Origin of the sequence: Nannocystis sp., from assembly GCF_016714285.1 — a bacterium.
Taxonomy (GTDB): domain Bacteria; phylum Myxococcota_A; class Polyangia; order Nannocystales; family Nannocystaceae; genus Nannocystis.
Genome location: NZ_JADJNN010000019.1, coordinates 1 through 115,343 on the forward strand (window position 1 = coordinate 1; position 115,343 = coordinate 115,343).

77 protein-coding genes and 4 pseudogenes (1 of these 81 running past the window's edge) are annotated in these 115,343 nt (G+C 71.5%); 38 read left to right on the plus strand and 43 right to left on the minus strand.

The genetic code is table 11. From position 1 onward, the window contains the following. Positions 1-612: hypothetical protein (locus IPJ59_RS26320; RefSeq protein WP_293273824.1), on the minus strand; the 612-nt coding region annotated here is incomplete at its 3' end. On the opposite strand from IPJ59_RS26320, the gene IPJ59_RS26325 reads away from it, so the two are divergent. From IPJ59_RS26325 to IPJ59_RS26335, 3 genes are all read left to right on the plus strand, one after another. Then, complete coding sequence (locus IPJ59_RS26325; protein ID WP_293273825.1) at positions 590-1,192, plus strand: hypothetical protein; 603 nt, start codon at positions 590-592, stop codon at positions 1,190-1,192. The genes IPJ59_RS26320 and IPJ59_RS26325 overlap by 23 nt on opposite strands. Positions 1,193-1,266: 74 nt before the next feature. After that, positions 1,267-1,578: a hypothetical protein gene (locus IPJ59_RS26330; RefSeq protein WP_293273826.1), complete on the plus strand. Its 312-nt coding sequence runs from the start codon at positions 1,267-1,269 to the stop codon at positions 1,576-1,578. 1,018 nt (positions 1,579-2,596) lie between these two features. Further along, a complete protein-coding gene (locus tag IPJ59_RS26335) occupies positions 2,597-4,042 on the plus strand; it encodes a hypothetical protein (protein ID WP_293273827.1) in 1,446 nt (481 codons plus the stop codon). Here IPJ59_RS26335 and IPJ59_RS26340 read toward each other — a convergent pair. The 5 genes from IPJ59_RS26340 to IPJ59_RS26360 all read right to left on the minus strand — a co-directional run bounded on the left by IPJ59_RS26340 (position 4,029) and on the right by IPJ59_RS26360 (position 8,723). After that, positions 4,029-4,517 carry a cupin domain-containing protein gene (locus tag IPJ59_RS26340; protein ID WP_293273828.1) on the minus strand — a complete coding sequence of 163 codons (489 nt, stop codon included), beginning with the start codon at positions 4,515-4,517 and terminating at the stop codon, positions 4,029-4,031. The genes IPJ59_RS26335 and IPJ59_RS26340 overlap by 14 nt on opposite strands. Positions 4,518-4,603: 86 nt before the next feature. After that, positions 4,604-5,224 carry a tellurite resistance TerB family protein gene (locus IPJ59_RS26345; protein ID WP_293273829.1) on the minus strand — a complete coding sequence of 207 codons (621 nt, stop codon included), beginning with the start codon at positions 5,222-5,224 and terminating at the stop codon, positions 4,604-4,606. 239 nt (positions 5,225-5,463) lie between these two features. After that, on the minus strand, positions 5,464-6,792 hold the full coding sequence (locus IPJ59_RS26350; protein ID WP_293273830.1) for a DUF4215 domain-containing protein: 1,329 nt from the start codon (positions 6,790-6,792) through the stop codon (positions 5,464-5,466). A gap of 270 nt (positions 6,793-7,062) precedes the next feature. Beyond that, positions 7,063-8,298, minus strand: coding sequence for an aspartate aminotransferase family protein (locus IPJ59_RS26355; RefSeq protein ID WP_293273831.1), 1,236 nt, complete (start codon positions 8,296-8,298; stop codon positions 7,063-7,065). A gap of 47 nt (positions 8,299-8,345) precedes the next feature. Then, a complete protein-coding gene (locus tag IPJ59_RS26360) occupies positions 8,346-8,723 on the minus strand; it encodes a YidH family protein (protein WP_293251735.1) in 378 nt (125 codons plus the stop codon). A gap of 135 nt (positions 8,724-8,858) precedes the next feature. On the opposite strand from IPJ59_RS26360, the gene IPJ59_RS26365 reads away from it, so the two are divergent. Continuing rightward, positions 8,859-11,777: a protein kinase domain-containing protein gene (locus IPJ59_RS26365; protein ID WP_293273832.1), complete on the plus strand. Its 2,919-nt coding sequence runs from the start codon at positions 8,859-8,861 to the stop codon at positions 11,775-11,777. Between the two features lie 75 nt (positions 11,778-11,852). Here the strand turns inward: IPJ59_RS26365 and IPJ59_RS26370 are convergent, their stop codons facing one another. Genes IPJ59_RS26370 through IPJ59_RS26390 form a run of 5 tightly spaced genes read right to left on the minus strand, consistent with a single transcriptional unit; the run spans position 11,853 to position 28,453 of the window. Continuing rightward, positions 11,853-15,749, minus strand: a complete 3,897-nt coding sequence (locus IPJ59_RS26370) for a hypothetical protein (RefSeq protein WP_293273833.1) — start codon at positions 15,747-15,749, stop codon at positions 11,853-11,855. After that, complete coding sequence (locus IPJ59_RS26375) at positions 15,746-19,381, minus strand: hypothetical protein (protein WP_293273834.1); 3,636 nt, start codon at positions 19,379-19,381, stop codon at positions 15,746-15,748. Before IPJ59_RS26375 ends, IPJ59_RS26370 begins: the two co-directional genes overlap by 4 nt. After that, a complete protein-coding gene (locus IPJ59_RS26380; protein WP_293273835.1) occupies positions 19,378-21,357 on the minus strand; it encodes a hypothetical protein in 1,980 nt (659 codons plus the stop codon). Before IPJ59_RS26380 ends, IPJ59_RS26375 begins: the two co-directional genes overlap by 4 nt. Before the next feature lie 13 nt (positions 21,358-21,370). Then, the gene (locus IPJ59_RS26385; RefSeq protein WP_293273836.1) at positions 21,371-26,065 is read right to left on the minus strand and encodes a DUF6603 domain-containing protein; all 4,695 of its coding nucleotides are present in this window, start codon (positions 26,063-26,065) and stop codon (positions 21,371-21,373) included. A gap of 30 nt (positions 26,066-26,095) precedes the next feature. Continuing rightward, the gene (locus IPJ59_RS26390) at positions 26,096-28,453 is read right to left on the minus strand and encodes a hypothetical protein (protein WP_293273837.1); all 2,358 of its coding nucleotides are present in this window, start codon (positions 28,451-28,453) and stop codon (positions 26,096-26,098) included. 365 nt (positions 28,454-28,818) lie between these two features. Between IPJ59_RS26390 and ppsA the strand changes: the two genes are divergently transcribed. Then, positions 28,819-31,128, plus strand: a complete 2,310-nt coding sequence (gene ppsA / locus IPJ59_RS26395) for a phosphoenolpyruvate synthase (RefSeq protein ID WP_293273838.1) — start codon at positions 28,819-28,821, stop codon at positions 31,126-31,128. A 36-nt stretch (positions 31,129-31,164) separates the two neighbouring features. After that, the gene (locus IPJ59_RS26400) at positions 31,165-31,725 is read left to right on the plus strand and encodes a glycosyl-4,4'-diaponeurosporenoate acyltransferase CrtO family protein (protein ID WP_293251720.1); all 561 of its coding nucleotides are present in this window, start codon (positions 31,165-31,167) and stop codon (positions 31,723-31,725) included. A gap of 2 nt (positions 31,726-31,727) precedes the next feature. On the opposite strand, the gene IPJ59_RS26405 is transcribed toward IPJ59_RS26400, so the two are convergent. From IPJ59_RS26405 to IPJ59_RS26415, 3 genes are read right to left on the minus strand one after another with little or no spacing between them, the layout of a single operon-like run. Continuing rightward, the gene (locus IPJ59_RS26405; protein ID WP_293251718.1) at positions 31,728-32,945 is read right to left on the minus strand and encodes an ABC transporter permease; all 1,218 of its coding nucleotides are present in this window, start codon (positions 32,943-32,945) and stop codon (positions 31,728-31,730) included. Continuing rightward, complete coding sequence (locus tag IPJ59_RS26410; RefSeq protein WP_293273839.1) at positions 32,942-33,670, minus strand: ABC transporter ATP-binding protein; 729 nt, start codon at positions 33,668-33,670, stop codon at positions 32,942-32,944. The genes IPJ59_RS26405 and IPJ59_RS26410 overlap by 4 nt, the downstream gene beginning before the upstream one ends. After that, a complete protein-coding gene (locus tag IPJ59_RS26415; RefSeq protein WP_293251714.1) occupies positions 33,667-34,875 on the minus strand; it encodes an efflux RND transporter periplasmic adaptor subunit in 1,209 nt (402 codons plus the stop codon). Before IPJ59_RS26415 ends, IPJ59_RS26410 begins: the two co-directional genes overlap by 4 nt. A 428-nt stretch (positions 34,876-35,303) precedes the next feature. Here IPJ59_RS26415 and IPJ59_RS26420 point away from each other — a divergent pair, with 428 nt between their 5' ends. From IPJ59_RS26420 to IPJ59_RS26430, 3 genes are all read left to right on the plus strand, one after another. Beyond that, on the plus strand, positions 35,304-36,755 hold the full coding sequence (locus IPJ59_RS26420) for a DUF4215 domain-containing protein (RefSeq protein ID WP_293273840.1): 1,452 nt from the start codon (positions 35,304-35,306) through the stop codon (positions 36,753-36,755). A 156-nt stretch (positions 36,756-36,911) separates the two neighbouring features. Beyond that, complete coding sequence (locus IPJ59_RS26425) at positions 36,912-37,442, plus strand: hypothetical protein (RefSeq protein WP_293273841.1); 531 nt, start codon at positions 36,912-36,914, stop codon at positions 37,440-37,442. A gap of 176 nt (positions 37,443-37,618) precedes the next feature. After that, positions 37,619-38,722, plus strand: coding sequence for an AI-2E family transporter (locus IPJ59_RS26430; protein WP_293273842.1), 1,104 nt, complete (start codon positions 37,619-37,621; stop codon positions 38,720-38,722). A gap of 47 nt (positions 38,723-38,769) precedes the next feature. Here IPJ59_RS26430 and IPJ59_RS26435 read toward each other — a convergent pair whose 3' ends face one another. After that, on the minus strand, positions 38,770-41,136 hold the full coding sequence (locus tag IPJ59_RS26435) for a PEP/pyruvate-binding domain-containing protein (RefSeq protein ID WP_293273843.1): 2,367 nt from the start codon (positions 41,134-41,136) through the stop codon (positions 38,770-38,772). After that, positions 41,133-42,614, minus strand: a complete 1,482-nt coding sequence (locus tag IPJ59_RS26440; protein ID WP_293251706.1) for an MFS transporter — start codon at positions 42,612-42,614, stop codon at positions 41,133-41,135. The genes IPJ59_RS26435 and IPJ59_RS26440 overlap by 4 nt, the downstream gene beginning before the upstream one ends. A 121-nt stretch (positions 42,615-42,735) precedes the next feature. Between IPJ59_RS26440 and IPJ59_RS26445 the strand changes: the two genes are divergently transcribed. Further along, positions 42,736-44,136, plus strand: coding sequence for a serine hydrolase domain-containing protein (locus IPJ59_RS26445; protein ID WP_293273844.1), 1,401 nt, complete (start codon positions 42,736-42,738; stop codon positions 44,134-44,136). Positions 44,137-44,256: 120 nt separating this feature from the next. Beyond that, on the plus strand, positions 44,257-46,029 hold the full coding sequence (locus IPJ59_RS26450; RefSeq protein ID WP_293251704.1) for a fibrinogen-like YCDxxxxGGGW domain-containing protein: 1,773 nt from the start codon (positions 44,257-44,259) through the stop codon (positions 46,027-46,029). 76 nt (positions 46,030-46,105) lie between these two features. Here the strand turns inward: IPJ59_RS26450 and IPJ59_RS26455 are convergent, their stop codons facing one another. After that, entirely contained in the window at positions 46,106-46,669 is a 564-nt protein-coding gene (locus tag IPJ59_RS26455) for a tellurite resistance TerB family protein (protein WP_293273845.1), read from the minus strand. Between the two features lie 42 nt (positions 46,670-46,711). Further along, entirely contained in the window at positions 46,712-48,985 is a 2,274-nt protein-coding gene (locus tag IPJ59_RS26460) for a hypothetical protein (RefSeq protein ID WP_293273846.1), read from the minus strand. A 62-nt stretch (positions 48,986-49,047) separates the two neighbouring features. Between IPJ59_RS26460 and IPJ59_RS26465 the strand changes: the two genes are divergently transcribed. After that, positions 49,048-49,851: a hypothetical protein gene (locus IPJ59_RS26465; protein ID WP_293273847.1), complete on the plus strand. Its 804-nt coding sequence runs from the start codon at positions 49,048-49,050 to the stop codon at positions 49,849-49,851. A 97-nt stretch (positions 49,852-49,948) separates the two neighbouring features. Here the strand turns inward: IPJ59_RS26465 and IPJ59_RS26470 are convergent, their stop codons facing one another. Next, a complete protein-coding gene (locus IPJ59_RS26470) occupies positions 49,949-53,140 on the minus strand; it encodes a serine/threonine-protein kinase (RefSeq protein WP_293273848.1) in 3,192 nt (1,063 codons plus the stop codon). Between the two features lie 283 nt (positions 53,141-53,423). Here IPJ59_RS26470 and IPJ59_RS26475 point away from each other — a divergent pair, with 283 nt between their 5' ends. From IPJ59_RS26475 to IPJ59_RS26485, 3 genes are all read left to right on the plus strand, one after another. Beyond that, the gene (locus IPJ59_RS26475; RefSeq protein ID WP_293273849.1) at positions 53,424-56,384 is read left to right on the plus strand and encodes a serine/threonine-protein kinase; all 2,961 of its coding nucleotides are present in this window, start codon (positions 53,424-53,426) and stop codon (positions 56,382-56,384) included. A gap of 110 nt (positions 56,385-56,494) precedes the next feature. Next, the gene (locus IPJ59_RS26480) at positions 56,495-57,139 is read left to right on the plus strand and encodes a toxin-antitoxin system YwqK family antitoxin (protein ID WP_293251694.1); all 645 of its coding nucleotides are present in this window, start codon (positions 56,495-56,497) and stop codon (positions 57,137-57,139) included. A 153-nt stretch (positions 57,140-57,292) separates the two neighbouring features. Next, entirely contained in the window at positions 57,293-58,585 is a 1,293-nt protein-coding gene (locus IPJ59_RS26485; protein ID WP_293273850.1) for an endonuclease/exonuclease/phosphatase family protein, read from the plus strand. Between the two features lie 2 nt (positions 58,586-58,587). Here the strand turns inward: IPJ59_RS26485 and IPJ59_RS26490 are convergent, their stop codons facing one another. The 9 genes from IPJ59_RS26490 to IPJ59_RS26530 form a co-directional block, all read right to left on the minus strand. Beyond that, a complete protein-coding gene (locus IPJ59_RS26490; RefSeq protein WP_293251690.1) occupies positions 58,588-59,220 on the minus strand; it encodes a hypothetical protein in 633 nt (210 codons plus the stop codon). A 76-nt stretch (positions 59,221-59,296) separates the two neighbouring features. Beyond that, positions 59,297-59,767, minus strand: a complete 471-nt coding sequence (locus IPJ59_RS26495; RefSeq protein WP_293273851.1) for a hypothetical protein — start codon at positions 59,765-59,767, stop codon at positions 59,297-59,299. Positions 59,768-60,006: 239 nt separating this feature from the next. Beyond that, complete coding sequence (locus IPJ59_RS26500) at positions 60,007-60,471, minus strand: hypothetical protein (protein ID WP_293273852.1); 465 nt, start codon at positions 60,469-60,471, stop codon at positions 60,007-60,009. 322 nt (positions 60,472-60,793) lie between these two features. Next, positions 60,794-62,056 carry a sensor histidine kinase gene (locus tag IPJ59_RS26505; protein WP_293273853.1) on the minus strand — a complete coding sequence of 421 codons (1,263 nt, stop codon included), beginning with the start codon at positions 62,054-62,056 and terminating at the stop codon, positions 60,794-60,796. A 240-nt stretch (positions 62,057-62,296) separates the two neighbouring features. After that, on the minus strand, positions 62,297-62,944 hold the full coding sequence (locus IPJ59_RS26510) for a response regulator transcription factor (protein WP_293273854.1): 648 nt from the start codon (positions 62,942-62,944) through the stop codon (positions 62,297-62,299). Then, the gene (locus IPJ59_RS26515; RefSeq protein ID WP_293273855.1) at positions 62,941-66,867 is read right to left on the minus strand and encodes a CheR family methyltransferase; all 3,927 of its coding nucleotides are present in this window, start codon (positions 66,865-66,867) and stop codon (positions 62,941-62,943) included. Before IPJ59_RS26515 ends, IPJ59_RS26510 begins: the two co-directional genes overlap by 4 nt. Before the next feature lie 273 nt (positions 66,868-67,140). Beyond that, entirely contained in the window at positions 67,141-68,952 is a 1,812-nt protein-coding gene (locus IPJ59_RS26520; RefSeq protein ID WP_293273856.1) for a hypothetical protein, read from the minus strand. A gap of 66 nt (positions 68,953-69,018) precedes the next feature. After that, on the minus strand, positions 69,019-69,498 hold the full coding sequence (locus tag IPJ59_RS26525) for a hypothetical protein (RefSeq protein WP_293251676.1): 480 nt from the start codon (positions 69,496-69,498) through the stop codon (positions 69,019-69,021). A 256-nt stretch (positions 69,499-69,754) separates the two neighbouring features. Further along, positions 69,755-70,174: a CBS domain-containing protein gene (locus tag IPJ59_RS26530; protein ID WP_293251674.1), complete on the minus strand. Its 420-nt coding sequence runs from the start codon at positions 70,172-70,174 to the stop codon at positions 69,755-69,757. A 238-nt stretch (positions 70,175-70,412) separates the two neighbouring features. On the opposite strand from IPJ59_RS26530, the gene hcp reads away from it, so the two are divergent. From hcp to IPJ59_RS26545, 3 genes are all read left to right on the plus strand, one after another. After that, positions 70,413-71,711: a hydroxylamine reductase gene (gene hcp / locus IPJ59_RS26535; protein ID WP_293251673.1), complete on the plus strand. Its 1,299-nt coding sequence runs from the start codon at positions 70,413-70,415 to the stop codon at positions 71,709-71,711. A gap of 386 nt (positions 71,712-72,097) precedes the next feature. Continuing rightward, positions 72,098-73,858, plus strand: coding sequence for a serine/threonine-protein kinase (locus tag IPJ59_RS26540; RefSeq protein WP_293273857.1), 1,761 nt, complete (start codon positions 72,098-72,100; stop codon positions 73,856-73,858). Beyond that, the gene (locus tag IPJ59_RS26545; protein WP_293273858.1) at positions 73,761-74,978 is read left to right on the plus strand and encodes a tetratricopeptide repeat protein; all 1,218 of its coding nucleotides are present in this window, start codon (positions 73,761-73,763) and stop codon (positions 74,976-74,978) included. The genes IPJ59_RS26540 and IPJ59_RS26545 overlap by 98 nt, the downstream gene beginning before the upstream one ends. On the opposite strand, the gene IPJ59_RS26550 is transcribed toward IPJ59_RS26545, so the two are convergent. Beyond that, entirely contained in the window at positions 74,979-75,371 is a 393-nt protein-coding gene (locus IPJ59_RS26550; RefSeq protein ID WP_293273859.1) for a hypothetical protein, read from the minus strand. A 231-nt stretch (positions 75,372-75,602) separates the two neighbouring features. Here IPJ59_RS26550 and IPJ59_RS26555 point away from each other — a divergent pair, with 231 nt between their 5' ends. Both IPJ59_RS26555 and IPJ59_RS26560 read left to right on the plus strand, forming a co-directional pair. Beyond that, positions 75,603-77,018: a sensor histidine kinase gene (locus tag IPJ59_RS26555; RefSeq protein WP_293273860.1), complete on the plus strand. Its 1,416-nt coding sequence runs from the start codon at positions 75,603-75,605 to the stop codon at positions 77,016-77,018. A gap of 209 nt (positions 77,019-77,227) precedes the next feature. Next, entirely contained in the window at positions 77,228-78,781 is a 1,554-nt protein-coding gene (locus IPJ59_RS26560; RefSeq protein ID WP_293273861.1) for a DUF4215 domain-containing protein, read from the plus strand. Positions 78,782-78,859: 78 nt separating this feature from the next. Here IPJ59_RS26560 and IPJ59_RS26565 read toward each other — a convergent pair whose 3' ends face one another. The 5 genes from IPJ59_RS26565 to IPJ59_RS26585 all read right to left on the minus strand — a co-directional run bounded on the left by IPJ59_RS26565 (position 78,860) and on the right by IPJ59_RS26585 (position 86,020). Beyond that, positions 78,860-79,873: a hypothetical protein gene (locus tag IPJ59_RS26565; RefSeq protein ID WP_293251668.1), complete on the minus strand. Its 1,014-nt coding sequence runs from the start codon at positions 79,871-79,873 to the stop codon at positions 78,860-78,862. Between the two features lie 68 nt (positions 79,874-79,941). Beyond that, positions 79,942-81,222, minus strand: coding sequence for an FG-GAP repeat domain-containing protein (locus IPJ59_RS26570; RefSeq protein WP_293273862.1), 1,281 nt, complete (start codon positions 81,220-81,222; stop codon positions 79,942-79,944). A 370-nt stretch (positions 81,223-81,592) separates the two neighbouring features. Beyond that, positions 81,593-82,435, minus strand: coding sequence for a hypothetical protein (locus IPJ59_RS26575; RefSeq protein ID WP_293273863.1), 843 nt, complete (start codon positions 82,433-82,435; stop codon positions 81,593-81,595). Positions 82,436-82,612: 177 nt separating this feature from the next. After that, positions 82,613-83,758, minus strand: coding sequence for a sensor histidine kinase (locus tag IPJ59_RS26580; protein ID WP_293251665.1), 1,146 nt, complete (start codon positions 83,756-83,758; stop codon positions 82,613-82,615). A 102-nt stretch (positions 83,759-83,860) separates the two neighbouring features. Continuing rightward, the gene (locus IPJ59_RS26585) at positions 83,861-86,020 is read right to left on the minus strand and encodes a serine/threonine-protein kinase (RefSeq protein WP_293273864.1); all 2,160 of its coding nucleotides are present in this window, start codon (positions 86,018-86,020) and stop codon (positions 83,861-83,863) included. A 73-nt stretch (positions 86,021-86,093) separates the two neighbouring features. On the opposite strand from IPJ59_RS26585, the gene IPJ59_RS26590 reads away from it, so the two are divergent. Beyond that, positions 86,094-86,858 carry a hypothetical protein gene (locus IPJ59_RS26590; protein ID WP_293273865.1) on the plus strand — a complete coding sequence of 255 codons (765 nt, stop codon included), beginning with the start codon at positions 86,094-86,096 and terminating at the stop codon, positions 86,856-86,858. A gap of 4 nt (positions 86,859-86,862) precedes the next feature. On the opposite strand, the gene IPJ59_RS26595 is transcribed toward IPJ59_RS26590, so the two are convergent. Genes IPJ59_RS26595 through IPJ59_RS26615 form a run of 5 tightly spaced genes read right to left on the minus strand, consistent with a single transcriptional unit; the run spans position 86,863 to position 92,486 of the window. Continuing rightward, on the minus strand, positions 86,863-87,483 hold the full coding sequence (locus IPJ59_RS26595) for an RNA polymerase sigma factor (protein ID WP_293273866.1): 621 nt from the start codon (positions 87,481-87,483) through the stop codon (positions 86,863-86,865). Positions 87,484-87,506: 23 nt separating this feature from the next. Next, on the minus strand, positions 87,507-88,736 hold the full coding sequence (locus IPJ59_RS26600; protein WP_293273867.1) for an ABC transporter permease: 1,230 nt from the start codon (positions 88,734-88,736) through the stop codon (positions 87,507-87,509). Then, positions 88,733-89,422, minus strand: coding sequence for an ABC transporter ATP-binding protein (locus IPJ59_RS26605; protein ID WP_366524695.1), 690 nt, complete (start codon positions 89,420-89,422; stop codon positions 88,733-88,735). Before IPJ59_RS26605 ends, IPJ59_RS26600 begins: the two co-directional genes overlap by 4 nt. A 55-nt stretch (positions 89,423-89,477) precedes the next feature. Further along, positions 89,478-91,034 carry an efflux RND transporter periplasmic adaptor subunit gene (locus tag IPJ59_RS26610; RefSeq protein WP_293273869.1) on the minus strand — a complete coding sequence of 519 codons (1,557 nt, stop codon included), beginning with the start codon at positions 91,032-91,034 and terminating at the stop codon, positions 89,478-89,480. A gap of 51 nt (positions 91,035-91,085) precedes the next feature. Beyond that, positions 91,086-92,486, minus strand: coding sequence for a M15 family metallopeptidase (locus IPJ59_RS26615; RefSeq protein ID WP_293273870.1), 1,401 nt, complete (start codon positions 92,484-92,486; stop codon positions 91,086-91,088). Positions 92,487-92,585: 99 nt separating this feature from the next. On the opposite strand from IPJ59_RS26615, the gene IPJ59_RS26620 reads away from it, so the two are divergent. From IPJ59_RS26620 to IPJ59_RS26630, 3 genes are all read left to right on the plus strand, one after another. Continuing rightward, complete coding sequence (locus tag IPJ59_RS26620) at positions 92,586-93,902, plus strand: FG-GAP repeat domain-containing protein (protein ID WP_293273871.1); 1,317 nt, start codon at positions 92,586-92,588, stop codon at positions 93,900-93,902. Between the two features lie 8 nt (positions 93,903-93,910). Continuing rightward, positions 93,911-94,552 (plus strand): hypothetical protein, encoded by a 642-nt coding sequence (locus IPJ59_RS26625; protein WP_293251643.1) that lies wholly within the window; start codon positions 93,911-93,913, stop codon positions 94,550-94,552. Positions 94,553-94,676: 124 nt separating this feature from the next. Beyond that, on the plus strand, positions 94,677-95,033 hold the full coding sequence (locus tag IPJ59_RS26630) for a rhodanese-like domain-containing protein (protein ID WP_293273872.1): 357 nt from the start codon (positions 94,677-94,679) through the stop codon (positions 95,031-95,033). Between the two features lie 18 nt (positions 95,034-95,051). Here IPJ59_RS26630 and IPJ59_RS26635 read toward each other — a convergent pair whose 3' ends face one another. Then, positions 95,052-97,160: a hypothetical protein gene (locus IPJ59_RS26635; protein ID WP_293273873.1), complete on the minus strand. Its 2,109-nt coding sequence runs from the start codon at positions 97,158-97,160 to the stop codon at positions 95,052-95,054. A gap of 127 nt (positions 97,161-97,287) precedes the next feature. Between IPJ59_RS26635 and IPJ59_RS26640 the strand changes: the two genes are divergently transcribed. The 4 genes from IPJ59_RS26640 (at position 97,288) to rlmN (ending at position 102,195) form a co-directional block, all read left to right on the plus strand. Beyond that, positions 97,288-99,303 carry an IgGFc-binding protein gene (locus IPJ59_RS26640; RefSeq protein WP_293273874.1) on the plus strand — a complete coding sequence of 672 codons (2,016 nt, stop codon included), beginning with the start codon at positions 97,288-97,290 and terminating at the stop codon, positions 99,301-99,303. 137 nt (positions 99,304-99,440) lie between these two features. Next, a complete protein-coding gene (locus IPJ59_RS26645; RefSeq protein ID WP_293273875.1) occupies positions 99,441-100,364 on the plus strand; it encodes a tetratricopeptide repeat protein in 924 nt (307 codons plus the stop codon). 131 nt (positions 100,365-100,495) lie between these two features. Then, entirely contained in the window at positions 100,496-101,053 is a 558-nt protein-coding gene (locus IPJ59_RS26650; RefSeq protein ID WP_293273876.1) for a hypothetical protein, read from the plus strand. Positions 101,054-101,103: 50 nt separating this feature from the next. Continuing rightward, positions 101,104-102,195: a 23S rRNA (adenine(2503)-C(2))-methyltransferase RlmN gene (gene rlmN, locus IPJ59_RS26655; RefSeq protein ID WP_293273877.1), complete on the plus strand. Its 1,092-nt coding sequence runs from the start codon at positions 101,104-101,106 to the stop codon at positions 102,193-102,195. On the opposite strand, the gene IPJ59_RS26660 is transcribed toward rlmN, so the two are convergent. Continuing rightward, positions 102,174-102,923, minus strand: a complete 750-nt coding sequence (locus IPJ59_RS26660) for a hypothetical protein (RefSeq protein ID WP_293251635.1) — start codon at positions 102,921-102,923, stop codon at positions 102,174-102,176. The two genes, rlmN and IPJ59_RS26660, sit on opposite strands and share 22 nt — an antisense overlap. A 293-nt stretch (positions 102,924-103,216) precedes the next feature. On the opposite strand from IPJ59_RS26660, the pseudogene IPJ59_RS38135 reads away from it, so the two are divergent. From IPJ59_RS38135 to IPJ59_RS26695, 10 genes and pseudogenes are all read left to right on the plus strand, one after another. After that, a pseudogene (locus IPJ59_RS38135) lies at positions 103,217-105,205 on the plus strand (protein kinase domain-containing protein); the annotation flags it as partial. 20 nt (positions 105,206-105,225) lie between these two features. Next, positions 105,226-105,384 (plus strand): annotated as a pseudogene (locus IPJ59_RS38140) (hypothetical protein); the annotation flags it as partial. 239 nt (positions 105,385-105,623) lie between these two features. Then, positions 105,624-106,028: a tetratricopeptide repeat protein gene (locus IPJ59_RS38145; RefSeq protein WP_366524696.1), complete on the plus strand. Its 405-nt coding sequence runs from the start codon at positions 105,624-105,626 to the stop codon at positions 106,026-106,028. Positions 106,029-106,157: 129 nt separating this feature from the next. Then, positions 106,158-107,906 (plus strand): globin family protein, encoded by a 1,749-nt coding sequence (locus IPJ59_RS26670; RefSeq protein ID WP_293273879.1) that lies wholly within the window; start codon positions 106,158-106,160, stop codon positions 107,904-107,906. 341 nt (positions 107,907-108,247) lie between these two features. Then, positions 108,248-109,153, plus strand: coding sequence for a DUF2330 domain-containing protein (locus IPJ59_RS26675; RefSeq protein ID WP_293273934.1), 906 nt, complete (start codon positions 108,248-108,250; stop codon positions 109,151-109,153). Continuing rightward, positions 109,084-109,893: a hypothetical protein gene (locus IPJ59_RS26680; RefSeq protein ID WP_293273880.1), complete on the plus strand. Its 810-nt coding sequence runs from the start codon at positions 109,084-109,086 to the stop codon at positions 109,891-109,893. The genes IPJ59_RS26675 and IPJ59_RS26680 overlap by 70 nt, the downstream gene beginning before the upstream one ends. Before the next feature lie 208 nt (positions 109,894-110,101). After that, the gene (locus IPJ59_RS26685; RefSeq protein WP_293273881.1) at positions 110,102-111,388 is read left to right on the plus strand and encodes a hypothetical protein; all 1,287 of its coding nucleotides are present in this window, start codon (positions 110,102-110,104) and stop codon (positions 111,386-111,388) included. 133 nt (positions 111,389-111,521) lie between these two features. After that, positions 111,522-112,775, plus strand: a pseudogene (locus IPJ59_RS26690) (DUF4215 domain-containing protein); the annotation flags it as partial. Between the two features lie 5 nt (positions 112,776-112,780). After that, positions 112,781-112,942: pseudogene (locus tag IPJ59_RS38150) on the plus strand (hypothetical protein); the annotation flags it as partial. A gap of 75 nt (positions 112,943-113,017) precedes the next feature. After that, on the plus strand, positions 113,018-113,707 hold the full coding sequence (locus IPJ59_RS26695) for a lamin tail domain-containing protein (RefSeq protein ID WP_293273882.1): 690 nt from the start codon (positions 113,018-113,020) through the stop codon (positions 113,705-113,707). Positions 113,708-113,774: 67 nt separating this feature from the next. Here the strand turns inward: IPJ59_RS26695 and IPJ59_RS26700 are convergent, their stop codons facing one another. Further along, positions 113,775-114,917: an aromatic ring-hydroxylating dioxygenase subunit alpha gene (locus tag IPJ59_RS26700; RefSeq protein WP_293273883.1), complete on the minus strand. Its 1,143-nt coding sequence runs from the start codon at positions 114,915-114,917 to the stop codon at positions 113,775-113,777. A gap of 5 nt (positions 114,918-114,922) precedes the next feature. Next, positions 114,923-115,343 carry the 3' portion of a cytochrome P450 gene (locus IPJ59_RS26705; RefSeq protein WP_293273884.1) on the minus strand. Its footprint extends 158 nt past the window's final position, so the window shows 421 of its 579 coding nt (coding positions 159-579); its start codon lies off the right edge, out of view — the gene reads right to left on this strand; it ends in the stop codon at positions 114,923-114,925.

Here is a 115,343-nt window from a genome sequence, read left to right on the forward strand (position 1 = left end):
TCGAGCGGCGACGACCCAACGTCGATCCCGACCACCTCCGGGAGCACCGGGGCCGGATCGACGACCGGCGGCCTGCCCGACTACGGCGATTCGCCGTGTTGGGGCAAGCCGCAGGAGACGCTGGTATACGATGGCAAGACCCACCAGATCGTGCCGGTCGCGGCGACCTGCCGCGCCGAGGGCGAGCGCACCTTCGTGATGGTCGCCGACAAGCTGTGGGATGACGGTACGGTCGACCAGGCGGCCGTCAACGGCTTCATGCACCGCTACGAGCTGTTCACCCCGGAGACCTCGATCGACCCCGGCAGCGGCGTGATCATCAACGACGAGGCGGTGTTCGGCTCGCTCGCGCCGGCCAACCTGCCCGGCGGCAAGGTGTCGGTGTTCGTGATCGACAGCAACGGCGGCGGCGACGGCTACCTTTGCGGCTGGTGCGACTATTCGCAGCTGCACCTCGACGGCACCATCCTCGCACCGCTCGACGGCGACGACGCGCTCTCGATCTCCGCCCACGAGAGCTACCACCTGATCCACCGCGCCCGCGACGCCGACGAGGAGGTGTGGATCGACGAGCCTCGCGCAGGCGGCGATGACCGCCAACGGCTTCTTCACCGACGACGAATGGCTCGACGACTTCCGCCTCGCGCCGGACCAGGACTGGGGCCCCGGAGGCGTCGACTTCGGTACCTTCAATTATGGCGCTGGCCTGCTATGGGGCACCTTCCTGTACGAGCGCGGCGGGATCCCGCTGATGACCGCGATCACCGCAGAGCCCGGCAACGGGTGGGCCGGCCTCGATACTGCGCTCCAGGCCACCGGCGACGACATCGACGCGTGGTCGCTGTTCCTAGACATGGGCGTCGCCATGGTCGCCGACCGCCCCGACCTCGGCCACGGCTTCGCCGCGTTCGACGTCGGCGAGGTCGCGCGCGAGGGTGACCTCGGCGCCGGCGAGGCGGCCGAGGGCACCGTCCAGCCGGGCGGCCTCGATATCTACCGCCTGGTCGGCCCGGGTCAGCTCAGCGTCGAGGTGACGGGCACGGGCATCGGCGGGCGGGCCTTCCGGGTCGGCGCCGACATCGAGGTCGTCGACCCGGTCGGCGGCGCGTCGCTCATGCTCGCGGCGGACGACGAGGGCTACGTCCTGGTCAGCGCCCAGGCCGGTGGCGCATACATGATCAGCGTAAAGTAGTATGACGACCCGTCGTACGACGCGCGAGCGCCCAGGCCGCTGACAGAGACAACAGCCCGCAGGAACGAATTGCCATGATCCGCCAGTTCACCGTGCTCCTCCTCGCCACAGCCATTTCCGCGTGCCGACCGGCAACCTCCGCGACGCCGCCGACCTCATCCACCGGAGGGGCCGGAGACGAGTCCCTCGACGGTCGCCCGGTCGTCCCGAACCACGAAGCGAAGCCTGGCGACGTGACGACCTGCCCGTACAGCGGCCGGAAGTTCGTCGTCAAGGCCGACTCCCCGCGGTTCGAGTACGAGGGCAAGAACTATGTGCTGTGCAGCGACCAGGCGCGCGACGCCGTCGCCGCCGATCCGGCGAAGTACATCACCCCGGACACGTGATACATCGACGCAGGCGAGGCGCGGCGCGCAACACCGGGCGCCGCCCGGCGGGGGCCCCCCGGCGGGGGGGGGGAGCCCCCGGCCCCCCCGGGGCCCGGGGGGCGCCCCCCCGCGGGGGGGCGGGGGGGGGGGGGGGGAAAGGGGGAGGGCGGGGGGGGAGAGGGGGGGGGGGGCCCCCCCGGGCCCCCGGGGGGCCCCCCGGGGGGGGCCCGGGGGGGCGGGGGGGGGGCCCGGGGCGCCGGGGCGCGGGCGCGGGGCGGCCCCGGCCCGGCCCGCGCCCCCGGCCCGGGGGGGCGCCCGCCGGGGGGGGGCCGGGGGCGGGGGGCGCCCGGGGGCCCCGGGCCCCCCGGGGCCCCCCCCGGGCGGGCAAACCGGGGGGCCCGGCGGCGCGCGGCGCCCCCCGCCCCCGCCCGGGCCCCCCGGGGGGGGGGGGGGCGGGGGGGCCCGGGGGGCGCCCGGGGGCGCGGGGGGGGGCGGGGCCCCCGCGCCGGGGCCCCCCCCGCCCCACCCCCCCCGCCCCCGGCCCGGGCCGGGGGGGCCGGCGGCCCTTCCCCCCCCCCCCCGGCCCCCCACCCCCCCCCCGGCCCCCCCGCCCCGGAAACGCGCGCGCGCAGCAGCGTCCGCGATGGATCTGCGGCGGGTACCGGCCCCAGGGTGTCGGGCATCTTGCGGCCGATCGCGGCCGCAAGCTGCCCGACGAAGGCCTCACATTTCACCACGAAGATGCAAGCGAGCCAGAGCCGCCGCCAGCGCGCTTCAGGGGTTTTCCGGGCCGGGGTGCGAGGGGGTGCATGAGGGTGAATCCGCAGCGATGGGGCCGACCGAAGGGAGGACACATGGCGAGGACTGAACCCTCATGCACCCCCTCGTACCCCAGCGAGGCAAATTCCCGCAAAACGCCAGTGTGGCGATCGGGCGTCCGCGCAGCTCGCAGCGCCGTCACCCGCGTCACGCCCTCGCATCCCCCGGGCTCCGCGCCCGCGCGATCGTGCTATGAGCGTCGTCCCCCGGAGCCAGCATGTCCCGCCGCCTCGCCCTCACCCTCCTCACCTGCACCGCCTGCGGCGACAGCTCGAATCACGACACCGGATCGTCGACCGCCTCGTCGAGCACCGCCGCCGCGACCACCGAGCCCACCACAAACGGCCCGACCAGCCCCACCGTCGATCCCTCCACACCGACGACTCCGACCACCGGCGCCACCGACCCCACCGCCGACCCGACCGCCACCACCACCGCCGTAACCACCGCCCTGACCGCCGTCACCACCGACCCGACCGGCGACCCCACAGGTTGCGTCCCGATCACCTGCGCCGCCGTCGGCGCCGTATGCGGCGCCCTCGCCGACAATTGCGGTAACAACCTCGATTGTGGCCCCTGTCCCGGCGACCAGATCTGCGGTAACGGCGTGGCCCCGAATCAGTGCGGCGCGCCGGCGTGCAAGCCCGCCGAGCAGGCCACCACCGACGGCGGGGGTCGCTGCGCCGACCTCAACCAGGCCTGGACCGCGCGTGGCATCAACGCCGGGTATTATCCCTACAAGGCCGTCGCCCAGGTCACCCAGTATTCAGGGGACTTCGGCGGCGACCCGGCCTCGATCTTCCAGGCGGGCGGGCCGACCAAGGGCGTCATCTTGCAGCAGATCCCGCCCGGCAGCTACATCGGCCTCTCGACCACCGGCCCCTGGTATAACCCCGCGGGCGACTGTCAGCAGGGCGATACCTGCGGCAACAAGGACATCGACGCCTGCACCGATAACGCCGCCCCGCTGCGGCCAAACGTCGGTGGATTCTACTGGGGCTACGCCTATCAGGGCGCCAGCCACATGCAGGGCTGGATCTACTACGATCCCGCCGCCCTGGTGTTCGCTGGATTCGACCCCGCCCACCCCTGCGCGCTCGGGCCGGCCGGCCTCGACTACGAGGTCGCCTCGGCCTGCGGTCAGGCCACTGCCTGCGCCGACAACAAGAACCGCAGCTGCGGCGACGCCAACCCGTGCAGCGAGGGCGCCGACGACTGCGGGCGCGTGCAGTGCGGGGCCATGAGCGGCGGCCCGCTGACGCCGACCGCCCACCGCAAGATCGTCAGCTATCCGGCGGGTACGCACAAGTGCGGCAAGGCCGTGCCCAACGATTCGATCACCTGCTTCGCCAACGGCAACGACGCCGACTTCTTCCTCGTCTACCCGTTCGGCGCCTATCTCTACTGGGGGCAGAACAGCACGACCAAGGTGTGGCTGCACCACGGCGATCGCACGCAGAGCTACTTCCACACCCGCGACGCCCAGGGCGTGATGTGGGACTTCGTCGAGGTCCTGAGCTCCGGCGCCGGCACCCTCACCCCGGCCAGCGACGGCGCCGGGGCCGGCGGGGGCTGCTCCGCCGACAAGCCGCAATTGTGCACACCTTGCAAGAATGGCGGCACCTGCGGCTGGATCCAGGAGGTCTTCCTCAAGCCCGAGTGACGTACGGCGTGCCGTCCTTGTGGGTGAAGACCCACTTCCCGTCGACCAGCGAGGCCTTGAGGTCGTCGTCGGGGTAGCTGCCTTCATCGCCCGGCGTGCGGTCGCCCACCTCGAGATAGACGACGTCCTGGGCCGTCTCGTTGTGCAGCATGTGGCCGTTGCCCGTGCCAGCCTTGAAACCGGCGCACATGCCAGGGGCGAGCGGCGTGCGACCTTCGTCGGTGCATAGCGTCGGGTGGCCCTCCAGGATGTAGATGAACTCGTCCTGCTTGGTGTGCGCGTGGCGCAACGCGGAGACCGCTCCCGGGGCGAGGCGCGTGTGGTTGACGCCGAAGTTGCCAAGGCCGAACAGGTCGCCCAGCGGCCGCTTGAAGCGGCCGCTCATGCGCGAGGCGAACGGCTCCGGGTAGTTGGACGGCTTGGCGCGCAGCGGCGCGTCGGCGGCGCACAGCGCCACAGGTGGCTTCTGGCTCATGTCTTCCTGCCTTGGGGTAGGGTTGCTCGGCCCGCAGGATAGCGCAGGCGCGGATAGCCGTCCTGATCAATGACCACCACCGACCCTCAGGTGCGGTTCATCGGCCCGAGGATCGTGTGCACCTGGGCCGTCGTCAGCCCGAGGGTCATGCCGATGTCCGCGAGGAGCTGGCGCTCCTTGTCCTGGAACTGCTCGTCGGCCGTGGCGACCAGGAACGCGGACTTGATCACCAGCTCCTTCCCGCGCGCGTTCAGCATGGGCGCCAGCCGCTCGAGGTAGGCCAGCACGTCGTCACCGTCGCGCTGGGCCGCCAGGACCTCCTCGCGCAGCAGCTCGGCCGGGAGGTCGACCGACGACAGGCGCTGGTAGATCCGCCGGATCACCTCGATCTCCGCGTCCGCCACCACCCCGTCAGCCAGCAGCATCAAGATCATCACCCGCTTGATCACCAGCTGAAACTCGGCCTCGACGGCCCGATGCTCTGCGCTGTCGGCCGCCAGCACCTCGACCTTGTAGGTGTTCTTGCACACCTGACACTCGATATACTCGCCCAGGACATTCAGCGGGATCAGCGGTAGATAGTAGAAGGTGACGAATCTTCGACTGCGCCTGTGCTCATATTGCACGCCGTCGCGGTCGCATCCCGGGCAGTAGAACGTCCCCTTCGCGTGCGTGGAAGTGACCGCTTTCGCGCCGAACAAGATCATGCGAACGCCGGACCGTATCATGGTTCGTCGCTCGCGGGTGACCCACCCGTGCACTTGCACGCAGACCTTCTCCGCCGGCCCATTTCGCCTCAGGAGCCCGCTGCGCGCATTCGGGCCCGCGGCGCGCCCCCACGGGGCCACGGCCCTCCGGCAGACCCCCGCATCCTGCCAGCCCACAGGCGCCGGGTTCAGGGCCGCGTCCGCCGCGCGCACGCGGGGCGGAGGCGGGCCCGCGAGCCTCAGTTGTTACACGAACAATTCACGTAGCACGCGGCGTGGCTGAAGTTCGCGTCGGGCGCCTGACCGTTGGCGCCCCAGTTGGTGTTGTTATCGGTGGACGAGCACTCGACGCTCATCCACGTGCCGCCGTTGGCCTTGTTGGGCCAGAAGTGCATGCCGACCTCGTTGCCGGTGTGCTGCGAGGTCGCCGGGTTGAACCCGCCGTGGGTGGCGCAGACCGTCGTGCAGTTCATGTTGAGGTTCGGCGCGGTGTACCAGCAGCCGCCCTTGTTCACCCAGCCGGCGCAGGCGACCTTGACCTTGCAGGTGTTGCTGCACTGGTCGTTGTCCACGTTGTTGCCGTCGTCGCAGTCCTCGACGCCGGCCTGGACGAAGCCGTCGCCGCACTTGGCGGCCACGCACACGCCGACGCAGGCGTCGGTGTTGACCATGTTGCCGTCGTCGCAGACCTCGCCGGCGAGCTTGTTGAGCACGCCGTCGCCGCACTTGGCGGCGGTGCAGTTGGCGTTGCACTGGGCCGACTCGGCGCCGTCGTCACAGGTCTCGCCCGCGGTCTTGTTGAGCGTCTTGTCGCCGCACTTGGCCTTGGTGCAGTCGAGGTCGCAGGTCAGCGACTCGATCTTGTCGTCGCACTCCTCGACGCCGGCGTGGATGAAGCCGTCGCCGCAGGTCGGCGCCTTGCACGTCTGGGTGCACTCGTCGGTGTCGACCAGGTTGCCGTCGTCGCAGTCCTCGCCGGGCTGCTTCACCTTGTCGCCGCACTTGGGCGACGCGCAGGTGTTGGTGCACGCGTCGTCGTCGATGTCGTTGCCGTCGTCGCAGGCCTCCACGCCCTCCTGGACCAGGCCGTCGCCGCACACCGCCATCTCGCACACCGCGGTGCAGGCGTCCGTGTCGACGTCGTTGCCGTCGTCGCAGGTCTCGCCCGCCTGCAGCACGCCGTCGCCGCAGGCCGCGGCCACGCAGAGGTTCGAGCAAGCGTCGAGGTCCTCGGCGTTGCCGTCGTCGCAATCCTCGACGTCGGTCTGGACGATGCCGTCCCCGCACGCCGCGTTCTTGCAGCCGTTGGTGCACACGTCGCCGTCTTCCTGGTTGCCGTCGTCGCAGTCCTCGCCGGCATCGACCACGCCGTCGCCGCAGACCGGCGCGGGGGCGGTGGTCGCAGGCTCGCCGCTGCTGCCGCTGGTGCTGTCGCTCGCGCTCGCATCGGTCGTGCCGCCCGACGTCGTCTCGCTCGCGGTGGTCGGCTCGGTGAGCCCCTCCGAGGTCGGCGCCGTCGTCGTCGTCATCGCCGTGGTCGCTGCCGTGTCGCTCGAGAACGTGGTCACCCGCCCGCCATCATCGCCACAGCCGACAACCAACAGAATCGCCGACAACCCCATCCATCCATGTATCGTTCGCATGGGCGGATGGTACACGCCGACCACGGCGCCGCGACGGATCATCGCGCGTGTGGGTCCGCAGTGCTTGCGCACGCACGGGACCCCGCGGACGCGCGCGGACACTTTTTGCACGCATCGACACCGGACCGCTAGATCAGTCTCGCGCCGCGCCTGCCCCGCTCGATCGCCGCGCGATCACGTCGATGGCGGATGTGCCTATCCCAGCACGCGCGCGAGGATCGCCACCGCTTCATCCACCTCCGCCGCCGACACGATCAACGGCGGCACCAACCGCAGCACCCGCGGCCCCGCCGGCACCGTCAGCAGCCCCTCGAGCTGGGCCGCGCGCGCCAGCTCGGCCGCGCTACGCGGCTGATCCGCCCCGAGCTCCACGCCGACGATCAGCCCCCACCCCCGCACCTCCGCGATCTTCCCGTGCAGCCCCGCCGCAAGGCCACGCAGCCCCGCCCGCAGCTGCTCCCCGCGATCCCTCGCGTTCGCGATCAACGCGTCCTGTTCAAGCGTCTGCAGCACCGCAAGCGCCGCCGCGCACACCAGCGGATTGCCGCCGAAGGTGCTCCCGTGGTCGCCCGGGCCGAACACGTCGCAGCTGCGCCGGCACAGCATCGCCCCGATCGGCAGCCCGCCCGCCAGCCCCTTCGCCAGCGTCAGCACGTCCGGCTTCACCCCCAGCTGTTCGTGGCCCCACAGCGTCCCGCTGCGCCCGACCCCGACCTGAACCTCATCGAACATCAGCAAGATCCCGCGCTCGTCACACAGCGCCCGGACCTGAGCGAAATACGTCGGGTCGCCCGGACGGATGCCGCCCTCGCCCTGCAGCGGCTCGAGCAGGATCGCCGCCACCGTCCGCTCGTCGCGGTCGAGCGTAGCGATCGCGGCCACCAGCGCCGGGAAGTCATTGAATGGCACGTGATGAAAGCCCGGCACCAGCGGATCGAAGTCCTGCTGATACCGCGGCTGCCCGGTCGCCGTGACCGCGGCCAGGGTGCGCCCGTGGAAGCTCGCCACCGCCGAGATCACCGCCGGCCGCGCGATGCCCAGGCGGGTGCGCCCATACTTGCGGGCCAGCTTGATCGCCGCCTCGTTGGCCTCCGCCCCCGAGTTGCAGAAGAACGCCCGCTCGCCCGCGCCGCGGGCCGTCAACCACGCCGCCAGCGCCCCCTGCTCCGGGATGTAATACAGGTTCGACACGTGATGCAGGCGACCGATCTGCCGCGTCACCGCCTCGATCAGCGCCGGGTGGGCATGTCCCAAAGTGCAGGTAGCGATCCCGGCCGCGAAATCGAGGTACCCGCGCCCGGCGCTGTCCCACACCCGGCAGCCAGCCCCGCGCACCAGCGCGATCGGCGAGCGAGCGTAGGTCGCCATCACGTCGCGGTCGAAGGCCGCGAAATCGAAGTCGAGGGATTCAGAGGACGGGCGCGGGGCCATGGCCGAGGGTGTCGCCGATCGCCGCCGGCCTGTCGAGCCCTCCGGCGCTACATCTGCAGCAAGTAGCTGACCATGCCCACGCCGAGCGCGGCCAGCAGCGCCGCGACGAGCAGACCCAGCGACCACCACGGCGCCTGGTAGGGCTCGTTGCGATCGATGCGACCGATCACCCGCCGGTGCTCGGCGGCGGCGAGGACGTTGACGAGCACGCCGAGCACGATCAGCGCCACGCCGAGCCCCTGGGACCAGCCGAGCGGTCGCGGAGACTCGCCGAGCGCCGACACTTCCCGGAGGAACAGGCCGAAGCGGGCGACCACGAAGCCGAAGCCCATCATCGCCAAACCCGTGCGGATCCAGGCGAGCAGGGTGCGTTCGGCGGCGAAGCGGACGCGGGGATCCTCGGGCGGTGGTGGCGCAGATGGCATGGCGATCGTGCCACCCACGTAGCACGTCCCGCGACCGACGTGCCCGTTGCCGCGCGCTCCCCCCCTCGCGATCGATCGCCGCCGACACGATCCTCACCGCGACCGCGCCCGCGTTGATCGATATGCTCCCCCCTCATGCCGCCCGCCCCGACCCCCGGCTCCGAGCTCACGCTGGCGGCCAGCAGCGCCTCCGCGGCGCAGCCCACCGGCGCCGAGGCGACCCTGGCGATGAGCGCCGGCGATGCCACCATCGCCAGCGTCCGCCAGAGCCCGAGGCCCGCGGACGAGGCCCTCGTGCCGGGCGCACGGCTCGGCCGCTACGTACTCGAGCGCCTGCTCGGTCAGGGCGGCATGGGCACCGTCTACATCGCCCACGACCCCGACCTCGATCGCAAGGTCGCGATCAAGGTGCTGCACACCGGCGTCGCCGCGACGGACGCCACCAGCGGGCCCCAGCGCCTGCTGCGTGAGGCCCAGGCGATGGCCAGGCTCAGCCACCCCAACGTCGTCGCCGTGCACGACGTCGGCGTCGTCGGCTCGCGCCTGTTCATCGCCATGGAGCTGATCGACGGCAGCGATCTGCGCCGCTGGCTCGCCGAGACCAAGCGGCCGTGGCAGGCGATCGTCGAGGTCTTCGTCGCCGCCGGTGCGGGCCTCGCCGCGGCCCACGACGCCGGCATCATCCACCGCGACTTCAAGCCCGACAACGTGCTCATCGCCCGCAACGGCCGGGTCACCGTCGGCGACTTCGGGCTCGCGGCCGCCACCGCCGACGCGCCCCCGCGGGAGGACGTGTCGCTCAAGTCCTGGCTCGGCGAGGCCGGCACGCTGACCGTCCCCGGCGCGGTGATGGGCACGCCCGCGTACATGGCCCCGGAGCAGATGGACGGCGGCGAGATCACGCCCGCAGTCGATATCTTCGCCTTCTGCGTCGCCCTCCACGAGGCCATCCACGGCCAGCGCCCGTTCCGCGGCGACAGCATCGCCAACCTCTTCCTCGCCATTCACAGCGAGGAGCCGGCCCAGTCTGCCACCCGGGTCCCGCGTCGCCTCACCCGCGCCCTCCGACGCGGCCTCGCGGCCAGCCCCGGCGCCCGCCAGCCCTCGATGCACGCGCTGCTCGCCGAGCTGCGCCCGCTCATCGCCTCGCGTCGCCGCCTGTGGTTCGGCGCCGCCGCGCTCGTGGCCGTCACCGCGGGCGCTGGCGCGGCCCTGTGGAGCGCCTCGACCGACGCGACCGTGTGCGGCGGCGGCGAAGCGGCGGTCGCCGAGCTGTGGTCGCCGGCCCGCCGCGAGGCGCTGCAGCTCGCGTTCACCGGCTCCAAGGTCGTGCACGCCGCGAACACCTGGAAGCTGGTCGCCACCCGCATCGACGCGTTCGCGGAGGCGTGGTCGACCGCCCGCCTCGACGCCTGCGAGGACACCCACCTGCGCGGCGAGCAGTCCACCGAGGCCCTCGATCGCCGCATGGTCTGCCTCGACCGCCAGCTCCGCGACCTCGATCGCGTGCTCGACTTCCTCGCCGCGCCCGACCCGAAGATCATCGACAACGCGATCGCCCTGGTCCGCGACCTGCCCGCGCCGGCGAAGTGCGACGCCGCCGCGGCGCTCACCGCCGCCGCCAGCTCGGCCACCCTCGCCGCGCCCGAGCTGGCCCGCCTCGACGAGGCCATCACCCACGCGCGCCTGCTCTACCGCGCCGGCAAGTACACCCAGGCGATCGACGAGCTGCAGCCGATCATCGCCCGCCTGCAGGAGCTCAATGACCCCAAGCTGCTGGTCCGGGCCCTCACCGCCCGCGCCCAGGCTGGCTACATCGACTCGCGCCCCGAGTCCCAGACGTGGAACACCGCCGCCCTCGAGGCCGCGCTGCGCACCGGCGACGACGCCCGCTTCGCCGACATCGCCGCCAACCAGCTCGGCCTCGTCGGCGCCGAGGCGCCCGCCCGCGAGCTGTGGCTGCGCCTCGGCGAGGCCGCGCTGCAGCGCCACGGCGGCGACGACTCGACCCAGGCCAAGCTGCTCACCAACTACGGCAACGCCCTGCGCAACGACGGCCGCGTCAAGGACGCGGAGGTCGCCCACCGCGCCGCGCTCGAGCTGCGCCGCCGCGACCCCGACTCCCCGACCCTGCTCGCCGACGCCCTGTTCAACGTCTCGGCCGTGCTGTCCACGCAGGAGCGCATCCCCGAGGCCCTCCCGCTCGCCCACGAGGCGATCGACATCTGGACCCGCGAGCTCGGGCCGCAGCACCCGCGCATGGTCACCGCCCTCAGCAACCTCGCCGTCATGGCCAAGCGCAACGCCGACTACGACGACGCCACAGACCTCGCGACCCGGGCCCTCGATCTGTCACGCACGCTGCGCGGCGAGCAGCACCCCGACGTCGGCCAGCAGTACGCGCTGGTCGCCTCGATCGAGAACTGGCGCGGCGACTTCGTCGCGGCGGGCGAGCACTTCGACCGCGCCCTCGCGATCCTCAAGGCTGCCGGCCCCGCCCGGGCCGAGCGCACCGCCGGCATCTTCCTCACCGCCGCCAGCTACCGCGTCGACGCCGGCGACCTCGCCGGCGCCGAGGCCCTGCTCGACGATGCCCTGAAGCTCGACACCAAGTATCCGCCGGGGCACCCGTTCTGGACCGGCGAGGCCAGCACGCGCGTCCAGATCGCCCTCGCCCGCGGCCAGCTCGACACCGCCGAGCGCGAGCTCCAGCGCGAGCGGGCCCTGCTCGCCAGGTCCGAGCAGCCCGACCTGCTCGCCCGCCTGTACCTCGCGCTCTACCAGGCCGAGCTCGACCTCCACCGCAACCGCATCAAGGAGGGCCTCGCGGTCCTCGAGCCCCTCGCCAGCGAGCACCCCCGCGAGCTCAAACACCCCTACAACCGGGCCCAGCTCGAGTTCCTGCGCGCGCGCCTGCTCTGGCAGGCCGACCGCCAGCGCGAGGCCCTCAGCGCCGCCGAGCAGGCCCGCGCCCTCTACGTCAGCCTCGCCGCCGGCTTCGCCCCCCGCGCGGCCGAGGTCAACGCGTGGATCGAGGCCCACGCGCCGCCCTGATCCCGATATCCTCGGACTCCGTCAGCGCGATCGACGATATCACCGCTCCTCGCGGCGATCGGCTCCCGCAGCGCGCTACACGTCCTTGAGCTGCCAGAAGCAATGGGCCCGACGTTCCGCGTAGCCCTCCGGCTTGGGGATCCACGACAGTACGCGGCAGCAATCGCCGACCATTTGGAAGTCCGCGGCATAGACGTATTCGTCGGGGCCCAGGGCCCGGATGGTCACGTCGGCGCCGGAAGGCTCGAGCTCGAAGAAGCCCAGCCCGGCCCCCCCCACCGCGTAGACCCAGGGGAAGGCGCCGCTCGTGGCGAAGATGTTCCTTCGGTCCTTGTACGGATCGTCGATGAAGGTATTTTCGACCGTGAGCACCCATGTGCTGGCGAACAGCCACTCCTTGTGCTGCTCGTTGTAAATGGCGAAGCGCCCGGCCTGGACCTCCGAGACGACCCAGATGTTGTCGGGGAGGGCCGCGCCGCCACCCTTGGCCACGAACACGCCGCTGAATTCCTTGACCTTGTGGAAGCGCCACCAGCCGGCGGCGAACATGTACCCTTGCTGGTCGACGTTGTAGATGCGGCACCGCCTGGAGTTGCGCCGACGCACCTTCCCCTGTTCGGGGAAGCCGCCGTCGTCGGTCACGTCGTACCAGACGACCGCCGGGCTCGTGGACACGACCTGAAACCCCCTGGCGGTCATCACGATGCCGCCGCAGCGACCGGCATAGGGCCCCTCCTTGACCCCGCCGTGATCCGCGGCCCACCATTCGCCGGGGCCGCCGACGTTCCCGTCCGGCGCCACAAACAGGGTGCGGCCGCCGCTGCTGTTGGTGGACCACACCTTCGCAATATGCTTATCGAACAGCACCAGATCACCGTCGTGCTGGAGGACGAGCCGATACTCGCCCCCGGGCGACTCGAACCACTGTCCGCGCTCCAGCTGCGAGCCCGACGATCCGCGGGCCCACGTGCTGCTCCACATGGTCAGGGCACCGTCACGCACGGCGATCTCCCCGCCGCTCTCGACGAAGATCTTGGGGTTCAGCGACACCGCGGATTTTCCGCCACATTGCTCGGTGCTCCAGATCGGCGTGGCGCTCCGCCGACCATAGACCCGGAGGTATCCGTCGGTCCCGAGCCGGGCCATCGCCCAGTCGCGCGGGTTCACGAAGGAGGCGGTGCCATCCTGACTCACGAGACTATCGGCACGAAACAGCCACTCCCCGGCCGCGAGCTCACGGACGATCTTCCGCGGGGCGCGCCACAGCAAGACGCCGCTGCGGGAGCGAATCTCCAGCCGCCCGTCGTCCTCCAGGACCAGGCGGCTGCCGCTGTACTCGACGGCGTGATCGTGCTGCCGCGTCACCCCCTGGAGGCTCGCGGCGACGTTGAAGGCGTCGTGCTCCGCGCCCCAGATGGCGCCGAAATCGTGGGCACCCCAGGCAGGATCCGTGCCGGTCGCGGTGCGGTAGACGACCAGATCGCCGTCCGCCGCCTGCAGCCGGACACAGCCCGCATTGCCCGCTGTGCTCGTCTGCCACAGCACCGTGCGCTCGGGCTCCCAGGTGCCGCGTTTGTCCAGATCCGAGCCAGGCTTCCTCGGCTTCCAGGTGCTCCCGGCGCCGAGGCGGTACAGCACCAGGTCGCCATCGGGCTGGTACACGAGCTGGTGCCGGCCGTCGCGCGACAGGAGGTAATCGTCGGGCTTCAGCTCGGCGCCGGCCTCGAGGGAGTGGCCGCGCCACCGCGTCGCCCCGGCGGCGGATGGTTCGGCGAGCGGGGCGACGTTCATGCCGGCGAAGCCGATGAGCTCGAGCAGCTCGCCCTGGATCCGCCACAAGGTGCCGTCCTCCTTCCGGCAATACACGGAGCCCTCGCTCGAGACCGGGCGCGTCGAACCCTGCGCGTCCTTCACGAACCGCGGTGCCGACCGCGTGCACGCGAAGTGGGCCCCCAGGGCCCCGGGGAAGAGGTGCCCGCAGCGCACCCACACGTCGAGCCGGGGGTCGTAGGCCCGGTCCTGGCGCACGTTCCTGCGGCCTGGATCGGGTCGGCTGCTGCGGGCCACGAGGGCGCCGCCGACGACGACGAGCGCGCTCCCGTGATCGACACAGCGCGGGTCCTCCTGCCATACATGGCGACCGTCGACCTTCACCGATTCGCTGCCACCCTCCTCGCAGCTCAGGTTGTAGCGCAGCTCCTTGCCCAGCAGGTATGCCGCGTCCCCGAGCTGGGCCCGCTGAAGCAGGTCGAGCTTGGCCAGGCGGTGGTTGACCGAGGCCGCCTCGCGCGGCGCCATCAGCGAGCCCGGCGTCGAGTCGACCGCCCGCGGGTCGATTCGCAGCAGGGCGCCGGTGCGTGCGTTGAGCGCGAACAGGCATCCACCGGCCGCGCCCGGCACGGCGACCACCTCCCACGCGGGCCACGCCAGCCTGGCGAGCCACGGCTCGTCGATGAAGTCGGGCGTCACGCCCAGCGCGTAGGACCTGGCGACGCCGTCGCCCCGCACGTAGACCCGCGTGCCGATCGCCACGAGGTGCAGGCGCTGGGCGCCGGCAAACGCCGCCGGCAGGGTCGCCTCGCGGGTCACGGTGAGCTCGGGCAACGCGAGCTCCTTCACCTTGAGCACGGCGCCCTCCTGCACCACCGCCACCAGCCCGCGCATGTCCTCGGGATCCCCGACGCCCGTGACGCCGAGGCAGCGGACCTTGCCCAGCGGCCACTTGCACTCGGCGACAATCTGCTGGTTCGTCTCCCAGACGAAGCGGAGCTCGAGGCCCTGGTCGGTCGCCACCGCGACCCACTCGACGGTCCGCGTCCCGCCCGCGACGGCCTTCGGCCGACCGTCCTGGACCACGCCCCAGAAGCGCCCGGCGACGAAGCCCAGGACCGTGCTCTGCGGGCTCGGCACCGTGGCGATCGCGCGCGCCTTCACGGCGGTGACCGTCAGGTCGACGATCTTGCCCACCTCCAGGCCCTTGGGGTCGCTCGTATCGTAGGAGGCCGCGATCGTCCATTTCTCGCCCTCCGCGGTCGGGCCGAACTGGACCTGAAACGACCTGTTGAGCCCGGGCTCGGGGTGATCGGGCTTCCTCGCGTGCTTGCCCAGGGTCGGCGTCACGTGCTCCTGCTCGGAGCTGCGGACATCGAAGCGCACCCGCGTGAGGTTGACGCCCATCCAGAAGCACGCCATCGGGCCGGACGGGAGGATCACCCCGGAGGGGCGCAGCAGCCCCCGGAACCCGTACTGCGGCCGATCGATGTCGATCGCCACCTCCCGGCTGACCCGGTGCTGGACGCCGTTGACCATGATCTCGGCCTCGAGCACATAGTCGGCCCGGTCGAGCGCCCAGACGGTCTGCGTCTGGCCGGGCACCGCGGCGATCTCCCGGGCGCCGAGCATCGAACCCTTGAGCTTCGCCGTCCCGGGGACGATGTTCTGCAGGGTCCAGCTCAGCGTGACCGGCTGCCCGAACGCGAGGGCCACGGTGTCAGCCGGATTCGACTCCAGGCGCACGACGGGGTCCGCCGCCTGGGCCTGGGCCTTCGCCGCGATGTCCGCCAGGGGCGCCGCGTCGAGCCCGAACAGCGCCACCTTCGCCCCGGTGATCACCGTGTCCTTCGCGGGCTTCTTGATCGGGACCGTGAGGCTCAGCTTCCAGGCGCCCGCGGCGGGCGTCCCACCGGGCTTTCGCCGCAGCGAGATGACCCACTCCTTCCCCGGCGTGTTGGTCACAGTCCAGGTCTGCGCCGCGTCCTTGACCTCGCGGGCCAGCAGCGGGCGGGCGGCCTCCTCCACCCATTCCTTCGGCACGATCACCATGATGCTCCCGTCGCCGGGGCCCGTCATGGATTCGAGGCACAGGTCCAGGACGGCGGTCTCCTTGTTGTCGCTGCCCACGGTCCGCCCGGGGCTGACAAACGCGGTGACCGTATATTTATCGCCGACTCGGGTAATGCTTGCAGCAGTCATGGTGAGATCGTCCTTGCAGTTGGCGTGCTTCCAAGAATCAACATTCCGGCGGCGGCCGCGATCTCGCCGCTCGGGACCGGGGGGATCGGGCCCGCCGGATCGACCTCCACCGGCACCCCGCCGAGGAAGAACAGCGCCGGCGGCCGCGCGGGCTTGCCGGTACCGTCGGCGGCCCGCTCCCTGGCGTCGGGCGTGCGGACCCCGACCGGGATCGGCAGGTCCATGTGGGGTCGCTTCGCGGCGTCGGCCCCCAGCATGGCCCGCAGGTCGGCGTTGGAGTCCACGAGCACGGGATCGACGCGAATCACCGCAGGCAGCCGCGCGAGCACCTCCTCGTACATATCCGGCGGCAACGAGAACGCCGTCACCGGCAGCACGCCCGGATCGAGGTACAGCTTGCCGTGGGGATCGATGAGGAAGCTGACCGCCTTCGCCGCGGGCTGCTCGGCGCCCGGCAGATCCATCGTCAGCGCCTTCGCGTCGCTCGCCAGCTTCAAGGTCCGCTCGATCGGGCCGGCCTGCTCCTGGTACGCGATCAAGCCGTCGTCCGGCAGGTGCTGGCTGCCGATCTTCACGGACACGCTGCGCAGCGGGCTCCGCTCGCCCGCGATGAAGGCCGCGCCGCCCGCCATGAACTGCTTGAAGTTGTAGGTATTGGCCAGCCACGAGGCGTCGTGCACGGGGCCGCCGCGCCGCTCGATCTGCACATCGGCGCGGACCAGCGCCAGGGGCCGGCCGGTGAGCGCGGCCGGGGCCGGGTTGGCCTCGGAGCGGGCCGGCTGCGTGCGGGCGAGCGCCTCGTCGGCGAGCGCCATGAACCGGTCGAAGGCCGCCGCGCCCGTCAGGGCCGTCACGAATGCACGCAGCCCCGGATCCTTGATCGGCTCGCCCGTGGCCGCCGGCAGCGGCTGAAGCTTCGCGGCGCCCGCCTCGCGCACGATCATGCCCAGCGGCCCGCCATCGCGATCGTAGACGACCACCGCGTGATCGAGGCGGCTGGCGACGATCCAGCCCAGGATCTCCGGCTGCGTCACCACCAGCCGCGTGGGCTCGAGCACGCGGTCGTCCAGCGGCACCACGTCGGCTTGCGACTTCTGGGCCGCGCTCACGGCGGTGGTCGTCAACACCAGCGCCTGGCCGAACAGGTCGACCACGCGGAGCTCGCGGATCCGCAGCGAGCCGCGGCGAAACCACTGGAAGGGCGTGTTGGGCGAGCACTGCGGGGGCCCGAGCGCGGCGCCCGACGACCCGTCGAAGCACTGGCCCGCGAGCGTGGCCCGCTCGGGCGCGATGCGAGGCAGCGAGTCGTGACGCGTGAGCAATTGCTGGTGGATGCCGCTCAGCGTCTGGCCGACCACGTCCCACTGCCCGATCGCGGCGAAGGCGTCGCTGCTGAGGATCGTGTGGACCGCGGCGTCGTGCTCCATCACCGCCTTGTCGAGGCGGTCGAGGCAGTCCTTGAAGACCCGCTGCGGGCGGTTGGCCAGCAGCGTGCGGCCCGCGAGCTGCGAGGCCGAGTCGTCGCCGACGATCCAGTCCACCTCCCAGTCGAGGAACAGCGGGAGCCACGGCTGCTGCACCCACAATGTGCACAGATCGGCCAGCGGCACCGTCGGCCCGTCGACGGTCGGCAGGTGGATCAGCGACGATCCGTCGAGCGTCGGCGGCCGCGAGCGCGGGTCGGCCCAGACCGCCGCGCCGCCGAGGTCGGCGAACAGACGGCGGCCGCGATCCACCCACTCGCTGAGGTTCGACTTGGCGTGGAACGCGGGCACGACGCTGCGCGCGCGCACCAGCGCCGCCACGGCCTCCTCGACGATCGAGGCCTCGTCGGCGAGCAGGCTCAGGACCGCGTCGAGGACGGGATCGCCGAGCCCCGACTTGAGCTTGGCAACGACCGAAGCACACGCGAGTCGGGCGTACTGGAAGCCCTGCCCATCCCGCGGCGCGTCGACGACGATCTGATCCGTGGAGCGACCCACCCGCGGCAGCGGCCGGAGCGGGAGCCGCGGGCTGACGTTGCGCACCGCCACCGCGGGCTCCTTGGGGACATAGAACGGCGCCGCTTCATGGGCGAAGGTGGTGAACTTCACCGGCAGCTCGCCGGCGACGAGCGCCGCGTCGAGGGCCGTGCTGAGTCCCTTCTCCTGCGCCGCAGCGGCCGCGACGAGCTTCTGATGCTCGGCCTGAAGCGCCCGCGTCTCGGCCGCCTGCGCTGCCACGTACGCCGGCAGACCGTCGACCTCGCTGCCGACCTTCTGGGCCATCCAGAAGCTCGTGTAGAGCGCCTCCACGGCGGAGGCGACCACCCACGACTTGCGGTCCGCCTGGGCCTGCGCGGCGTTGAGATCGGCGAGCAGCTTCGTCAAGGCGGCGCCGAGGGGCGGCATGTCCTTCGGAGCCGCCGCGGGATCGGCCGGCCCCACGCTCCACTCCTTGCCGCTGGAGACCGTCTGGAACGTGGCGAGACGCCGGGCGTGCGCCTTGACGTCCTCGGCCCCGACGGCGTCCCAGCGCGCCAGGGTGCCGTCCAGCAGCGCCTCGAGGACCGCGGCCATCTGGGCGCCCGAACCATCCTTCGTGCTGTCGTCCCGGTTGGCGCACAGCTCGGCCAGCGCCTGCTCGCCGGTCATGCCGACGCCGATCTGGGTCCGGTCGGGGTAGATCAGCGACTCGCAGGGGTGCTTGCGCGGGTGTTCGCTGGGATGCGGCGCGCCGAACGCGGGGCCGAGGTAGCTCCTCGGGTTGAAGTAATCGACGTACGCGACCATGCCGTGGAAGACGCAGCGCTCGCCGAGCGGCAGCGACAGCGTGTCGCTCGCCTTCTTCTTCTTCCCGTCGCCCGGCTCGTACAGGCCCAGCGCCCGGCGAATATCGGCGACGCCGCCGCCCTGCAGCGTGGTGATCGGGTCGTCCACGCCGGGCTCGCGATACCAGCCGACGACGAGGTACGACAGCGCCGTGTCCTCGAGGGCCAGCCCCGCCGGCAAGTCGTTGAGTCGGTCGACGCAGGCCAGGTTGTTCAGGTGCGCCGGCACGAAGGCGGTGAAGGTGAGGTCCCGGCTGGCCGCGGCGCCCTCGGCGGTGAGGCGCTCGCGGCTCTCGTCGGGCTTCGCCGCCACGGCCTGCTCGAGCGTGCGCACGCGACCCACGCGGCGCACCGCCAGCGCGCCGGCCTCGTGCACGAGCACGGGCGCACCGCTCGCGTCGGCCACGCCGCTGTCGACCACCCAGGCCCGCACGTCCGGCTCATCGTCCGCCGCGGCCCAGGCCTGACCCGTGTGGGTCCGCCGCGCCATGCGGACCACGAGCCAGCGATCGGGCAGCCGCGGATGAGAGTGAGGATCGTCGGCGCGCAGCGGCTGGCCCCACCCGGCGGGCAACGCCCAGCTCAAACAGATCGCGGGCCCCGTGGCGCCGGCGATCGCGGGTGGCAGCTGCCGCGTCTCGAACAGCCCGTCCCACACGGGCAGCAGCTCCTTGACGACACCGTCATAGTTGGGCTGGCGGAACGACCAGTCGTGGGGCTTCTTCTTGGTCACGCCGTCCACGACCACCTCGCCCGTCAGGGGCACGGTGCTCGGATCGTAGACGCAGGCGGACACGCGGACGGGCAGCAGGTGGGGTGTCATTGGATATGCTCCCAGGCGATCGTGGAGTCGGTCGGGCGGCGCATCCAGTGCCGCCCGAAGCGGGCGCCGCTGCTCACCGCGTCGCCGTTCAGCTTCTCGGCGAGCGCGGCCACGTCGAGGACCGAGGTCGCGTCCTTGTAGCTCGCCAGGTCCAGCGTCGGCGGCGGGTCGGCCTTGCCCTCGCGGACCGGCTCCAGCTTCCAGTCCTGCTCGCAGCCGAAGCGCAGCCCCTCTCGCGGCTCCCGCAGGTGGAGCGCGCCGGGCTCGCGATATGTCAGCACTACCAGCGTATCGTCGGAGATCCGCTCGAAGCGGAGCGGGCGTATCTTCTTGCTGCCACACCAGAGCGTGATCTCCACGCCGGGGTACTCATGCAACAATCGCGACCGCAGCAGGAAGCCGGTCATCGTCTGGTCGCGCGGCACCGCGGACGTGTCCTTCTTGCCATTCGTCAGGATCTCGCGCTGGTGGTCGAACAGCCGCCACAGCGCGGCCCGGACCTCGCCGCAGCTGCGCCGCACGGGCGCCCCCCGCAGCGAATCCTCGCAGTACGACAGCGCGCCCATGGCCAGCGCGTCGATCGTCCAGCTCGGGTCGACCCGAAACCCGCGCAAGCTCTCCGGCGGCAGCGCACGGCCGCTGGGCGCGAGGTACCGCAGCGGGACCGGCGCCAGCAGCAGCAGCCGCCCGAGCCAGTCGGCGATGGCCATCGCGTCGCGGAACAGCGGCTCGGTCTCCGTGTCGGGATCGCGGTCACGGCGGGCCTCCAGGTAGCCCGCGAGCGCGTCCACCAGCGTCAGCGCGCGGCGCTCCCTGGCCACGCCGGCCTGCATGCGCTCGAGCGCCTTGACGTGGTTCCACCGGCGAATCGCCGACGAGTAGCTCGCCGACGACAGCGCGAGCAGACGCCCGAGCTGCCACGCCGACAGCTGCGAGATGTCCAGCGGGGCCCCCTCCACGCCGGCGAGGGGCAGCGGCGTCGGCGGGCGGTCGTGGGCCTCCTCGGCGGCGAGCCGCGGCGCGACCGCGATCGGCGACAGCGGCCCGCGGTACCAGGCCACGGACTTCGGGCCGCCGCTCGGGTGATAGGCGATCGGCACGAAGCCGAGGTCCAGCGCCCGCGTCACCGATTCATCCCACGCGGCGTCGCTGGGGATCGCCAGCGGGCCGGGGTGGTTGCGCTTGATCCCCTGGACCCGGCCCCGGAACGTCCCGCTCCCGTCGCTCAGCGATCGGAACGGCCAGGCGTGCAGCACCACCACGCGCAGCCGACGATCGGCGGCGGCCGTGTCGGTCGCGAGCCAGGCGTCCCAACCCTCGAGCGACACCAGCACCGCGGTGTTGCCCCCGACCTGGGGGAAGCGCTTCGCCACCAGCACCGCGAACTCACCCTTGCTCGCGCCGCGGGCGTCGCCCTTGTCGGACAGGTCCACCTGGCGGACGTGGGCCAGCGTCGCCAACTCCGTGCGCCGCGGACAGAGCTTGCGAAGCAGCGCCTCGCTGAGCTCCAAATACGTGACCTTCTCCTCCTTCTCCGCGGCCGTGAGCGGCGGCTCGAACGCTGGCCGGCCCACGCCGTCGGGCGTCGCTGGCGGGGCGACCTGCGCGGCGCTCCCGGTGATCAGTCGGGCGTCGCCGGCGAGCTCCGCCTCGCTGAGCACCACGAGCGCGAGCCACGGCGTCCCCTCGTCCGGGCCCACGCGCCGCTCCCACGGCAGCGCACGCCGCTTGAGGACCAGGTGCGGCAGCGTGAGCGCGTAGTTGGCCGCTCCGCCGACCGGAGGAAACGAGGCGTGCACCTCGTCGTCCGCCAGGCGGAGCCGCGGGGCGACGACGGTGAACGCGAAGGTCTGCGTCTCGCCCTTGAGGAGCGTGGCGCCCTCGGCGAGCTCCTGCGTGATCTTCAGGGAGTACGCCCCGGGCCGCAGCCCTGGGAGCACGTGATCGAAGGTATCGAAGGTCTCTGCAATGCTCATGTCAGGCCTCGCATTACGCACAGTCGCCCAGTTCGAACCCCGCCGCGACCAGGGCGCCCCGGGTCACGGCCAAAGATGGCGCCGGCAGGCCCGCCCTGGCAGCGCGCAATGAGAAGTGCTCGACCTCCGGCTCGGTGGTCACCGTGATCGGCGTGTTCGCGCGGCCGTCGGGCGGCTGGATCTGCAGCCCGGTGACGGCCCTGCGGCCCGAGGGACCGAGCAGCTTGCGCTCGTCCGCGTCGCCCGAGTCGCCCGGGTAGTACCACAGCGCCTCGGTGGGCGTCGTCATCTCCGGCACCAGCCGCCACGCGGTGATGGGCGGGACCGTCGCGGCGTCGACCGGCGTGACCTCGACCCACAGGTCGGACCGGACCCCGCGCTTGCGCATGGGCCGGATGTCCAGCCGCTGGCATGTCGTCACCGGCTCCGTCGCGCCGGCGAACAGCCGCGTCGCCGGCACCGCCATGGCGACCAGGACCCTGGTCTCGTCGCCGCGGAACTGGGGGACTTCGGCCTTGTCTTGCCCGTCGCGAGGCGTCGCGCCGCCGATCTGCAGGAGGGTCGGGCGCCCGCCCCGGGCCAATATCAGCACATCGTCGATCGACGCGGCGGGCCGGGCTTCGGCGAGCGACGGGCCCACGTCCACCGTGTAGCTCAGCGAGGTGAACAGGAACGACACCTTCACCGTGATCAGGGCGCCGAAGGGCGGACCCCAGGCGTGCATATCCACGTCGAGCCCGAGGCGCAGCGTGATGAATGTCCGCACCTCGACGTGGATCCCGATGCGCAGCCTGACCTCGAAGAAGATCGGCGACCACTGGACCAGCGCGTCGAACGAGTAGAACGCCCGCACGCTCAGCGGGCCCTTGTCGAAGCTGAGCCGCGCCGCGCTGCCGAGCTGGATGCCATAGCGATCGAGGGCGAAGTACATCTCGCCGGCGATCGCCATCCCCGGCATCGGCGACCACTCGTAGCCCACCCGGTCGAGCGCCGGATAGTGCGGCTTCTTGGGGACCAGCGGCGAATACCCGCCCATCGAGACCAGGAAGTCGCCCTTGTGCGGCCCATCGAACCACACACAGATCGCAAACCCGCCGCGCAGACGGCACCCGCGGTCGAGCAGCCAGCTCTTGTCGGTGAGCCCGCCCAGGACCTTCAGGTAGCCCTCCGTCGAGCTGAAGCGCGCCGCCAGGGCCAGCTGAATGTGGCCCAGCGCCGGCGCCTTGGGGTCCTTCTTGTTGAGGCGCAGCGGGAGGTCCGCCACGCCGGCGATCGCCAGCTCGAAGCCCGGGTTGCGCACCTCGGCGACCACCAACAGCGCACAATCGACCAGCTCGGCGATGCGGAAGGTCAGCCCGAACGCGAGGCACCACGCGCCCTCGCGGCTCTTGAGGCAGCCCTTGAACGACACCAGGCTGCGCATGAGCGCCTCGGAGCCGTCGCCGGTGTCCTTGCTCGCGCCCGGCCCCCGCATCAGCGCCATGATCGGGAAGTCGGGGACATCCTCGGGTCGGTCGGGCAGCTCGAGCACGCAGTTGTACCCGAAGCCGCCGGCGATGCCGGTGACCTTGAAGGCCGGCGTGCCGAGGGCCAGCCCGGTGGCGAACACGAAGGCGAAGCCCTCGTTCAGCGTGCGCCCCTTCCAGACCAGATAGACCAGCGCGCCGATCCCGATCTTCTCGAGGATCTCGAGCTTGCCCACGCCGAGGATGACCAGGTCCGCCTTCGATCGGTCGCGCATCACCGCGGCATCGAGCTTGACCCACGGGCGCAGGTCGAGCGACAGCGCCGCCCCGTCGATATCGAACGCAACCTTCGCGTCGCGCAGGCCGGCGAGGGACAGCCCCTGCGGCGTGATCGTCGCGGCCAGGCGCTTCGCAGAGAGGCTCAGCCGCGATCCCAGGTTGAGCGTCACGTCGGTGAAGACCGTGATCCCGGGCGCCGGCTTGGACTCGAAGGCCATCCCGGCGTTCTCGAAGTGAAAGCCAGGGCCGGCAGGCTTGCGGTCCGGCGCCTTGCTCCCGCCTTCACCCGTCTCCGGCGACGCGCGATTCGTCGCGGTATCGCTGCCCAGACGCGCCCCCTGGCCCGTGGCCACTGCAGGCTTCGTGGACTGGATATCCACGCCCTTCGCGCCGATCGTTATCACCAGATCCTCCGTGACCCGGAGGGCCTTGCCAACGCTCGTTCCGCCGAGCGACAGGGTCGCGCTGGCGGCCAGCCCGCGCGGGAACTCCTGCTTGACCGTGTCTCGGAGGAGCGCCGTCCGCTCCACGTCGCCCCACTTCAGCTCGGAGCTCGGCAGCCAGGACGCGATCCGCCCCGGACGTAACAACCCCATCTTCTCCCTGGGCGCCGCGGCGCTCCCACTCGGCGGATAGCTCGCCAGGAAGGCATCGAGGGTCCCCCCATCGCTCCAATCGGCGTAGAATTCGAGGGCGTCCGTCGGCACGGCCCTGTCCGCAGTGGCCGCCTTCGTGCTGTAGCGAAACCCGACCCCGGTCAGGAGGACATCGTCCTTGCTCGCCGGCAGCGGCTCCCCGGGTCGGAACGCATTCACGAACTGGCCCAGCCGCACCTGGGTGACGGCGGTCGCGTTGACGCTCGTCTCCTGGTTCGCCAAATGGAGGTCGAAGCGAAAGCTGATGTCCCCGACCGTGGCCTTGCCATTGATATCGACGGAGGTCTTCGCGGCGGCGGCGGGCTCGGCGGTGGCGGGCTCGGACTTGACCGTGACCGTGAGCTCCGAGTCCGTGATGGCCGTCCCGCCAATTTGAAAGGACTTCGTGGCGAGCGTGCCGGTGACGAGGTAGCTGCCGTCGGCGGTGTTGAACGCGATCAGCAGCCCCGAGAGCGCAAGATCCTTGGGGAAGCTGGCCGGCAGATCGGAGCCGGCGAGCGCCTTGAAGAGCGGACCGAGCGGGAGCTTGGGGCACTTTCCGTTGAATTTAAACCCCTTGGTCTTCCCGCCGGTATAGGTGCCTGTGATGTTGACCCGGACCGGATCTGCCCCGTCGACCGGAAACGCGATGGCGCTGGTCAGCACCACCTTCGGGTCCTCACGGCCCGCGCTATCGTAGGTGACGCGCAGCACGAACTTCTCGACCGCTGGACCGCCCGTCAACTTGAGCCGCAAGCCGGCCGTGAGCTCGTAGCGCGTGCCAGCGCTGGTGCGGTTCAAGCTGATCTCGCCGGGCAAGAAGGCCAGGGACCCGACGCCGATCGACAGATCCTTGCCGTCGGCCACGGATACGCCGCACCGCAGCGAGAGGGTATCCGGGCCGATCAACACGCTCGGACGAACCAGTGACAGCGAGAAGTCCCCGAACAGGTCTGGCTGCTTCTCGCCGGCGATCTCCGCGATCCCGGCGGTCAGGGACAGCGCATCCTCGCAGCTCGCAGCAAGCTGCCAGCCGCGGCGCCAACTCGCCCCATCGACCCGGAAGGTCTTGTCCCCGATGCGCGCCGTCCCGCTGAAGCCCACACGGAGCTCCGGGGCACGGGAAAAGGGATCGGCGATCGCCAGACTGAGGCCGATCCTCTCGATCTTCGCCTTCGCGGAGGCGACGCCCGGGATCGCGATGTCCACGAGCTCGATGCCGCCCTCGAGCGAGGCGACCGTCTTCCGCCGCATGTCGTAGGCCATGGCGAGGCCCACGATGAAGGTGCGATCGCCGACCTCGCGGGCCCAGGGCGGGAGCTGCGACACGACGTCTTTACCGATGAGCGCGACGATGTCGGTGAACTTGATCTTGTCATTCGCCGGCGGCGGCGCGAGCCGCCAGAAGCCCCCGGGGTTCTTCGTCGAGCGCACATTGGAGAGCTCGAGCTTGATGGTGGCGGACCCGGCACGAACGCTCGCCTCGATCGTCGCCTCGAAGCGCCGCAGCCACTCGTCGGCGGGCTTTTGTACGGTCAGCTCGACCCTGGCCAGGCCGAGCTCGAACGCGGGCGCGACCTTCCATACCAGCGGCTGGTTGTTCGCACCGCCGACCTCGACGCGGACATGCTCGACCTCACCGCGCCCGATGTCGACCCCGACGTCGCACCGCTTCACCACGATCGGGGACTTCCCGGCGATCGTGTCCAGGCAGGCCAACATCTCCCGCCATTCCTCGGCTCCGCCGATCACGGCCAGAATACCCCGTAGATCGGCCGCGACCGCCAGCATGTCCACGATCCACACGCCGCCCGGCATGAGCTGCATCTTCAGGGGCGCGGACACCCCTCCAGGCCCCGTGATTGCCCCCTCGATGGTCGCCAGGGCGCCGTCTTTCCGGCTGCGGAGGGGGTCAAACTCTGCCCGCACCAGATTGACCTGCTTCACGCCGGGCAGCGCAAGCCCCGTGACGGCCAACGGTCGGAGCTCCAGCAGCGTCAACCGGGCGCGCGCGCCGTCCTTGCTGAAGCGCGCGGTGACCTCCATTTCCTGCGGGGAGAACGCCGTCACGGCTCGGCCCTTCACGTCAATGCCAGCGTCATGGCGCGGCTCCGTAACCGCCGCGGCTCGCAGATGCAGCTGCGCCTCCCCCGAGGGTCGGACGCGCGACATGATCTCGGCCATCGCGTCGCCGTCACCGGGGAGCGCCGAGAGCAACGCGGCGGGCCCGGGCTCGTGGCCCACCCGCGCCTTGAGGGTGTCCCAGTCGCGAGGCAATTCGGCGGTCGCCCCGCCGTTGGACTGCTGAAGAATCGGCCTGTCGCTCATAGTCCCATCCCTACTTTTCGGTGCCGGGCGTCATAGCGAGAACAGGACCACCGGGGGGACCGCCTGTTCCGGGACCTCCCGCAGCGTCGCCGGTTTCTTCGCCATGGCTGCCAATCTCGGATCGATCCACATTGTATACAGGTCCACCACCCCCGAGCTCCCCGCCCGGCGGATCGACGCCGCCTCGATCTCGAGGCTGGATCCGAGGAATCCGACGCCGAGCTTGAACAGCGTCTTGGAATCCTCGACGTCGTCCGCGATCCGGTAGCGGATGCGGATAGCCTCGAGCGTGCCGGGCTCGGGTCCAGTCTGGCTCCCTGACGGCTTCCCCCGGTTGTCCTCCGCCTTGAGGAAGCCATCGAGGAACTCGTTGATCTCGGCCTTCTTGGCGTCCTTCCAGCTCAGGGTCGGCTTCGCGGCGAACGAGGTCTCGATCAGCAAGGCCTGGGCCTGAATTTGCTTCTCCTTGTGATGCAGGTCCCAGCAAAGCGACCAGGCGCCGCCCATGAAGAACGCCTCGAGCTGCGCTCGGGAGATGTGGAGCTGCTTGGCGAGGTCCTTGGACCACCGTCCCTTGGACGGCCCATATGTGAGTAAGTTATCGAGCAGTACGGTGCGTCCGAACGAGTAGCCGTGCCCGCTGCCCACGAGCACGGGCGCCGCCGCCGTCGGCCTCCAGTATGCCACCGCGCTGGCATAGGAGAGCCCGTGATACCACTTCTTCTGTCTCACGGCCTCGGTCTCCCTGACCTGAGTCGTCACCTCCACCTCGTGGATCTCTCTTTCCACCCCGACCTCCAGCTTCAGCGCCTCGAACTGCGTCTCGCTGTACCGGAGGAGGGTGTCCTGGGTCATGTAGACCTGGACGGGATTGTCCACGCTCTTGGCCTTGCTCGTGCCGTAGCTCAGGCTCTGGAAGCGATAGCCACTCCGCTTCCCAGTGTATTTGGCGGCGGCCAAGGTGGCCTCCGCGTTCAGGCACGAGACCTTCAACGACGCCTTCACATCCGCCGAAGCTCCCCCGGTCGCGCCCCACATCGTGAGCGAACAGGGCCCCGTCCCGACCTCCGGCAGGTAGGGGCGAAGCGCCCACCCACAGTTGCGGACGAGCTTGCGGTACTCCATGATGCTCGTTTCTTGGGTACGCTGGACCGCCTGTTCCGCTCGGTTTACCAAGGCGTTGAGCGTAAGCGAGTAACCCGGGATTCCGTCGCCGAAGATACTCTCATCCACGATCCTTCGCCCCGCTGTGATGAGTTTCTCGATGACATCCGCGTCGTCCTTGACCGCTGTCTCCTTGCGATACTTCTCGATCGCCGCGACCTGGTCAGCGACGACGATCCTCGCGGCGTGATCACGTGCCTTTGGGTAGTACCGGTCCACCTGCTCCAGGTACCCCACCATCGTGGCCTGTGCGACGGGCAAGGGGATCGTGCCATCGACGGGCTTCGAATCGCCGGTGCCCCGACGGTAGAGATCGACGAGCGCCCTGCAGTAGGTCTCGATGGGATCTGTCCGAAAGCTGAGATGCAAGATATCTCCGTCCGGGCGCGTCAAGACCTCCTTGAGCTCTTTGGTGATTGGGTCATCGCGGCCACCGAAGGCGCCCGCCGCCGTGAGGGCCTTCACCTGCTCCGTGAGCACATCCTTGATGGAGCGAGTCCCCGCGATCACGCTCGCCTGCAGCGCCGCGCTGCTACCCCGCGGGTGACTCCGTGGCGAGGCATCCGCGAGGGCTATCCACTCGCCGTGCAGGCTGAGCTCGGCCGAGGCCATCGCCTGGGCCTCCCACTCCCAACTCAGGAGCTCGGTGGCCCCGGTCGCTGAAGCGTTGGCCTCGTCGGCGTCGGCCGCGTCGGCCGCTTCGTCCTCCTCGGAGCTCCCCAGCTCGAAGCCGACGTTCGCCTTCAGCGTGAGACCGGCCTTCGTGAGCGAGCCGATCATCCGCCCGAGGGACACCGACCTGGCGTTGATGTGCTCGTTGGAGTCAGCCGGATGGACCAGCACGCAGAGGATCGCCAGCTTGCCGGTCTCGGCCGTGACTGTGGCGCCGACCTCGGCCGTGAGCCCTGGCATGATCATACTGCCGAAGTCAAAGGTCGCGCTCGCGCTCAACGCGGTGGAATTACCGTCGTGGCAGCACTGAAACTGGCCCTTGTGGTCCGTCCCGACCTTCAGGAAGTACTGATACAGGGCGTTGGGCCCGCTTGGGATCGCCTCCGTTCGCAGTGTCCCGTCATAGCTGGAGGCGGCCGCCTCGGCCTCCGCCTCCTTGAGGTGGCCGAAGGACACCTCTTCGGGCTCGTCGGACTTCGCCTTGTCCCCCTTCACGAAGAACTTCAGGAAGTCCTTACGTTTCCGCGTATAGCACACCTTCAGCTTCGTCATCGTCGGCTCCGCGTTGTCCAAATTCCGGGACGACGCATTGTCGTCCACGGTCTCATCTACGATTGGCGCACCGATCACAGCGGCCCCACACGCGCCGAGGGGCAGCTGCCGCCGCACGGCGGCGTCGCGCGGTCATCGAGGAGAGCAAGGGGCGTGCCGGACCTGCGGCGCGGGAGCTCGCCGGGATTACGCGGCGCACGGTGCCTGGGCGCGCGGGTTGGCTCCGTGCGCACGCCCGGCGCGGATCCGATGTGCGCACGTTGCGGATGCGCGCCCGACCCACCGCCCTGCGCCCGGGGCTGCCCACCCGGCATCTGCGCAGACTTTGCGGCGAGCGCAACCCGCCCGCAGCGGTATCAAGGGCCATGCGCGACGCCCTGCCCTTCGATCCGAGCGACCTCGTCCGTCCCTTCGCCACCCTCGGCAAGCAGGACACCGCCCTGGTCGGGGGCAAGGGCGCCAACCTCGGCGAGCTGCTGCGCGCCGGCCTGCCGGTGCCGCAGGGCTTCGTCGTCACCGCCCAGGCCTACCTCGACGCGCTCGACACCGCCGGCGTGCGCCCGAAGGTCAACGCGATCGCCGAGAAGCTCGACGCCGACGACAGCGCCGCCCTGACGGCCGCCTCGGCCGAGCTGCGCAAGCTCGTGCAAACCGTCGGCGTGCCCGCGACCCTGCGCGCGCAGATCCTCCGCGCATACGCGGCCCTCGGCGACGACCGGGCCGTCGCCGTGCGCTCCTCGGCGACGATGGAGGACACCGCCGGATCCTCCTTCGCCGGCATGAACGAGACCTATACCAACATTCGCGGCCAGGACGCCCTGATCGACGCGATCGTCCGCTGCTGGGCCAGCGTGTGGGGCGAGCGCGTCATGGCCTACCGGGCCAGCAACAACATGCGCGACGAGCCGGCGATCGCCGTATGCGTGCAGGAGATGGTGGATTCTCAGCGCAGCGGCGTCATGTTCACCGCCGACCCCGCCACCGGCGATCGCCAGCGCATCGTCATCGAGGGCGCCTTCGGCCTCGGTGAGGTCGTCGTCGGCGGCCAGGTCGAGCCGGACACCTACGTGCTCGCCAAGGACGGCCCGCGCCTCCTGACCGTGCGCGTCGGCCACAAGACCCACAAGATCGTGCGCGGCCCCGACGGCAAGGACCTGCGCGTCGACCTGCCCGCCGCCGAGGGCACCCGCCGCGTCCTCGACGACGCCGAGATCCTCGCCCTCGCCGCCCTCGCCACCCGCATCGAGGCCCACTACGGATCGCCGCAGGACGTCGAGTGGGCCGCCGACGCCGAGGCGATGTACATCGTCCAGGCGCGCCCGATCACCACCCTCGGCGACGCCGCCACCGCCACGCCCGATGCCGGCACCACCGCCAACAGCGGCCGCGTGCTGCTCTCCGGCCTCGGCGCCGCCCCCGGGCGCGTCGCCGGCAAGGTCCGGATCCTGAAGTCCGCCGAGGACGGCGGCCAGCTGCTCGCCGGCGAGGTCCTGGTCGCCGCGATGACCAGCCCCGACTGGGTGCCCACATTGCGCCGCGCCGCCGCGCTCGTCACCGACGGCGGCGGCATGACCTGCCACGCCGCGATCGTCAGCCGCGAGCTGCGCATCCCGTGCATCGTCGGCACCCGCGAGGCAACCCGCGTCTTGCGGGACGGCGAGCTCGTCACTGTCGACCCCGCCAAGGGTCAGGTCCTCGAGGGCGACCTCACGGCCGCAGATGTGCACATTCAGGTCAACGCCCCGCCGCCCGCCGCCAGCGAGCCCGTGGAGGCGATCGGCACCCGCCTCTACGTCAACCTTGCGATCGCCGACCAGGCCGCGGCCGTCGCCGCCCTGCCGGTCGACGGCGTCGGCCTGCTGCGCGCCGAGTTCATGATCACCGACGCCCTCGGCGGCGCCCACCCCAAGCAATTGATCGCCGAGGGCCGGCGCCAGGAGTTCATCGACAAGATGAGCGCCTCCCTCCTCACGATCACCCGCGCCTTCGCCCCGCGGCCCGTCATCTATCGCAGCTACGACTTTCGCACCAACGAGTTTCGCAAGCTGCGCGGCGGCGAGGCCCACGAGCCCCACGAGGAGAACCCGATGATCGGCTACCGCGGCTGCTACCGCTACGTCCGCGATCCGGAGCTGTTCCTGCTCGAGCTCGACACCCTCGCCGCGGTCCGCGAGCAGACCCCGAACCTGCACCTCATGATCCCCTTCGTGCGCACCCAATGGGAGCTCGAGGCCTGCCTCGAGATCGTCGACAAGCACCCGCTGGCCCGCCAGCGCGGCCTCCTGCGCTGGGTCATGGCCGAGGTGCCCTCGGTCGTCTACCGCATCCCCGACTACGCCCGCCTCGGCATCCACGGCGTCTCGATCGGCAGCAACGACCTCACCCAGCTCATGCTCGGCGTCGACCGCGACTCCGAGATCTGCGCCGAGCTCTTCGACGAGTCCGACGCCGCCGTGCTCGACGCGATCCGCCAGATCATCGAGAAGGCCCGCGAGCACGGGCTCACCTCCTCGCTGTGCGGCCAGGCCCCGAGCAACAACCCCGCCTTCGCCGATCAGCTGGTCCGCTTCGGCATCACCTCGATCTCCGTCAACCCCGACGCCGCCCGCAGCACCCGCCGCGTGATCGCCGAGTCCGAGCGCCGCCTCCTGCTCGACGCGGCCCGCCGCCGCTGACCCTCACTCGCAGCGCAGCGAAGGCGAGCGCGCACGATGCCGTACCTGCGCCAGATCTTCAGGGTGGCGGCCGTGCTCGCGGCGACGGTCGTGGCCGTCGCTCTGCTGTCATGGTCGCTGCACGCCCTCGGCCCCCGCAGCCCGTGGTTCGCCCTGCTCGTCGTCTGGTTGCCGATGACCTGGCTCGGAACGATCAGCCACATCGCGCCGCCGCGCTTGCCCGCGTGGTACCACGCGCTGCGGGGCTTCGAGCGCGACGGCCGGGTCTACGAATGGCTCGGTGTGCGCCTGTGCAAGCGACTGCTTCGGCGCGGGCCGCTCGCCGTGTTCAACCCGGCGCTGCGCCTGCCCGCCGCGCCAGGCCCCGCCAACCTGGCCCGACTGGAGCAGTCGATGCGCGACGCCGAGGCGAGCCACGCCATCCTGCTCGTGCTAACGCTCGCGGTCGTCGTGCACGCGGCAGCCCGCGGGTGGTGGGCCGCCGCCGCCTGGACCCTCCTGTTCGACATCCTCGTCAACGGCTACCCGGTGATGCTGCAGCGCTACAACCGGGCGCTGCTGCGCCGGCGCTTCGCCGCAGCAGCGCCGCCTGGCTGACCTCACTCGAAGCGCAGCGCCTCGATCGGCTTGAGCCGCGCCGCCTTGCGCGCGGGGAACACCCCGAACACCACGCCGATCGTCACCGACACCGCGAACGCGATCGCCGACGCGAAGATCGGCACGCGGAACGGCAGGTGAAACGCCTCGGCCACCGCGAGGGCCCCGAGCACCCCGAGCAGCACCCCGAGCGCCCCGCCGGCCGCCGCGAGCACCACCGCCTCGACCAGGAACTGCTGCAAGATGTCGCGCGCCTGGGCCCCGATCGCCAGGCGGATCCCGATCTCGCGGGTCCGCTCGGTCACCGATACCAGCATGATGTTCATGATCCCGATCCCGCCGACCACCAGCGATATCGCGGCCACGCTGGCGAGCAATGTGGTCAGTACGCCGGTGACCGTCCCGAGCACCCGCTGGATCTCCCGCATGTCGCGGACGTTGAAGTCGTCCTCCTCGCCGCCGCGGATGCGCCGACGCTGGCGCAGCAGCGACTCGATCTGGGCCTTGGCCTCGTCCGTGCGCGCCTCGGACACCGCCGACACCATGATCGTGCCCACGTGCTCGTCGCCAGCGATGCGCCGCGCGAAGGTCGTGTGCGGCAGCAGCACGAAGTCGTCCTGATCCTGGCCAAACGTCGACACGCCCTTGGCGGCCATCAATCCCACCACCTTGCAGCTCAGGTCGTGCAGCCGCAGCTCGGCGCCGACGGGGTCCTGACCGCCGTACAGATCGGTCGCGACCGTCTGCCCGATCACGCAGGCCTTGCTCGCCTGGCGCAGATCCTCGCCGTCGAGGTCGCGCCCGGACGCGCTGTGCCATCCGCGTACGTCGAAGAACTCCGGCGTGATCCCCATCAGCGAGGTGCTGCGATTGCGCTCGCCGACCACCGCACGGATCACCGTCGAGCTGACCGCGGCGGCGCGGCGCACCGCGGTGCACTCGCGCCCGATCGCCTCGACATCCCCGCGGGTGAACGGCACGGCGCCGCGCAGGCCGCCGCCGAAGGGCCCCTTGGACTCGCCGCCCGGCAGCACGATCAACATGTTGCTGCCCAGGCTCGAGATCTCGTTGCTGACCAGCGCCGTCGCCCCCTCCCCCATCGCCTGCATCATGATCACCGAGCTCACGCCGATGACCACGCCGAGGGTCGTCAGCAGCGAGCGCATCTTGTTGCGCGAGAGCGCCTTGAGGGCCAGCGCCGCGGTCGCGTCGAGCCTCACGCCGCCGCCTCCGGGCGCTGGCCGTCGGAGCTGATCTCGCCGTCGAGGAACACGACATGGCGGGCCGCGTGCGCGGCGATGTCGCGGTCGTGGGTCACCATCACGATGGTGAGCCCGAGCTCGCGGTTGAGCTGGGTGATAAGCGCCATGATCTCCCGTCCGGTGCGCGAGTCGAGGTTGCCGGTCGGCTCATCCGCCAGCAGCACCGCGGGCCGATTGACCAGCGCCCGGGCGATCGCCACCCGCTGCTGCTGCCCGCCCGAAAGTTCGTTGGGCAGCGCCCGCTCGCGCCCCGCCAGGCCGACCGAGGCCAGCGCCTCGCGGGCCCGCAGGTCGCGGTCCCGCCGCGACACCCCGGCGTAGATCAGCGGCAGCTCGACGTTCTCCTGCGCCGAGGTCCGGCGCAGCAGGTTGAAGCCCTGGAACACGAAGCCGAAGCGCTCGTTTCGCAGGCGCGCCAGCACGTCCTCCGACAGCGACCCGACCTCCACGCCCTCGATCTGGTAGCGCCCCGAGGTCGGCGTATCGAGGCAGCCGAGGATGTTCATGCAGGTCGACTTGCCCGATCCGGAGGCGCCGAGGATCGCCACGAACTCGCCCGGGAAGATGTCGAGGTCGATCCCCTTCAGCGCCGCGAACGCGGCCTCGCCGGCGCCGAACACCTTGGTCACGCCGCGCAGCGACAGCAGCGGCGCGCGCGTTGGGGTCTGCCCTGCGTCGCTCATTTGGGCTTCTCACCCACCGGCGTGGCCAGGTCGACCAGCACCTCCACGCCGACCGCCAGCTCGCCGCGCACCGCGGTGTGGATGCCGTCCGAGACCCCCACCAGGACCTCCACCCGCCGCGGCGCCTGCCCGGGCTCCTGCACCCAAACCCCGTGGCTGCCGGGCTGCGCGGGCGCCTCCCCGCTCGGGACGAAGCGCAGCGCGGCGTTCGCCACCAGCAGCGCGTCGTGGTCGCTCGCGGTGACGACCTTCACCGACGCCGTCATGCCCGGGCGCAGCTTGTGCTCGGGGTTCTCGACCGCGAGGATCGCCTCGTAAGTGACCACATTCTGGGTGATCACCGGCGAGTTGCGCAGCTCGGTGACAGTGGCTTCAAAGCGCTGATCGGGGAATGCATCGACCGTGAAGTGTGCGGCCTGCCCGGGCTGCACCTGGCCGACGTCGGCCTCGTCGATCGCCGCGACCACCTGCATCTTGGCCAGGTCCTCGGCGAGCACGAACAGCACCGGCGCCTGAAACGAGGCCGCCACGGTCTGGCCCGGGTCGACCGCCCGCGACAGCACGACGCCGTCGATCGGCGCGAGGATCTCGGCCCGGTGGCGGTTGGTGCTCGCCAGCTCGAAGCTCGCGTGCTGCAGCGCCACCTGGGCCCGCATGCTGTGCACCTCCGCCGCCGCCCGCTCATCGGCCGTCACCGCGTTGTCGCGCTCCGCCGATCCGACCGCGCCCGCGGCGAACAGCTGGTCGCTGCGCACGCGCTCCTGATGCGCCTGCTTGGCCCCCAGCACGGCCTCCTCGACCGCGACGCGGGCCGCCGCCAGGCTCGCCCGGCTCTGGTCGAGCTGCGCGTGCAAGGAGGCGGTATCGAAGCGGGCCAGCACCTGCCCCTTCTTCACGATATCGTTGTAGTTGACCTCGACCGTGGCGATGCGGCCCGAGATCTCGGCCCCGACCGACACCGTGCTGCGCGCCTCGACGCGACCGGTCGCGCTGACCTCGTGCACCACCTCGCCGCGGACCACCGCGGCGCCGCGATACTTCGGCGCGTTCGCGTCGGCCCGCGGGCGCCAGATCACGACCGCGGCCGCGACGGCGCCCACCAGCCCGACCACCAGGCCCCAGCGCAGGACGATCCGGTGTCGCCGCCGTCGACCCTCCTGCGCGAGGATCTGCGACAGTTCCGGGCGGGCATCAGCGGCGGGCATGGGGGCCGGACTATCGCACGTCCCGCGGCCCGCAGGACTGGCGCCAGCGGAAATTTGTGCGCCAGAGCCGCCGCGACCGCCGACACCTGTCCCCCCGCCCGGGGCCGCGCAAATCACCACACTCGATATCCTCGGCGTGATTGATGTGAGCACGATAATCCGCCATCGATCGTCGATTCATCACAGTCTGGGGCTCGAAATCGCCAGAGGCCACGCGAGGTCTCGCAACCTCCGGAGCCGCGATCGCTGACGGGCGCGCGCGAATTGGGCCGATCCGTCGCAACGAGGTCATCACCATGTCTGCACCCGCCGCGCCCCGCGCCGTGATAGCGTGCGGCTGTAATGACTCGTCTTTCGTCGGGCTCCGCGTGGAAGTGCCCGGCGGGGGACGAGACGGGCCGGCCGAAGCCGGCAAGGAGATTAGCGTAATGCAGGGCTGGAAAAATGAACTTGTGAAGGGCGTCGCTATCCTCGGCTGTCTCGCGGCGCAGGCTTGCGGCGACGACGGGGGCGTCAGCAGCACCACGGCCACCGAGGGCGGCACGGGCACCAGCGGCGGCGGCACCGAGGGCAGCACCGGCGACGTGCCGACCACCGACGCCACCAACACCACGCCGACGAGCGGGACCGGCGGCAGCGGCTCCGACTCGGTCAGCGCCGGGCAAACGACCTCCGGCAGCACCGGCGACGTGACCGTCAGCAGCAGCGGCACCGTTGATATGTGCGGCAACGCGGTGGTCGACCCGCCCGAGGTCTGCGACGACGGCGTCAACGACGGCGGCTACGACGGCTGCGCGCCCGACTGCAGCGCGCTCGGCCCGTTCTGCGGCGACGCGATGATGAACGGCGCGGAGACCTGCGACGACGGCAACCAGATCGACGACGACGGCTGCAGCAACGCCTGCGTCGCGGCCGTCTGCGGCGACGGCGTGGTCCAGGCGCCCGAGGAGTGCGACGACATGAACGCCGACGACACGGACATGTGCGTCACCGGCTGCAAGAACGCCAGCTGCGGCGACAGCTTCATCCTCGCCGGCGTCGAGGTCTGCGACGACGGCGTCAACGACGGCATGTACGGCGGCTGCGCCCAGGACTGTTCGGCCCTCGCCGCCTTCTGCGGCGACGGCATGAAGAACGGGCCCGAGGCCTGCGACGACAAGAACATGGTCAGCAGCGACGGCTGCCTCGGCGACTGCACCCAGCCGCCGAACTGCCTCGCTATCAAGACCTTCGACCCCGCGGCGAAGGACGGCGTGTACACGCTCAAGGTCGGCGACATCACCTGGCAGGCCTACTGCGACATGACCTTCGACGGCGGCGGCTGGACCCTCGCGGCCAAGGCCATCCCGACCGACGGCTGGGCCTACAACAGCCCGCGCTGGACCGACAACATGGTGTTCAACGCGAACATGCCGGACTTCGACCACACCGCCGCCAAGCTGGCGACCTGGAACCTGGTGCCCTTCACCGACATCCTGCTCGGCATGGAGTCGCCGGTCGGGAACATGAACCCGCCCAAGCCCACCTACCTCAAGCTCGCCATGGCCAAGGCCTCGCTGTTCGCCCTGTTCTCGCCGGGCACCTACGTCGCAACCATGGGCACCAAGGCCGGCTGGGCCGGGCTGGTGCCGGCGAGCTCGCTGCAGGCCAACTGCAACCAGGAGGGCATCAACAACGCGCCCAACAACAACGGCCCGCGGGTGCGGCTCGGCATCCTCGGCAACAACCAGAACGACTGCCTCACGCCAGACTCGGCGCTCGGCGTCGGCTTCGGCAACTTCACCTGCCAGAACAATCCGTTCATCAGCGTCGGCAACATCAATTGCGAGCCCAATCCGCCGACCAAGAAGAACGGCATGGCCTGGATCTTCGTCCGCTGATCGACCGCGCCCGCCGGGCCACCGACGACCGTGCGCCGATCCGCGATCGACGCCCGGTCGCGTCGTGCTGACACGGCCAGCATCTCGCCACGCGGCGCCACGTGGGTCTTCGCCTGTGGCCTTGTGCGTGGCGGCCGATCCTGGCAAGCAGAAGTGATGATCCTTACACGCATCTGGGCCCCGGCCCTGGCCCTCATCGTGCTCGGCTGCGAGCCCTCCTCCGACGGCACGAGCGACGCCAGCAGCAGCACCGGCGACGCCAGCGGCAGCACCGGCGACGAGCCGACCGGCAGCACCGGCGACGAGCCGACCGGCAGCACCGGCGGTATGGTGGACCTGCCCGGCCTGCACTTCGGCTTCGATATCTGGCCCATCTTCAACGCGAGCTGCTCGTGCCATATCATCCCGCCCGACGGGATGACCCCGGGCCAGGCGGTCTATCCATTCATGGGCGGCGATCCGGCGGGCGCGTACGCCGTGCTGATCAACCAGCCCTCCACCGTCACCGGCCTCGATTACGTCGAGCCCGGCGACTCGGCCACCAGCTACCTGTTTCACAAGGTCTCCGGCACCGCGGCCGAGGTCGGTGGATATGGCGACGCGATGCCGCCGCCGCCGGACATGCCGCTCAGCGCCGCGAAGATCGCCACGATCAAGGAATGGATCGACACCGGCGCGCTCGAGTAGCAGGGCCCGACGCTCAGGGGAGCGCGCCCGGCCGCAGCCCGACCCGCCGCGGACCCCCGCAAGCGCCGCGCAGCAGCCGAAGATCGGGCCTCGGCTGCGGCGCCGGGGCCCGTTCGCGCCGCCGGCGAATTCGCGGGTTGCACAATCCGCAACCCCCCTTATAGAGCGGCGCCGCCATGTCTGAGAACGACCAAGACCGCCGTGGCCAGGCTCGCTGGCTGATCCTCCTGGCCACGATGATGACCGCGCTCTACCTGTGCTGGTTGATGCTGGCGCCGTTCGTCAACGTGCTCCTGTGGGCCGCCGTGTTGACCGTGACCTTCGACGGAGTCCACCGGCGGATCCTCGCCCGGACGCGGCGCGAGACCCTGAGCGCGGCGCTCTCGACCCTGGTCGTGGTCGGCGTGATCGGCGTACCCATGGGCCTCGTCACCTGGGCCATCGTCCGCGAGATCATGCCGACGGTCGGCGCCACCCAGGCGGCGATCAGCGACTTCCTCGATCCCGCGTCGCGCCACACCGGGCCGGTCATGCAGCGGCTCGCCCAGTACATCGACCTCGCCCACCTGCGCACCCAGATCACCGAGCAGCTGGGTGCCATCGGCGCCCAGGTGGCCGGCAGCGCGTTTGGCATCGTCAGTAACATCGTCCTCGTGGTCGTCCAGGCGCTGTTCGTCGTGTTCGTCATGTTCTACCTGTTTCGCGACGGCAAGCTGGTGCGCGAGGCGCTGGCCAGCGCGATCCCCCTGCGCAACCGCGAGACCTACGAGGTCCTGACCCGCGTCCGCGAGGTCGTCGGCGCCAGCGTCAACGGCGTCCTGGTGATCGCCGCGGTTCAGGGCAGCCTCGGCGGCCTGGCCTTCGCGGTGCTCGGCCTGCCCTCGGCGACCCTGTGGGGGGTCGTGATGATCTTCCTGTCCCTGATCCCGGTCCTCGGCGCCTTCGTCATCTGGGTCCCCGCGGTGATCTACCTCGCCGTCACCGGCGCGTGGATCAAGGCGATCATCCTCCTGATCGCGGGCCTCATCATCAGCCTGGTCGACAACTTCATGCGCCCGCGCCTGGTCGGCCGCCGGGCCAAGCTCCACGAGCTCTTCATCTTCTTCGCCGTGCTCGGCGGGCTGCAGGTGTTCGGCCTCATCGGCCTCGTGCTCGGCCCGGTCGTGCTGGCCTTCGCGCTGTCCCTGTTCGAGGCGTTTCGCCACCCCGACTCCGCCAGCGCCTCGATGACGAACATCACCATGCCGAGCCCCAGCCCCTACCTGGCCGGGAAACAGTAGCGCCTCACTTGCTGCACAGGGCCACGCAGCGCCGCTGCGAGGCGACATCACGCCGGGCGCAGGCGACGGACCCGGCCGCGATCGGCGTCGAGCAGCAGCCGATCGCCGGTGCGAAACACCCGCGTCGCGCCCGGCAGGTCGACGACCGCCGGCAATCCATACTCGCGGGCGACCACCGCCCCGTGCGAGAGCGTGCCGCCGATCTCGGTGACCAGGCCGGCGGCGACGCTGAAGCAGGGGGTCCAGCCGACATCGGTGTGCGGCACCACGAGGATCTCACCCGGCCGCAGCTCGCCCGCCTCCGCGACCGTCCGAACGACGCGGGCCGGGCCCTCGACAACGCCACGGCTGACCGGGGTGCCCTGCAAGTCGACCTCGTCGGCGTGGTCGAGCTCGGCGGGGCTGTGCGGCCGCGGCACACCGACGTTGAGCGCGGGGAACTCGAGCCGCGCCTGCTGCCAGTGCAGGCTCCGGCGTTGCCGCGCGCGCTGGACCAGCGCCGGGTCGGCGGCGTCGACCAGGCGACCGATCTCGGCGAGGACGAGGAAGTACAACAGGTCCTGCTCGGGCAGGCGGGCCGCGTCGACGAGGCAGGTGGCCAGCGCCGCGAGCTCGCGCTTGATCTGGCGGACCACGCCGGTGACGAGGCTCTTGGAGCGCTCGCGCAGGGCGATCGCCCGGCGGGCCTTGGGGGCGATCGCCCGCGCCAGGACGCCGCGGATCCCGGCGATCGCGGGGGCCGGTGTTCGCTCGCGCGGCGCGGCCGGACCGGCCATGTCGGCCCGCACGCGCGCCTGCATGGCCGCGACCAGCGGCCGCGGATCCTCCGACCAGTCGGGCGCGTGCAGCTCGAGCTCGCGGACACCGCGGTGGCCGTGCTCGGCGAGCAGCGCCGCGAAGGCAGCGGCGACCGGCCCGGCGCGCAGCCACGCGAGCGCGGCGTCGCGGTCGTCCTGCACGAAGCGCCCCGCGACCTCGAGGTCCTCGGCGATCGCGGCGCACATGCGATCGAGCGCACGGACCAGGTCGGCGCCGACGACCTCGCCCGCGTCGGCGAGCAGCCCCGCCATCTCGGCGTGCTGCTCCGGCCCGGCCCGCTTGCCGCCGCTGAGGATGCTCTGCAGCGTCTCGCCGAGGCTGCCTGAGCGCATCGAGGCCCGCAGGTGCACCCGCCAGGCCCGCTGCAGCCGCGGCCCCGCGTCGGCCAGCCGCTGCCACCAGCCAGCCGCGTCGCCGGCCGGCGGCGGCGTGGGACCGGCGAGCTGCGCCTCGAGGTGCAGCAACTCGGCCTCCGCCCGGCCCAGGAAGCGCACGTAGCGGGCGGTGTTCTGCAGGCGCCGCGGCAGCGACGGCGCGTGAAACGGCGTCGGCACGGCGAGCACCCGCCCGGCCAGGCTGACGTCGACGCCCTCCTTGCTGCTGCCGAGCACCCCGGCGGCGAAGCGGTAGGCGCTGGCGAGGTTCATGAAGGCGTGGCCAGAGAAGCTGGCGATGCAGTCACCCGCGCGTCCACGGAGGTCGACGCCGAGGTCGATGAAATTCGCGGCCATCGCCGCATCGAGGTTGCGGCCGATCAGATCCCAGGTGAGCGGCGTGAGGGCGCCCGGCAGGATCTCGCCGATGTTGTAGCGGACGAACACCGCGTCGGGGTCGGCGATCGGCGTGTCGAACTCGTCGCAGCCGACCCGCGCGCGCGCAGTGATCGGCCGGGCCTGCAGCCACCACACCACGCCGTCGGCGTCGATCGCCCACTCGAGGTCGAGCGGCCCGCCGAGCGAGGCCTCGGCGCGCAGGGCCTCCGTGATCAGGTCGTGCAGCGCCCCCGCGTCGAGCAGCGGCTCGCCGCCCTGAATCACGCTGGCCCGCAGCTGGCCGTCGCGCCCGAGCTGGTAGCGGTCGGGGGTCACGGTCCCGGCCACGAGCGCGTCCCCGAGACCGGCGACCGCCTCGACGATCACGAGCTCGGCCTCGGCGCTGCCCGGATCGCGATCGGGATCGACGGTGAACAGCACGCCCGCGACCCGCGGCGCGACCATCCGCTGCACGACCACCGCGAGCGCGCCCGTCTGGGCCGCGTAGTGCAGCGCGCGCGCGCCGGTGGCCGACGCGAGACAGTGGGCGATCGCCGACGCGATCGCCGACTCGCCCGCGACCCCGAGCACGCTCTCGTACTGCCCCGCGAACGAGCTGATGACGCCGTCCTCCTCGCGCCCCGAGGAGCGCACGGCGACCGTCGGCTCGCCCTCGGCGCGCAACCAGGATCGTAACGCCGGGTCGCCCGCGTCGGGCGCGAGCAGGACCACCCCCGCGGGCACGCGCAGGCCGGCCCGGAGCAGGCGCGCGAGGCCCCGCGCCTTGCCGCCGGCGGCGGCGACATCAGCGTCACGAAGATCGAGGAGTGTCGCGGTGCTCATGGCGGCGTGCTCGTGGTGATGGTTCGGCGCAGCGGCAGCTCGCGCAGTAGCACGGCGCAGACCAGCGCCGCGAGGGCCAGGCCGCAAGCGCTGGCGAGGATCATGGCGACCCCGGCGTCGATCGCCGCCGCCTGCGCGCCGATTCGCGGCGCCGCGGCACCGGCGTCGATGCCAGCCCCGGCGTGGGTGACCTGACGCTCGAGCAGCGCGCCGAACACCCCGATCCCGACGATGCCGCCGAGGCTGCGCGCGAACTTGCCGAGCGCCGTGGCGACCCCGATCTCCGCGTACTGGGCCGCGTTCTGGGCCGCGACCGTGAGCGCGGGCAGGGCCAGGCCGATGCCGAGGCCGACGACCGTCAGCGCCGCGGGCACCGCGAGACCAGGCCCGACGCCGACCACCGCCAGCGCCAGCAGGCCGCCGCACATCGCCAGCAGCCCCGCCTGCACGACCGGCCGACAGCGGCCGCTGCGACTGACCCGGACCCCGCCGATGATGCTCCCCGCGACCAGCGCGAGGACCATCGGCGTCATCGCCAGCCCCGCCGCCGTCGCCGCGAATCCGTGGACGACCTGCAGCGCGAGCGGCAGATAGATCGAGCAGGCGTAAAACGCCGCGCTGGCGAGGAACGCGATCAGGCTCGTGAGCCCGACGATCGGGTCGCGCAGCAGGTGCGGCGGGAGGATCGGCGCCGCCGCGCGCGACTCGACCACGACCAGACCGACGCCCGCGAGCAGCGACACCGCCGCCGCGGCGAAGGTCCAGCGATCGAAGCCGGCGCCGCCGACCCGCGCGAGCGCCAGCAGGGCCGGCACCAGCGTCGCCGTCAGCAGCACGATGCCGGCGTGGTCGGTGGCCGGCGAGGCGCCGCCCGGGCGCTTGCGCGGAGCGTGGATAGCGAGCGGCACCACAGCCGCGAGCCCGAGCGGCACATTGATGAGGAAGGCCCAGCGCCAGCCGACGCCGTCCGTGACGAGCCCGCCGACGATCGGCCCGATCACGCTGGCGAGCCCGTACACCCCGCTGAGCAGCCCCGTGTAGCGGCCGACCTGAGCGGGCGCATAGAGATCCGCGAGCACGGCGTACGCGTTCGCTACCAGGGCGCCGGCGCCGAGGCCCTGCAGCGCGCGACACCCGATCAGCGCCGGCATCGTCGGCGCCAGCCCGGCCGCCAGCGAGCCGACGATGAACACCCCCATCCCCGCCAGCAGCAGGCTGCGGCGCCCGTGCCGATCGCCGAGCTGGCCAGCGATCGGCACGACCACCGTGACCGCCACCAGGTACGCGGTGAACACCCACGGATAGAGATCGAGGCGGCCGAGCTCACCGGCGATCCGCGGCAACGCGGTGCCGACGATCGTCTGATCCATCGCCGACAACAGCACCGCGAGCGTGACCGCGGGCAGCACCGCCCGCGACGCGGCCGGCCCCGCTGGTCCGCCAGCCCCCGCGTCGGAGCGCTCCACCTGCTCGTGCATCGCCGGGCCCGAACAGACAGCATGACGGCCACACCTGTCAACCACCTGGCAGACCTCGAGCCTGCGGTCCGACCGCGCGACCCTCGACGGCGCACGCCGCCGCGCGATAGATTGCCGCGGCATGACCAGCAAAGGCCGCGGACGTCTCTGGCGGCGAGCGCTCGCCGTGCTCGCGCTGCTCCTGCTCGCCGCCGGCGTCTTCGTGACCGGGTGGATCTTGCCCACCGCGACCGGCTACGTCGCCCGCAACACCTGCTCCGCGGTGCTGCTCGCCGGCCGCGATCCGGCGCAGGTCGCCGCCGAGGACATGGCGCCCTACCCCTTCGTGTCGACCACCGTCGACCGCGAGCAGCAGCTGGTGCGCGCCACGGTGGTCGGCCTCGCGGCGCGCACCGCCGTGTACCGCCCCGGCCTCGGCTGCGCGCTCGCCATCGCCAGCGATAGCGACACCCTGCGCGCGCAGGGCTTCGAGCCGCCGCGGGCCCCCGCCAGCGCCGCCCCCTGGCCGCAGGGCGACGGCGACAGCACCGATCCGGACCCGCCCGGCCTCGATCGCGCCGGGCTCGACGCCGCCGTCGCGGCCGCGTTCAGCGAGCCGGACCCGGAGTCGCTGCGGCGCACGCGAGCGGTGATCGTCGTGTACGACGGGGCCATCGTCGCCGAGCGCCACGCCGACGGCTTCGATCGCAGCACCCTGCACCTCGGCTGGTCGATGTCGAAGAGCGTGACCAACGCCCTGGTCGGTATCCTCGTAGGTCGCGGCCAGCTCGACCTCCAGGCGCCCGCGCCGGTGCCCGCGTGGGCCGACGACCCGCGACGTGCCATCACCCTCGACCAGCTGCTGCGCATGAGCAGCGGCCTCGAATTCGACGAGCGCTACGGCGCCCTCGCCGACGCCACGCACATGCTCTTCGAGGTCGACGACGCCGCCGCCTACGCGATCAGCAAGCCGCTGGCCCACCCGCCCGACACGGTATTTTCCTACTCGAGCGCGACGACCAACATTCTCAGCTGGATCGTCCGCCAACAATTCACCAGCGACGCGGCCTACCACCGATACCCCCACGAGGCCCTGTTCGCGCCGATCGGCATGCGCAGCGCGGTGTTCGAGACCGACGCCACCGGCACTCTCCTCGGCTCGTCCTACGTCCACGCCAGCGCCCGCGACTGGGCCCGCTTCGGCCTGCTCTACCTGCAGGACGGCGTGTGGAACGGCGCGCGCGTCCTGCCGCCCGGGTGGGTCGATTACAGCCGCACCCCGACCCCGACCAGCGAGACCCGCGACTACGCGGCCCAGTTCTGGGCCAACGCCGGCAAGCCCGACGACCCCGGCGACCGCCGCTTCCCGCACCTCCCCGTCGACGCCTACCAGGCCTCCGGCTTCCAGGGCCAGGCCGTCCTCATCGTGCCATCACGCAGGGCGGTCATCGTCCGCCTCGGCATGACCCACCAGCGCCCGGCGTGGGACCTCGACGCATTCGCCGCGAGCGTGCTCGCGGCCCTGCCGGCGGACCGCTCGTAGCTCGGCACAGGGGTCATGAACGATCGGCGGCGCGGGACACCGACGCGCGCGCGCATCGGCTAGAATCGCCGCGGGGCCCGCGATACGCGGGTGAGGAGGATGGGAATGCTGGGTAGACACATGCATAAGAACCTCGTTGCGCTCGCCGGGGTCGCCTGCGCGGCGGCCATGCTCGCGGGCTGCTCGGACGACGGCGGCGGCGGCACGCTGACGACGGGCTCGACCACCGCCGCGGCCACCACGACCGCGACCACCACCGCCGCGACGACCGCGGATACGACGACCACGGAGCCGACGACGGACCCGACGGCGGACTCGACGACCAACCCCACAGCGACCAACCCGACCACCACCGACCCGACCACCACCGACGCGACGACCGCCAGCACCGCGACCGACGCGACCAGCACCGGCCCCGCGCCGGTCTGCGGCGACGGCAACGTCGACCCCGGCGAGGACTGCGACGCCGGCCCCGACAACGGCGACGACAAGGCCTGCACCTCCACCTGCGCCAACAACGTGTGCGGCGACGGCCTCGTCCTTTCCGGCAGCGAGGAGTGCGACGCCGGCCCAGACAACGGCGACGACAAGGCCTGCACCGCCGCCTGCGCCAACAACATCTGCGGCGACGGCAAAGTCCTCGCCGGCAGCGAGGGCTGCGACGACGGCAACGACGTCGACGGCGACGGCTGCAGCGCGACCTGCGTGCTCGAGAGCTGCGGCGACGGCAAGCTCCAGGGCATGGAGGAGTGCGACGACGGCAACGACGTCGACACCGACATGTGCCTGCCGACCTGCATCACCGCCAAGTGCGGCGACGGCTTCGTCCTGGCCGGCGTCGAGACCTGCGACGACGGCAACATGAGCGACGCCGACGCCTGCACCACGCTGTGCAAGGCCCCCGCCTGCGACGACAAGATCAAGAGCGGCGGCGAGACCGACGTCGACTGCGGCGGCATGACCTGCCCCAAGTGCGCCGTCGACAAGGCCTGCGCCGCCGCCAGCGACTGCGGCACCGGCTTCTGCAGCGCCAACAAGTGCCAGGTCGCCGCGACCTGCGCGGCGATCAAGATGGGGAACCCGCAGGCCCTGTCCGGGGTGTACACGATCGACCCCGACGGCAACGGCGGCAAGCCGGCCTTCGACACCCTCTGCAACATGACGATCGACGGCGGCGGCTGGGCCCTGGTGCTGAACCTCGACACCTCCGACGGGCACGTCATGTGGTGGGGCAACACCAAGTGGAACGACGGCACCACCAAGGGCACGGTGATGACCGCCCTCACCGAGGACCACGTCAACGCCGGCTGGAACGACTACAGCGGCGCCAAGGACATCCTGCTGGTCGTCCACACCGAGGGCACCGTGGTCGGCTGGAAGAGCTTCACCAAGCTGACCACCGAGACGATGCGCACCCACCTCCAGGGCGGCGACAATACGCTGATCGGCTCGCCGGTGAAGGCCTCCGACACCGCGATGGTGTGGGCCGGCGAGCGCCTGGTCCGCCTGTCCACCGCGCTCTACGCCAATCACTGCGTGCAGACCAACGGCCTGTGCACCACCGGCTCCGGCGGCTCGCCCGACGGCGATCGCATCGGCTCGAACGAGGCCACCCCGTCGGACAACCTCGGCGGCGGCCTCGGCAACTGGCACGACATGAACTACTGCTGCAACGGCAATTACGGCAGCGGCAAGGTGTGCAACGGCTCGGCGATCCGCACCGCCTCGGAGGCCCAGGCCGGCTGGGCCGCCTGCTACAACGCGGGCGTCGGCCACTTCGGCACCGACACCTTCGCCCCCGCGACCAACACCTGCAACAACAACAACTGCGGCCAGGCCAACTGGTCCCAGGCCAGCGGCCAATCGTACGACTACTCGATCTACCTCCGCTGAATCGGGCCAACCCGAACGGCCAGCGCCTGCCGCGTCAGCGCAGGCGCAGGCCGTCCACCGAGCATTCGTCGCCCGATCAGCCCTGGGCCGACGGGACGTCGATCGTCGCGCCGAGCAGCGCCTTGAAGCGCACCAGCAGATCGGCCTCGGCGCGCTCGACGTCGCCGTCCGCGGTCGCCACCGCGATCACGGCCGCCAGCGCGAAGTTCTTGTCGTCCTGGCTGCCGATCTTGCGCGCGAGCGCGTCGAGCTTGGTCAGGTAAGTCTGGACCATCGCCGCCGGGGCGACCTTGATCGCCTCGACCGTCTCGTTGAAGAGGGCCTCGCCGCGCGCGCTCCCGATCGAGTTCTTGACGACCGGATTGGTGGTGGCGACCACCTTGGCCTTCTCCATCTCGGCCGCCTCGGCGTCGCCGTCGGCGAACACCATCACCGCCATCGCGGTCACCGCCCACTCCCCTGCGGCGGTCCCAACGACGATTGAACTGAGCTTGTCTTTCAGCGAGCTGAAGAATCCCATTGCCACGACTCCTTGGGTTTCAAAAACCGAAACCGGCCGCGAAGCTACCAGGGCCCCCCCGCTGGGGTCAACCCGATCCGCGGCGCCACAACCGCGCCAGCGCGAAATGGCACGATCCACGAACTGCGCCCCGCCGCGCGACCGCAGGGGGCCTTGCGGGCCTCAGCCCGGAATGACGCACTGCGCGCTGGCATTGGCCGCGCTGTTGTTGTCCTCGTTGCATTCGGGGATGACCCCCGACTGGGCGTCGAAACCGTCGACGGTGACGTAGATCGCCACCGGATCGAGCCCGTCCAGATCGTAGGGCTGCTCGACCACCTCGAACGCGCCCGGGAGCAGCGCGAGCGTGGTGACCTGCTCGCCGAGCAGGGTCCCGGTGGCGTCCACCCCCGCGAAGAACAGCACCTTGACGCCCGCCGGGACGCCGAGCGAGCCGATGTTCTTGACCCGCGCCCGCAGCACCAGCTGCGCCGGGCAGCCGATCCCGCTGATCTCCAGGTCGACGATCAGGTCGGCGGCGTTGAACACACCCTTGCCCTGGAACGAGACGCGGTAGTTGTTGAAGCCGTCCGGGCCCCAGCTGTCGGGCTCGGGCTTCGGCAGCGAACCGTCGGCCTTGATGTTGGTGATATGATAACTCTGTTGATTCCAGACCCGGCGGGTCGGCATCCACTTGCCCTCGGGGTCCGAGTAGACGTGCACGCCGTTGTTGCCGGTGTTCCCGCAGTACCCGGGATTGACCATGTGATAGTCGTTGTTGGCGGAGAACGCGATATCTGCGCTCTTGTCACCGTCGACGTCGGCGATCGAGGTGAACTCGGACCAGGTGCCGTGCGACGCCAGCAGCTTGAGCAGCACGCCGCCGTCGACCCCGCTAAGGATGAAAACGTCGCAGTCGTCGTGGACGACCAGCTCGACCTGCTTGTCGCCGTCGAAGTCGAAGGCGGTCGCGGCGATCAAGCCCGAGCAGACCGACAGCGGGGTCGTCCACTTCGCGGTGAAGACCTTGGTGGCGGGGTCGTAGTCGAAGATGGTGTAGTCGCAGGGGACGTTGCGCTGGATCCCGATCTCGAGCGCCGGGTCGCCGTCCACCTCGGCGACCGTCGGCGGCCCGTTGAGGCCGTCGCCGCCGAAGCCAAGGAAGGCTATCTGCGCCCCGGTCGCGGCGTCCTGCAGGCGGATCCCGGCCGCGGTCGTGACCACGAGCTCGGGCGCGCCGTCCCCGTCAAAGTCCGCGATGCCGGGGAAGCCATCGGGGATCGGCTGGGTCCAGATCTCCGCGCCGTCGCGCCGGTAGGCCGCGTTGCCGCCGACCACGTCCTGCGTACCGTCGCCGTCGATGTCAGCGATCACGCTGCTCATCCCGTAGCCCGCCACCTGCGACAGCAGCTCGCGCCCGATGCCCGAGATGACCTTGCCCGTGTGGTCGAGGACGACGCCGCCGAGGACCACCTCGCCCTTGCCGTCCCCGTCCATGTCAGCCAGCGAGATCGCGGAGCTGTACTTGCCGGCGAACCCGGCATAAGCCGTGTCGTCCGGCTTGCGCGAGCGCCACTTGACGGCTCCGTCGGCGGTGAATGCGATGATCTCCCCGGTGGTCGCCAGCGCGACGATCTCGGCCGGACCGTCGCCTTCGAGGTCGGCGACCGCGGGCGAGAAGGTGGTATTGACCGGGTTCGCGCCGCTGAGCGCGTCGGTGCTGCCGTCCCACTTCTCGGCGCCGGTCTTGCCGTCGAGTACGCGCATATAGCCGGTGATGTTCTGGTGCGGCGCCGCCTTGGTGGTAAAGATCACCTCGGGTACGCCGTCGTCGTCGAGGTCGACGATCAGCGGCGCCGACACGGCCTGGTTGTACGCCGGCTGGACCGCCGTCTGCGTCCACGACCACTTCAGCGCCGGGTTGAACTCGCCGATCTCGGCGAACTCGCACAGGCCCTCGGCGGGGAATTGGGGCAGGCACTTCTCGAGCGTTGGCTCGCAGAATTCACCGCTCTCGCAATCCAGCGACTCCTCGCAATCACCGGCCGGCTGCTTGCATTCATCGGCCACACAGACGGCCCCCACCTCACAACATACGGCGGCGCACAGCACCCCGGAGGCGCAGTCCTCGACGCAGGTCTCGGCGATGCAGGCCTCGCCATCCTGACAGCAGGTGTTCGCCGGGCCGCACAAGATCGGGCAGAAGCCGGCCCCGGTGGTCGCGCCCGTCGAGCCCGTCGCGCTCACCGCGGTGGTCGCCTCGCTCGTCGGCGCCGTGCCGCTGCCCGTCATCCCGGTCGGATCGCCGCCCGAACTCGAGGTCGGGACCGGCTCGGTCGCGCCGCCCGTCGCGCTCACGCCGGTGCTCTGCCCGCCCGTGGCGTCGCTGTCCTGCCGGCCACTGTCGCCGCAGGCGGCGATCATGAGGGTCAGCGCGAGCGCGACGGGCACAGACATCGGAGCGGACATGCCGCGAGTGTCTCATACCCGCCGCGGGCCAGTTGGAGTACCCTCGGCCCATGCTGCACGTCCGTATCGTCCTCGTCATCGCCGCGCTCGCGGCTTGCGGACCCAAGGACAGCGATGAGCAGGGCAGCGAGAGCGGGACGGCGTCGACGACGACGACGACGGGCGAGCCGTCGCCGGTGACCGGCGACACCGGCAAGACCACCGGATCTGGCGAGCCGTCGTGCCCCGATGCGAACAGCTTCATGAGCAACGGCGAGTGCTTCTGCAACGTCGGCTACGAATGGTGCTCCCCGGAGGACCCGGGCGACCTCAGCTGCTGCGAGTCCAACGCGGGCATGACAGCCTCGGGGACGACGAGCGCCGGGTCCACCAGCGCCGGGTCCACGAGCGGCGATCCCACGACCGGCGGCGAGGCCTGCGGGACGCCGCCGCCAGCCCGCTGCGACCCGAACCTTGACGCCCGCCACTGCGACAGCGGCCCGGCCTGCGAGCTCGGCGCGAGCACCCTGTATGCCTGCAAGGATGGCCTGTGGCAGCCCGATCCCGCGGCCGCGGACGCCCAGTGCGTGGCCCAGGGCCACGACTTCGCGTTCGGCTGCGTCGACGGCGGCGGCGTGATCGAGGTGGCCTGCGGCGACGGCCCCGGCACCGTGTGCGCCGACGATCCCGGCTTCTGCACGAGCGCGACCGTGCTGCAGTCGTGCCTGCACGGCAAGCTCGCCGACACCGATTGCCTCACTGCGTGCATGGCGGGCGAGATCGACGGGATCAAGTACGAGACCGGCTTCTGCCTGCAGTCGCGCATCTCCCCGAAGTGCATGTGCTGCAACCCGGGCGACCCCGGCTGCCCCTGACCCGGACGACATGGACAACCCGACGAACGCATCGAACAGCTGCGGGCCCCTGGTCGCGGCGCCCTCGATCGTCACGAGCGCGAGGACACGGTCTCGGTCACGGGGCAGCTCTGTGCTTCGCCAGGAACGCCTCGACCTCCGCGAGCTCCTTCGCCTTGCTCTCGCCGACCGCACGGAAGCCGTCGGCGGCCCTGCGCGCCTCGGACAGCGCGCGGGTGCGGTCGCCCTTGGTGAGGAGTAGAGCCCTGGCGAGGGAGAAGTGGGCCTCGGGCTCAAACGTCTGCATGCCCTCGTCCGCGTCGTAGATGGTGACTGCGCGCTCGAGCAGCGCCAGCGCGGCGGTCGGCTGGTGCTGCACGAGCGCGAGGTTGCCGAGGCTGCTGAGGGAAATAGCCACGTCGGGGTGGTCGGGGCCCAGCTCCTTCTCCAGGATCGCCAGCGCTCGCTCGTGAAGCACCTTCGCCTCCGCGTACGCGCCCATGGCCTGGTGAACGTTGGCGAGGTTGTCGAGGGAGAAAGCCACCTTGGGGCTGTCGGGGCCCACCTTCTCCCGGATGGCCAGCGCACGCTCGTGCAGCGCCTTCGCCTCCGCATACGCGCCTGTGGCGTAGTGAACGTTGGCGAGGTTGTAGAGGGTGTGAGCCACGTCGGGGTGGTCGGGGCCAAGCGCCTTCTCGAAGATGGCAAGCGCTCGCTCGTGCAGCACCTTCGCCTCCGCGTACGCGCCCGTGGCGTTGTGAACGAAGGCGAGGTTATCGAGGGAGCGGGCCACGTCGGGGTGGTCGGGGCCCAGTGCCTTCTCCCGGATGGCCAGCGCTCGCTCGTGCAGCACCTTCGCCTCCGCGTACGCGCCCGCGGCGTTGCGAAGGATGGCGAGGTTGTTGAGGGAAGTCGCCACGTCGGGGTGGTCGGGGCCCAGCGCCTTCTCCCGGATGGCCAGCGCTCGCTCGTGCAGCCGCTTCGCCTCCGCGTACGCACCCGTGGCCTCGTGAACGTTGGCGAGGTTGTTGAGGGGTATGCCTATCTCGGGGTGGTCGGGGCCCAGCGCCTTCTCCGCGATGGCCAGCGCGCGCTCGTACAGCACCTTCGCCTCCGCGTACTCGCCCACGGCGTGGTGAACGTTGGCGAGGCCGCTGAGGGATATGGCCACTTGGGGGTGGTCGGGGCCCAGCGCCTTCTCCCAGATGGTCAGCGCTCGCGCGTACAGCACCTTCGCCTCCGCATACGCGCCCGTGGCGTAGTGAACGTTGGCGAGGTTGTTGAGGAAGATGGCCATGCTGGGGTGGTCGGGGCCCAGCGCCTTCTCCCCGATGACCAGCGCTCGCTCGTACAGCTCCTTCGCCTCCGCGTGGGTGCCCATGGCGTCGTGAACGAGGGCAAGGTGGTTGAGACGGCCAGCTTCGCCGAGTTTCAGGGGGTCGCCGGCAAGCAAGAGCGCGACCTCGGCGTGGCCCGCCCATACCTTGGCCTCGGCATGACGAGCCTGCCGTTTCCCGATGTTGAGCACGAGGTCGACAGCGGCGCGGACCGCCACGTCCCACGCCCGCACCCTGGACGCCGCCATGTACGCTGCAAGGCTCGCGGCCTCGGCCTCCGAATAGACACCTGTCCGCTCGAGCAAGTCCCCCTCGAGCTGCCGGGCCGCGGCGGTCAGAGGCGGCCAGCCGAGCGCCTCCGCGTCCGCCAGGGCCGAGCGCACCTGCTTCAGGCCGTCGGGGAACTTGCCAGCCAGACGCAGGGTCCGCGCCCGGGACAGCGCCGCTCGCACTTCATCGATCCGCGCACGCGCGTCCGCGGGTGGTGGCGGCGGCAGGGCCGCGAGGACTTGCACGTCGATGCAGGGCGACACCGGCGGCAGGCCGGCGGCCGCGGTGACCGCCTTCTGTACGACCGTCGCGTCGGCGCGCGCCAGCTCCGTGGCGAGTGCCGCGAGCTCCATCCGCCGCTCGTCGAGGCACCACACGGCCCGGTCGAGTTGCTCCGCGCTGAGCGTCTCCTCGACCTCGGCGGCGAGGCATGCCCGGGTCCGGTGCTCCCGCCAGGCCTCGGCCTGTGCGTCGAAGAACGGCATGACCTTCTCCGCGGTCACCGGCGCGTAGCTCACCCCGGTGGCGACGATGCCGTCACGCACGCCGGCCCGCGCCTCGTCGTTCCAGACCGCGAAGATGCCGGCACCGTCCGCCTCGCACGCCGCGACGCGCTCGGCCCGGTCGTGACGCTGGTACAGCGCCGCGGATGCGCCGAGAGCCGCCGCCGCCGCGACGCCCACGAGCCACCTCCGAGCCCGGGCCCGAGCCCGGCCCTGCGACAGCGCATCGAGCAGCGCCTGCATCGACGCGAAGCGGCGCCCGGGGTCCGCCGCGAGTCCTCGCAAGCACACCCGGCGCAGCCAGCCGGGCACCCGCCGCGAATGTGCGTCGCGCGGGACGGGCTGCACTCTCCCTGACAGCACATTCGCCGCCAGCTCGATCAGCGTGGCGCCAGCGAACGGCCGCTCGCCCATCAGCGCCTCCCACAGCGTGACGCACAGCGAGAACACGTCGGTCCGTGCATCGACCGTATCGCCGCGGAACTGCTCCGGGCTCATGTACGCGGGCGTGCCCATCACGCTCCCTGCCCGGGTCACCTGCGCGGCCAGGGCCGCGAGCTCAGGACCCGCGGCCGTCGGCGCCCCGGGCCGGACCGGTGCGGGCCCGTCGTCCCCGAGCGCACGCACGAGACCGAGATCCATCACCCGCACGCGGCCGTCCGCGCCGAGCATGAGGTTGTCCGGCTTGATGTCACGGTGCACGAGGCCGGCCTTGTGCGCCGCCGACAGTCCACGCACGGCCGGTATCAGGACGTCCAGAACCTCGCGCCACGTTCGCCGCTGCTTCAGCCACGCCGACAGCGTCTCGCCCTCGACGTACTCCATCGCCACCCACACCGCTCGTTCGTGCTCGCCGACGTCGTGCACCGCCACGATGTGCGGGTGGTTGAGCTTCGCCAGCGCCTGGGCTTCCCGCACCAGACGGGTCCGTGCCTCGCCCGCCGTGAACGGGTCGGCGTCACCCAACCGCGGATGCAGCAGTTTGAGCGCCACCTTGCGGTCGAGCTCGGGGTCATAGGCCGCGAACACCACCCCCATCCCGCCGGCGCCGAGCTTCGCCAGCACCACGTAGCGGCCGACGATGGTGCCGCGCGCGAGGTCAGCGGGCGCGTGCTCGCCAGACCGGGCCGCGTCGCCGCGACTGGTGGCGGCAGTGGCGGCCAGCGCCGCGTCGTGGGTGGGCGACGCGGTCTCGGTCACGGGGTCGACCTTCGCGCCGGCTTCATGAGGACCGGCGGAGTGGCCCGGGTCGCAAGCCCGGCCACGGCGGTGGAAGTGGGGCCGATCATGGAATCCCTACTGGCACCTCTAACTCGAGCGTGGCGCCTTGTCACCGCCGCGGACATCGAGGCCATCCCGAGCGGCGCGGACCTGTTCGGCGCGCGGCCCGTGCCCGCGTCGGGGCCCCGCCGAACGCCGCGGAGCACCTCACGGAATTGATCCGCGGTCCACGGTCACTATCCCCGGGGTCCCGCGCCCAGCCATGACCAGCGAGCACGACAGCCTGGACACGACCCTCAGCGCCTCACAGGCGAGGCCCCGCCCCTGGCTGGTCGCCACGCAGAGCGTCGACCGCCAGCACGTCGGGCCGCCGGCGGACCCCGCCGGGCCGCTCGACAAGCAGCTCGTCAAGCGCGCCCTGTTCCCGCAGCGCGCCATCCCGGTGCGGATCGGCCGCTTCACCGTGCTCGGCCTGGTCGGGCGCGGCGGCATGGGCGTGGTGTACGCCTGCCACGACGAGCTGCTGGGTCGCAAGGTCGCGGTCAAGGTTTTGCACAGCGAGGTCCGCAGCGACCACGCCAGCCGGCGCCTGCAACGCGAGGCCCAGGCGCTGGCCAAGCTGAGCCACCCCAACGTCGTCGCCGTCCACGACGTCGGCACCCTCGGCGAGCGCGTGTATCTGGCGATGGAGTTCGTCGACGGTCAGACCCTCGGCGCCTGGCTGGCCGCGACGCGACCGGGCTGGCGCGAGGTCCTCCGCGTCATCCTCGCGGTCGGCGACGGCCTGGCCGCGGCCCACGACAAGGGCCTGATCCACCGCGACATCAAGCCCGACAACATCATGGTCGGCGCCGACGGGCGCGTGCGGCTCATGGACTTCGGCCTCGCCCACGCCGACAACGAGACCACCGGTGATCGACCCGCGGTCTCACCCGGGGCCCTGCACAGCAACGACGCATGGACCGCCGAGCTCACCCGCACCGGATCGATGATGGGCACGCCCGCCTACATGGCCAGCGAGCAATTCCTCGGCGAGCCGGTCGACGCGCGCAGCGACCAGTTCTCGCTGTGCGCGACCGCCTGGCTGGCGCTCTACGGCCAGCCGCCCTTCGCCGGTGAGACCCTGCTGCCGCTCGCCAGCAACGTCACCAGCGGCGCCCTGACGCCGCCACCCGCGGGCACCCGCGTGCCGACCTGGCTGCGTCGCGTGCTCGAGCGCGGGCTCCGGCCGCGCGCCGAGGACCGCCACGTCGACACCCGCGCCCTGCTCGCGGCCCTGCGCGCCGACCCGACCCGGCGCCGCTGGTTCGCGGGCCTCGCGGCCGGCACGACCGCCGCCGTGCTGCTCGGCTTCGGCGTCGCCGCGGCGGTCGAGCAGCGGGCCATCGCCGCCTGCGCGGCCGAGGGCGCCGCGATCGACGACGACTGGAACGACGCCACCCGGGCCGCGCTCGAGCGGTCCTTCCTCGCCACCGGCAAGGCCTACGCCGCGACCACCTACGCGCGCACCCTGCCATGGTTCGACCGCTGGGCGGCCGCGTGGGCGACCGCCGCGACCCGCAGCTGCCACAACCACACGCTCGCCGGCACCTGGGACGCCGACCTCCGGCTGCGCGCGCACGACTGCCTCGCCGAGGCCCGCGGCAACTTCACCGCCCTCGTCCACGAGCTCGGCGACGCCGACGATGGCGCCCTCGTGCGCGCCACCGCGGCCGCCGCGGGCCTCGCGTCGGTCGACGCCTGCACCCGCCCCGAGGCGCTGCGCCAGCGACCGATGATGCAGCCCGGCCAGCGCGACGCGGTCGTGGCGGTCCGCGCCCGACTCGCACACGCGGCCTCGCTCGAGGCGGCCGGTCGCTACGACGACGGCCTCGCCGTCGCCAGCGCGGCGCTGGGCCCCGCGCGCGCGAGCGGCTGGGCCCCCGTGCTCGCCCAGGCCGAGCTGCGCGCCGCGTCACTCGCCGAGCGCACCGGCGACTACGCCGAAGCCGAGGCCAGCCTGCTGCGCGCGCTCGCGGCGGCCGGCGAGGCCCGCTCGCCCGCGCTGGCGCTCAGCGCCGCGACCGACCTGCTGTACCTCGTCGGCTATCGCAGCTCGCGGCCCGCCGAGGGTCGCGTGTGGGCCCGCTCGGTGCAGCTGCAACTCGCGCTGCTGCCCGGCGAGCACCCGCTCGAGCGCGCCGACCTGGCCAACCACCTGGCCGGCGTCGAGTACGTGAGCGGCGACTACCCCGCGGCCGTCCGCCTGTACACCGACGCGCTCGCGCTCCGCGAGGCCGCCCTCGGCCGCGACCACCCGCGCGTCGGCGACAGCCTCAATAACCTCGCCGGGGCGCTGTACGCCCAGGGCGACAACGCCGAGGCCACGCGCCTGTACCTCCGCGCGCTGGCGCTGACCGAGCAGGCGCTGGGACCCGATCACCCGCAGGTCGCGACCACGCTCAGCAACCTCTCGCTCGTGTACCAGTCGACCGGCGCCTACGCCGACGCGCTCCGCGTGCTCACCCGCACCGTCGCGATCCGCGAGGCCGCGCTCGGCCCGGACCACCCGCAGATGGCCAACGCCCTCAGCAACCTCGCGCTGGTCCACGAGGCCATGGGCGCCAACGACGAGGCCGCGCGCCTGTTCCTGCGGGCCCTCGAGATCCTCGAGCGGAGCCACGGACCCGAGCACCCGCAGGTCGCGGATTGCCTGCACAACCTCGCCACCGTGCGCTTCGCCACCGGCGACCACAACGACGCGATCCGCCTGCTGGGCCGGGCGCTCGCCATCTACGCCAAGCTCCAGGCCGACGACCACCCGATGATGGCCACCAGCCTCGCGGCCCTGGCCCAGATCCACCTCGCGCGCCACGAGCACGCCGAGGCGCTGCGCCTCTACACCCGCGCCCTCACCATCCTCGAGGCCTCGCTGGGCGCCGATCATCCGAGCGCCGCGCACGTGCTCACCGGCCTCGGTGAGACCCACGCGGCGATGGGCCACACGCACGAGGCCGTCGCGCTGCTCGAGCGCGCCCTGGCGATCCGCGTCGCCGGCAGCGTGCAGCGCGAGGAGCTGGCCGAGACCCGCTTCGCCCTCGCCCGCGCCCTCGGCCCCGAGCAGGCCCGGCGAGCCCGCGAGCTCGCCCTCGAGGCCCTGCACGACTACGCCGAAACCGTCGGCTCGGAGCGCGAGCGCCTCGCCGTCGAGGCGTGGCTGGCGGCCGCACGGGCGGCCCCCTGAGCGCGACTACTGCAGCGGCATCCGCGGCGGAGGCTGTGATAGCATGCGCCGCGATGAACGATGCATATGCGACCCGGTGGATATGGCGCGTATCGAGAGCCTCGCGGATCGTGGCGGTGCTCGTCGCCGTCGGTGGCTGCAACGCGAGCGGGCCGGCGGCTCCCGGAGCCCCCGCGGCCCCGGCCGTCGTCATCCCCGCGCACGTGAACGAGCAGGAGCCCGCCGCCGCCGCCATCGCCGCCCTGCGCTCCGCGCCGGCGCTGCTCGAGACCTCCGCGATCCACGTGGACAGCAGCAGCGGCCGCTTCCTGGTCCTCGACGAGGCGGGCAAGCAGGTCACCGGCGTGCTCGTGAATCGCGACAGCCGCGGGGTCATCGGCGAGATCGAGGTCCTCGCGGACGGCGAGCGCCACGGCCCCTTCGTGCACTGGACCAGCGAGGAGGGCACGCCGATGCAGGCCGGCTGGTGGCACAAGGGTGATCCGGTCGGCGTCCACCGCCGCTGGCACCGCCCGCAGGCCGGCGGAGGCCTCGAGTTCGTCGGCGTGATGGCCGGCGCAGCGCCGAGCCCGATCCGGGTCGAGTACGCCGCCGACGGCAAGGTCACCGCCTCGTCGCGCGCCGTCGACGGCAGGCTCGTCGACGACAAGCCACCGGTCGACCACTGGGCCAGCTGGCCCGACCGCCCCGCGTGGAGCCTCCAGCCGGCGCCGAACCGACCGCCCGACCTGCCGGTGCTCGCGCCGAAGGAGTGAGCTCGCCGCCCGGCCGCGGCGATCGATCTCCGCGCATCGCGAGCGCCGCTCGCTTCCGGACTATGTGCTGACTTCAGACGCGTGCCCCACGTCACGCGCAATTCGTACGACCCGCCAGACCCTGGGCCGTGGAGGCGATAGGTATGTGGCTGCATGTTTCGCCGCGCCTCGCTCGCCTGCGCCGTCGCCTCGCTGGTCGCGTGCACGCCCGACATCCCCGAGGATCTCGGGACCTGGCCCGAGGACCAGGTGCTCGTGGCCGGCCATCCGCTGCTCGGGCACCTCGCCGCGGCGCTCCCCGACGGCGGCGCCGGCCTGACCCTCGAGGAGTTCCTGCGCAGCGATCAGGACTACGACGAGGCGCCTGACCCGAGCTCGCTGTTCGCCGCGCGCCGCGACGCCCACGCGGCCCTCCCCCCGCAGGGCCCCGCCGAGGAGCTGCGCCTGCTCACCTACAACACGGCGCTGCTCGGGCGCTGGTTCGTGTTCTTCAGCGTCGTCATGCCCGAGCTGGCGACGCGTCGCCGCGTGCTGCACGACATCGTCCTGGACGACGGCTGGGACATCGTGCTGCTGCAAGAAGTGTGGGACCTGCAGGACGTCGATCGCCTGCGCGCCACCGCGGCGGAGCGCGGCTACCTGGTCTACGCCGGCAGCGAGGCCCACCACGAGGAGCACGGCCTGGCGATCGCCGTGCGGGCCGCGCTGGTCGACGCCGACGCGGCGCAGGAGCAGGCCGAGCACTCCTACGAGCAGCAGCGCGAGCCCGAGGACTTCCCGGGCCCCGGGGTCGTGCGCGGCTTCCTGCACTGGAGCTTCGTGCACAGCGCGACCGGCGTGCGCGTTCACCTGTTCAACACCCACGCGACCTCGTTCCCCGGCTTCGCCCGCACCCGCGACTTCCAGATGCGCCAGCTCGGCGGGACCATCCGATCGATCCCCGCCGACGACGTCGCGTTCATCGCCGGCGACTTCAACGGCGGCACCTACTACCCCGACGACGCCTTCGGCGTGACCAAGGGCGAGACCGTCACGGGCTGGTGGTCCAACCCGGCCGCCTACGCCCTGCTCCTGCACTACGGCGACGCCGAGGACCTGCGCAACGCCGCCACGCTGCCGACCGACGTCGCCGACATGGACGCCGTGCCCGCGTGGTCGCCGGACTACTTCGACCGGCCCTTCGGCGACGGGGCGTTCTGCGAGCGCAGCCCGCCGGCCTTCCTCACCGGCAACGACTGCAACAGCCTGTACTTCCGCTCGTACGCGGGCACCGAATATCCGGCCCGCATCGACCACCTGTTCATGCGCGACCCGCAGCGCCGCGTGCGAGTGCAGGCGACCGAGATGGTCTACACGCAGCCCCGCGAGTTCGCCGACGCCGGCCGCTTCGAGCTCTCCGATCACTACGGCGTCGCCGCGACCGTCACGCTGGCCCGCCGCGAGTGACCCTAGAACTGGCCGCCCACGACGATCCCCGCCAGGCCCCGGCCGGCCATCGGCGCGACCCGCAGCTGTCCCTTGGACCATGTCCGATCGTAGCTGCGGGCGTAGGTCGCCAGCGCCGCGCCGGCCACGGTCATCCCGGCGCCCGCCCAGTAGGTCGTCTCGAGCAGCGTGTAGGCGCAGACGTTGGTCGTGCAGGCGCGGGTCCACGGCAGGAACACCGCGCGTCCGAGGACGAGCACGGCGAGGCCGGCACCGACCAGGGCGAAGCCCCCGCGGCGCATGCGTGGGATGTCGAGCCGGCGGGCGCCCGCGACGCGGTGCTGGGCGGCCTCAAAGCGGCCATAGCGGTGCTCGCCGGCCAGCAGCAGGCCGAAGCCCGGGGCGACGAACAGGAGATTGCCGAGGTTGGTGTTGACCTCGATGTTGCGGACGCTCCAGCGGCCGAAGCGGTCGCCCGGGGGCAGCTCGACGCGGGTCCCCCAGAACGCCTCGTTGCCGATGCGGTACAGCGCGCCGACGGACAGCAGCACGCCGCCGGCGATCAACATCCCCTGCCCCGATCGCTCGGGAGCCCGGGGGGCGCGCGCCTCGGCGGGCGTCGTCATCAGCAGCGCGGCCAGCAGCCAGGGGATCATCGCCCGCGACCCTAGACGGCCCGTCGATCGCTTGCAACCGCCGCGGGCCCGGGTTGAAGATCGCGCGCCAGCCTGGTCAGACCCAGGTGCCCGTGAGCATCGCCGAGAAGGCGGGGTACGGGGCCGAGGCGCCGGTCGGCTTGTTGGCGGCGTAGCTGACCTTCACCCGCGCCAGCAGCTCGTCCTGGACCTCGGAGCCGCTCGCGGTGGTCTCGGGGTCCTCGTTGAGGCGCGACTTGGAGATGACGAACACCCGGCTGCGATCGACGTGGGGCATCGACTCGCCGACGGCGAACGAGCTGCCGCCCAGGGTGGCGATCGGGGTGTCGATGGTCGGGACTGCGAGGCTGCCCTCGCGGGCGGCGGGCACCTCCATCGAGAGGGTCAGCCAGTCGCGACCCAGGAGGCTGACCTCCTCGTTGAACACCGAACGCGCCATCTGCTCGACGCGGGACGGGGTGAGGCGATACTTGATCGTGACCCGGACGCTGGTCGGCGTGGACGGGATCTTCGCGATGCTGAGAGTGACATTGGAAAGGACGGCCATTTGTTCTCCTGCCCCCATGGGCAGGACCGTTATAGGCCGGGTCGCACCATACAACCAGCGAAGCGATTACGCGGATAATCTTCGCATCATGAAAATCGTTCGCCAAGCTGACGGGCCGCGCTGCGATGCACATATCACGAGCCTGGATATTGTCGCACCACGAATATTACCGCGAACCAATACAATGAGGCGGAGCGCCCCGGGTGGGGCGCTCCGCCGATTACCGCGTGAGCGGACGATCAGACCCAGGTGCCGGTGACGACCGACGAGAAGGCGGGGAACGGCGCCACCGCGCCGCTCGGCTGGTTGGCGGCGTAGCTGACCTTCGCGCGCGACAGCACCTCGTCCTGGACCTCGGAGCCACTCGACGTGGTCTCGGGATCCTCGTTGAGGCGCGACTTGGCGATGATGAACGCCTTGCTGCGATCGACGTGCGGCGTCGACTCGCTGACGGCGAAGGGGGTGCCGCGCAGCGTGACGATCGTGCTGTCGCGGGTCGGGAAGGTCAGCGTATTCTCGCTGCCGACCGCCGCATCCGCGGGGAGGAGCAGCCAGTCGCGCGAAAGCAGGCTGAACTCCTCGTTGAACACCGAGTGCGCCATCTGCTCGACCCGCGACGGGGTGAGGCGATACTTGATCGTCACCTTGACGGCGGTGGAGGACGACTTCTCGATAGTGAGCGTGACATTGGAAAGGACGGCCATTTGTTTCTCCTGCCCCACTGGGCAGGGTTGTTATATAAGCGACAGAACCAAGAAACCAGCGAAGCGATTGCGCAGTAAATATGCGCATGCCGAAAGTTCGGCGCCGTTCGATATCATCGCATGACCAGCCGGACGGCCGGGCGGGGGGGGGGGGGGGGGGGGGGGGGGGGGGGGGGGGGGGGGGGGGGGGGGGGGGGGGGGGGGGCGATATATACACACTTTGCGCAAATGCGCGTATCGACCATAGCAAATGGGGCGGCCGGCCGGGCTGGCCGATCGCCTCATCCAGAACAATCGACGGGCTCGCCAGCCCGTGATTTGATCAACCCGCGAGCGGGGGGAAGGACAGACGAAAACGTGTGCCCTTCCCGGGCGCCGTATCGACTGTTACCGAGCCCTGATGGCGCTGCATGCAGGACGCGACCATCGCCAATCCGAGGCCGGTGCCCTGTTCGCCCTTGGTCGTATAGAAGGGCTCAAACACGCGGGCGGCGACCTCGGGCGGCATCCCGGGGCCGTCGTCGATGACCTCGATCCAGCTGCTCTCGGGCGTCGCGCCGGTGCGCACCTTGATCGCGCCGCCGTCGGGCGTCGCCTCGATCGCGTTGACCAGCAGATTCACGACGGCGCTGATGATATCGCCGGCCCGACCGAGCACGGGCGCGGAGGCGCCGAACTCCTCGTCGATGTAGTCGGTACGGCCGGAGCGCGAGGCCATGTGCGGCAGGGCGATCTCACGGCCCTCGTGCGCCAGTCGGTTCAGGTCGACCGGCTCGAAGCGCGACTCGGGGGCGTGACGGGCGTACGCCCGCAGCCGGTCGAGCGTCTGCAGACCGCGGGCCAGCACGCCCTGGATCTCGACCACGCTCCGCTTCACGTTGTCCAGCTGTCCGCGATCCGCGGCGCGGCTGATGAGCTGCAGGTGCAATGATATCGGGTTGAGGATGTTGCGCAGGTCGTGCGAGATGCCGGCCGTCATTTCACCGAGGACGAGCAGCTTGTCCACCTTGGCGAACTTCGCCCGCGAGGCCTCGATCTGCGCCTGCGCCCGCGCGAGCTCTCGCTGGCACGCCGCTGCGGCCAGCGCCGCGGCGGCCCGCTCGAGCATGCCGTCGAAGAGCGGGCGGGGTCCGAGCGGGGCCTCGCCGCGAAACAGCGACACGACCCAGCCCAGCGGCTCGCCACCCGCAGTGAGGGGGCGGACCGCCGCGGCGGCGAAGCGACCCTCGCAGGCGGCCAGCAGCGCCGACGCGAGCCCGTCCGGCTGCGCCTGGACGACGGCGGGCAGGTCGCGCAGCTGCTGCGGCAGACCCGGCGTGAGGACCAGCGGAGCGCCGCCGCCGTCGCGGAGCAGCACGGCCACGGCGTCGGCCGCGACGTGGCTGACCAGCGCCCTGGCGAGCAGCCCCACGATCGCGGCGGCGTCGCTGACCCCGGTGAGGCCGTGCCCGAAGGCGATCAGACGATCGATCGCCTCAACCTGGACGAGCCGCGGGGCGGCGTCCGGGACCAGCCGCGGGTCGCCCGGGCCGACCTGCCGGCGTTCACCCCTGCGTCCCGGCGAGAGCGTGCGTTCAGCCTTCATGGGCCGAGGATCACCGCTCCCCGTCTGGCGACCCATCCTCGAAATCAATGAGCGCGGGCCACGAGAATTGATGCGCCCCGGGGCGCGTCGCCACGAAGGTGCGAAATGCCGCCCGGCGCGAGCTGCGGTCAATTCGGCGACCGGTGTTTTGGCGGTCCGATCGGGCGAATCGAGGACAATGAACGGGTTGGACGATATGTAGCCTCGAGCCTCGTGGCTCGCCGCCCCCGACGCTCGAGCTCAGCCCCCGACAGTCGTGAGTCCCTCGCGGATCGCGAACTTCGTCAGCTCGGCGATCGAGCGCAGGCCGGTCTTCGCCGTGATCTGGCGCCGGTGGGTCTCGACCGTCGGCAGGGCGATGTCGAGGCGGGTCGCGATCTCCTTCGAGCTGCAGCCCTCGGCGAGCAGCTGCAGCACCTCGCGCTCGCGCGAGCTCAGGGTCTGGTCGCGGGGCGCGTGCAGCTGCACGTTCGGCTGCCCGACCCAGCCCTCGATGATCACGTCGGCGATCGCCGGGCTGACGTACTTCTGGCCCTGGGCGACCGCCCGCACCGCCCGCACCAGCTCGCCGGAGGCCGCGCTCTTGAGCAGATAGCCGGCCGCCCCGGCCTCGAACATGGCCTTGACGTAGCGGCGATCCGAGTTCATCGACAGGGCGATGACGCGGATCTGCGGCAGCTCGACCGACAACGCCCGGGTCGCGTCGATCCCGTTGAGCTCGGGCATCGAGATGTCCATCACCACGACGTCGGGCCGCAGCGAGCGCGCCAGGGCGATCGCCTCGCGCCCGTTCACGGCCTCGCCGACCACAGTGAGCCCCTCCTTCTCCAGCAGGGCGCGCAGGCCCTCGCGCATCAGTCGGTGGTCGTCGGCGAGCACGATCTTCATGGCGCTTGCTTCCTGTCTGGCGCCGCGAGCGGGACCCGCAGGCGGACCCGCGTGCCGGTGCCGGGCGCCGAGTCGACCTCGACCGCGCCGCCCAGGCGACCGAGCTGCTCGCGCACGCTGAACAGGCCGAAGCCCCCGCTCGGCTCGCCGGGCCGGGAGCTCTCGAAGCCGACGCCGTCGTCCTCGACCGCGAGGTCCACGTGCTCGTCCTCCCAGCTCAGCGAGACCTTCGCCGCCGGGGTCCCGGCGTGCTTCACGACGTTCATGAGCAGCTCGCGCGCGGCGCGGAACAGCAGCGCGGCGGTGGTGTCGTCGAGCGGTCGATCTGCCTCGTCGGTCTCGAGCTCGACGTGGATCCCGTGGCGCTTCTCGAAGTCCTCGGCGAGCCAGGACAGCGCCTGCTTGAGCCCGAGGTCGTAGAGCACCGGCGGGCTCAGGTCGAACATCAGGGAGCGCGCGTCGGCGCCGCACTGCTCGAGCAGGGCGATGGCCGCGTCGACCTCGGGGCGCGAGGCCGCGGACAGCGTCTGGCACGCGCCGCTGAGCTTCATCTGCGCGAGCGCCAGCGACTGGGCGATGCGATCGTGGAGGTCGACGGCGATCCGCCGCCGCTCCCGCTCCTCGACCACCGCGGCGTCGAAGGCCATGGTCTGCAGCCGGGCCTGGTAGTCGCGGATCACCGCCTCGGCCCGGCGTCGCTGCGTCAGGTCCTCGACGAAGGCGACGACGAGCGGCCGCCCGGGGTCGCCGACGGCGCCGAGCGAGACCTCGATCGGGAACTCGGCGCCCGCCTTCGTCCGGCCCATGAGGCTGCGACCGGGGCCCATCGGCCGCGTCGACGGGCCCTTGAGGTAGCCGGCGCGCAGCCTGGCGTGACCCGCTCGCGCGCTCGCCGGCACCAGCGCGTCGACCCCCGTACCCACCAGCTCGCCCCTGGCGAAGCCGAAGGTGCGCTCGGCGGCGTCGTTGGCGAACACGACCTGGCCGTCGGCGTCGACCATGAGGATCGCCTGCGCGGCGGAGGTCAGCACCTCGCGAAACTGCCGCTCGCTGCGCAGGAGCGCCTCCTCGGCCTCGTGGTGGGCCGACACGTCGGCCAGCGCGAGCAGGACCAGCGGGCCCGGCTCGATGCGACGGGCGCTGACCATGAAGGCGCGCCGCCCGGACGCGAGGTCTTGCTCGACCAGGACATCCTCGACCTGACCGCCGGCGTCGAGGCGCGCGAGCAGGTCCTTCAGCTGCGGCAGGTCGAGCGCGCCGCGACCGAGCTCGGCGAGGCGGGCCCCGAGGGTCTCGTCCGCGCTCAGGGCGAAGGCGCGGAAGAAGGCGCGGTTGGCCGAGCGGACCCGCAGGTCGGGCCCGAGCACCAGCAGGCACTCGTGGACCGTGTCGACGATGCCCTGGGCGTAGCTCCTGGCCTCGCTCAGGCGCTCACCGGCCTTCTTGACCTCGTCGATGTCGACCGCGCAGAGGATCACGCCGTCGATGCGGTTGTCGGCGGTGACGTAGGGGCGGATCGTGGTCTGGTACCAGCGCCCCTGGTCGTCCTGCCCGGTCGTGGTCGAGGCCGTGAGGCGCTCGAGCACCTGGGCCGCCACGCTCGCCACGTCGGGCTCGCGCACCAGCGGCTTGATGTCGGTGAAGGGGCGGCCGACGTCGGTCGCGACCAGGTGGAACACCTGCGCGGCCGCCGGGGTGAAGCGGCGCACCCGCAGGTCGCGGCCGAGCAGGACGATCGGGATCTCGACGCTGGTGAGCACGTTGCTGAGGTCGTCGTTGAGCCGCGACTTCTCGACGTTGCGGTCGTTCATCTCGTCGTTGACGGTGCGCAGCTCCTCCTTGGTGGCCTGCAGCTCCTCCTTGGCGGTCTGGAGCTCTTCGTTGGTGCTGCGCAGCTCCTCGTTGCTCGAGACGATCTCCTCGTTGGCGGCCTTGAGCTCCTCGTTGCTGGCCTCGAGCTGCTCGATGACCGACTCGAGGTAGCGCCGGGTCGACGCCAGCTCCTCGGCCAGCGGCTCCACGGGCGCGACCGCGACGCCGGGCGGGGGCACGCTCGCCGCGAGCTCCGGCGCCTCCTTGAACAGGACGACGAAGAAGCGCTGGTGCGTGCCGGCCGAGGCGAAGGGGATGACCTCGATGTCGACGACCCGGTGCGAGCTGGTGAGCCGCGCCGTCGCGCTGGCAGGGCCGCTGCGGGCCCGCGCCGCGTCGATCGCCTGGCGCAGCCCCAGGCGCAGCTCCTCGCGGACCAGGCGCATCAGGTCGAGGCTCGCGGCGCCGGGCGTGGGCTCGATGAAGGCGCCGGTCTGCCCGCGAAAGTGCACGATCGCCAGGTCGTCGGTGACGACCACGCCGGGCGGGGCGAAGTGGGCGAGGACCAGGCGGTCGGCCTCGCGATGGAGGTCGTGGGCGCCCGAGGGCGTCACCGACGCGAAGCTGGGCGGCGGCGCCTCGTCGAGGGAGCGTCGGTCGGAGAAGTCGAAGGCGACGCGCGGCGCGGCCGAGCTGCGGGCGTAGATGCGGTGCTTCGCGTCGACCGCGACGAAGCCGACGAAGTTGCGCACCGTCTCCGAGCTGCCGAGGACGAGGAAACCGGGCTCGTTCAGCGCGTAGTGGAACACCGGCATCACCCGCTCCTGCAGCGTCGTACCGAGGTAGATCATCAGGTTGCGGCAACTGATCAGGTCGAGGCGGGAGAACGGCGGGTCGCGGGTGATGTCGTGGCGGGCGAACACACAGCAGTCGCGGATCGCCCGCGAGATCTGGTAGCCGCCGGGGACCGCGGTGAAGAACTGCTGCAGCCGCGCCGGGGACACGTCGCGCTCGATGCTCGCCGGGTAGCGGGCGACGCGGGCCCGGTCGACGACGTCCACGCTCACGTCAGTGCCGAAGATCTTGAGCGGGACCTCGACGCCGGCCGCCGCGAGGAACTCGTGGAGGGTGATCGCCAGCGAGTACACCTCCTCCCCGCTCGAGCAGCCGGGGACCCACACGCGGATCGGCGCGTCGCGGTCGCGGTGCTCGATCAGCCTGGGGAACACCGTCTTCGCCAGCGACTCGTAGACCTCCGGATCGCGGAAGAAGCCGGTCACGTGGATCAGCACGTCCTCGCACAGCGCCCGCAGCTCGTCGGGGCTTCGCTGCAGGAGCTCGGCGTACTCGCCGAGGCTCGCCAGGTGCGCCAGGAAGATCCGTCGCTCGATGCGTCGGCTCAGGGTCGCCTGCTTGTAGTTCGTGAAGTCGATGCCGCTGGCCTTGCGCATCAGGCTGGCGATCGCCCACAGCTGGCGCTCGCCCTGCGCCTTGGCGGACGCGGCGAGCAGCGCGGGCGGGTGCTCGCCCAGGCGGATCAGCTCGCGTGCGATCCCCTCGGGGTCCAGGACAGCGCTGACGCAGCCCGTTGCGACCGCGCTGCTCGGCATGCCAGCGTGCTGGGCGCTGGCGTCCTGGGCGAAGGTCACGCCCCCGGCGGCGTTGATCGCCCGGATCCTGCGGCTGCCGTCGAAGCCGGTGCCGCTCAGCACGACCCCGACCGCGAAGCCCTCCTGGTCCGCGGCCAGCGACTCGAGGAAGCGATCGATCGGGAGGTGCAGGCCGGCCCGGTCGTCGCGCGGCGTGAGGTGCAAGATCCCGCGGGCGATCGTCACGTCGACGCCGGGCGGGAGGACATGGATGTGGTCCTTCGCGACGCGCTCCCCGTCGACGACCGCGCTGACGGTCATGCCGGTGACCCGGGCGAGCAGCTCGACCAGGCCGCTGTCGTGGCTCGGGTCGAGGTGGTGCACGACCACGATCCCGACGCCCGGCGCGGCGCCGAGGTGGCGCAGGAGCTCGGTCGTCGCGGCCAGCCCGCCCGCCGAGGCGCCGACGCCGACGATCGGGAAGGCGGCCGGTGCAGCAGCCTTGGCTTCGTTCGCGCTCACGCGCTCACGAGTACCAGATTTGATCGCGGGCCGACATCGCCGCGGTCGCGGCGCGGACCGCCGCGGACGCGCCCTGCAGATCGACGGCGCGGGCCGCATCAACTCTCTCCTCGGCGTGGGGTCGACAGCATCAACATCCATCCAATGTCGCGCTCACTGTATCGACATTGAACCGACCACCGCGCGCAGTGCTTGCGGCTGGCTGCATATCGCGGTGCATTGTTTTCATCGGGCCCGCGATCTCGTCGACCGCGGACGCCCGCGCCGGCCGCCTCAGCGCCTGCGGGGCTTCGCGATCGGGGAAATGCGTCCAGGCGCCGCGACCGGGGACGCTGCCGCGGCCGCGGCCCGGTGCAGCACGGCGGTGGCGAACACGCTCGAGAAGTCGACGCCAGTGCCGTGCATGGCGACGCTGTTGCTGGCGGCGACCACGTAGATCGGGACCTGCTCCGCCGCTCCGATCACCTGCTCGTCGAGGCTGCAGACGAAGGTGCTCGCGCGCGGGTTGTAGACCTGGAAGCTCGCGCGCGACGAGGCATCACAGGCGCCCGTGCAGGGCTCCGGCCCGGCCTCCGCCAGCGCGGCCCACGAGGCCGCGCAGCCCAGCACCCCGGGCCCCTGCACGCTCAGCGTGAAGCCCTCCTCCGGCGCCGGCACCCGCAGCTCGAAGGGCACCGCGGCCAGCACGACGCCCGGCTTGCCAGAGCGCCAAAACATCCCGTCGTCGACCCGGAGCTGGGCCGCGCCGAACACCGCCGTCGGGGTCCAGCGCGGCAGATATCCCGCGACCACCGCGAGCTGTTCGCGGCACGCCGCGGGGGTCGACGCGCCGTTGCACAGCGTGCGCTGCGGGGCCCGGACGTGCGGGGCCCGCCGCGAGCCGGCCGTGAAGGTCGGCCCGGCCTCGAACCATGCGCCGTGGCTGATCTCGATCTGCCCGCTGGCGAGGCAGCGGTCCGCGCGGCTCGTCGCAGCCCGGATGCCGTGGGCGAACCACCCGGTGCTCGCCGAGCCGCCGCCCTGAGCCGGCGCCTTGCTGGCCGGACAGAGCGACGCAGCCGAGCCGCCCGGCGCGGCCGACTCGGGCCGCACCAGCACGACGGCGGTGACGATCCGCGACAATGGCTGCAGCTCGAGCTGGCCCTTGCCGGGCACCAGCGACGGACGAAAGCGCAGCCGCACCTTGTTGCCGGCGAGCGCGCTGGCCGTGAAGGTGGTGTTGGCGCGCAGGCCCTCGAGGCGCTCCGCCGCGGTCCGCAGCGCCCGCACGGCCGCCCGGGCCGCGACCCTGTTGCGGCCGCCCTCCGCCGAGACGCTGGTCGCGAGGGTCTTGAAGGTCGCGCTGAACTGCTCGAAGGCCTGGGTGTTCTGCGACGGGATCACGGTGAGCACCTGGACCTCGTCCGGGTTGCCGATGGCCACCTCGGCGATCGCGTCGTAGGCGTTCAGCTGGGTGAACCACCCGGGGTCGGTCGTCACCGTGAAGTGCACGCGATAGGGCACCCAATTGGGGTGGCTGCGCAGCGCGTCGTTGTAGATGGCCCCCGCGTTGTAATAATCCTCGAGACTCACCATATAGAGCTTCAAGGACGCGACGATGGTGGCCACCTCGTCGGGCATCAGCAAATGTCGCGCCCCCGAGGAACCGAGCAGCGCGGCGACCTGCTGCTGCGCCGCCGCATCGGGCGCGAGCGTCGGCTCCGGCGTCGGCACCGCGGGCGCGGTCACGGCGGGTGGATCGGTCGCCGCGGCCGCCGCATCGGCTGGATCGGTCGCCGCGGCGGCCGTGGCCGGGCGCTTCCCGGCGAACGCCACGGCCCCGGCCACCTCGACCTGCCGGGTCGTCACATTCGCCACGCTCATGTTGGCCTGATTAACCCGAGCGTCGAGGTATTGCTCGTCGCGCAGGCCCTTGAAGTCGAGCGCCCGATCCTGACGGAAGGGGTCGAGCGGCGTGAACAGCGGCGTCGAGACGTGGACCGTCCCGATCGCCTGGCTGCGCGGCTCGGGGTCCCGCGGCAGGACCCCCGTGACGCAGGCCAGCGGCGCGAGCAACAGGAGACAGCTCGAACGAACGACCGACATGGACGCACGATATATACGCACGCGGCGACCGTCGAGTGCAGTATTTTCGCCGCACATATCGCCCGGCTAGCGAAAGAACAACGAGAGGGTCGCCATCAGCGAGGTGCACTCCGCGTGCGCCTGGCGGGCGATCAGGAGCGTCTGGGCAGGATCTGCCGCGGCGTCGAGATCCAGCCGCTCGAGCGCGCCGCGGCACTGGCTGTATTCGGCCGCGCGCACCGGCGAATAGCGCGCTGCGACCACCGTGTTGAGCGGGCCCGAGATCAGCATCAGCGTCGAGGTGAGCAGCGCGAAATTCCGGTACAGTCGCAGCCCCTGCAGGTTGTCGGGGCGCGCGTCGCTGGCGCGCTTCTGCTCGGCGCTGAGCAGCCGGAACGCCAGGATCGCCAGCAACAGGGTCGCGCCGTTGAAGCCGAATTCGAGGAATCGCAGCGCGTCGGAATAAAATGATGGCATGATGACAGTACCCCTATATATCCATGATACTTGATCCGAATGCGCTGGCGACGATGCGCTGCGGCGGCGCGCGTGGCGGCGTGCGAGCAATCTAGCGGGCAGTTAGTACGTATAGACGCCCGCGCACAACACCGCCAGCGAAGCCATTGCGCGGCCGCGCGGCCGCGCGTGGTAATCGTCGTTGCCGCGAACATCAGCCCTGCCGGCCGGTCGCTCGTGCGACCACAATCGGCGGGGTGGTTTCAGCGCCCTTCGGGCGGCGACAGGGAGCTCCTGGCGGCTCGCCGCCCTTCGTGCCCGCGACGGCACGTCCAGTCGCCGCGTCTCCGGAATCGATCCGCGAGGCCTAGTACTGATCGAGCAGATAGCGGATCAGGTCGGTCGACGTCACGATGCCGACGAGATCGCCGTGTTCATCGACCACCGGCAAGCTATGAAAGCTGCCGTCCGCCAGCGCCTTCGCGGCCTCACGGATGCTGGCTCCCGGCAAGATTGTCTTGACGTCCTCCTGCATCACCTCCCGGATCTCCTGGGTATCGAGCAGCACGTCGATCTCCTTCGGGTCGTGCGTATAGGGGTCGCCCCAGCTCAGGCGCAGCAGATCGCTGGCGGTGAGCAGACCGATGAACCTGCGACCGTCGACGACCGGCACGTGGTGGATCTTCCGCTGCTGCACCAGCGCTCGAACGTCGCTCAGCCGATTGCCGACGGTCACCGTCGCCAGGTCCTTGCTCATGATCTGCCAGACCGAGTCATTGCGATGCATGGCCTCAGGGCTATCACATGGGCCGTTCTTCCTCCACATCGCAGCGCGCAAGTGTTGCGCCGCGGGCCCGCTCACGAGCGCTCGACGACGCACCGAGGGTGTGCTGCACGCCCGACTCGGCTGCCGGCACAATCTGCGCGCCCGTCTTGTCGCCCTCTTCTATAAGATGCACTTGCGATGCATGTTTGAGGAGCGACCGATGCTAGAGACCCAGTCAGCGACCCATCACCACCTCCCGATGTTTTGTGACCAATGCGAGCAGACCGCCCACGGGACCGGCTGCACCGAGCGCGGTGTATGCGGGAAAGACCCGGACATCGAGTCGCTGCAGAAGCTCCTGCTCTACGGGCTGAAGGGTATGGCCGCGTACAAGGCGCACGCGCGGCGGCTCGGCAAGACGGACCCGGAGGTCGAGGCGTTCATCGAGGAGGCGCTGTTCGCGACGATGACCAACGTGAACTTCGACCCCTCGGGGCTGCTCGATCTGGTGCTGCGCTGCGGGCAAATGAACTACCGGACGATGGAGCTGCTCAACGACGGTCATCTCGCGTGCTTCGGTCAACCGCAGATCCGCGAGGTGACGGAGGGGATCCAGGAGGGGCCGGGGATCCTGGTGACCGGTCACGATCTGATGGACCTCATGCACGTCCTCGAACAGACCGCCGGGCGCGGGGTCAAGGTGTATACGCACGGCGAAATGCTGCCGGGACACATGTACCCGGAGCTGTTCAAGCATCCGCATCTGGCGGGCCATTACGGCGGCGCGTGGCAGAAGCAGCACCGGGAGTTTGAGCGCTTCGGTGGGCCGGTGATCGCCACCACCAATTGTGTGCTGATCCCCGGTCGGCACAACACCTACCTCGACCGGCTGTACACGATCCGCGAGACCGGCGTCCCGGGGTCGCGGCGGGTCGTCGGCGACGACTTCGGGCCGGTGATCGCCCAGGCGCTCGAGATCGGCGGGCTGCAGCCGACGCCGACGCACCAGAGCAGCGTCGGGCACCACCACACGGTCGTGCTCGGGCTGGCGGACACGATCGTGGCGGCGGTCAAGCGCGGGGAGATCCGCCGATTCTTCGTGATCGGCGGTTGCGACGGCGCGGAGGCCGGGCGCAACTACTACTCGGACTTCGCCCACCACGCGCCGCAGGAGTCGGTGATCCTCACGCTCGGCTGCGGCAAGTTCCGGATCCGCGACCACGACTATGGCACCGTCGCTGGCCTGCCACGGCTGCTCGACCTCGGGCAATGCAATGACGCCTACGGGGCGATCCAGATCGCGTTGGCGCTGGCCAAGGCGTTCAATTGCGGGGTCAATGACCTACCTCTGACGCTGGTGATCTCGTGGTTTGAACAGAAGGCGGTCGCGGTGCTGCTGACGCTGCTGTACCTCGGAGTCACGAACATCCGGCTCGGGCCGAAGCTGCCTGCGTTTGTGACGCCCAATGTGCTCGCGCAGCTCCAGCAGAAATTCAAGCTCCAGGCGATCGGCAGCGACGGGGCGGCCGACGTCGGCGCCCTCATGGCGTTCGCATGAGGCTTGCGAGCGGGGTGGCTTTCAGCGCCCTGCGGGCGGCGGCAGGGGCTTTCCTGGCAGGCGCAGCGTCGTCTTCTCGAAGGCCTTGAGCTCGCCGCCCTTCATGCCCGCGACGTTGATGAGCGAGCGCGCGAGGTCGGGGCACCAGCTTGCGATCGAGCTCGGCTCGTACGCCGCGTCGTGCCGCCCCCGCCGAGCTTCGCTATCACGATGTGCACGGCAGACATGCGGGCGGACGGAGCCGCCTCGAACGCCGACCTGACCTTCGGGACATGGTCCTCGGCGGCGCTGTTTCGCGCGCGGGGCCGGCTCCCCGGAGGATCGGGCGCGAGGTATCCTGCGGCAGGAGCCGGGCCCCGCGGATGTCTGTCGAAGCCTCATCGTCCTTGACGCGCGTCGACACCGGGCTGGCGAACACGCAGCCCAAGCTCCCCGAGCCCGACGCCGAGATCCAGGCGATCGTCGGCGCCGGCAAGATCGGCCGCTACGTCGTCCTGCGCAAGCTCGGCGAGGGCGGCATGGGCGTGGTGTTCGCCGCCTACGACGACGAGCTCGAGCGCAAGGTAGCGATCAAGCTGCTGCACACCACCTTCTCGGGCCAGCAACAGACGCTCGGTCAGCAGCGGCTGCGACGCGAGGCCCAGGCGATGGCCCGGCTGTCGCACCCGAACGTCGCCCAGATCTACGAGGTCGGCGACATCGGCTCCGCGGTGTTCATCGCCATGGAGTTCATCAGCGGCTGCAACCTGCGCGAGTGGCTGCGCCAGACGGAGCGCCCGTGGCGGACGATCCTCGACGCGTACATGCAGGCCGGCCGCGGGCTGATGGCGGCCCACGCCGCGGGGATCATTCACCGCGACTTCAAGCCAGACAACGCGCTCATCGGCGACGACGGCCGCGTCCGCGTCCTCGACTTCGGGCTCGCCCGCCCCGACGCGACGGCGAGCGACTCGCTGAGCAGCACGAGCACCTCGGGGGTGTTCCACAGCGTCGAGCTAACGCAGATGGGCTCCTTCGTCGGCACGCCCGCGTACATGGCCCCCGAACAGCTGCAGCGCCACCCGGCCGACGCGCAGAGCGATCAGTTCGGCTTCTGCGTCGCCCTGTTCGAGGCGCTCTACAGCTACCGGCCCTTCCTCGGCGCCGACACGGCCGAGCTCACCGACAACGTGCTGCACGGGCGCCTGATCGATCCGCCGCGCGACAGCGACGTGCCCGGCTGGATCCACCAGGTGCTGCTGCGAGGGCTCGCGCTGGCGCCGGAGCAGCGCTACCCGGACATGGCCGCGCTGCTGCAGGCGCTGAGCGACGACCCGGCGATCGCACGCCGACGCCGGCTCGGCATCGCCGCGATCGTGCTCGCCGCGGGGCTCGCGGGCGGGGGCGGCTACGCGATCAACGAGCTGCGCGCCGAGCCGGCCCCGACCTGCACCGGCGGCGAGGAGCGCCTGGCCGGCGTGTGGGACCCTGCCACCAGCGAGCGCGTGCACGCGGCCCTGACCAGCGCCGCGACGACCTACGCCGAGTACGTCGCGACCCAGGTCGACGCGCGCCTCGGCAGCTACGCGGCGGCGTGGTCGGGGATGCATCGCGACGCCTGCGAGACCCACCAGCGCGGCGAGCAATCGGACGCGCTCTACGACCTGCGGATGGCCTGCCTCGACGATCGCCGCACGGCCCTCAGCGCGCTCGTCGAGGTGCTCGCGGCGGCCGACGCATCGGTGGTGGAGAAGGCGGTGCAGGCCGCCGATCGCCTGCCGCTGCTCGGGCGCTGCGCCGACGCCAGCGCATTGCTGGCCCAGGTCCCGCCGCCGGACGATCCGCAGGTCGCGCGCGCCGTCGAGGCGCTGGACGTGAAGCTGGCGCAGGCGCGGGCGCGGTCCGAGGTCGGGCAGTACCAGGCCGCCCTGCGCGAGACGCAGCCGCTGCTCAGCGAGGCCGAGAGCCTCGGCTACGGCCCGACGCTGGCCGCGGCGCTGCGCCTGGAGGGGCTGATCCAGGACGTGCTCGGCGAGTACGGGGCCTCCAGGGCGCGCGCTGCTGCGGGCCGTGACGACGGCCGACGGCGCCGGCGACGACGACGAGCGGGCCTCCGCGACGACCGACCTGGTCCGCGCCATCGGCATGCGCCAGGCCCGCTTCGATGAGGGCCTCCGCGTCGCCGAGCTGGCCCGCGGGAACGTGTCACGCCTGCCCGACCGCCGCGGCCACGAGGCGCGGCTCGAGACCCGCGTCGGCGAGATCCTGCTGCAACGCCGCGACTTCGACGCGGCCGAGCGCCACATCGATCGCGCCATGGAACTCAACGCCGAGCTGTACGGTGAGGCCTCGACGGTCTACGCCGCGGCCGTCAACATCCGGGCGACCCTCCACTTCCTCGGCGCCAAGTGGCCCGAGGCGCTGAAGGAGTACCAGCGGGTCGCCGCGATCTACGAGCAGGCCTACGGCCCGAGCCACCCGCTGCTGGGCAACGTGCTCAACAACATCGGCGCGGTCCAGCTCTCGCAATTCGACTACAGCGGGGCCGAGGCGACCTACACGCGGGCGCTCGAGATCCTCCGCGGCGCCCACGGCCCCAATCACCCGGCCCTCGCCACGGTCTACGCGAACCTCGGCATGATCGCCCTGGCGCAGGCCCAGTTCCCGCGGGCGATCGAGGAGCTGCGCCGGGCCCTCGCGGTCTACGAGGGCTCGCTCCCGGCCAACCATCCGGACATCGGCGACGCCCTGCTCGAGCTCGGCAACGGCTACCTGAGCGCGGGCCAGCATGCCGAGGCGGAGCAGACCTACGCGCGCGCGCTGGCCGTGTACCTGCAGTCGTTCGGCGTCGGCCACGAGCGAGCCACCCTCGTCCTCGCCAGGCTGGGGATGGCCCAGCTGCGCGGTGGACGGCGTGACGACGCGGCCCTCAGCTTCCAGCGGGCGCTCACGGAGTTTCGCGGCGACGCCAGCGACCCCGTCCTCGGCTTCCCGCACGCCGGCCTTGGCCAGCTCCGTCTGGACGAGGGCAACTACGCGGCCGCGGCGACCGAGCTCGAGACGGCCCTCGAGCGGCTGGGCCGGAGCCCGACGGCGGGCCCGCACGACCGCGCCGAGGTGCAGTTCGCGCTGGCCCGGGCGCTGCTTGGCCGGGACCCGACGAGCGCGACGCGGGCCCGACCGCTTGCGATCGAGGCCCGCGCCGGCTTCCTGCAGTTTGGCGCCGCGTATGCGGGCGCCGTGGCGGAGATCGACGCCTGGACGGCCCGCCTCCCGCCCACGCCGTGACTACGGCTTCGCCACGATGACCTTGGCGATGTCATTCGACAGCCCGCTGCAGCGGAGCGAGGCGAAGTTTGGCAAGTCGCCCGTGAGCAGCACCGGCGGATCCTGCTGGTCCACCAGCAGGTACTTCGACTCGTGCGTGAGGCACGGCGGAACCGGGGCGTCGTGGGCCTTGCACGCGTCCAGCAGCAGCATGCCGGTCTCGCACTCACACTCGATCGGCGGGAAGAAACAGCCCGGGCCCATCGCCGCGGCATTGAGCGTGCTGGGGCCCCAGCCGAAGCCGCCGCCCAGGGTGATGATCACCCGGCCGGGAAAGATGTAGTTGGCGAGCACCGAGCCGCTGGCGGCGACACCGGTCAGGACGAGCGCAGAGATGAAGATCAGTTTTCGCATTGGAACCCCCCCATGAGACAAACCCAGCATCACGGATAGAGAAATGCGGCCCCGCAGTCAATGCCTATTGCTGCGCGCAGCGGCCGTGAGGGCCATGTAGGCCCGTCCCTCCCGTCCGCAGCTGCGGCAGTCCACTGGCACATCGGCGACCCCCGGGACGTCTCCGGGCGCCGCAGTCAGCCACGCGACTCGGACCTTGTCCGCCCGCGGGAGCCGGTTACCATCGTCGCCGTGGCTACGCCGGCGCAGACAGGGGACGAGCGCCAGGCGCCCCCGTGGGCCTGCGCCGCTGCCATCGCAGTGGGCGCGCTGGTCGTGGTGCTGGACTCGCCGTCGCCGTGGCCGAGCGCGGGCCTCGGCCTCGCCAGCGTCGCCCTCCAGCTCGCCGCCGGGAAGCTGGTCACGCGCATGCGCGTGGCCCGGCAGACCGCGGGGGAGCTCACGGCCGCGACGGTCGCCGCGCTGCTGCTCGCGGGCTCGGTCGCCACCGCGGGCCTCGGTGTGCCGGTCGTGATCCTCGCGGGCGCGGTCCTCGTCGGCCAGGCGGCCCTCTGCTCGATCTGGCAGACCTCGGCGCTCGCGGTGGTGCTCGGGGCCGCGGCGGTCGCGGTGACCGGCGCCATGGTCGGGGCCCCCGGGATGGCCGCAGCCGGCGCGGCGCTGGGCCTGGCGGCGCTGGGCCTCGCCTGCACCACCCTGCTCATCCAGCACCAGCAGCAGCGCTCGAGCTTGCTGCGGCAGATGCGGCGCATGCAGGGCGACCTGCAGAGCCACCACAGCGTCGAGCAGGAGCTGCGGGCCACCCACGACACCCTCGAGCGCAAGGCGATCCTGCTGAGCGAGGGCAACCGGCGGATGGAGCGGGAGGTCGAGGCCCGGCGCTGGGCCGAGGAGAAGGCGCTCGAGGTGGCGCGGGTCAAGGACTCCTTCCTGCACATCGTCAGCCACGAGCTGCGCACCCCGCTCAACGCGGTGATCGGCTACACCGAGATCCTGCTCGAGGAGGACCCCGAGCTGCGCCTGCGCGAGGTCCGGGGCGAGCACGAGAAGATCCACGTCTCGGCGCATCGTCTGCTCGAGATGATCGACGACCTGCTCGACCTCGCCAAGATCGAGGCCGGCAAGTCGACCGTCGCCGACGAGAGCGTCGAGGTCGCGGCGCTCGCCGAGCACGTGCTCGCGGCGGTCGCCGTGGCGGCCGAGGGCAACCGCAACACCCTGCGGCTGCGCTGCGAGGACAACTTGCCGCCGCTGCACACCGACCGCGCCAAGCTGCGGCGGATCCTCGTGCACCTGCTCGGCAACGCCTGCAAGTTCACGCGCGACGGCGTCGTCCGCCTCAACGTCCGCGTCGACCGCGAGGTCCGGCCCTGCTTCATCTTCGAGGTCAGCGACACCGGCATCGGCATGGACGCCGAGACCCTGCAGCGGATCTTCGCCCCCTTCGTCCTCGCGGATGCCTCGACCACCCGCCGCTACGACGGCACCGGCCTCGGCCTGGCGATCTGCGGCCACTACTGCGCGATGCTGGGCGGCGAGATCGCGGCGACCAGCGTCGTCGGCCAGGGCTCGACCTTCACCGTGCGCCTGCCCGCGACCCGCGTCGATCCCCGCGCGGCCGGGGTCATCGTGCACTCGACCTTCTAGCGCGGACCCGGCGACGCGACCGTCGAGCGGTCCGATGTCCGGGTGGTCCAGAAGCTCCTGGGCCACGCGGGCATCGCGACCACCGCGCAGTACCTGCGCCACGCGAATGCCGGCCAGCGGCCTGCCAGCCCGTATATAGTCGACGCTTCGTGGGGCGGTTGGTCGCTCCCGCGGTGTGACAGTGGATGGGTAGCCCTGGAGTTCTGGATATGAAACGACCGCTCTTGTTCCTCCTCGCGTTCGCCTTGGGTCCTGCCATCGGCGGCTGCAGCGACGACTCGCCGGCCACGACCACCACCGAGGCGACGGGCTCGGCGAGCACCAGCGGCTCGACGACCGCCGTGATCGACACGACCGGAGGCGTGACCAGCGAGCCGACCACGACGATCGACTCCTCGGTGCCGATGACGACCACCGACTCGAGCACCGACGCGCCGACCAGCGGATCGTCGGGCGAGTCGACCGGCGCCGCGCCGGTGTGTGGCGACGGCGTGGTCGGCGGCGACGAGGCCTGCGACGACGCCGGCGAGTCGGCGGCCTGCAACGCCGACTGCACCGTGGCCGTGTGCGGCGACGCCCAGCTCAACGCCGCTGCGGGCGAGGAGTGCGACGACGGCAACGACGTCGACACCGACAATTGCGTGGCCGGCTGCAAGAACGCGACCTGCGGCGATGGCTTCGTCTTCCCCGACAACGAGGGCTGCGACGACGGCAACCAGGTCGACGACGACGCCTGCTCCAACACCTGCGCGCTGGCGTCGTGCGGCGACAAGATCGTGCAGATGGGCGAGGACTGCGACGACGGCAACATGGACGACACCGACGCCTGCCTCCAGACCTGCGTCAAGGCCTCGTGCGGCGACGGGGCGATCCAGGCCGGCGTCGAGACCTGCGACGACAGCGGCGAGTCCCTGACCTGCGACCTCGACTGTACGGCGGCGATGTGCGGCGACGGCGTGATCAACATGACCGCCAAGGAGACCTGCGACGACAAGGTCGAGTCGAAGCTCTGCGACACCGACTGCACCGCGGCGACGTGCGGCGACAGCAAGGTCAACATGACCGCCGGCGAGGCCTGCGACGACGGCAACATGGTCGACACCGACGCCTGCGTGATGGGCTGCAAGGCCGCGAAGTGCGGCGACGGCTTCGTCCAGGCCAACGTCGAGGCCTGCGACGACGGCAACATGGTCGACAACGACGCCTGCACGAACGCGTGCAAGCTCAACCAGAACCTCAGCTGCCAGGCCGGCGCGGTCGAGAAGAGCGTCTCGCCGGGCGGCACGATGAAGGTCTGCGACCACCCCAACAACACCGTGTGCGAGCAGGATCAGGAGACCCTGTGCCCGGTCAACTGGCACCTGTGCTCGCTCAAGGAGTTCAACAACCGCAACGCCAACTGGAACTACGCGGTCGGCAGCAACAACCCCAACCCGGTCGTCGTCGGCGAGATCTACTGCCGCAACGGTAACAGCGGCGCCGGGCACATCACCCTCGGGCCGTACGGGATCAACAACCTCGGCACGGACTCGACCTTCAACTGCGGCTACGGCAGCTCGCGCCCGAACTCGTGCCCGGCCAACTACGGCTGCAACGAGCTGTTCGTGGAGGCGCTGTGCTGCTCGCCGAACCCGAAGTGCGGCAACGGTGCGGTCGACGACGTCGAGGAGGAGTGCGACGACGGCAACAACGTCGAGACCGACGACTGCCTGAACTCGTGCACCTGGCGCCTGCCGAGCGCGCACGGGATCGGCGGCTGCTAGACCGCCGCCCGCTCGCTCGTCGTCACGTCCCCGCAGCCGCGGCGCAACGCCGCGGCTCCGGCCGCTGCTAGCTCGGTATCACTGCACCCGATCCGCAGCGCAGCGGCGCGGCTCTGGCGACCCTTGCGATCCGGGCGAGGGAGCCAGCGTGCTGCCCACGAGGATGCCGCGGACGAAGTAGGTCCCGGTGTCGGAGGCGGGCAGGATGTCGTGAGTGGCCGCGTGTTCGTACGGGACCAGCGCCGCCTCGGCGAGCGCGTGGCCGCCCAGGCGATCGCCGGCCCGCAGATCGGCGAAGCTCCGGCCGTCGCCGAGGGGGTGCGACCCGCTCATCTCGATCCGACTGCCGTCCGCCAGCACGACGCGCACCACCTGGTGATCGACCACCGGCGTGCGCCGGATCGCGGCGATCGGGACGGCGACTGTCTGCTCGCCGTCCACGCTGTACACCAGGTCGCCGACGCGCAGATCGGCGATCGCGCGCTCACCGTCGGGCGTGGCGATCGGCGTGTCGGGGGCCGCGCACTGGCACAGCGGGCTGCAGCCGGGCGGACACGAGTTCTGTTCGGTCGGCGCGACGCAGCCGGGCCCGCTCTGCACAGGCCCGTCGATCTGGCAGCAGATCGTGCCCTCCGTGCAGCACGCCGTGGCGCAGCAGGTCTCGCTCGCGCCGCAGGTCGTATCGCAGGGGGTCGCCGCGCAGCTGCCCGCCCCGCAGAAGGGCGTCGGGTCCGAGCAGGCCATGCCGCAGCCGCCGCAGTTGTTGCGATCGCTGCGCGGGTCGACGCAGGCCCCGGCGCAGCAAATATGCTCAGGATTCCCGCAGGCGCCGCAGTCCCCGGTGTCGCTGGTCGACGGCGTGGTGGTCAGCGACCCGGTGTCGCCGGTCGACGGCGCGGTGGTCGGCGACCCCGTGTCGCCGGTCGATGGCGCGGTGGTCGGCGACCCGGTCCCCGAGCTGGCCTGCGAGCTGGACTCCGACGACGCGATCGTCTCGGACGCGGCGTCGGTCGACGACTTCTTGTCGTCACTACACCCCGCGCCCGCGAGGGCGACGGCGACGGTCATGGTGCTGAGATACCTGCGGGTCATGGCGCGAGCCTCCAGGGCGCAGCGTACTCCGATTTCGCCACGCCCCGGAAGGGCCGCCCACGCGCCGCTCAGCCGGGCTTGGGGCAGTATCCGCTGCCCTCGACCTTGTTGTTGTCCGGCCGGCACTCTTTCCACGCGTGCACCGGCATGCCGTCGTCGACCACCACGAACACCGGCGTGCTGCCGTCGAGCAGGCCCGGATCGGGCATCGGAATCTCGAGGATCACATCCTCGGCCTCCGCCGGGTACAGCGATTTCTGCGTCATGCCGGAGCCGAGCAGCATCCCGCCCATGTCCGGATCGCCGGCGTAGAAGCCGACCACCACCCCGGCCGGCACCGCAGCCTGGCCGATGTTGCGGACGCGGGCGACCAGCGCGTAGGGCATCACGTCGCAGCGCGGGAAGATCGACGCGATCACGTCGGGCGCCGAGAACTCGCCCTCCGGCTGGACATTCTGGCGATAGTTGTTGAGCCCCGGCGCGGTCCAGTTCGCGACCTCCTGGGCGGGGACGCTGCCGTCCTCGCGCACGTTCGTCACGTGGTACGTGTGCTGATTCCAGATCCGCCGGGTCCGCACCCACGAGCCCTTTGCGCTGCCGAACACGCGCAGGCCCGACTGCTTGCTGTTGTTGTCCGGGCAGGTGATGCCATAGGCGTTGCTGGCCACGACGATGTCGGCTTGACCGTCGTTGTCCACGTCGGCGACCAGCGGGTACTCCCACAGCGTGCCCGTGGTGTTGCAGGTGCTCGGGATCAGGTTGGTCCCGGTCGAGCCGTCGTACATCCACAGGTGATACTCGTCGCTGTAGACCACCTCGGCCTTGCCGTCGCCGTTGAAATCGAACACCGAGCTGCCGGTCACCGCCGACGAGCAGTCCTTGGTGGTCTTGAACCACAGGTCGATATCGGTGTTCGCCACGTTGGGGTCCATCATCTTCTTGCCGCTGAAGACGACATATCCGACGGCACCCGCGGCGCCGACGTCCGGGGTGCCATCGCCGTCGAAGTCGGCGACGGTCGGCGGGCCGCCGCCATACTCGCTGCCGGCGTTGCAGAAGACCTTGGTCGAGATGCCGTTGTTGATGTCGACGCCCTTGCGCAGCAGCTCGGCGCCACCGGGCTGCTTGGGGTCGTAGCGCAGCAGCGACATGGTGTGCGGGCCGCCCGAGGAGATGACGACGACCTCGGGCTGGCCGTCGAGGTCGAAGTCGCCGACCGCGTGATAGCCGGCGACGATCTGGTTCGGTCCCTGGCGCAGATCCCACAGCAGGGTGCCGTCGGCCTTGTGCGCGCGCTGGCCCGAGATCACGTCGAGCAGGCCGTCGCCGTCGACGTCGCTGAGGCCCATGAGCTTCTGCCCCCAGGTGTGGCCGGGTCGATCTCCTTCTTGACCGCGCCGGTCTTGCCGTCCAGCAGGGTCCAGCCGACCAGCACCTCGGGCTGGCCGTCCTGGTCGACGTCGCCGATCACCGGCGCCTCGTAGCCGCAGTGGACCTTGGTGGTGTCGGGCTGCGTCCACAGCGTCGTGCCGTCGGCCTTGAAGGCGATCACGCCGGTATTCTGGGCCACCGCGTCACAGCAGCTGTTGCCGGCCGGACCGGGGTTCATGCAGCCGACGATCTCCGGGACGCCGTCGGCGTCGAGGTCGGCGGCCGCCAGCCCCGCGCCGGGCTGGGTGACGTTGGGGATGCTGAACTTGTCGACGAAGGCGCCGTCCTTCAGCGAGATGGCGTGCAGGGTGCCCTGCTTGTAGTATCCCCCGGCGGTGAATGTGCTGAAGACGATCTCCGGGATGTCCTTCTCGTTGACCTTGCCGTCGCAGTCGTCGTCGTCGAGCTGACGACGATCGGCGACATCATGATATCGCTGGCGTAGGGCGGCATGACCTTGCCGCCCCACGCGGCCTTGAGCACGATGCCGAAGTCGTCGGCCGGCGGCTTCACCTCGCACTTGGGCAGGCAGACGATCGGCTCGCCCTCGACCGGCTCGACGCCGTCCGGGCACTCGGGCGGGGTCGGCAGGCACTTGCCGGTGCCGAGCGAGACGCCGCCCATGCACATCGGCGGCTTCTCCATCTCGCCGAGGGTGTACTCGCAATAGGCGTCCGGCGGGCAGTCGGTGGCGTCGACGCAGTCCGCGCCCGGCACCACGCACTCCTGGAATGAGCACACCTCGCCCTCGCCGCAGCAGGTATCGGTGCAGGCCTGATTGATCGGACAGCAGACATCGGCGACGCACACGCCCTCGAGGCAGGTGTCGGCGCAAGGCGGGCCCATGTCCGCGATCGGGCCGGTGGACACGCCGTCGGTGGTGCCGCTGGTGGTGACGGTCACGGCCCCGGTCTCGCTGCCGACCGTCGCGCTGGTGGCGGCCTGCGTCTCGCCCTGCGAGCCGCTGCCGGTCGGCGTGTCGCTGGTCGGACCGCCGCCAGTCGGCAGGTCACCGCTGCTGTTCGCGTCGGTGACGCCGGCGCCCGTGCTCGCGCCGGTCGAGCCAGCGCTGCTCGTGCCGCTGTCGCCGCAGCCACAAAGACCTGTCCCAAGAGCCATCCACACGGGCAAGCCCGCGCCCCACCTGATACCTGACCGCATCGGATCACCAGACCACATCGGCCGCCGGAGGGAAAGCGCCGCGATCGTGGGCTCGCGGGCCGCGGGCGGGCCCGCACGGCCGACCCTGCCCTGCCCTGCCCTGCTCTGCCCTGCCCTGCCCTGCTCTGGCCGCTCGCGCTGCGCGGCTCAGGCGCGCACCGGGATGCGGACCCGAAAGGTCGCGCCGCGGCCGGGGCCCTCGCTGCTGGCGTGCGCGCTGCCGCCGTGCATCTGGACCAGGTAACACACGATCGCCAGGCCGAGCCCGAGGCCGCCGTGCACGCGGGTGGTCGAGCTGTCGGCCTGGCGGAAGCGCTCGAACACGTGCGGCAGGAACTCGGGCTCGATGCCGCAGCCGGTGTCACGCACGGACAGCTCGAGCTCGTCGCCGACGCGGTCGAGCCGCAGCACGACCTCGCCGTCCGCCGGCGTGAACTTGATCGCGTTGCCGAGGAGGTTCCACAGCACCTGGCGCAGGCGCGCGGGATCGCCGAGGAGGTGGAAGGGGCCAGGGCCGGCGCTGCAGCCCAGCGCGATCGACCTGGCCTCCGCCGACGGACGTACCGTCTCGATCACCTCGCCGGCCAGCGCGTGCAGGTCGACGGGCTCGGTGTCGATGCGCAGCTCGCCGCGGACGATGCGCGACATGTCGAGGATGTCCTCGATGATGCGACGCAGGGCCCGGGCGTTGCGCTCGATGACCTCGGCGCCGCGGGCCACGGCCTCGGCGTCGGACTGCTTGCCGCCGCGCAGCATCGTGGCCCAGCCGAGGATCGCCGACAGCGGGGTCCGCAGCTCGTGGCTGAGGGTGGCGAGGAACTCGTCCTTGAGCCGGTTGGCGGCCTCGGCCTCGGCGCGGGCCGCCTGCTCGCGCGCCAGCAAGGTCGCGCGCTCGCTGACCGCTCGCCGGGCGTCCTCGATGTCCGTGGCGGTGCCCGACCAGCTGGTGACGCGGCCATCGGCGGCGCGGGCCGGCACGCCGCGGGCGAGGTGCCAGCGGTAGCTGCCGTCGCGGCGACGCAGGCGAAACTCGAGCTCGAAGGCGCGGCCCGCCGCGAGCGCGTCGCTGTAGGCCTCCCGCGCCGGCGCGCGGTCGTCCGGGTGCAGCAGCACGGCCCAATCTTCACGCGCCGCCGCGTCGCCCAGCCCGCCGACGTACTCGGTCCAGCGCGCGTTGAAGAAAGTGACGCGACCGTCAGCCCCGGCCAGCCACGCGATCTGCGGGATGGTGTCGATCAGCGCGAGGAGAGGATCGCGGGGCTCGTCGCGTTCGAACTGCCCGGAATCTGACACCGTGAAGACATCATATCGGACCCGGCGGACCTCGCTACGCGGGGCGGCGTGAGGACGCGGCTTCGCAACCGATCGCACCATGACGGGGATTCCTGCCACTCCTCATGGGCTGTCTCTTGGGACAGCTTTGTCGAGCGCCGCGAGCTCCTCGGCGGCGCGGCGGGTGTCTGGGTGCTCGGGCCCGAGGGTTCGCTCGCGAATTGCCAGGGCTCGCCGCAGGCCCACGCTGGCTGCGCCGCGCTCGCCGGCCTCGGCCTGGACCCCCGCGAGGTTGATCAGCGCGGTGGCCACGCCGGGGTTGTCGGGGCCCAGCGTCGCCTCGGCCAGGAGCAGCGCCTCGCGCAGCTCGGCCCGCGCGGCCGGCAGATCGCCGCGGGCCCGCTGGACCAGGCCGCGAGCGCTGCGCAGGCGCACCTCGAGCGCGCCGCCGCGACCGACCTGGCGCATCGCGTTGCCGGCGAGGTCGCCCCAGCGCAGGCCCTCGTCGAAGCGGTGCAGGCCGTAGCCGACCACGAACAGCAGCTCGGTGCGAGCGCGGGCCAGGGCGGCCCGGTTGTCGCCGCTCTCGGCGAACAGGGCCGCGTCGAACAGGCTGCGCTCGGCCGCCGGGTAGTCGCCCGCGAGCGACTCGAGCGAGCCGAGCAGGACCAGCGCCTCGGCGGTGGTGTGGTCGTGGGCCAGCGCGCGGGCCTGGGCCGCCGCCTCGCGGGCGCGAGGGATGCCGCGGGCCACCTCACCGGCCTTGAGCAGCGCGCCGATCTCGTCGAGCTTGCCGGCCAGCGCCTGCACCTGCACCGCGGTCGCGGGGTCGGCCGGCGGCGTGATCAGCAGCGCCAGCACCGGGCGGGCGCGGCACTCCTCGAGCGGGCGCAGCTTGTACGCCGCCTTGACCGCGTTGCCGATCACGGCCTCGGCGTCGCCGATGAACGCGTCGCCCAGCGCCCGCAGCTCGCCGAGGCTGCGGTCGAGGCAGGCCATCGTCAAATATGGCCCTTCGGACAGGTCACCGCGGGCGCGGCCGTCGGTCACCGCCTCGCCGGCCAGCACCGCCTGGCACGCCGCCGCGTGGCTGCGCTCCCACGCCAGCGCGTAGGCGTCGAGCTGCACCGCCACCTGGGCCCACAGCTCGCCGGCGTCGGCGTGCTCGGTGGCCATAAAGGCGCGCCGCACCGCGGCCCGCCGCTCGCTGCCCCACACCGCCTCGACCCGCGCGGCCCCTCCCGCGCACATGTCCGGAGAGACAGGTTCATCCGCCACCGACCAGCGGCCCCCGAGCGCAGCGCCGACGCCGAGCGCGAGCACCCCGAGGCCGAGCCAGGTCAGCGGCCGCCCGCGACGGACCCGCTCGAGCTCGGCGAGCAGCGCCGGCATGTCGGCGAAGCGGCGCGCCGGCTCGAGACTCAGGCCGCGGAGCAGCGCGCGGCGCAGGCGACCGGGCAGGCGGCGCTGCTCCGGCGGGGCCGCGACGACCCCGGCGAGCACCTGCTCGCGCAGCGCCTGGGCCGTGTTGGCCGGGAAGGGCGGCGCCCCGTGGACCGCCGCATAGAGCGCGACGCAGAAGCTGAACTGGTCCGAGCGGGCGTCGGCGGCCTGCGCCCGCCACTGCTCCGGCGACATGTAGAGGGCCGTGCCGAGCATCGCCCCGGTGGTCGTGATCGGCTGCAGCAGCGCGTCGCTGGTCGGCAGCTGGGTCACGAGCGGCGCCTCGCTGGCCGCGCGCGCGAGCCCGAAGTCGAGGACCCGCACGCGCCCGTCGGCGCCGACCAGCACGTTCTCGGGCTTGAAGTCGCGGTGGACCAGCCCGACCCGATGCGCCGCCGCCAGGCCGCGCCCCGCCTGCAGGTACACCTCGAGCAGCTCCCGCCACGAGCGCGACTGCTGGCGCTGCCACTGCGCCAGCGTCAGGCCCTCGACGAACTCCATCGCCACGAACACCTGCCGACCGACCTCGCCGACCTCGTAGATCTGGACCACGTTGGGGTGCGAGAGCCGGGCCAGCGCCTGCGCCTCGCGCAAGATCCGTCCGCGCGCCTGGCCGTCGGCGTCGTTCCCGTGCAGCAGCTTGATCGCCACCCGTCGACCGAGCGCCGCGTCGTCGGCCGCGTACACCACCCCCATGCCGCCGGCGCCGAGCCGGCCGCGCAGCGCGTAGCGACCGACCCGCACCGGATCGCCGGCGCCGAAGATCCCCGCGCGCACCTCGGCGAACATCCGCTGGAATTCCAGCGGTCGCGCGGCGGGTGTCGGCTCGGCGGTCGGCATCGTCGGACAGGGCCACGAACGTCGTGATGGTTCGCCCCGGTCTGGACACTCCTATCAGCGAGGAACAAACGCAATGTCCACCGCCCCCCGCGAACACTCCGTACTCATCGCCCTGCGCGAACTCGACAGCCTGGAGCAGCAGCGCCGCGACGACGAGGCGGCCCGCGAGCGCGCCCGCCTCGCGGCCGACGCCGCCGCGAAGGCCGAGCTCGCCGCCCGCGCCCAGGCCGAACAGGAGGCCCGGCAGCGGGCCATCGCCGAGGCCGAGGCCCACGCAGCCGCCGAGCGCGAGCGCCGGGCCGAGGCCCTGCGCCGCCACAACGCGGAGGTCGAGGCCCAGCTGCGCGGCGAGCAGGCGGCCCGCCTGCACCGCGTCCAGGCCGAGATCGACGTCCAGCTGCGCCAGCACAGCCGGCGCGAGCTGGCCGGTCAGCGCATCGCCACCGCCGTCCTGCTCGGCGTGCTCGGCCTGGTCGGCGCGCTCGGGGCGATGGTCCTGACCCAGCCCCGCGCCGGCGTGGTCGCGCGGGCAGCCGCCGAGGCCGACGACCTGCAACACATGGCCGCGTTGAAGGAGTACGCCGCCGCGATCCAGGGGATGGAGCAGGACCTCGGCCGGCTCCGCGACGACAACCACCGCCAGGCCGCCGTCCTCGACGCCGCGGCCACGCTGCGCAGCATGATGCAGCAGCAGCAGTCGCACAGCGACACGCCCGAGCCCGCGATCAAGCCGACGCGCCCGCGCCCGAAGACACCGCCCGCCGACACGACCAAGAAGCCGCCCGGCGAGCGCATCAAGATCTGCAAGTCCGACGACCCTTTGGCCGAGGACTGCTGACCGCTCACCCTGGCGCGACGCCGAGGCGCCCGCGCAGCTCGCGGGTCCAGTCGTCGAGGTGATCGATCGTCGACTGGCGCAGCGCCGGCGTCTCCGCGAGGCGCTCGCACGCCGCGATCGTCAGCAGCCTGGCCTTGCGCAGCCGGCCGTACATGCCCGGCTCCGAGATGCCGTGCATCGCCGCCAGCTGGGCCGCCGTGAGCCCCTCGAGGTGGTACAGCTCGAACACGATCTGCAGCTCGAGCGGCAGGCTGCGCAGCGCCTGCAGCAGGATCTGCTCCTCGCGTCGGCGCGTCAGCTGGCTGGTGAACGACGCCTGCAGATCGGCGACGCTGTGCTCGAGCGGGTCGAAGCGCTCGGCCTGCTTGCGCTTGCGGCGAAAGAAGGCGAGCAGCAGGTTGCGGGCCACCCCGAGCACGTAGCCGCGAAAGCCCGCGTCACCGCGGTAGCGATCGCGGCCCTCGCACAGGGCCAGGAAGGTCTGCTGGATCAGGTCCGGCGCGTCGTCGCCGACCTTGTTGTGGAAGAAGCGGCAGACGGCGTCGAAGTGGCGCGCGAGCAGGGCCTCGCCGGGCGCGCGATCGCCGGCGCGCCAGGCCGTCAGCAGCTCGAGGTCGTCGTCCACGCTGACGGCCACGATATCACCGCTCACTCGAAGCGGAGCGCCGTGATCGGGTCGAGGCCCGAGGCCTTGTGCGCCGGATAGAGGCCGAAGCCGACGCCGACGACCGCGCTGAAGCCGAGCGAGATGGCGACGATCTCCGGCTGCACCACGGTGGCCCAGCCGAGCGAGCTGCGCAGGTACTCCGCCGCGCCGACCCCGAGCGCGACCCCGAAGGCGCCGCCGATCGTGGACAGGGTCACCGCCTCGATCACGAACTGGATGCGGATGTCCGAGGGCTTGGCCCCGATCGCCATGCGCAGCCCGATCTCCCGCGTCCGCTCGGTGACGCTGACCAGCATGATGTTCATGATCCCGATCCCGCCGACCAGCAGGCTCACCAGGGCGATCCCGGCCAGCAAGCGGGTCATCGTCTCGGTCCCCTCGGCGCGGGCGCTGGCGGCCTCGGCGAGGTTGTTGACGGTGACATCGCTGTCCTGACCCTCGCGGATCCCGTGGCGCCGGCGCAGCAGCTCGTCGATCGAGCTCTGGGCCAGCTTGGTGTCGGCCGGCGAGTTGGCGCCGACGTAGACCGTGCCCTGCATGTACTTCTTGAGCCCGCCCTGGATCTTGGCGGCGAAGGTGCTGATCGGCATCAGCGCGACGTCGTCGGCGTCCTGGCCCATCGCCGACTGGCCCTTGCGCGCGAGCAGGCCGACCACCTCGAAGGGCACGTTGTTGACGCGAACCACCGCGCCGACCGGGTCCGCGCCGGGCCCGAAGAGACTGTCGGCGACCGTGGCCCCGAGCACGATCACCTTGGTCTTGCCGCTCACGTCCGCCTCGCTGAAGAACGCCCCCGACTTCAGGGTCCAGGCCCGGATCGTGAAGTAGTCCGGCACCGTGCCCTCGGCGCTGGTGGTCCAGTTCTGGCCGTCGCCGAGCAGCTGCACGCTCTGGCGGATGCTCGGCGCGACCCGGGCCACCCCCGGCGCCTCGCTGGCGATCGCGTCGACGTCGTCCCAGGTGATCGTCGGCTGCGAGCCGGCCCCGCCGCGCACGCCGCCCTGCTGCGACGAGCCCGAGCGCACGACCAGCATGTTGGTGCCCATCTTGTCGAACGCGCTCTGCACCTCGGCCTTCGCGCCCTCGCCGATCGCCACCATCGCGATCACCGCGCCGACGCCGATGATGATCCCCAGCACCGTGAGGAACGATCGCATCTTGTTGCGCAGCAGCGCCAGCACGGCGATGCGGAAGGTCGCAAAGATGTTCACGCCGGCACCTCCGCGTAGGCGTCGGCGGCCGCGCGGGCGTCGACCGGGGTCTGCGGACGGTCGTACTGGACCTTGCCGTCGCGCATCAGGATCACCCGATCGGTGAAGCCGGCGATGTCGGGCTCGTGGGTGACCAGCACGATCGTGATGCCCGTGGCCCGCAGGTCCTGGAACAGGGCGATGATCTCGAGGCTCGTCTTGCTGTCGAGGTTGCCGGTCGGCTCGTCGGCGAGGATGAGCTTCGGCTCGGTGACGATCGCCCGGGCGATCGCCACCCGCTGCATCTGACCGCCCGAGAGCTGGTTCGGCGTGTGATCGAGGCGGTCGCCGAGCCCGACCTGCTCGAGCGCCCGGGTGGCCCGGCGCCGGCGCTCGCGGCCGCCGACGCCCGCGTAGATCATCGGCAGCTCGACGTTCTCCAGCGCGCTCGTGCGGGCCAGCAGGTTGAAGCTCTGGAACACGAAGCCGAGCACCTGGTTGCGGATGTCGGCCAGCTCGTCGCGGTCCAGGCGCGACACCTCGCGGCCGACCAGGTGGTAGCTGCCCTTCGTCGGTCGGTCGAGGCAGCCGAGGATGTTCATCAGCGTCGACTTGCCCGAGCCCGAGGTGCCCATCACCGCGACGAACTCGCCGCGCTGCACGGTGAGGGACACCCCGCGCAGCGCGTGCACAGCCTGCGTGCCCATCGTGTAGGTCTTCTCGAGATCGCGGGCGTCGAGGATCGGCGTCTCGTCGGCCACGCTAGAACCCGCCCCTGCGCCCGCCGCCGCCGCCCTTGGCCCCGCCACCCTTGGCCCCGCCGCCCTGGTTCAGGGGCGAGCTGCCGGTCGTCGTCGGGCTGGCCTCACCGCCGCTGGCGCCGGTGATGATCGCGTCGCCCTCCTTGAGCTCGCCGCCGGTGACCTCGGTGAAGCTGCCGTCCGAGATCCCGATCGTGATCGGCAGCGGCGCCGGCTGTCCGTCCTTCAAGATCCACACCGTGCGATCGCTGCTCGGCGCCCGCCCGCCGCTCCCGCGCCGGCCCCTGCCCTCGCCCGCGCCCGCGCTCGCCTCACCGGCCGCGCCCGCCTTCGCCTCGCCCTTCGCCTCGCCGTTCGCCTCGCCCGCCTTCGCCTCGCCCGCCTTCGCCTCGCCCGCCTTCGCCTCGCCCGCCTTCGCCTCGCCCTTCGCCTCCGCCTTCGCCTCGCCCTTCGCCTCCGCCGCCTTCGTCTCGCCCTTCGCCTCGCCCTTCGCCTCCGCGGGCGCCTCGTCGTCGCTCCAGCGCTTGCGACCGCCGCGGCCCTCGCCGCCGCGCCCAGCGGCGCTCGGGGGCGCGAGCGCGGCGATCTTCGGGTCCGGCGGCGTGAAGCGCAGCGCCGCGTTGGGCACCAGCAGCGCGTCGCGGCGGTCCTCGACGATGAAGGTCACGCTCGCCGTCATGCCCGGGCGCAGCTTGAGCTCGTCGTTGTCGACCCGGACCACCGCGTCGTAGGTGACCACGTTCTGCAGGGTCGTCGCCGCGTTGCGGATCTGGAACACGGTGCCGCGGAAGCGGTCGCTCGGGTAGGCGTCGACGGTGAAGGTCACCTTCATCTCCGGGCGCAGCTGGCCGATGTCGGACTCGGCCACGCTCGTGTGCACCTCCATATCCTTGAGGTCCTCGGCGATCGTGAACAGCGTCGGCGCCGACAGCGAGGCCGCGACCGTCTGGCCCACCGACACGTCGCGCGAGATCACGACCCCGTCGATCGGCGACACGATCGTCGTGTAGAGCAGGTTGGTGTCGGCCGTCTCGATCGCCGCCCGGGCCACCGCGACCGAGGCCGAGGCCGCCTCGGCGCTGGCCTTCGCCGAGGTCCACGCGGTGAACGCCGCCTCGAGCTCCTGCTGCGCCGCCACCCCGTCCTTCACCAGCTGCCTGGTGCGCTCGTAGATCAGCTTGGCGTTGTCGCGGTCGGCGTTGGCCTTGGTCAGGCTGGCCCGCGCCGACTGCAGGTTGGCCCGCGAGCGGGCCTTGTCCGACTCGAGCAGGCTCGGGTCGATGCGGGCGATCACGTCGCCCTTCTTCACCTGCGAGTTAAAGTCCGCCAGCAGCTCGACGATGCGACCCGAGACCTGGCTGCCGACCTGCACTGTCTTCAGCGGCGAGAGCGTGCCGCTCGCCGTCACCGTCGAGGTCACCCGGCCGCGGGCCACCGGCTCCGACCTGTACTCGATCTTCGGCACCTCGACCTTCACGTAGCGGTCGTAGATGAACCACCCACCTGCCCCCAGCGCGCCGAGAGTGAGAAGCGTGGAGAAGATGCTGCCCAGTTTCATGACCGGCCCCGGCTTTACCAGCGAAGCCGGGCCCTCACAAGCAGGCCGGGCTCAGGCGGCCCGGTGACGACGCCGCAGCAACCAGCACAGCACCAGCAGGCCAGGCGCTGCGCCGCCGCCGCGGCCCGGGCCCCCATCCGGGCTGCGACAACCGCAGCCCTCGTCCGAGCCGTAGCCGCTCGGCAGCGCGGCCCCGCCCTGCCACCCGCCGCCCGAAGATGTCCCTCCGGACATGTCCCCCGAGCCAGCCTCGCCGGTCGGCGTCGACTCACCCTCGCCGCCAGAGCCGGTGCCAGCACCACTCGCGCCGCCGGTCTCGGCCAGCCCGGTGTCGACCTCGCCCGCGCCCGTGCTGCCCGGCTCGACCCCGCCGCTGCTGCCGCTCTCCGCCCCGGTGGTCGCCGGCGGCGGCGGCGGGTCGGCCTCGACCACCATGATGCGCACCTCGAGCTGGTCATCGGGCGGACCGCCGCCCTTGGGCGCCTGCGAGAACCAGGTCACGCCCTCCTCGACCAGCCCGAAGGTCTGGAAGTACTCGCCCGGCGCCGCGTTGGCCGCGAGGCGAAAGCTGAAGCGACCGACCTCGCCCGCCGGCGTGTCGGCGTCAGGCCCGGTGATCCGGGTCGGCGACAGCCAGCCGACGTCGAACAGCGGCGAAGCCATGTCGCGCGGCGTCGGGGCCAGCTTGGTGTTGGCGGTCCACTTCGCCTTGCCCGTGTTCTTGAGGTCGATCCACGCGTCCAGGGTCTCGCCCATCTTCAGCTCGACCGCGGGGTCGGCCGAGACCGGGAACGACTGCGCCACGTAGGTCGCCTTGAACTGGGCCACCCCGCAGGGCCCGCTCGCCGGCGGGCCGTCGCCCCACCACTCCCAGTGCCAGGGCTCGCCGTTGACCGTGGCCGAGAACCCGTAGTCACCGCCGTGCGCCTTGATCCACGCGTTGACGCCGGTCGCCGAGGTGTTGAGGTCGAGCGCGTGCCCGCTCTGGTGATTGCTGTAGCCCGGCTTGGCCGCCAGGTTGCAATTGTTGCAGTTGCAGTTGATGTAGCAGTTGTAGAGGTAGGTCTGCTCGTCCATCGTGCGAAAGCCGCTGACCACCTTGATGTTCACGCCGTCGGCCGCGGCCGCCTGCGCCATCTGGTAGTACGCGTTGGCCGTCTGCACCTCGACGGGCTTGCCGTCGACCGTGACCACCGTGATCTCGAAGGGATCGCCCTTCACGTAGCCGGTGTCCTTGTGCTCCGCGCAGTCGATCGCCGTCAGCGGGTCGAAGGGCTCCGACGACCAGTACAGCGGGTCCTCCGGCTCGTCCTCGTGCTCCTCGTCGTGCGCCGGCACGATCGCCAGCTCGTGGTCCGCGGCCGCGTCCCTGGGCCCATCCCCAGGCCCATTCCCGGGCCCAGGGTCGCAGGCCAGCAGCAGCGCGGCGGTCACGAATAGACAGGTGCGCATGGGCATCTTCGCTCCTCGTTCGCTTCTACGCCCGGGCCCCGCAGGCCGCAAGAGGGCCAGAGCGTAAGCCGCCCCGCGCTGGTAGCGTTGGGGTCGCCGATGTCCCGCACCGACCGCACCACTCCCACCGCCGCCGTCACCGTGGGCCCCGAGCTTCGCCCCCACACCTCGCACGCTCGAACTCCGGCGTGGGCCGGGCTGCGCTTTGCGATCCTCGCCGGCCTCGTCGGCGTGGCCGCGATCGCCGGCGGCTGCGTGAAGACCGTGCGCACGCCGCTCAAGCAGGCGCTGCCCTCGGTGCTCGGCCCCGAGGCGAGCGCGCAGCTGTGTTACGGCAACCCGACCGTGGTCGACATCGGCGGAGCCGCGGTCGCCGGCACGGTCGCCGACGTCGACGGCGACGGCCGGGCCGACCTCGCCCTCATGGTCAGCGGCGCCGGCGGCCACGCCGTCACCTTCGCCATGAACGACGGCAACGGCGGCCTGCGCCTCACCACCGGCCTCAAGTTCCCGATGAACCCGACCGCGATCGAGGCCGCCGACCTCGACGGCAACGGCCTGCTCGACCTCGCCATCGCCGCCACCCCGGCCGTCGACAGCCGCGACGACGCCGCGATCCACGTCCTGCTCGGCCGCGGTCAGGGTCAGTTCATCGCCGGCGCCGTGGCCACCCACGTGCGCCCGGTCGGCCTGTGGATCGCCGACTTCACCAGCGACGGCGCCAGCGACCTGCTCGTGCTCGCCGACCACGGCGGCGAGGTCGAGCTCCTGGTCGGCGACGGCCGCGGCGAGTTCAAGCAGGGCCCGCGCTCCCGGCTCCGCGGCCCCGTGCGCCCCGAGGCCCTCACCGTCGGCGACTTCGACCTCGACACCCGCCTCGACATCGCCACCCTCATCGACCGCGGCGGCAAGGCCGAGGCCGTCGTCGAGGTCTCCAGCGGCGACGGCAAGGGCGGCTTCAAGCCGGCCGCGCGCCGCGTCGTCGGTCGCCACGGCCGGGCCCTGGTCGCCGCCGACTTCAACGCCGACGGCGCCGCCGACCTCGCCGCCCTCGCCGACAGCGCCAGCGACGGCGCCAGCAGCCCGATCGCCGCCATGCTGCTCGGCGACGCCAAGCTCGGCTTTCGTGCCATCAGCTACTTCGGCCCCGACCTGGTCGGCGACGCCGTCGTCACCGACCTCGACCGCAACGGCGCGCCCGACCTCCTGGTCTCCTCGCAGCGCGGCGACGCCGTGCGCGCGCTGCTCGGCGACGGCGCCGGCGGCTTCGGCCCCGTCATCAACGTCCCCGTCGGCGCCGTCGGTCACCTCGCCCGCGCCAGCGACCTCGACGGCGACGGCCGCCCGGAGCTGATCAGCTTCGGCCCACAGGCCCCCGGCGTCGCAATCTCCCGCCCCCAGCCCTGCCGCAAGTAAACATTCCCATGGCCCCGCTCGACCGACTTCGCTTCGCCGCGCCGCTGGCACTCCTGCTCCTCGCGGCGCTGCCCGCGTGCAGCTCGGTCAGCGAGGGTCCCGCGCCCGATCCCGTGCAGTGTGACGTCAACGACGAGCCGCTCGCGTCGGACGACGACGCCCTCGGCTTCTCACCCGCCGACGTGCTCGCCCGCTTCGGCGGCGTCCAGCAGGTGACCCTCGAGCACTACATGGCCGGGACGACCGACCTCTCGCTCGAGCTCGTCGCGGCCGGGCAGGCCAGGCACATCAGCACCAGCCTCCCCGCGGGAGCAGACCCCAACGACGCGCTCGAGCCCTGCGATCGCAACTACATGCAGCTCCCGGTCGAGCTGCACTTCGTCACCGCCGACGGCGTCTTCGCCGAGCGGATCCCGGCGACCTGGGAGCTCGACGCGCTGCCCGAGTTCGAGTCCGTGATCGCCGACCTCGAGCTCGCGCAGGTCAAGGGCAGCTACACGAGCGACGCCGATAGCCTGTCCTTCAACGTCACCCTCCGCGCCGGCGAGCCGAGCGGCGTCGTCGTCGGCGTCATCGACGTCCCCAATGATCTCGGCACGGAGTTCAACGTCGCCCGCTTCAACACCCCGACCTGGCCTCAGACCGAGTAGCGAGACCCTCCCGCGGCCGAGCCGCGTGTTGCACCTTCGTCGCAACATCGGCTGCAACATTTCGCCGGCGCCCCCCTGCAAGCGCCGGACGCGGCGTGGCACACTTCGTGCTCAAGGCGCAGACATGCAAGCACGCACTCTCCACGACCAGGCCACTCCGAACGGACAGGGCTTTCGCGACGTGACACCCGCCGCCGTCGCCGGCCTCCGTGACACCCTGCACATCGTCGATGTCCGCCAGCCGGCCGAGTTCACCGGCGAGCTCGGCCACATCCCCGGGGCCGTGCTCGTGCCCCTCGCCACGCTCGCCGCCGCAGCGCGAGCCTGGGATCCATCGGCCGAGATCGTGCTCGTCTGCCGCTCGGGCGGCCGCTCGAGCAGCGCGGCCGCCCACCTGGTCGCCGCCGGCTTCTCGCGCGTCATGAACATGACGGGCGGCATGCTGGCCTACCGCGCCCAGGGGCTCCCGAGCGAGCCGTGAGCCCCGCCGCCCGCGCGCTCACCCGCAGGTCTTGTCGCGCAGCCCCTCGCAGATCCCGTCGCAGTACTGGTTGACCACCCCATCCTCGAGGAAGTCGCGCAGCTGCTGCTGGGCCGCTGGTTCGCGGCGGGGGCACTCGTGCGGGTCCTTGTCCGAGCTCGGCGGCTCGTTGGTGAAGGGCGCGTCGGGCACGTCCGTGTAGTGCCACTCGACGTAGGCCGAGCCGGTGAAGCCCGGCGCCTTCTCCTCGACGCCCCACACCGGCTTGGTCTGCGGCGCCACCGTCGACGCACCGAACGCGCGGGCCTGGATCTGGGCCCCGACGTTGCTCACCTGCGCGTCGCCGATCGCCACCTGCATCAGCACCTGCTTGGCGCCGACGTCGGGGTTCGGCTCGCGGTTCATCGCCCAGGCCCAGCCCGCGCCCTCGCCCGGGTCCCACAGGTTCTGGAACACCGCGATCAGCAGCATGATGTCGCGGTGGTCGCTGTAGGCCCCGTTGAGCAGCGAGAAGAACTGCTCGAAGTCATGCGAGCGCGGCAGCAGCAGCACGTACGGCATCCCGCCGACCCCGAGCACCCCGCGGTCGATGTCCGGGCTGAGCGCCAGGTACGCCCCGCCGAGGATCCCGCCCTGCGAGTTGCCGTAGTAGCTGCGCTTCTCCGGGTCGATCACCGAGTACTCGCCGCTCTCGGTCTTGAAGGTGAGGTCGGGGTCATTGCGCAGCTTGCCGGTCGCCATCCGCATCGCCGCGATGAACTCGGTGAAGCCCTGCATCGAGCGCTCCGGGATCGCCGGGAAGTTGGTCGCGTCGGTGGTGAGGATCGAGATGATCGGCACCACGTCCTCGCTCTTCATCCCGGTCCAGTCGGAGGCCAGGATCACCCAGCCGTTGGCGTTCGCCATGGCGCTCAGGTAGCCGCCCTCGGCCTCGCCCTTGCCGCCGAGCAGGCCGTGGCCGTACTGGACCACCCGCCCCGAGCGCGGCTCGAGCTGATCGATCAGCGAGCAGGGGATCCGCAGCAGCACCTCGACCACCGTCGTCCCGTTGCGAAACGGCATCCCGGTCTCCGGGTCGCGGGTCAGCAGGGTGCCGGCCTTGTCCGCCGTGGTGTACAGCGGCGTCGTCATGTCGACCAGGATCGTGCGCCCGATCTGGGTGTCGGGGTTCTTGCAGTCCTCGTCCTTCACCGACACGATCTCGTAATCGGGACCGTCCGGCCCGACCGCGTCGAGCACGTCGTCGCGCAGCCACTCCATGCGCCCCAGGCTGCTCTCCCGCGACACCGTCACGAAGTCCCACGCGATCTGCAGCTCCTCGCGCGCGAAGCCGGCGTCCTGCAACACCGGGAAGATGTCGAGGTTGTAGTGCACCCGCTGGCCCTCGACGCTCATGTCGTCGGTGCCGACCTTGTCGCGCAGCGCCGCGAAGCCCGGCGAGGCCTCCACCAGCCCCCCGCCCTGCTTCCCGAGCCCCCGCGCCGCGAACACGTAGCGCCGCCCGTGGGCCAGCGGCGTCGCCGGCTGGACCACCACCAGCCGCTCGCTCGCCTTGGCCGTGCGCATGTCGAGCTCGACGAAGTGCGGCACCCGCTCGCCCGTCTCCGCGTCGAGCAGCACCGTCTTCACGTCGGCCTTCGTGTAGTCGCCGAGCGTCTCGTGGGTCAGCAGCCCCGCGAGGTCGAGCTCCTTGAACTGGAACAGCAGCGCCCCCAGCACCGAGAAGCCGTCCTTCTCGTTGAGGTACTTCGGGTCCATCCCCTTCTTCATGCCGTTCACCGGCAGCGCCTCGGCCGTGTAGGCCAGCCGGTAGCCGGTCGCCGTCTCGGCCTCACGCATGTGGAACATCGACGGGTACGGCAGCGCGCACATGCTCGGGTCGACCGGGTTGCACGCGCCGAGCTCCCATGGCCCGCCGGTCGTCGGGTCCTCGCCCGTGTCGTCGCCCGTGCTGCCGGTGGTCGTCGCCGTCGTGGTCGGCGTGCTCGCGCTGCCCGTCGACCCGCCGCCGCTGCTCTCGCCCTCGCCCTCGCCGCCCGCGCCCGGCTTGCACGCGAGCCCCCCAACCACCGCGAGGCCCGTGACGAGGCCGAGAGAACGGACGAGGACCAGAGATCGGGGGCGCATCATCCAGGACCCATATCGCGCCACGCCACGCCCTGGGAACCGCCGGCCCGCGACCACGCGCGTGAGTCGAGGCACCCGCCGTAAATTCCCCCTGCCACCCACCGGGCGACCCCGATAAGGTGGCGCGATGAGCCTGCCTCGCCCGCGTCGTCCGTCCCGCCTGCTCCCCCGCCACCTGCTCAACCTCATGGCCCTGCTCGCCGCCTCGGCGCTCGCGGCCTGCGGCGACGACAACGTCAGCACCGGCAGCGCGAGCACCGGCAGCGGCGCGAGCACCAGCGGCGACACCCCAAGCACCACCGCCACCGCCCCGACCGAGACCAGCGTCGACCCGCCGACCACCGGTCCCACCACCGACCCGACCACCGCCGGTCCGAGCAGCGATCCCGGCACCGACACCACCGCCACCACCGCGGGCCCGACCACCGACACCGCCACCGATACTGCCACCAGCACGACCACCGCCAGCACCGGCCAGGTCAGCGCCAGCGACACCGACACCGGCGGCAGCACCAGCGGCAGCGGCAGCACCGGCGACCCGCCCTGCGCCCAGGGCACGATCATCTGCGAGGGCAACACCGCCAAGGTCTGCGACGGCCTCGGCGGCTTCGAGAGCGAGGAGGCCTGCCCCAAGGCCTGCGCCCCCGACCTCGGCTGCACCGAATGTGTCCCCAACGCCGGCCAGTGCAACGGCCCGATCGCCCAGAAGTGCAAGCCCGACGGCTCCGGCTTCGAGGACACCTTCTGCGACGACGTCCAGGGCGTCCAGTGCGACGCCAACGCCGGCGAGTGCGTCGGCGCCTGCGCCCCCAAGACCCTCGGCAACAGCTACATCGGCTGCCAGTACTACCCCATCGTCACCCCCAACGTCGTCAGCGACACCTTCACCTTCGCCGTCGTCGTCTCCAACGTCTCCGACCAGGACGCCGACATCAACATCACCAAGGGCGGCCAGCCCGTCGTCGACATCATCGTCCCGAAGAACACCGTCGAGGTCATCCCCCTGCCGTGGGTCCAGGTGCTCAAGAGCACCGGTAGCAGCCGCTTCGTCGCCGACGGCGCCTACCGCCTGCGCTCGACCCAGCCGGTCACCGTCTATCAATACAACCCGCTCGAGTACCAGAAGAACAACAACTTCACGTACACCAACGACGCCTCGCTGCTCATGCCGACCAACGTGTGGGGCGACGACTCCTTCGTCGTCACCCGCAACACCCTCAACGGCCTGCCCGGCATCTACACCGTGATCGGCCAGGAGGACAACACCACCGTCACGCTCCAGCCCTCGGCCACCGGCCAGAAGGTCGTCGCCGGCGGCGGCGTCGCGGCCAACGGCACCGGCGTCGTCATGATCGGCGAGGGCGACGTCTTGCAGGTGCTCTCGGGCGTCGGCGTCGTCGACCCGCAGAAGGGCGACAACTCCGACCTCACCGGCACCCGCGTGCTCTCGGACAAGCCCGTCATGGTCCACGGCTCGCACGCCTGCACCTACGTCCCGTACACCATCCTCGCCTGCGACCACCTCGAGGAGACCAACCTCCCCTTCGTCAACCTCGCCAAGGAGTACCTCGTCACCCCCCCGCTGGTGAAGGCGCCCAACATGAACCCTACCCTCAAGGCCCGCATCGTCCGCGTCATCGCCACCACCGACAACACCACGATCACCTACGACCCCCCGCAAAACGGCGCCCCCGCGGCCCTCGCCAAGGTCGGCGACTACGCCGAGTTCTCCACCGACAAGGACTTCAAGATCACCGCCAACTTCAAGATCGCCGTCTCCGAGTACATGATCGGCCAGAGCGGCGGCGGCGGTGCCGGCGACCCGGCCCTGACGATCGGCGTCCCGATCGAGCAGTATCGCAGCAGCTACTCGTTCCACGCCCCCACCAACTACGAGAGCAGCTTCGCCAACATCACCGCCCCCGTCGGCACCAACGTCACGATCGACGGCCAGCCCGTCGCCGGCTTCCAGCCGATCGGCGGCAGCGGCTTCAGCGGCGTCCGCGTCCAGCTGTCCAACGCCGGTGACGGCGACCACACCATCGCCGGCGACAAGGCCTTCGGCGTCCAGGTCTACGGCTACGGCCAGTACACCTCCTACTGGTACCCCGGCGGACTCGACCTGAACCTCATCCCCCAGTGAACCCGCAGGCCGACGCCGGCCCTGCGAACGCCGCCCCGCGCGCTCGCCAGCGGGCCGCGGCTCGGGCGGCGAACGCCGTCCCGCGGGCACTCGCCGCGAGCCCTCGCCAGCGGCGCGCGCCTCGGGTATGCAGCAGCGTGCCCGGACGCACCCTGGACGCCACCGCGAAGCGCGACGAGCTGCGCGCCCTCCTCACCACGGCCACGGACCCCGCGGCCCTGCTCGACGCGGCCCGCAAGGCCGCGCTCGCGCTCGAGTTCCGCGCCACCGACGCGATGATCGGCCTCGATCCCGTCGCCGACGATCTGCTCGCCGAGCTGCGCCAGACCATCGACACCGCCCTCGCCGCCGCCGCCGAGCAGGGCTCGCACGACGCCGCCTGCGAGCTCGCCGTGCTGCGCATGCGAGCCCGCGAGCACCTCGCCGCCCTCGCGCTGCTCGAGCCCGTCGCCCGCGCCCACCACCCGCGAGCCGCCGCGCTCGCGGCCCAGATCGTCTGGCGTCAGGGCCTCGCCCACCGCCAGGCCGACGCCATCGCCTGGCTGGAGGCCGCCCGCGCCGCCGACCCCGAGGGCCACGCGACCTACATGCTCGGCCTCTACGCCTTCAACGGCACCGGCCGCGCCGTCGACTTCACCACCGCCGGTCGCCTGCACGAGGAGGCCGCGGCCCGCGGCAACGCCGACGCGATGTTCGAGCTCTACATCCTCAGCGACCAGGGCCTCGGTCGCCCCGCCGACCCCGGCGCCGCGGTGGCCTGGTGTCAGCGCGCCGCCGAGGCCGGCAACCTGCGCGCCATGGGCAACCTCGGCGGCTTTTATGCGACCGGCCGCGGCCTCCCACGCGACCCGGTCCAGGCCCTCGCCTGGTACGAGCGCGCCGCGAAGGCCGGCCACGGCAAGTCGGCCGCCACGCTCGGGGTCATGTACGCCACCGGCGACTGCGTCGACACCGACCCCGAGCGCGCCCGCAGCTGGTTCGCCGCCGCCGACGCGATCGGCCACGACTGGCGCGACCTCGCCGACGCCGTCGGCCTCGACCCCGACGACTGGGAGCCCTGACGCGACCCCGCGTCCCCCGCCGACCACCCGCAAGATATTCCGATCCCCGCCGCGCGCCCCCGCGCCGCCTCTGACTGCGCGTCCGAGAAATGCAGCGTGCGCCCGCCGGGCCCCGCGGTTATCGTCGCCCGATGTTGGCTTGGACCCTCGCTCGCTCGCTCACCACCGTCGCCGCCCTGTGGCTCGTCGCATCACCGGCCACCGCCACCGCCGAGCCCGACGCCGACGCCGACTCACCCCGCATCACCACCCGCGTCACCGCGAAGGGTGAGGTCATCGCCGAGATGAAGGTCGCCGCCACCGCCACCGCCGTGCGGGCCCAGCTGGCCGGCGCCGAGCGGGCCCACGGCCTCGCGCCCACCACCGTGTCCGCCAAGGCCACCACCGACGGCAAGTGCGAGAAGGTCCAGCTGCAGACCCGCGGCCTGCTCTCCCCCTTCGTCCTCGAGACCCGCCGCTGCCCCACGATCACCGGCTGGAAGGAGACCCTCACCGCCTCCGACAACTTCGTCGAGTACTGGAACGAGTGGACCGTCAAGGAGCTCCCCGGCGGCGGCGCCCTCGTCACCTTCAAGACCCGCACCCTGCCCAACGTCGCCGTGCCCGAGTCGATCATCCTGGCCCAGACCCGCCGGGTCCTCAGCAAGCTGATGCGCAACCTCCTCGGCGCGCTCGGCGAGTCCCCGTGAGCGAGTCCCAGTGATCGTCGCCGCCGCCCGCGACTGATACAGTCCGCCGCGTGCACGCCCTCCAGGGCCTCGAGCCCCGCGCCCTCGCGCGCCTCTTCCCCGAGCTCAGCCCCGCCGAGGCGCGCCGCGTCATCTCCGGCGTGATGCGCCGCGGCCCCGAGCTCCTGCTCGCCCCGATCGCCCAGGTCCGCCGCGAGGGCCTCGCCGCGCTGCGAGCCCGCGCCCACGTCCCCACCCTGGAGCTGCGCTCCGAGCGAGCCAGCCGCGTCGACGCCTTCGTCAAGTATCTGTTCGCCGCCGACGACGGCGCCCTCCTCGAGAGCGTCCGCATCCCGCTCGCGCAGCCCGATCGCTTCACCGTCTGTGTCAGCTCGCAGATCGGCTGCGCCCTCGCCTGTGCCTTCTGCGCCACCGGCCGCCTCGGCCTGCGCCGCAACCTCGAGGCCTGGGAGATCGTCGAGCAGGTCCGGCTCGTGCGCGCACGCCTGCCCGCCGGCGCGCGCGTCCGCGGCGTCGTGTTCCAGGGCATGGGCGAGCCGCTCGCCAACCTCGATCGCGTGCTCGCGGCGATCGCCGTGCTCTCCGATCCCTCCGCCCTCGCGATCGACGCCCGCGCGATCACCGTGTGCACCGCCGGCCTCGCCGCCGGCATCCGCCGCCTCGCCCATGAGGCCCCGCAGGTCCGCCTCGGCCTCTCGATCGCCAGCGCCCGACCCGAGCTGCGCCGCCGCCTCATGCCGATCGACGGCGCCCAGCCGCTCTCCGAGGCCCTCGCCGCCGCCCGCGAGCACGCGACCCTCACCGGCCTCGCGCCGATGTTCGCCGTCACCCTGCTCCGCGATCACAACGACAGCGACGCCGACGCCCACGCCCTCGCCGATCTCGTCCTCGACTTCCACGCCCGCACCGGCCTGCGCCCCCGCCTCTCGATCATCCCGTACAACTCGATCGGCAGCCCCATCGGCAACCCGATCGATCCGATCGCCAGCCCGATCACCGACGACCCCTTCACGCGCAGCCCCGACGCCAGCGAGTCGACCTTCCGCGACGTCCTCGCCGCCCGCGGCGTGTTCACCCACAAGCGCTACAGCGGCGGCGCCGACGTCGACGCCGCCTGCGGTCAGCTCGCCGCCCGCGCCTGATCCGCATCCGCCGCGCCCGCTGCCGTCGCCGCGATCGCCTGATGGTGGCGCAAGAAGGCCACGTAACAGATGACCGGCACCGTCAGGCGGTACGCCGGCCCGAGCCACTCCCAGGCCGTGATCACCCAGTTCACCGGCCCCGCCAGCCCGCGCAGCACCAGGCGCAGCGCCGCCGTGCGGACCATCGACTTGGCCCGGCGCTGCAGCTGGTCGCCGCCGATGTGCCGCAGCGCCCGCCTGACCTTCCCCGCCGTGACTACGCGATGCTCCGGATCGACGCGCGTCATGAACGGGTGCACCGCGTCGGTCCCGTGCAGCCCCTCGGCGAAGTAACGACCCGCGAAGAACCCGTCCAGCAGCTCCGCCTGCAGATCGGGCGCGAGCCGCTCGAACTCGCTGTCGAGCACATACCGGACCACCCGCAGCTCGAGCGCGAGGATCCCGTCAGCGGGCGTGTCGGCCAGCTCGAGATCCTGCAGCGCGTCGCACACGATCTGCAAATAACAACCCTGACCGCCGCCGACGCGACCCTTCACCAGGTGGTCGCCGCAACGGAGGACTTCCTCGACCACCGCCGCGACCCGATCCGCGTGGGCGACGCCGGGCGCACGCACCCGCCGATCGAACCACAGCAGCCCCGAGGGCGGACGCCCGAGGAACTCGATCAGGAGCGCGAGCTCGGCCTCGCTGGCGGCCTCGAGCACGGGGGTCAGGTGGTCGTCACGCATGACAGCGCCGCGAGCTTACGCGATCCCCTCCGCGCCCGCTGCGGCTTGAGTCCCGCGTCGGCGTCGGGCAAGATCGCCGCCGCGTGAGCTCCCCCGACGCCATGACGGTCCCCGCCCCGTCGCGGCTCGCCGACAGCGGCCCCGATCGCTGGTCCAGCTCCAGCGGCTCGAGCAATACGAGCCGCCGCGCCAGCTCGCCCGACGATCAGATCACCGTCGCCGGCTCCGACGCGCCCCAGCTCGCGACCCAGGCCGGCGACGAGTTCGCCCCCGGCGCCGTGATCAGCCGCTACATGGTCCTCAGCCGGCTCGGCTCCGGCGCCATGGGCGTCGTCTACGCCGCCTACGACCCCGAGCTCGACCGCAAGGTCGCCCTCAAGCTGCTCCACCCGCGCAGCGGCAGCTCGCTCGACAGCAAGGTCCGCCTCATGCGCGAGGCCAAGGCCCTCGCCCGCCTCTCGCACCCCAACGTCGTCGCCGTCCACGACGTCGGCACCTTCGCCGACCGCGTCTTCCTCGCGATGGAGTTCATCGACGGCAAGACCCTCGGCGCCTGGCTCAAGGAGAAGGCCCAACCCCGGCCCTGGCGCGAGGTCCTGGCGATCCTCGGCAAGGCCGGCGAGGGCCTCGCCGCCGCCCACGCGGCCGGCCTCATCCACCGCGACTTCAAGCCCGACAACGTCCTCATCGCCCGCGACGGCCGGGTCCGCGTCCTCGACTTCGGCCTCGCCCGCAGCGCCGCCGACGCGAGCCCCGAGGACACCGAGGTCGACCCCGCCGCCGCCGCCGTCCTCGCCTCCGTGAGCAGCGAGCGCCGCGAACGCTCGCAGACCGAGGCCGCCCTGCTCACCCGCACCGGCGCGCTGGTCGGCACCCCGGCGTACATGTCCCCGGAGCAGCACCTCGGCCGCTTCGCCGACCCCCGCTCCGATCAATTCTCGTTCTGCGTCGCCCTCTACCAGGCCCTCTACGGCGTCCGCCCCTTCGGCGGCGAGCGCATGACCAGCCTCGCCTTCCAGGTGCTTCAGGGCAAGGTCGGCGCCGCCCCGCCCGGCACCACCGTGCCCGCCTGGCTGCGCCGCATCGTCCTCCGCGGCCTGAACGTCGACCCCGAGCTGCGCTACCCCGGCATGCCGGAGCTCCTCGCCGACCTCGACCGCCACAGCGGCGGCGGCAAGCGCCGACGCGGCCTCCTCCTCGCCAGCGCCGCCCTCGTCGGCCTCGGCCTCTGGCTCGGCCTCCGCGCCACCGCCAACACCCCCACGCCATGTCAGGGCGCCCCCTTGCACCTCCGCGGCACCTGGGACCCCGAACGCAGCGCCGCCCTCGGCGAGGTCTTCCGCACCTCCAAGCTCCCCTACGCCGCCGCCACCTGGGCCAGCGTCCGCCCGAGCCTCGACCTCTACGCCCTGCGCTGGACCCACGCCTTCACCGACGCCTGCGAGGACACCCACGTGCGCGGCGAGCAGTCCGGCCAGCTCCTCGACCTGCGCATGGCCTGCCTCGAGCGCCGGCGCATCGAGCTGCACGAGCTCACCGAGGTGCTCCAGGCCGGCGACACGGCCGCGATCGAGAAGGCCAGCGAGGGCGTCAGCGGCCTCGGGGACCTCGCCGCCTGCGCCGACGTCACCGCCCTCACCGCCCTCGTCGAGCCTCCCCCCGGCACGCTCAAGGAGGACGTCGAGCGCGTCACCGCCGGCATCGCCCGCGCCAGCGCCCTCGAGCTCGCCGCCCGCTGGACCGAGGCCGCCGAGCTCACCGCCGCCGCGATCGCCGACCCAGCCACCGCCGCCTACCCGCCGCTCCTCGCGGCCGCCCTGCGGGTCCACGCCCGCGTGCAGCGGCGCCTCGGCGCCACCGCCGAGGCCGCCGAGAGCCTGCGCAGCGCCACCCAGGCCGCCGCCCGCGGCCGCGACGACCGGGCCGCCGCGGAGGCCTGGATCGACCTCGTCTTCCTCGCCGGCGCCTACCTCAACCAGGCCGAGCTCACCCACGCGTACACCCTCGCCGCGACCGCCACGGTCCTGCGCAGCGGCGCCGACCCGCTGCTGCGCGCTCACCTCGACGCCAACACCTTCGTCGCCCAGATCCGTCTCGGCGACCCCGACCTCGCCGCAGGTGACCGCGCCCTCGCCTACTTCGAGGCCAACCCCGACGCCGACCCCAACGAGCACCACCGCGTGCTCAACAGCCTCGGCATCGTCCGCATGCACCGCGGCGAGAAGCAAGGGGCCCGCGACCTGTTCGAGCGCGCCCTCAAGCTCGGCCGCCAGCACTTCGGCGCCGACCACCCACCAACGCGATCGTCCTCTCCAACCTCGCCGTCCTCGCCCTCGCCGAGAAGCACCCGGAAGAGGCCCGCCGCCACGCCGACGAGAGCGCCAAGATCCGCCGCGTCCTCCCCGAGAACCACCTCGACCACGCCGACACCGAGGAGGTCTACGCCGCGATCGCCGAGGCCCGCGACGAGACCTCCGTCGCCGCCCACCACTACCGCCGCGCCCTCGCTATCTACGAGGCCGGCCCGCATCCGCCGCCCACCAAGATCGGCGCCCTGCACAACAACATGGCGATCCTCGCCGTCGCCGAGGACCGCCCCGCGACGCGATCCACGAGTACCGCAGCGCCCTCGCGGCCTTCCGCCAGGTCTCGCCCGACAACGAGTACACCCTCACCGTCGAGGAGAACCTCGCCCAGAGCCTGCTCACCGTCGGCGACCTCGCCGACGCCCGCAGCCTGCAAGACCACGTCATCCTCCTGCTCCAGGCCCGCAACGGCCCACAACACCCCGACACCGCCGCCGCACGCGCGGTCCAGGCCCAGATCCTCCTCGCGCTCGGCGAGCCCGGCGAGGCCCGCGTGCTCCTCGAAGACGCCCTCCCCGTCCTCGAGCAGGCCGGACCCGACTACCGCCCCCGGCGCGGCCTCGCCCGCTACACCCTCGCCCGCTGCCTCGCCGCGCTCCACCACGATCCACCGCAACAGCAGCGCCTGCTCGAGCTCGCCGGCGCCGACCTCGACGGCGACCCCGACCCCGCCAGCCAGCGCGCCCTCGCCGAGCTGCGAGCCCGGGACCCGAGCATCCTCCCACCCGCGCCCCGCTAGGGGCCCGAGCGGCTCCGCGCGCCTCGCTGCGGCCTGCGCAGCAGCTTTCGCCATTTTCTCCCGCGCCCGCCCCAGATAACGTAGCTCCGCCCCGGCCCCGACCACTTACCCACAGAAACTAGTCGTCCCATGCAAAGCAAAACCCTCAAGTCCCTGGCCCTGCTCACCGGTCTCGGCCTGCTCCCGGCCTGCCCTGGCGACACCGCGACGACCGTGACCGACACCGAAGCCACCGGCGGCTCGACCACCAGCGGCGGCCCCAGCAGCGACCCCAGCGGCGACCCCACCACGGTGCCGACCACCACCAACACGACGCCCGCCGAGACCACCGACGAGACCGTGACCACCAGCGGCCCAGGCACCACCACCGACCCCGGCACCACCACCGACCCGAGCACCACCGCCACCACCGGCGGCCCGCCCGACAACCTCTGTGTCCGCCTCGGCGGCATGGAGATGGAGGGCATCCCGGCCCTGGTCACCAACTTCTTCGCCAAGGCCCTGATCAACGACAAGATCAACGGCTACTTCCTCAACAGCGACGTCGACGCCGGCGCCCTCGGCACCTGCGTCATCAACCAGCTCGGCGCCCTCGCCGAGTGCCCCGGCGTCACCTACGACTGCAAGAACATGCTCGACGCCCACGCCGGCCTCGGCATCTCCCAGCAGGACTTCGACGACTTCGTCGTCGACTTCGTCGCCGCCTACGACGAGCACGCCGCGACCCACCCGGACCTCACCCCGGACGACAAGACCACCATCGGCACCGCCCTCGGCGGCATGGCCGTCGACATCGTCGAGGACGCCACCAACGACGCCACCGTCTACCAGCGGGTCGGCCGCAAACCCGCGATCAAGGCGCTCATCGGCATGCCCGGCGAGGCCGGCAGCTTCGTCCACAACGTCGCCTTGAACGACGCCATCAACACCTTCTTCGCCAACTCGATGTTCGACCGCCTGAACACCTGCCTCACCCGCCAGGTCAGCGGCATCGACGGCCCGACCAAGTACGGCATGGAGGTCACCGCCCCGGCACCCGCTGACCCCGGCGTGGCCATGGACAACGTCTGCCGCGACATGAAGACCACCCACCTCGGCCTCCAGGACCTCATGATGGGGGTCATCACGATCGAGGACTTCGTCGCCCTCGTCACCGACCTCGTCACCGCGATGGACACCTTCGCCGTCCCCATGGCCGAGCAGGACGCCATCCTCGCCGTGCTCGGGCCGATGTGCGACGACATCGTCGCCGACCCCAACACCTGCCCCGGCAACACCAAGCTCGACGACCTCACCGAAGCCGTCGACCTGAACCTCGCGATCGACAACCTCGGCGACAAGTGGGACGACAAGTACAACGGCAAGCTCGACTCGATGCTCTGCGTCACCATCCCCGTCGTCGACACCGGCCTCAACTTCGTCCAGGCCGTCCGCCTCAAGGTCGGCATGGATCACACCTTCGTCGGCGACATCACGATCAAGGTCGTCGCCCCCGACAACACGCTGCTCACCGCGCTCGGCCGCCCCGGCCCCGAGGTCATGCCGATCCCGGACAACGGCGTCCAGTGCTGCGGCGACGACTCCAACCTGCTCGCCACCTTCCCCTTCACCCTCAACAACGCCGCCATCGCCAACGGCAAGGACATGGGCAAGGGCCTCACCAACGTCCAGGTGATCTGCAAGGACGAGAACCCCAAGATCGACCCCTGCCAGTTCAAGCCCTACAAGGGCGGCGGCCCCGGCACCGACTTCAACGACTTCAAGGGCAAGGCCGCCAACGGCGACTGGAAAGTCTGCTTCGGCGACAGCGGCAAGGGCGACTACGGCAAGCTGCAATACATCGGCCTCACGCTCGACCGCGTGAAATACGCCCCGTAAGCGCCCTGCGCTCGCGCCAACCCGCACCAACCGCCGAACAGCGGGGCCGAACAGCGGGGCCTTTGGCCTCGCTGTTTTTGCGCGACCGCCCAGCGAGCATAGAACATGCTCCAGTCGCCCGGCCCGAGGCCAGCCCAGGCCAGGTCCCAAGGATGTGACCCCACGCCGGCCTCGCACGGCTGGTCCTCTCCTGAGCAGCCAGATATCGTGATGCTCCTTATGCATCGCCGCCTTCCGTCCCTCATCACCCTCGCCGCCCCCCTCACCTCGCCCTCGCGCTCGCGCTGCCCGACCGCGCCGAGGCCTGCGGCGGCACCTTCTGTGACGGCGGCCCGCAGGCGCTGCCGGTCGACCAGACCGGCGAGAACATCCTCTTCGTGATCGACGGCGCCCACGTCGAGGCGCACATCCAGATCCAGTACGACCCCAACACCCCGGCGAACAAGTTCGCGTGGCTGGTCCCCGTCACCGCGGTCCCCGAGTTCTCCGTCGGCTCGCAGCTGTTGTTCGACAACATGCTCGCCGGCTCCGTCCCCCTCTACGGCTTCCAGACCACCCAGGAGCTGTGCGGCGAGAACCCCAACAACCCGCCGAACGACAACGGCGGCTCCGATCCCGGCGGCACCGGCCTCACCGGCGGCGACGAGAGCGACAGCGCCGGCGACCCCGGCCCCACCATCCTCTACAGCTCCACCGTCGGCGCCTTCGACATCGTCGTCCTCCAGGACAACAGCGTCGACTCGCTCATGACCTGGCTCGGTGACAACGGCTACCAGCAGGACCCGAAGGCCAAGCCGATCCTCGAGGAGTACCTCAAGGAGGGCCACCTCTTCGTCGCCTTCAAGCTCACCAACAACGCCGAGGTCACCGAGATCCACCCGGTCGTCCTGCGCTACACCGGCGACGAGTCCTGCGTCCCGATCCGCCTCACCCGCATCGCCGCCAAGGAGGACATGGACATCCGCGCCTTCTTCCTCGGCAACGCCCGCACCGTCCCGATCAACTACCGCCACGTCCTCATCAACCCGCTCAAGCTCGACTGGCCGAACTTCGCCGCCAACTACAAGGAGGTCATCTCCCTCGCGGTCGACGCCTTCGCCGCCGACGGCAACGCCTTCGTCACCGAGTACGCGGGCACCAGCACCGTCGTCCAGCCCTTCGGCATCCACGACACCGCGTGGAACGCCAGGCCTTCGCCACGGCCGCCGCCATCGACGTCGTCGACATCCTCACCGCCCAGAACCTGATGTACTGCTACGACGCGGTCGACGGCGGCTGCGAGTTCCGCCACCCGCTGCTCCGCGGCCTGCTCAATACCTACCTCCCGGTCCCCAAGGGCCTCAGCGACGGCGAGTTCTACAGCTGCGTCTCCTGCTACGAGGCCATGCTCGACCCCCAGGCCTGGGACCCCGCCCTGTTCGCCAGCGACCTCGACGAACGCATCATCGCCCCCGGCAAGCACGCGGTCGACCTGCTCGCCAAGTGGCCATACCTGACCCGCATGTACACCACCATCTCGCCCAACGAGATGATGGAAGACCCGATCTTCCGGCAAAACCCCAACCTCGAGGATATCCCCGCCCTGCAGCAGGCGACCCGCCTGGTCCGCTGCGACGGCCACGCCAACTGGACCCTCCCCGACGGCCGCAAGGTGTTCGTCCCCAACAACGGCGCCTGGCCCGACTTCGACGCCGAGCTCCCCTACGAGGAGGAGGTCCAGACCACCAGCATCAAGGGCGCGCCGATGACGATCGTCAACAACACGGCGGCCATCCAGAAGGTCCTCGACACCTGGAACACCAAGATGGACCCCGTCGAGGGCCAGCAGCCCGCCGACACCGCCGACACCAAGGACGCCGACACCGCCAACATGGACGCCGACCAGGGCTGCGGCTGCAACGTCCAGAGCAGCGCCGGTGGCGTGCTCGCCAGCCTCGGCCTCCTCGGCCTCCTCACCCTCCGCCCCTCGCGTCGCCGCCGCAGCTGATCGCCGGCGAACTCCGCCGCAACACCGAGGATATCCTCGGTGTTAGAGCCCCGGCAACATCGAGGATATCCTTGGTGTAATCTGAGGATTTGCGCAGACACAAAATCCGCGCTTCATGTCTGCACACCGGGCCCCCCTGATATAGGCTCCCGGCCATGCCGGGCCACAACATCTTCAACGGTTGGACCGAGGAGCAGGACCGGGCCGCGTGCAAGGCACCGCCGGCGGCCGCCACCACCCCGCGCTGGGCCTGGTGCTGGCACGCGCCGGACAGCCGCCCCACCCGGAGTCCGCCGAACTGTTCCTCGCCAGCTGGGTCGACCTCGGCGGCGTTGGCATCAAGATCATCAGCCGCGAGGGCTGGCGCATCTTTCTCCCGTGGCCCGGCGGCGACGACCGCATCCTGTTCGCCGACGACCGCTGCACCCCCGACTTCGATCTGCTCATCCAGCGCCTCGGACTCGACTGGCCCAGGGCCCTCCTCGCGCGCTGCCTCGAGCCCGGGCGACCTGCCCCGGCCCCGCCCGCCAACCTGTATCGCGCCGCCTTCTCCGTCGCCAGCGCGCCCGAGCTGCTCACGCTGGTCAGCTTCTGGGCGGAGAACGCGATCCACTGGTACGGCCTCGACGCCGCGCCCCACCTCGACGGTCACGCCCTCCTCGCCGCTGTCGCCGGCCTCACCCACGACCCGCGCGGCAGCTTCGTCGCCGAGGGCCTGGCCCGCATCGCTCGCGCAGGTCAGCCCCTGCCCGAGGACTGGCCAGCGCTGATCCACGCCGAGGGCTGCAACCACTTCGAGCCCGGCACCATCACCCGCTGGCGTCAGGCCCTCGCCGCCCTGCCCCAGGGCCCCCTGCGCCAGCGCCTCCTGCAGATCCTCGCCACCGGCAGCGAGTGGAACTGCAATCAAGCCCTCATGATGGTCCCCGATCTCGTCGACGACACGGTGTGGGCGGCGGCGATGGAGGTCGTCCTCGGCCACCCCAGGACTGGCCGCAGTTCGCCCGCAGCCTCGGCGACGGACCCCAGATCCTGCCCTTTGTACGTACCACCGCGAAGGCGTGGAAGAAGGACAAGCGCGGCAAAGGTGGTCGCCCAGGACGCCCTCCATGCCATCGCCTGCCAGGCCCTCGCCGCGACCGCCCGCGCCGGTCAGACCTGGCCCGAGGCCGACGACGCCTTCCTCCGCTTCGACCTGTGGAAGGCCGGCCTCCGCGACCACGACTTCAACCAGCGCGTCCTCCCGTGCCTCCAGCGCGCCCTCGCGGCGCTGCCGATGGAGCGCCGCCGCGAGGTCTATCTCCGCGGCCTCGATGCCGCCTCGCCGAAGACCTGCCTGCGCCCCCTCGCCTGTCTGGCCGCCGCCCCCTGCGACGAGGTCTTGGACCGAATCAAGCAGCTGCTCGCCAGCGTCGACGCCAAGCTCTCCGCGCGCGAGGACTGGCTGGAGCGCCTGCGGCGGGACACGCCTGCGGTCCACCAGGCGCTCGCGTGATCGCTAGGGCGATCCCCGAAACGCCGCCCGGTCGACGAACCCCAGCCGCTCGAGCAGCCGCGTCACGGCCGGGACCGGCAGCGTGCGGATCGCGTAACACGGGACCGCCCGCCCCTGTGATAGATCCGCCCCCATGCGACTCACCCGGCGCCCGCGACTCCTCGGTCTCACTGCCTGTGCCCTGTGGCTCGGCGCCTGCGGCGATCCGCCTGCGACCACGACCACCAGCGAAACCACCGGCGAGGCCACCAGCCAGGCCAGCACCAGCGGTTCGCCGACCACCGTCCCGACCACCGACATCCCAACCACCGACAGCCCGACCACCGACGGCCCGGGCAGCACCAGCGACGCCACCACCAGCGGCACCACTGGCGACACCACCGATGCCACCACCGACGCCACCACCGGCGACACCACCGGCGGCGAGGGCGTCTGCGGCGACGGCCTCCTCGACGCCGACGAGCAGTGCGACGACGGCCCCGACAACGCCGACACCAACTCCTGCACCTCGGAGTGCAAGAACAACATCTGCGGCGACGGCAAGCTCGGCCCCGGCGAGGGCTGCGACGACGGCAACGACGTCGACGACGACGAGTGCAGCAACCTCTGCGCCCTCACCACCTGCGGCGACGGCGAGGTCGCGGCCAGCGAGCAATGCGACGACGGCAACCCCGACAACACCGATATGTGCACCGTCGCCTGCACCAACGCCATCTGCAGCGACGGCTTCGTCCAGGACGGCATCGACGAGCAGTGCGACGACGGCCCCGACAACGCCGACAACGCCGCCTGCACCACCGAATGCAAGCAGAACGTCTGCGGCGACGGCAATGTCTACAATACGGGCGACGGCGACGAGGCCTGCGACAACGGCGTCGACAACGGCCCGGGCCAGCTGTGCACCGCAGATTGCCAGGACAACGTCTGCGGCGACGGCGACAAGAACCCCGACGAGGAGTGCGACGACGGTAACCTGGACCCCGCCGACGGCTGCTCCGCCGTCTGCCAGCTCGAGGGCTGCGGCAACAAGATCGTCGACCCCGGCGAGGCCTGCGACGACGCCAAGAACGGCGACAACGACGACGGCTGCACCGACGTGTGTCAGCTCCCCGCGTGCGGCGACAGCTTCATCCAGCCGAGCCTCGGCGAGACCTGCGACGAGGGCGGCGACAACAGCGACAACGCCGCCTGCACCCTCGCCTGCCAGGACGCCACCTGCGGCGACGGCCTCCTCTTCAGCGAGCAGGAGCAGTGCGACGACGGCAAGGACAACGGCCCCGGCAAGAGCTGCAACGCCAGCTGCATCACCAACATCTGCGGCGACGGCGACAAGGGCCCCGGCGAGGCCTGCGACGACGGCAACAAGATCGACAACGACAACTGCTCCAACGCGTGCAAGACCCCGCCTGCGGCGACGGCATCAAGCAGCAGGGCGAGCAGTGCGACAAGGGCCTGCAGAACGACAACCTCGGCGCCTGCACCCTCGCCTGCACCCTGCCCGTCTGCGGCGACACCTTCACCCAGCCCGGCGTCGGCGAGCAGTGCGACGACGGCAACCTGCTCGACACCGACACCTGCACCTCCGCCTGCAAGACCGCCACCTGCGGCGACCAGATCGTGTGGGCCGGCATGGAGGAGTGCGACGACGGCAACCAGAACAACCTCGACGCCTGCACCAACGGCTGCAAAAACCCCACCTGCTTCGACGGCCTCAAGAACCAAAACGAGACCGCCACCGACTGCGGCGGCAGCTGCAAGCCCTGCTCGATCGCCGGCCTGGTGATCAACGAGGTCGACTACGACCAGCCCGGCAACGACACTGCCGAATACGTCGAGATCCTCAACACCACCAACGCCCCGATCAGCCTCACCGGCGTCGCCCTCGCGCTCGTCAACTGCTCCACCAACCCCCCGGCGCTCTACGCCCCCTTCACCATCAGCCTCGCCGGCGCCGTGAGCATCAACCCGGGTCAATACCTCGTCATCGCCCCCGCCGCCTTCGCCGTGCCCGGCGGCGTGCTCAAGGTCAATTTCGCCGGCCCCGGCGATCAGGTCCAGAACGGCTCCCCCGACGGCCTCGCCCTGGTCAACACGACCACCATGACCCTGCTCGACGCCCTCTCCTACGAGGGCTCCTGCGGCGCCATCAACATTCCGGGCATCGGTATGGTCAGCATCGTCGAGGGGATGGCCGCCAACATCACCGACCCCGGCGCCGGCGCGCTCGCCCGCATCCCCAACGGCTACGACGGGAACAACCTGGCGACCGACTGGGTGCTGTCCAACACGCTGACGCCAGGGCTGGCCAACGTGCCGTGATTCTGGGCCCCGGGCCGGGCTCATGCCCGGCCAGGACTGCACTCCGTGACGCACGGAGGCCCGCGCCTCACCCGAACGATCGCAGATCCCCCGCCGGCGCGCTCGCCAGGTAGCTCTCCCACTTCCGGATCGTCAGCGCCTGGAACTCATGCACCGCCGGGTTTAGCTCGGCGATCGGCGCGTTCCAGTGCTCGTTGTAGCCGACCTGCTCGGCCTCGCAGGCCACCCCGTCCTCCTCGAGCAGCGGCTTGAACACCGCCTCCTTGGCGATGCCCAGCACCGGCTCCATCACCTGCCTGGGCATCTTCAGCGGCAAGAACGGGATCTTGAAGCCGTCGAAGTAGAACAGGAAGAAGGCCCGCGTGGTCTGCTCGTCGATGGGCAGGCAGAAGCACCAGTCCTTGATCTTGCCGTCCGTGTCCGACCACTGATACGGGTATTGATAACACAGCTTCATCGCATTCACGTTGGTGCGCGAGCGGTCGACGAAGTGGCGCATCAGCGGGCCCGCGGCCACCTGCGTGTCGTAGGCGACGTGCACGTTGTCGCCCTCGACCCGCAGGTCCGTCAATGTGCTGTCCGTGAACGGCTTGAACTTGCGGTGGAGATACGCGTGGGTGAAGTCGCTGACGTTGTCGATGATCATCGAATGGTGGGCCTTCCACGTGAAGTCCACCAAGAGCTTGGCCCACGGCTTTGGCCCCTCGAGCTCGGGGATCTCCGGCATCGCCACCGAATCGGCCCGCGCCGCCTCGCCGAAGAAGATCCACACCAGCCCATAGCGCTCGCGCACCGGGTAGTGGCGCAGGGTGATGTTCGGCAGCGGCTTGCCGAACAGCTCGTGCGGCACCTTGCACAGCTTCCCGCCGCCGTCGTAGGTCCACCCGTGATACGGGCACACCAGCTGGCAGTCCTCCACCCGCCCGATCGACAGCTTCAGCTGGCGGTGCGCGCAGCGGTTCTCCACCGCCCGCAGCACCCCGTCCTGGCCGCGAAACAGCGCCACCGAGCGCCGCCAGAACACCACCTCCATCACCTGCCCGGGCTTGACCCGCTTGCTGTACTCGACCGGATACCAGTAGTTCGGGTCGAGCCCCGCCGCCCGCACCTTCTGCCGGCGATTCTTGGCCTGCTCGAAGCTGGGCGGCGGCGGACGGCCGATCTGCGTGAGCGGCGGCGTATGCTGGGATGGCGAAATGGGCTTGTTCATGGCGGTCACACCCGGCGATAACGAATGCGGCAGGGCGGCGTCGGCCCGGCGATGAGGTTGGTGTAGTCGACCGGATAGCTCGACTCGAGCAGCTCGAACTCGAAGTGGCGCAGCAGGTGGCTCCACAGCGCGCGCAGCTGCAGCTGGGCGAACACGATGCCCATGCAGCGGTGCCGCCCCGCGCCGAAGGCGATGTGCCCGTACGGCGACTTCTTGTCCTCCTCGCGGGGCACGTGGTAGCCGCCGAAGTCGAATTCCTTGAGCACCCGCCGCATCACCAGGTGGATCGGCGGGAACAGGCGCAGCGCCTCCTTGATCGTGCCCTCCAGCAGCTTCATCTGCTGCAGATCGTCGTAGGTCAGCTGCTCGCGGTCGCCGAGGATCTGGCGCTGCTCCTCGACCAGGCGGCGGGCGATGTGCGGGTGC

What these genes read in the sequence shown, in the direction of transcription:
- IPJ59_RS26620 (WP_293273871.1), top strand. Translation starts at nt 92,586, where the DNA reads ATGTCCCGCACCGACCGCACCACTCCCACCGCCGCCGTCACCGTGGGC.
- IPJ59_RS26500 (WP_293273852.1), bottom strand. Translation starts at nt 60,471, where the DNA reads ATGGCCGTCCTTTCCAATGTCACGCTCACTATCGAGAAGTCGTCCTCC.
- IPJ59_RS26570 (WP_293273862.1), bottom strand. Translation starts at nt 81,222, where the DNA reads ATGGGCCTCAGCGACGTCGACGGCGACGGCCTGCTCGACGTGATCTCG.
- IPJ59_RS26435 (WP_293273843.1), bottom strand. Translation starts at nt 41,136, where the DNA reads ATGAGCACCGCGACACTCCTCGATCTTCGTGACGCTGATGTCGCCGCC.
- IPJ59_RS26510 (WP_293273854.1), bottom strand. Translation starts at nt 62,944, where the DNA reads ATGAAGATCGTGCTCGCCGACGACCACCGACTGATGCGCGAGGGCCTG.
- IPJ59_RS26505 (WP_293273853.1), bottom strand. Translation starts at nt 62,056, where the DNA reads ATGAAGGCTGAACGCACGCTCTCGCCGGGACGCAGGGGTGAACGCCGG.
- IPJ59_RS26585 (WP_293273864.1), bottom strand. Translation starts at nt 86,020, where the DNA reads ATGCCGACCGCCGAGCCGACACCCGCCGCGCGACCGCTGGAATTCCAG.
- IPJ59_RS26635 (WP_293273873.1), bottom strand. Translation starts at nt 97,160, where the DNA reads ATGCGCCCCCGATCTCTGGTCCTCGTCCGTTCTCTCGGCCTCGTCACG.
- IPJ59_RS26425 (WP_293273841.1), top strand. Translation starts at nt 36,912, where the DNA reads ATGATCCTTACACGCATCTGGGCCCCGGCCCTGGCCCTCATCGTGCTC.
- IPJ59_RS26465 (WP_293273847.1), top strand. Translation starts at nt 49,048, where the DNA reads ATGCTGCACGTCCGTATCGTCCTCGTCATCGCCGCGCTCGCGGCTTGC.
- IPJ59_RS26490 (WP_293251690.1), bottom strand. Translation starts at nt 59,220, where the DNA reads ATGATCCCCTGGCTGCTGGCCGCGCTGCTGATGACGACGCCCGCCGAG.
- IPJ59_RS26700 (WP_293273883.1), bottom strand. Translation starts at nt 114,917, where the DNA reads ATGAACAAGCCCATTTCGCCATCCCAGCATACGCCGCCGCTCACGCAG.
- IPJ59_RS26695 (WP_293273882.1), top strand. Translation starts at nt 113,018, where the DNA reads ATGGAGGAGTGCGACGACGGCAACCAGAACAACCTCGACGCCTGCACC.
- IPJ59_RS26400 (WP_293251720.1), top strand. Translation starts at nt 31,165, where the DNA reads ATGCCGTACCTGCGCCAGATCTTCAGGGTGGCGGCCGTGCTCGCGGCG.
- IPJ59_RS26335 (WP_293273827.1), top strand. Translation starts at nt 2,597, where the DNA reads ATGTCCCGCCGCCTCGCCCTCACCCTCCTCACCTGCACCGCCTGCGGC.
- IPJ59_RS26460 (WP_293273846.1), bottom strand. Translation starts at nt 48,985, where the DNA reads ATGTCTGTGCCCGTCGCGCTCGCGCTGACCCTCATGATCGCCGCCTGC.
- IPJ59_RS26605 (WP_366524695.1), bottom strand. Translation starts at nt 89,422, where the DNA reads ATGGGCACGCAGGCTGTGCACGCGCTGCGCGGGGTGTCCCTCACCGTG.
- IPJ59_RS26365 (WP_293273832.1), top strand. Translation starts at nt 8,859, where the DNA reads ATGCCGCCCGCCCCGACCCCCGGCTCCGAGCTCACGCTGGCGGCCAGC.
- IPJ59_RS26530 (WP_293251674.1), bottom strand. Translation starts at nt 70,174, where the DNA reads ATGCATCGCAATGACTCGGTCTGGCAGATCATGAGCAAGGACCTGGCG.
- IPJ59_RS26660 (WP_293251635.1), bottom strand. Translation starts at nt 102,923, where the DNA reads ATGCGTGACGACCACCTGACCCCCGTGCTCGAGGCCGCCAGCGAGGCC.
- IPJ59_RS26615 (WP_293273870.1), bottom strand. Translation starts at nt 92,486, where the DNA reads ATGCGCACCTGTCTATTCGTGACCGCCGCGCTGCTGCTGGCCTGCGAC.
- IPJ59_RS26430 (WP_293273842.1), top strand. Translation starts at nt 37,619, where the DNA reads ATGTCTGAGAACGACCAAGACCGCCGTGGCCAGGCTCGCTGGCTGATC.
- IPJ59_RS26415 (WP_293251714.1), bottom strand. Translation starts at nt 34,875, where the DNA reads ATGCCCGCCGCTGATGCCCGCCCGGAACTGTCGCAGATCCTCGCGCAG.
- IPJ59_RS26610 (WP_293273869.1), bottom strand. Translation starts at nt 91,034, where the DNA reads ATGAAACTGGGCAGCATCTTCTCCACGCTTCTCACTCTCGGCGCGCTG.
- IPJ59_RS26640 (WP_293273874.1), top strand. Translation starts at nt 97,288, where the DNA reads ATGAGCCTGCCTCGCCCGCGTCGTCCGTCCCGCCTGCTCCCCCGCCAC.
- IPJ59_RS26565 (WP_293251668.1), bottom strand. Translation starts at nt 79,873, where the DNA reads ATGACCCGCAGGTATCTCAGCACCATGACCGTCGCCGTCGCCCTCGCG.
- IPJ59_RS26650 (WP_293273876.1), top strand. Translation starts at nt 100,496, where the DNA reads ATGTTGGCTTGGACCCTCGCTCGCTCGCTCACCACCGTCGCCGCCCTG.
- IPJ59_RS26440 (WP_293251706.1), bottom strand. Translation starts at nt 42,614, where the DNA reads ATGCACGAGCAGGTGGAGCGCTCCGACGCGGGGGCTGGCGGACCAGCG.
- IPJ59_RS26445 (WP_293273844.1), top strand. Translation starts at nt 42,736, where the DNA reads ATGACCAGCAAAGGCCGCGGACGTCTCTGGCGGCGAGCGCTCGCCGTG.
- IPJ59_RS26485 (WP_293273850.1), top strand. Translation starts at nt 57,293, where the DNA reads ATGTTTCGCCGCGCCTCGCTCGCCTGCGCCGTCGCCTCGCTGGTCGCG.
- IPJ59_RS26370 (WP_293273833.1), bottom strand. Translation starts at nt 15,749, where the DNA reads ATGACTGCTGCAAGCATTACCCGAGTCGGCGATAAATATACGGTCACC.
- hcp (WP_293251673.1), top strand. Translation starts at nt 70,413, where the DNA reads ATGTTTTGTGACCAATGCGAGCAGACCGCCCACGGGACCGGCTGCACC.
- IPJ59_RS26450 (WP_293251704.1), top strand. Translation starts at nt 44,257, where the DNA reads ATGCATAAGAACCTCGTTGCGCTCGCCGGGGTCGCCTGCGCGGCGGCC.
- IPJ59_RS26375 (WP_293273834.1), bottom strand. Translation starts at nt 19,381, where the DNA reads ATGACACCCCACCTGCTGCCCGTCCGCGTGTCCGCCTGCGTCTACGAT.
- IPJ59_RS26670 (WP_293273879.1), top strand. Translation starts at nt 106,158, where the DNA reads ATGCAAAGCAAAACCCTCAAGTCCCTGGCCCTGCTCACCGGTCTCGGC.
- IPJ59_RS26345 (WP_293273829.1), bottom strand. Translation starts at nt 5,224, where the DNA reads ATGATCTTGTTCGGCGCGAAAGCGGTCACTTCCACGCACGCGAAGGGG.
- IPJ59_RS26380 (WP_293273835.1), bottom strand. Translation starts at nt 21,357, where the DNA reads ATGAGCATTGCAGAGACCTTCGATACCTTCGATCACGTGCTCCCAGGG.
- IPJ59_RS26420 (WP_293273840.1), top strand. Translation starts at nt 35,304, where the DNA reads ATGCAGGGCTGGAAAAATGAACTTGTGAAGGGCGTCGCTATCCTCGGC.
- IPJ59_RS26560 (WP_293273861.1), top strand. Translation starts at nt 77,228, where the DNA reads ATGAAACGACCGCTCTTGTTCCTCCTCGCGTTCGCCTTGGGTCCTGCC.
- IPJ59_RS26410 (WP_293273839.1), bottom strand. Translation starts at nt 33,670, where the DNA reads ATGAGCGACGCAGGGCAGACCCCAACGCGCGCGCCGCTGCTGTCGCTG.
- ppsA (WP_293273838.1), top strand. Translation starts at nt 28,819, where the DNA reads ATGCGCGACGCCCTGCCCTTCGATCCGAGCGACCTCGTCCGTCCCTTC.
- IPJ59_RS26390 (WP_293273837.1), bottom strand. Translation starts at nt 28,453, where the DNA reads ATGACGAAGCTGAAGGTGTGCTATACGCGGAAACGTAAGGACTTCCTG.
- IPJ59_RS26550 (WP_293273859.1), bottom strand. Translation starts at nt 75,371, where the DNA reads ATGCGAAAACTGATCTTCATCTCTGCGCTCGTCCTGACCGGTGTCGCC.
- IPJ59_RS26630 (WP_293273872.1), top strand. Translation starts at nt 94,677, where the DNA reads ATGCAAGCACGCACTCTCCACGACCAGGCCACTCCGAACGGACAGGGC.
- IPJ59_RS26590 (WP_293273865.1), top strand. Translation starts at nt 86,094, where the DNA reads ATGTCCACCGCCCCCCGCGAACACTCCGTACTCATCGCCCTGCGCGAA.
- IPJ59_RS26355 (WP_293273831.1), bottom strand. Translation starts at nt 8,298, where the DNA reads ATGGCCCCGCGCCCGTCCTCTGAATCCCTCGACTTCGATTTCGCGGCC.
- IPJ59_RS26340 (WP_293273828.1), bottom strand. Translation starts at nt 4,517, where the DNA reads ATGAGCCAGAAGCCACCTGTGGCGCTGTGCGCCGCCGACGCGCCGCTG.
- IPJ59_RS26520 (WP_293273856.1), bottom strand. Translation starts at nt 68,952, where the DNA reads ATGTCGGTCGTTCGTTCGAGCTGTCTCCTGTTGCTCGCGCCGCTGGCC.
- IPJ59_RS26495 (WP_293273851.1), bottom strand. Translation starts at nt 59,767, where the DNA reads ATGGCCGTCCTTTCCAATGTCACTCTCAGCATCGCGAAGATCCCGTCC.
- IPJ59_RS26385 (WP_293273836.1), bottom strand. Translation starts at nt 26,065, where the DNA reads ATGAGCGACAGGCCGATTCTTCAGCAGTCCAACGGCGGGGCGACCGCC.
- IPJ59_RS26360 (WP_293251735.1), bottom strand. Translation starts at nt 8,723, where the DNA reads ATGCCATCTGCGCCACCACCGCCCGAGGATCCCCGCGTCCGCTTCGCC.
- IPJ59_RS26475 (WP_293273849.1), top strand. Translation starts at nt 53,424, where the DNA reads ATGACCAGCGAGCACGACAGCCTGGACACGACCCTCAGCGCCTCACAG.
- IPJ59_RS26325 (WP_293273825.1), top strand. Translation starts at nt 590, where the DNA reads ATGACCGCCAACGGCTTCTTCACCGACGACGAATGGCTCGACGACTTC.
- IPJ59_RS26625 (WP_293251643.1), top strand. Translation starts at nt 93,911, where the DNA reads ATGGCCCCGCTCGACCGACTTCGCTTCGCCGCGCCGCTGGCACTCCTG.
- IPJ59_RS26330 (WP_293273826.1), top strand. Translation starts at nt 1,267, where the DNA reads ATGATCCGCCAGTTCACCGTGCTCCTCCTCGCCACAGCCATTTCCGCG.